Origin of the sequence: Ensifer adhaerens (assembly GCF_000697965.2) — a bacterium.
Taxonomy (GTDB): Bacteria; Pseudomonadota; Alphaproteobacteria; order Rhizobiales; family Rhizobiaceae; genus Ensifer; species Ensifer adhaerens.
The window spans coordinates 285,846-401,188 of sequence record NZ_CP015881.1; the positions used below are offsets into that span (position 1 = coordinate 285,846).

Here is a 115,343-nt window from a genome sequence, read left to right on the forward strand (position 1 = left end):
TCGTTGAGGGCGGAGGAAAAGAAGTTGGAATGCCGTACCGGATCGGTCCTGTTGTGGCTGATCATCCGGGCGAGGTAGCTCGAGACATGATCGCAATGGTGCCAGTCCGAAAGGAAATCTTCCATCTCCATATCGAACTGAAGCAGCGGCTCGAAAGCCGTTTCCGTGGTCTTATTGACACTAGCACCCATGCAGCAATGTCCTCCGCACCCCGAACTCTGCCACGGCCATACGCCACTTTCTATAATGATTTCTAACCACGCAACCCCGGGATCTTGCATGAAGACAACCCAGGTATTGCCTCGCGCCATATCGGGCGCAACGCACAGATGTGGGGGGCTACAGCGTCGCCATTGCCGATGAGCGGCGAAGATAGGCGCCGATCGCGTCCGCCGGCATGGGCATGCCCAGGAAATAACCCTGCAGACGGTCGCAACCCTCTTTTCGAAGCCAGACGGCCTGCCCGATCGTCTCGACGCCCTCGGCGGTCACGCGCATGCCGAGACCGTGGGCAAGGGCGATGATCGACCGGACGATCGTCTGGCTCTTTTCGTCGCTCTCCAGATCCTTGATGAAATAGCGGTCGATCTTGATCGTATCGAAGGGGAAGTTCTTGAGGTAGCTGAGCGACGAATAGAAGGTGCCGAAATCGTCGAGCGAGATCTGGATGCCGAGCACGTTGAGGGTGTTCAGCGTGTCGAGATTGTTGGTCGTGCGTTCAAGCAGCACCGATTCGGTAACTTCCAGTTCCAGCCGGTCGGCCCTCAAGCCCGCCATGTCGATTGCCTGGGCGATCCGGTCCGTCAGGCCCTCGCGCAGGAACTCCGCCGGCGACAGGTTGACGGCGACGGTGAAATGCGACGGCCAGGTGGCAGCCTGCCGGCAGGCCTCCTCCAGGACCCATTGGCCGATCTCGTTCATCAGGCCGTCGGCTTCCGCCATCGGGATGAAGACGTTGGGCGGGATCGTGCCGACCAGCGGATGATGCCAGCGCACCAGCGCCTCGAAGCCGACGATCGAAAATGGCGGCTCGACGAGTGGCTGGTATTCGATTGAAAACTGCTTGTCCTGCAGCGCGGTGCGCAGACTGCGGCGCAGCATCTCGCGCTGTTCCAGCACGATCAGCATGGAACGGCTGAAGGTCTTTGCCCTGCCTCGTCCATCCTTCTTGGCGGCATAGAGCGCAATGTCCGCCGCCTTCATCAGTTGCTCGATGTCGTTTCCGTCGTTCGGCGCAATGGCAATGCCGATGCTGGCGCCGACGAAGACGGAGATGCCATCGATGGTGAAAGGTTCGCTGAACGCCTCGATCAGTGCCTCGGCGAGATACTCGGCGTCCGCCGGCTGGTCGCTTTGACGCTGGATGACGGCGAATTCGTCGCCGGCCAGGCGATAGGCGACTTCGCCGTCGCGAAGGGCGCCGCGAATGCGCTCGGCCGCCATCTTGAGGACGGCGTCGCCGGCGCCGTGGCCGAGTGTGTCGTTGACCGGCTTGAAATCGTCGAGGTCGATCTGCATCAGCGCCAGCTTCTCGCCGGATGTCGGCAGGATACTCTGCAGGTCGTCGCTGAACTGCCGCCGGTTGGGCAGGCCCGTCAGCACGTCGTGGGTCGCCTGGTGCAACAGCAGCGCGCGTTCGCTTTCGCCATGGCTGCCGATCTCGCGGCGGGTCGCGCGGCCGCTCGTTTCGAGCACGCCGATGCCGCGCATGGCGCGAAAGACGAGCAGCGTGCGCCGCGACTTGGTGGCGGCGTCGACCACCTCGACGCTGCGCGGCACGCCGTAAGCGATGACGGATTCCACCGCCGCCTTGGAAACGGGCGCAAGCAGTTCGGGATAGAGATGCCACAGGGTGGCATCGACAAGCGTGCCGACTTCGTAGGTTTCCTGCAGCGCCGGCGAGGCGCTGGTCAGATGAAAGGCCTCGTCATAGAACGAGAGAACCTCGTCCATATGAGCCGCAACGGGATCCTGCACTGAAGCTGAAGCAGACAAGGTTGCATCAGTGTCCGGCATGCTTGCCTTTCCCTCTCTGTTTCGAACGCGCCGGAAGAATATAAAAGCCCGCTCCAGCGGCGCTCCGGTTCGGCTCGTCCTTCTGCAAAGCTACCGCGTCGCCCGCCCGGGTCAATGCCAATAGGCTGCCTGCGATCTTACCTGTGGAAACCTCGCTTCGGAGCATGGCGAGCGCTGCTCGATATCCTTTGCCCCACACGGTTGTATATAAGCTTCCTCTTGTATCATTTGCCATCATTGCATGCAATTTGGGGCGGAACAGCTGTGGGCGTTTCAGCTCCGCCTATACGCATGTCCCATTGTGGGACGCCATATCAGCAAGGGTTTCGGGCGTCTACTGCGGCCGGTCGCGGTTAAGCAAACGGCAGATACGCCCGGGCAACGGGGCCGTTGGGCTCCGTTTAAGTTTCGGTTAACCATAAAGGAAGTTTTCAGGGGATTATGTGGCTTGACCCATCCCGCGATCACCCGGAATTAAGAACCACGGGCGAGTTGGCCACCGGGTTGCCGGTGGCCAATCGCTATTAAGCTCAGTGCGTGCTCAGAATCACGTCGGTCTTCTGGAAGGTCCGGACGTCGATCAGGCCCTTGTCGGAAATGCGCAGTTCCGGAATGACGACGAGCGCAAGCAGCGAGTGCTGCATATAGGCGTTGTTCAGCCGGCAGCCACAGGCGCGCATGGCCTCGACGATGGCGGCCGCTTTCTCGGCGACGATCTCCGCTCGCTGATCCGACATCAGGCCGGCGACGGGCAGCTCGACCAGGGCCAGTTCGCGGCCTTCCTTGATGACGACGATGCCGCCGCCGACCTCGTGCAGGCGGTTGGCGGCCTTGGCCATGTCCGCCTTGTTCGTGCCGACCACGATCATATGGTGGCTGTCATGGGCGACCGTGCTCGCCATGGCGCAATCGCTGTCATAGCCGAAGCCGGAGACGAAGGCGTTGACCACGTCGCCGGTGCCGCGGTGGCGCTCGACGAGCGCGATCTGGCAGACGTCGTTGGCCCGGTCCATCTGCACGAGGCCGTTCTCGATCGCCACCTCGGCCTGAAGCGCCCGCGTCGGCGCCTGGTTCTCGACGACGCCGATGACGTTGACCCGCGCGCGCGTCGCCCGTGCGTTGGATGGGATGTCGAAATCCGCGGCGGCCAGTAACCGGCCAAGGTGGACGGTGTTGCGGGCGCTTTCCGGGTAGACATAGGCCGGGATATCGCGCGCGAGTGTGCCGTTCTCTGCCATCAGCTCGCCGCGGGCAAACACCATTTCGATCGGCAGCGCGGCGAGGTCCGAGGTGACGATCAGGTCTGCCCGGCGACCCGGTGCGATCGAGCCGATTTCGCGCTCCAGGCCGAAATGCTGGGCGGTGTTGAGCGTCGCCATCTGGATCGCGGTCACGGGTTTCAGACCCTGAGCGATGGCATGGCGCACGACGCGGTTCATGTGTCCGTCGTGAACCAGCGTGCCGGAGTGGCTGTCGTCGGTGCAGAGCAGGAAGTTGCGCGGGTCGAGGCCGGATTCGGTGACGGCCTTGATCTGCGCGGCAATGTCGTACCAGGCGGAGCCGAGGCGCAACATGGCGCGCATGCCCTGGCGCACACGGGCGATTGCGTCGTCGACCGTCGTGCCTTCATGGTCGTCGGCCGGTCCGCCGGCGGCATAGGCGTGGAACTCGCGGCCGAGATGCGGCGAGGCATAGTGCCCGCCGACGGTCAGCCGCGCATCCTGGGTGGCGGCGATCTCGGCCATCATCTTCGGATCGTTTCCGGCAACGCCGGGGAAATTCATCATCTCGCCGAGACCGATGACGTTCGGCCAGGCAAGCGCCTCGGCGACATCCTGTGCTGAAAGCTCGGCGCCGGCAGTTTCAAGACCCGGGGCGCTCGGCACGCAGCTCGGTACCTGGACCAACACGTTGATCGGCAGACTCTGGGCTTCTTCGTTCATCAGCCGGACGCCGTCGAGGCCGAGCACATTGGCGATCTCGTGCGGGTCGATGAACATGGTGGTGGTGCCGTGCGGAATGACCGCGCGGGCAAATTCGGTAACGGTGACGAGGCCGCTCTCCACATGCATGTGCGCGTCGCAGAGGCCGGGAACAAGATAGCGCCCGGCGGCGTCGACGACCTTGGTGCCTTCGCCGATCGTGTGGCTGGCATCCGGACCGACATAGGCGAAGCGGCCGGCTTTGACGGCGATATCGGTGCCGGGGATGATTTCGCCGGAGTAGACGTTGACCCATTTGCCGTTGCGGATCACGAGATCGGCGGGCTTGCGGCCCATGGCGACGTCGACCAGTTCGGGTGCGGTCTTCGACCAGGATTGAAGCATGACTGTTTCCTTCGGATGGGCGATGTCGGCGCCCTTGCATTAAGGGCGCCGTCGGATTTTCTGGCGGTTACTGGGTCTGGGCGACGAGCGCTGCGGCGAGCAGTGCCACGAACCACATGACCGGTCTTACATCGCCAGCCCGGCCGCAGACCAGCTTGATCAGCACATAGGCGATGATCGCGAGCGACAGGCCGAGCGTGATCGAGAAGGTGAGCGGGATCAATACGATCGCAAGGAAGGCCGGGATCGCCTCGTCGAGCGCGCTCCAGCGGATGTTGCTGATAGGCTCGGACATGAAGAGGCCGGTGAGGATCAGCACCGGGGCGGTCGCAACCGCCGGCACCAGAGAAAGCAGCGGCGACAAAAACAGGAAGGGCACGAAGAGCAGACCCGCGACCAGCGCGACGAGACCGGTGCGTCCACCCTGCTGGATGCCGGCGCCGGATTCGAGATAGACGGTCGCCGGGCTGGTGCCGAGCGGTGCGGAAATCAGTGCCGCGATGGCGTCGACATGCATCGATTCCCGGATGTTGCGCGGCATGCCGTTTTCATCCTTGAGGTCTGCCGCTTCCGCGAGGCCAAGGAAGGTCGAGAGCGCCTCGATGAAGTTGGTGAACAGGAAGACAAAGATGAAGGGCAGGTAGATCAGGTTCAGTGCGCCCAGGAGATCGATCTGGCCGACGAAGCTGAAATCCGGTGCAGCGGAGAGACCGCTCCAGTTGACCAGCGTGTGCACATCCGGCGTCTCCGGCCAAAACGCGCTGCCGTCGCCCCACCAGCGACCGATCGGGATCGAGAGAATAGTGGTGAGGATCATGCCGGCCATCATCGCGCCCGGAACCCGCCGCACCACCAGCGCCACCGTGAGCACGAAGCCGGCGATGAAGGTGAGGGTGACCGGGTTGAACTGCGTGAGACCAACGATCGTGTCGGGGTTGGCGACGATGAACTTGGCGTTTTCCAGGCCGATCAGCGCGATGAAGAGGCCGATACCGCAGGCGATGCCATAGCGCAGATCGACAGGGATCGCCTCGATGATCGTCTGGCGCAGATTGAAGAACGCCATGACGGTAAAGAGCACGCCGGCCCAGAAGACGCAGCCAAGCGCGACCTCGAGCGGCACCTTGGCGCCGACCACCATGGTGTAGGCAAAGAGCGCGTTGATGCCCATGCCCGGCGCCACCAGAATGGGGCTACGCGCATAGAGCCCCATGGCGCAGCTGCCGATGAAGCTGACGAGCACCGTCGCCGTCACGCCGGCCGAAAATGGAATGCCGGCATGCGCCAGGATCGAGGGATTGACGACGATGACGTAGGAGGCGGCGAGGAAGGTGGTGAGTCCTGCGAGGATCTCGGTGCGGATGGTCGAGCCGAGCCGCGAAATCTGGAAGTAGCGGTCGAGCAGCGCTGCGAGCCAGGATGTCTCCGGGCTTGGTGCCGCCTCCACGGACTTGTTCTGATAGTTCATCTTGTTCCCCTTTTTTGAACGAAGAAGGGGGCCGGCATGACCGGCCCCCTTCCAAGGCATCATTCCGCAGCGACGGCGCGCTCGTCCCCGCCGGCGGGCGAAAACGGCGAGATCACCTTCAGCCCGACGCAGTCGACGACACCGAGATCGGTGATCGCATATTCCGGGATCGCCGTGATCTGCAACACGAACATGTACATGAAGGGCCAGGGCAGCGGGCAGCCGAGGGCGCGGGCCGCGTCGTCGAGCTGGTCTTCCAGCGCTGCCATCTCGGCCGGCTCGATGTCGGAAACGATGCCGCCGATCGGCAGGTGCAGGAAGGCCTCGACCTTGCCGTTCCTGACCACGACCTGGCCACCATGGTTGGCGATCAGGTGGTTGATGGCGATACGCATATCCTCGAGATCGGCGCCGATGCAGATGATGTTGTTGTCATCGGGCGCAGTGGAGCTGGCGATCGCGCCTTGCTTGAGGCCGAAGCCCGACGCAAAGGCGACCGGACGGTTGCTCGTCTTGCCGTAGCGTTCGACGACGGTGACGTATTGCACGTCCCGTGCGGGATCTGCGAGCACCTGGCCGTCCTTGACCGCAAGCGTCACGTCGCGGCGAGTGCGCACGAAGATCTTTTCCGGGGTGACGGCGATCGCCATGGCGTCTGCCGTCTCGCCGGCGCCGTGATAGGCGACCTTGAGATCGCCGGGCTGAAGCGGCGCGACCTTCACCGAGTTCAGAAGTGCGACGCTGCGCTGCGGCGGGATCAGTTCGATCGCCATCTTGCCGTTGCGGGCGACGACTTCACCCTTGGCGACGACGGTTTCGATGGTGAAGTTGCGCAGGTCGTCGACGAGCAGGATGTCGGCCGCGCGGCCGGGCGAGATCGAGCCGACCTTGTCGTCGATGCGGAGCGCATCGGCGCCGTTGATCGTCGCCATCTGGATCGCCGCCATCGGCGAAATGCCCATGGCGATCGCCATGCGCACCATGTGGTCGAGATGGCCGCGCTTGAGGATGTCGCTTGCTACCACGTCATCGGTGCAGAAGCTGATGCGGCGCAGCGCCTTAACGCCCATTTCCGTGACGATGCGCAGGTTGTCGGCGAGGAAGTGCGAGATCGAGGATTCTCGTACAACGACATGCATGCCGGCGCGCAGCTTTTCGAGCATTTCTTCCGGCGTGTAGCTCTCGTGGTCGGCGCGAACGCCGGACTGCTGGTAGCCGTTGAGCCGCGCGCCACGGGTCATCGGGCAGCAGCCGAGAACCGGCAGGCGGCTCTTTTCGGCGAGTTCGAGCGCCGCGAGCACGTCGGCGTCCTCCTCCTGGATGAACTCGCGCACGGTTTCCCATATGCCGACGCATTCCGGCCAGTGGTGCGTCGCCTGGTGGTCGGCCGGGCTGAAATAGTGGCCGACGGTCGAGCGCGGCATGGTGTAGGGCGTCTTGCAAGGCGCGCCCCAGAAGACCTTGAGTGGCGTCTGTTTTGCCTCGTCGAGGAACTCGCGCGCCGCGGCCGGGCCGCCGACGACGATGATCTGGTCGAGGCCGGTGACGATCGAGGTGGTGCCGAGCGGCACGACGGCCTTGGCAAAGCTCGTCAGTGACATCTTCGAGCATTCGACATGCAGATGCCCGTCGATCATGCCGGGTGCCAGGTATTTGCCGGTGGCATCGACGATCCTGGTCTCTGGCCCGATATAGTCGGAGATGTCGCCGACGGCGATGATGCGTTCGCCATAGATCGCGACGTCGGCCTGGTAGATCTCTTCCGAAACGACGTTGACCAGGCGACCGCCGCGGATCGCCAACGTTGCCTTGCCGCCGGTGCCCGATGCGGCGCGAATGAATTCTCTGATATCGCTCACTGGAACCTCTTCTCCCTTAGCTCCAGTGAATATTCCCAATTCCCAGTCGTTTACACAATGGGCCGAAATAGGCTATTCTCTGGACATATCGTGCAAGATTTTGGACGAAATATGGATCTTTCGCTCATAGACTGTTTCGTGAAAGTTGCGGATTCCCGTTCGATTTCAGCGGCTTCCAGGCGCCATCGCCTGCCGAAATCAACACTCAGCCACAAGATCCGGCAATTGGAGGATGAGTTCGGCATCGAGCTCTTCGTGCGCGAGGGTCATCAGTTGCATGTGACCGACGCGGGCGCGGAGTTCCTGCGCTACGCCCGGCTCATTCAGTCGAATTGCGACGATGCGGCAACCGCGATGGCGGAGATGCGCCAGGAGGTGGCGGGCACCCTGCGCGTGGGCTCGACCGGCGAGTTCGGCACGACGATCACCTCGGAACTGCTCTATGCCTTTCGCCAGCAATATCCGCAGGTCAATCTCGACGTTGTGTTCCTGTCCTCGCGCCAGCCATTCTCCGACGTTACCGAACAGGCGCTCGACGGCATCTTCCATTGGGGCGAGCCGTCCGATGTCGACTACATCAGCCGCAGACTTTCGGTCTCGTCTTATGGCCTCTTCGCCAGCCCGCACTACATCGCCCGGCATGGCCAGCCGGATAATCCGGATGCGCTCGCCGGCCATCGCGGCCTCGTCTTCCGCCAGCCGACGCGGCTGCAGTCCTGGTATCTGACACAGTCAGGCGAAGACGAGGTGGACCTGCTGCCGACGGCGACCTGCACAACCAACGACTACTGGACGATCAAGTATTTCGCCGTCGCCGGTGAGGGCATCGCCTATCTGCCCGACTTTTTCGTCGAGACCGAGCGGCAAGCCGGCCTGCTGGAGCCGGTGCTATCGGACTGGCGCTCGCCGCAGACGGCGATCAACCTCATCTATTCGCGCCGTCGGCACGTCTCGAAGCGGTTCAAGGCCTTCGTCGACTTCTGCATCGACTTCTACCGCGACCGGGACCGGGTGAAGATCCCGCGCTACTACGTGGAGCGCGTGAGCCTCTAGAGGCGAGGCGAGGCGAGGCGAGGCGAGGCGGGGCAGCGCCATGCAGCGGCGTCTCTAGCCCAGCAACGAAGGCAGCGCGCTGGCGCCGTCGACATTGCCGCCACAAAGCAGGATGACGTTGGTCTGGCCGGTGCACCTCGCCGCGATCTGCCGGAAGCCGGCAAGTGCGAGAGCTGCCGCCCCCTCTACCAGCATATGCTCGTCGAGCAGCAGGTCCCGCATTGCGGCCGCGATCTCTGCTTCCGAGCAGGTCACGACCTCATCGACCACGGTCATCGACAATGGGAGGGTCACGCTGTCTTCGTCGAGACCGCCGGCAACGGCATCGGCGAGCGTTTCGAGGTGTTCGGTTTCGACCACCCGGCCGGCCCTTATCGAGGCCGCAAGCGCTGCCGAATTTGCAGCGGACACGCCGATGACGCGAGTATGCGGGCGGAAACTCTTCAGCACCGAGCCGATGCCGCTGATCAGTCCGCCGCCGCCCATGGCGATGAAGACATTGTCGATGCGTTCGGCTTGCTCCAGGAGTTCAAGTGCGATCGTGCCCTGGCCGGCGATGATTTCCGGGTCGTTGTAGGGCGAGACGTAGCCGAGCTTTTCGGTCGCGGCCAGCTGCTGCGCATGCTGTTCGGCAAGCCCGGTTTCGGAACCGTGAAGGACGACCTCGACGCCGTAGGCGCGGATGTGCTCCAGCTTCGCCGGCTTGACAATCTCGGGCAGCACCACCGTCAGTTTCTGGCCGATCGCACTTGCTGCGTGGGCAGCACCGATGCCGTGATTGCCGGAGGAGGCGGTGATCACCTGCTGGTCTCTTGGCAGCGAGGTCATCTTGCTCGCAGCCCCGCGGATCTTGAAGGAGCCGGTCAGCTGCAGGTTTTCCGCCTTGAACAGTACCGTCGAGGCTGTCTGCGGCCCGATCGCGCGCGACGGGATCAGTGGCGTCTCGTAGATGAAGGGGCGGATGCGCTGGCGTGCGCGGACAGCGCGCGCGGCCGTTTCGAAGACGTCTCTGGTCATGCGGTTGTTCCTTGCGAGCGGCCGAGCAAGCCGAGTTCATAAAGCACCGTGCGGGCAATGGCGATGTCCTGCGTCGCGATCCCTGTCAGGTCGGCGATGGTGATGTCGTTGTCCGAACGTCGACCTTCGGCCGCACCGGAAAGGACCGCGCCGAGGGCGACACAGCGTTCCTCCTGGATCACCACGGCCCGAGACGCCGCAGAAAATTCACCGTGGTCCAGGCATTGCTCGGCGAGATCGACAAAGAGGCGGTCGGCGCGGGCAACGAGGGCAGTTTCGAGCTCCTGCTTGCCGGGTGCGTCCGCGCCCATGGCGGTGATATGGGTGCCAGGCCCGATCCATTCCGATCGGATCAGCGGCTCCTTCGATGGCGTCGTGGTTACGATCGCATCGGACTGGCGGCAGAGCGTTTCGAGATCGGTTGCCGCCTCCATAGAAAGGTCGAGGTCTGTCAGGTCGGTAAGCACCGCATTTGCCTTTTCCATGGACCGCCCCCAGACCGTGAACCGCAATGGACGATCCGAGAGGGAGGCCAGCGCCCGGATCTGGATGCGCGCCTGCGTGCCGGCGCCGACGATCCCGATCGAGCAGGCGTCCTTGCGCCAGAGCGCCATGGTCGCGATCGCACCGCCGAGGCCGGTGCGAAGATCGGTGAGCAGGCCCTTGTCGTCGAGCACGGCCACCACGTCGCCGGTCTCAGAGGATACTGCGACCATCATGCCGGTGCTCGACGGCAGTCCCTTGGCCGGATTGTCGTAGAAGCCGGAGGCGATCTTCACGACGAAGATCGGATCGCCTTCGATGTAGCCGTATTTGATGTGGCAATCCGCATTCCGACCGGGAAGCGGCAGATAGCCGACCGGCGGCAGATTGGCGCGACCGTCGGTGACGGCGATATAGGCGTCGCGGATGGCCGGTGCCGCGAGCGTCAGCAACCGCAGCTCGGCCAGTCTTTCTCGATCGATGACGATCATGGCGCGCTCCCCTGGCTCAGATATTTGTAGACGGTCGCCCGGCCCATGCCGAGGATGCGCGAGATGTAGGAGGCGGCATTCTTGCCGCCGAAGGCGCCATCAGCGGAAAGGGCGATCACCAGCGCCTGCTTGTCGTTGCGGCTCAGGCTCGAGACTGTCAGCCCGCGCGCCACGGTCCATTGCTGGACATATTCGTTGACGCGCTCGTGCCAGTCTTCCTTGAACAGGCTCTCGGGCTTGTCTGCGTCGATGGGAACGCGGACGAGCGCGTTGAGCGTCCTGAGTGCCGCATGAAAGTCGGAGACATCGGCATTGATGCAGAGCACGCCGATCGCCTTGCCGTCCGCGTTTCGCAGCACGGCGCTGATCGCCTTGATCGAGCGTCCGTCCCAATTGACCTTCTCGTAGGGGCCGATGATCGCTTCGCCTTGGCTGAACCCGATTTCGCTCAGCAGCGAAGCTTCGCCGATCTCGCGCTTGGAGAAGTTGCCAGCGATCTGGACGACGGTTTCAGTCGCCAGATCGTGCAGCACGACCTCGGCATAGGGCTGGAACAGCAAGGCGATCGCGTCGCAGACCAGGCAATAGGGGCGGAGTTCTGGGGTCACGGCGTTCCTCTTCCTCGATAGCAATCCATAAATCACGCGTAGACGAAAAAGTCTATATTGGATTTATAGTCTGCACACCGCTCAAAACGACAACAGCGGCGCGCGATGGGCTCGCGCGCCGCTGTCCAAGCAGCCGACCGGGGAGGGGGATCAGCTAGCTCGTGGCGGTCTTGACGACCTTCGTCCGCCTCCAGCCGGCGACGAGTGGCATCACGGCCATGGCGCCCGCCAGGATCCAGAGAATGATCGAGATCTTGCTCTGGAACAGGATCGAGATATCGCCGCCGCTGATCGCCAGCGCATTGCGCAGGTTCACCTCCATCACATGGCCGAGCACGAAGCCGAGGATGATCGGCGCCATGTCGAAGCCGGCCTTTCGAAGCAGCCAGCCGATGATGCCGATGCCGAGCATCAGGAGGATCGAGAAAACCGAGGCGTGGGTGGAATAGACGCCGACAACCGACAGCACGAGGATGCCCGGAACCAGCAGCCAGTTCGGTACCGTCAAGACGCGGGCGAAGATGTTGACGAGCGGCAGGTTGAGGAGAAGCAAGAGCACGTTGCCGATGAAGAGCGATGCGACGAGACCGCCGACCACTTCCGGCCGCTCGGTGATCAGCATCGGGCCCGGCTGGATGTTGTAGAGCATCAATGCGCCGAGCATGACGGCGGTCGTGCCGGAGCCGGGCACGCCGAGCGTCAGCATCGGTACGAAGGCGCCGCAGGCGGTGGCGTTGTTGGCAGCCTCAGGGGCCGTGAGACCTCGTACGTCGCCCTTGCCGAAGGTGCCTTCGGTGTCGGAGATGCGCTTCTCCGTGGTGTAGGAAACGGCGCTCGAAACCGATGCGCCGGTGCCCGGCAACACGCCAACGATGAAGCCGATGACCGAACCACGCAGCGTCGCACCGATCGATTTGCGGATATCGTCGAGGCGGGCGGTCATGCGGCCGAGTTCGCGGATGACCGTGACGCCGCTTGCCTGGTGTTCGAGGATCAGCAGCGCCTCGGACACCGAGAAGAGACCGATGACCAGCACGACGAATTCGATGCCGTCGCCGAGTTCCGGCTCGTTGAAGGTGAAGCGATAGGCGCCGGAGGTGGCGTCGAGGCCGACGGTCGCAAGCATCAGGCCGAGCGTGCAGCCGATCAGCGTCTTTACCGGCTGGCTACCGACCATGGAACCGAGGGTCGCGAAGGCGAACACCATCAGCACGAAGTATTCGGCCGGGCCGAAGCCGATGGCGAGGCCCGCAAGCAGCGGCGCGAACAGCGCCAGCCCGACGGCGCCGAAGACCCCGCCGACGAAGGAGGAGAGGCCGGAGAGCATCAACGCTTCGCCGGCGCGGCCCTGGCGGGCCATCGGGTTGCCGTCGAGCGCCGTCATGACCGCGCCGGCATCGCCCGGCACGTTCAGAAGGATCGAGGAAATGCGGCCGCCATATTCGGCCCCGCAATAGACGGCGGCGAGCAGGATCATCGTGCTTTCGGCCGGCAGGCCCATCGTATAGGCGATCGGGATCAGCAGCGCGATGCCGTTGATCGGCCCGATCGCCGGCAGGGCGCCGACCAGGGTGCCGATGAAGCAGCCTGCAAGACCGATGAGCAGGTTCTGCAGGGTGAGGGCGACGGTAAAACCGTTCCAGAGATAATCGAGATTCATTGAGATCACTCCATAGCCGGCGGATCAGCCAAACAGCCGGCCGGCGGGCAGATAGACGTCGAGCAGGTAGGAAAAGACGAACCACCAGAGGGCGGCTTGCCCGACGCCGCCAATCAGCGCGAGACGCAGCGGCGCGCCGAAGATCCAGCCGACGCCGAAGGTCAGCAGGAAGATCGAGGCGGCGAAGCCGGCGGGCTCCAGAAGCAGTGCCGATGCAAGAAGCAGGAGCGGTACTGCAATGATCTTCACGAGAAGCCGCCCCTGCGGAAAGGCTTCGGTCGTTCCGGGGCTTTTCAGGTAGAAGAGGCAAAGCACCGCGAGGGTGATGGCGAGCAGCACCGGCACGACGCGTGGACCGAGCGGGTCCGAGGCGAAGGCATATTCGATCTGGCTGCCGCCGATGCCATAGGCAATCGCCAGCGCGAGCATCAAGAGCCCGCCGACCCTGCCGATGCGGGAGGATGAGGAAGTGGTGTCTGACATGGTTCTGTTCCAGATGTTTACGCCAGGGAACGGGTCTTCAATCCGGCCGGATGAGACGATCGGCAGGGAGCCCGTAAAGTGGTGGCAAACAAGCGGAGCGGGAGACTGTCCCGCTCCACCGTCCGGCTTACATGCCGGCTTCCTTGGCGATGATCTTGAAGCGTGCCACGTCCGCCTTGACCTGCTGGTCGAAGGCGTCGCCCACCTGAGTGTATTCGTAGAGGCCGCGCGCCTCCCGCTCCTTCACGAATTCCGGCGTTGCGGCGAGCTTGGTGAAAGCATCGGCCCACCATTTGTAGTCGGCGTCGGAGACGTCCTTGCCGACGTAGTAGCCGCGCCAGACCGGCCATTCGATGTCGACGCCCTGTTCCCTGGCGGTCGGCACTTCGGCGAGTTCGCCCGGCAGGCGATCGGGCGCCATGACCGCGAGCACGCGGACCTTGCCGGCCGCATGGTGTTTGGACATCTCCGCCGCATCGCCGGCACCGACCTTGACGTGGCCGCCTTCGAGCGCCGTCAGTACCGCGCCGCCGCCTTCAAGCGCGACGTAGCGCATCTGCTTCGGCTCCTGTCCCGCAGCCTTTGCCAAGAGCGAGCCCTTCATCCAGTCCTGCGAGCCGACAGCGCCGCCGCCGGCGACCGAGAAGTCGGTCGGGCTTGCCTTGTAGGCGGCGATCAGCTCGCCGAGGCTCTTGTAGGGGGAATCCGCGGCGACCACGAGCACGCCGTAGTCGGCGCCGAGCGCGCCGAGCCAGCGCACGGCGGTTTCGTCATATTGCCCGAACTTGCCCTGGGCGATCAGGAGCGCCGAGCCGGAGGAAGCAGCGGTGATCAGGTTGCTGTCGGCGCCGCGCTTGCCGATGACGTGGTTATAGGCAACCGCACCGACGCCGCCTTCCATGTAGGTAACGGCCATCGGCTTGCCGATGATCTTGGCTTCGAGCAGCGCATTGGCGGCAAGCCGGCAGGTCAGGTCGAAGCCGCCGCCGGGCTTGGCGCCGGCCAGGCACTCGGGCTTCGACGGCTCCGCACCGGCGGGCGATGCCACGGCGGCGAAAAAGCCGGCCGCCAGAAGGGTCTTCACAAAGGTTCGGGTCATGGTCTCTCTCCCATCCATGAGGTCTTCTTTCAAAGGCGCTATCGCGCGCCTGCCTCCACCGTGACATCCAGGATCCGGACGGCATCGACCCGCATCGACGGACCGCGTGGCGGCCGCCTGAAAATGCCTCGGCGATGATTGTCCTCCAGACCCTGGCCGCATCTCCCGTTGTGGCGATCAGGCAGTCCTCTTTCCTCCGCGAACCTGTCACCACGCTGTCACGAAAGCGGTCAAATCCGCCGGGTTGATCGGTGAAATCTTCCGTGTCACTGCTTGCCCATGCGCATCTTTCTGGTGGAGGACACGAGGGATGTCGGGGAGGCAATCAGCCGGCGACTGGAAAAGGTCGGGCACACCGTCGATTGGCAGACGGACGGTCAAGCCGCCGCCGACATACTCGAATTTACCGACTATGATCTCGTGATCCTCGACGTCATGTTGCCGGGGCTCGACGGGTTTGAGATCCTGCGCCATCTGCGCGCCCGGAAAAAGACGACGCCGGTGCTGGTGCTGACGGCGCGTTCTGAAATCGAGGACCGGGTCGGCGCGCTGGACCTTGGCGCCGACGACTATCTCGTCAAGCCGTTCGATTTCCGCGAGCTCGAAGCGCGCACGCGCGTGCTCCTGCGCCGCCGCCAGGGCGACCCGACCAACCTCATCGAGTGCGGCGATCTGGTGCTCGACCGCAACAGCCGCTCCGTGCGGGTCGGCAACCGCGAGGTCCAGCTCAAGCGGCGCGAGATCACGCTTCTCGAAGTGCTGGCCGCCCGGCCGGGCCGGGTTTTCAGCAAGGACGAACTGCTCGATCGGCTCTTCGGTTTCGACGAAAACGTCAACCCCAACGCCGTCGAACTCTATGTCGGAAGGCTGCGCAAGAAGATCGAGGGCTCGTCGGTACGCATCGTCACCATCCGCGGACTCGGCTATCAACTGGTGGCCGATGAAGCGGCGTGAAACCTCGCTCTTCTGGCGGCTCGTGCTGCGCGTGGCGCTGGTGCTTTGTGGTGGTGCGACGCTGCTTTCCGCCGCCGCCTGGTACTATGCCCGCGCGGCCGCCGACGATGCCTATGACCGGCTGCTCCTCGGGGCGGCGATCCAGATCACTGCGAACATGACTGTGGATGCGGGCAATCTGGGTGTAACGCTTCCGTCGTCGGCCTTCGAGTTGCTCGGCCTTGCCGAGCGCGACCGCATTTTCTATCGCGTGGTTGGCCCCGACGGCCGAACCTTGACCGGCTACGACGATCTCGAAATCGGCATAAACGTCACCGCGGCGCGGGCCGGCCCGGTGTTCCTGACGACGGAATATCGCAACGTGCCGGTCCGCGTGGCCGTGGTCTCGCGGGCGCTTTCGGATCCGTCCTTCTCCGGCTGGGCCTATGTGGTCATGGCGCAGACGACCGAAGCGCGGCGCGGGCTTGCCGGGGAATTGACGACCCGCGCCATGATCCTCGTCGGCATCATGAGCCTGCTTGCGCTTGCCGGCACCGTGCTTGCCATCCGCTATTCACTGCTGCCCGTCGATGCCCTTGCCGCGACGCTGCGTGCCCGCGATCCGCAGGATCTGACCCCCGTCGAGGCCGACATGCCCAGGGAGCTCAAGCCTTTCGTCGGGTCGATCAATCACTTCATGGGCCGCCTCGACGAGCGCGTCACCTTGCTTCAGCGCTTCATCGCCGATGCGGCGCATCAGATACGCACGCCGCTGACAGCCCTTTCGGCACAGGTCGACATGCTCGAAGACGACGACCTCGACGTCAACCGCAAGCGGCATCTCGGGCGCGTGCGGGACCGCGTCAGCCAGCTGGCGCGCCTCACCAACCAGTTGCTCAGCCATGCCATGGTCATCCACCGGTCCGATTCCGTGCGCTTCAAGCCCGTCGACCTTGGCGATATCGCCCGGAAGGCTTTCCGCTCGACGGTGCCGATTACAGTCGACCCGGACGTCGTCGTTTCCTTCGAGGACAGTGCCGAGCCGGTCTTCGTGCGCGGCGATGCGGTGAGCCTGCGTGAGGCGATAGCCAATATCATCGACAACGCGCTGCAGCATGGTGTCGAGCAACGGCTGGCCGTGCGCGTGAGGCGCGAGGATGACCGGGCCCTGGTGGAGGTCGCCGACGACGGTCCCGGCATTCCGCCAGCAGAATGGGCGGCGGTCACGACGCGGTTCGTCAGTTCCAAGACGGGAGAGGGAAGCATGGGGCTCGGCTTTGCAATCGCGGCGGAGGTGGCGCTGGCGCATCGCGGCACAGTTCGGTTTCTGGAGAAAGGCGGGCGCGACTTCACGGTCATTCTCGATGTTCCCCTTTATCGGGAGGGAACATGAGGATGTGGCGGCAACTTCGACCGATCGCACTTGTTGCGGTCCTTGGCTTTGCCAGCCCGGCCGGCGCGGTCGAGGGCACGCGGGCGTTCTTTCCGGCGCTCGAAGCCGAGCGCGGCCGGCTTGTCATCAACGGCGCGACCGACATCGAGGCGATGGAGCCGCTGATCCGCGATTTTCAGGAGACGGCGCGCGATGTCGCCATCGATTATACGGACTACGTGACCAACGATCTCTATCGGGACGCCGACATCGCCTGCCGATTGAAGCAGCCTTTCGGTGATCTCCTGCTGTCTTCGTCCGTCGATCAGTTGGTGAAGCTTGCAAACGACGGCTGTGCGCTCGCGCATGTCTCGCCGGAAACCCGCGACGTGCCGGCCTGGGCGAACTGGCGTGACGAGGTCTTCGGCTTTACCTTCGAGCCCTCCGTCATGGTCTACCACAAGGATTTCGTGCCGCCGGAGGATGTGCCGCACACCCATGGAGAGCTCACCGACCTGCTGCGCTTCAAGCCGGACTATTATCGCGGCCGCATTGGCACCTACGACCTGCGCCAGTCCGGTATCGGCTATCTGCTCGCCTTCCTCGATGCCCAGCAGGCCTCGACGACCTACGGCCGCCTGCTTGAGAGCCTCAGCCGCGCCGAAGCCGTGCTGCGCTGCTGCAACAATGCGGTGTTGTCTGAACTCGACAGCGGCAACGTCTATATCGGCTACAACATCCTCGGCTCCTACGCCTATGCCGCGGCGCGACGTAATGGCAAGCTCAGGATTGTGCTGCCGCGCGACTACACGCTGATCCTCAGCCGCGGCGCCCTGGTTCCGACGGGCGCCAAGCGCCCCGAGCTTGCCGGTCGCTTCCTCGATTATCTGCTGTCCGAACGAGGACAGGACGTGGCACGGGAGAAAGCGTTTTTCTTCTCGCGGAGCGGCGCACTGCCGGCCGAGGTCGACGGACCCGAAAAACTGGTGGAGTCCGGGATCGGCCGGCCGATCCGGATCGGCCCGGCCTTGCTTGCCGCGCAGGACCGGCTGCAGCGCTCCCGGTTCATTGACGACTGGACCAAGTTGATCGTCGATACCCCGGTTCGGCTGCGCCCGAATTGAAGGGCGCTGCCTGCGGTCAAAGCAGGCGCCGGGATCGCGCGCGGCCTATCGCTCGCCCTTGCGCCAGGCGCACAGTGCGTGGTCCAGTGACAGACTGCCGGGACCGGAGGTCATCAGCGCGAGCGCCATGGCAGCCCAGGTGATGTGGATGGGCCAGCCGTCCGGTACGGTCAGCTGCACAACAATCGTCAGGACCAGCAGCCCGAGGGCGGCAAAACGCGTTCCCAGGCCGAAGACAAGCAAGATGGGAAGAATGATTTCCGCCGAACCGGCGGCAAAGGCCGTCACGGCGGGAGCCGGATAGGGATAGGGGCCGCCGGGTAGATGCAGCCGGAATTCCGAGCTGAACAGCAGGACCGCCACGTCGTTCAATTGCAGGAACCCGTCCCACTTGCTCATGCCTGACCGAAAGAAGGGAACGGCAAGGCCGAAACGCAGGACAAGCTGGGAGAGCCAGAGCGGCGCGAGCGCGCCGACGGCTCGGTTCGCCCGACGGGTCCATTGCGACAGATCGGCTGTGTGGCCGTTTTGCGAAAATCTGGATGCGGACATCATGGTTTCATCCTCCGTGATGAGTTGCCGTAAAGGCACCGGCTTCGAGCGCGGTGGCGATTGCGGCTGCGAGATCAAGCGTGGGGCATTGCGTGGCAGCATCCGCAGCAGCCGCGGCGAGGGGGATGCCTGCCAGCAGCCGCGAAAGCAGAAGATCGGCGCCGGGCGCGAGACGGCGAACGATGACCTCCAGGTCGGGGCGGGTGATCAGCGCGCTCTCCGCATCAGCCGTTTCGATTCGTCCGACCGGCCCGCTCTCGCGGTTGACGGCAAAGATCGTGACGGCCGGATAATCGGAACGGACAAGCCTGGTCGCCGGATGCGGATCGAAGACGACGCCGCCGAGCTGCTCGGGCGCAATCAGGGAAAGTGCAGAAGGCGGAAGCGCCGGGGCGTCGGCGGCGTGATAGGCGTCGAGCCAGGCCCGTTCGATCCTTGCTACATCGGCAAGCCATGGCATGGATTGGGCATACTCGTAGCGGGCAATGGAACCCGGAAAGTCGCGGCCATATTCGAAGAGCAGCGGCGAGACTGGCGGTGTTTCGCGCACGTGAAAGCGGGCCATGGCGCGAAAGAAAGCTTCGCCGGTAATGCGTTCGGTCGCCGGGAAGGTCGCCGCCAGCGCTTCGATCAGGCTGACGGTGACGTTGTTGCGGTAGACATTGAAGCGCTTCACCGCCGCCTTGCCGTTCGGGCCGGCGACCAGAGCCGGCGTCGGCCGGTCAGGTGCGAGCAGCGGCGGCACGAAACCGGCGGCATAATTGCCGATGCGGTCAAGAGGCATGGGGAGCATGCCTTCAGGCGCGGACACGGATATTCTCCCGCGGCATCCGCTGCCCGTAGGCATCGAGGATCGTCTGCGCCGCAGTGGCCTCGCGTTTCAAGACCGGCCAGTCCGGAATGGCACTGTCCCACTCGATCAGCGTCGGGATGGCGCCGACGCGGGCGATGACGATGTCGTAGAGTTTCCAGACGGCGTCGGCAACCGGCCCGTCATGGCTGTCGATCAGGAGCAGGTCGCCTTCGTCGTCTTGCTGCTCCGCATGCCCGGCAAGGTGGATTTCTCCGACATGTTCAAGTGGGAAGTCATCGAGATAGGCAAGCGCCGAATAGCCCTGGTTGGTGGCGGAAACGAAGACATTGTTGATGTCGAGCAGCAGCCCGCAGCCGGTGCGCTTCACCAGTTCTCGGATGAATACCGTTTCGCTCATCGTCGAATCCTGGAAGGTGACGTAGGTCGACGGGTTTTCGAGCAGCAGCCGGCGGCCGATCGCGTCCTGGACCTCGTCGATATGATCGGATACGCGGGCAACGGTGGCCTCGGTGTAGGGCAGCGGCAAGAGATCGTTGTAGAAGGTGGTCTCGTGGGTCGACCAGGCGAGATGCTCGGAGACGAGGGCCGGTTCATAGCGGTCGACCAGTGCCTTGAACCGCCCCAGGTGCGCCTTGTCGAGTGGCTGTGGGCCGCCGATCGACATGGAGACACCATGCAGAGACACCGGAAAATCCTGGCGAATGCGGGCGAGCGCCGCATGCGGCGGTCCGCCGGCACCCATGTAGTTCTCCGCATGAATTTCGAAGAAGCCGCCGCAGGCATCATCGGCAAGGATCGCCTGGAGGTGCTGATGCTTGAAGCTCGTTCCGGCGAGCCCGGCGATTTCGTGTTTCGGCAGGTGAGGACCTACCGGGGCAAGTCTGCTGCCGTCGTCCGTTGATGTGCGCATTGCCAATCCCGTCATAATCCTGAGACCCTGGATGGCGGGTGGGAACGTCCCTGGACCGCTACCCCTTGAAAACCGAGGCGGAACGGGACGCGATCGCCCCGCGTCCCGTTCCTGAATTGCGATCGATCAGGACGGCATGTCGCGCGAAAGCGCCTCGGGCGAACCCATGCGGCCGTCGGGCAGCTTCATCGTCGTGCAGGTGCCGCCGTCGACGAATTTCCAGGCATTGCCCTGATAGTCGACGGTGGATGTTGCCTGGCACGTCGTGCCCGGGCCGGCGGCGCAATCGTTCTGGCCCTTGAGCGCGACGCCGAAGCATTTCTCCTTGCCGGCATCCATGGCGGACTTGACCTGCGCTTCAGTCAGTGGGCTCGCAACCGCGAGCGACGACAGGGCGGCGGCGACCGCGCTTGCCAGCATTGCGCTGCTGATCGTGGACTTCATGGACATCATATTATCTCCGTGTTGAACTGTTCCCGTGCGTCCTGTCTGAGGCGCACATCGGGTCTTTCGCCGCGGCGACACCGGGCGTTACATAACGTTGGCAACACGCTTTCGTGATGGGCTCGCGAGGTCGGTCTGAGCAGACAGCGGCCGCGAATTTGAGATAGCCGTGTAACAAACGCCGGGAATCGGCGAATGGGAAGGAAAGGCGCGGGTGAGCGGCGCGGACGACGAACATCTCGCAAGACTTCTCCGCGCGGCCGTGGCCGGCGACGAAAAAGCCTATGCCGACTTCCTGCGGGACGCAGCGCAGGCGATCCGTGGTTGGGCCCGACGTTGGACCATCGGCGGAGGCGTCGATGCTGAGGACGTCGTGCAGGAGGCGCTGCTGGCAGTGCACGTCAAGCGCCACACCTGGCGGGAGGATGCGCCGGTCATACCGTGGCTGCATGCCATTGCCAGGCACAAATACGTCGATGCCGTGCGTCGTCAGGCTCGCCGCCCGACGGTCGGCATTGAGGGGCTTGAAGACACGCTGGCAAGCGTCGAGACGGAAAAGGCCAGGGATTGGGAAATCGGCCGGGCGCTGGAAGGGCTGGCACCTGGGCAGCGCTCAGTGGTCAACGCGATTTCGATCGAGGGTTTCACGGTGGCTGAGACGGCGCAGAAACTGGACATGAATGAAACGGCGGTTCGGGTGGCGCTTCACCGAGGCCTTGCTGCAATCGCCCGCCGATTTGGACGAAACTGACCATGGACACGAACGACCTCATCAAGGCTCTCGCAGCGGACAATCGGCGACCCGGCCTGCCGATGAACACCGTATGGTCCGGCGTCGCCATCGGCGCACTCGTCCTTGCCGGTGTCGTGTTCTCGATCCTGCTCGGGCCGCGGCCGGATATCGCCGCTGCCGCCGAGACGGTGCGGTTCCTGTTCAAATTCGTGGTGACTATCGCGCTCGCCACGGCCGCTTTTGCGGCCATGCGCGTTGCCGCATGGCCCGACGCGGATCCGCGCAAGCTGGTGCCCTACCTTGCCGTCGCGCCGGCGCTCGTTGTCGGCGGTGTGTTGCTCGAGCTTCTTGCAGTGCCATCCGGTAGCTGGGTGACGAAACTCGTTGGAACCAACTATTTGGTCTGCATGACCTTCATTCCGCTGATCGGCCTTGCGCCCTTGGCGCTGTTCCTTCTCGCACTGCGCCATGGCGCCCCGTCGCGTCCCGGGCTTGCAGGCGCCCTGGCAGGGCTCGCGGCCGGCGGCATCGCCGCGACCTTCTACGCGGCCCACTGCCCGGACGATTCACCGCTTTTCGTCGCGACCTGGTACACGATCGCGGTCCTCATGCTGACGGTGCTTGGGGCGTTGGGCGGCCGTTGGGCGCTTCGCTGGTAGGGCCGGCCATATGAGCCTTCGCCGGCGTTCAAAACAAAAAAGGCCGGCAATGCCGACCTTTTCCCGCTCGCTGCGTCACACTGCCAGTACATCCGTGGTCAGCGTTTGCGCGCGAACTACGCCCGGAGCCTTCGGTTGATCATGTCCGTCAGGCTCCACGGGCAATTTCTTGATGCCTATGTGTGGTGCCGCACCAAAGGTTTCAAGCCCCTGGCAAGAGATCGCCGCGGGCTTCCATCGCTTCGGCCCTTACACTAGCAATGAATGCTGACGCCGTGTTCGCGCAGTAGCGAGACGAGACGCTCCTCCGGCAATTCATTGGTTACCAGCGCATCGATATCGGCAAGCGAAGCCAGGCGCACCAGCGCACGCCGGCCAAACTTGCTGCTGTCGACGGCGAGGATCACCCGCTCGGCCTGGCGCATTGCGGCCGAGACGGCGGCGACTTCGGCATGGTCGTCGTCGCCGATATCGCCGTCCTGATCGATGCCGCTGACCGAGATGATGGCGACGTCGAATTTGAACTTGCGGATATAGTCGGCGGTCTCCTCGCGAAACACGCCGGCATCCACTTGCCGCACGAAGCCGCCGGGCACCGCGACGGCAAAGCTGCTGCTTTCGCTGAGCGTGGTTGCGACGCGCAGACTGTAGGTGACGACACGAAGATCGCGGCGCTTGAGCAGGCCGCGCGCCACCGCTTCGCAGGTCGTGCCGGTGTCGAGGAAGACGGCAGCGCCGTCGGCAACAAGCTCGGCGGTCAGTTGCCCGATGCGTTCCTTCACCTCCGCGTTGTCGATGCGCCGTTGGCGGTAGATGTTGGGATCAACCGGGGTCGCAATGGTCGCGCCGCCGTGCAGGCGCCGCACCTTGCCCTCCTGTTCGAGCGCCATGATATCGCGCCGTGCCGTCTGGGTGGTGACGCCGAACAGGCCGGTGATCTCCTCGATCGAGATATAGTGGTTCTTCTCGAGGTGGCTGAGAAGCTGCGCCTGCCGGCGCGTCTTCTTGTCCCCATCCGCAATATCCCGATCGTCCATCACCCTCATCCTGATTGCCCCTCAGCACGCTTTGCTACCATAGGGCCGACGCCGATCTCCAAGGAAATCAGCGCAGCACCTATGGGCCGCGCGAAATTTTATGGCGCCCCATGAAATGTTGTAAAACTGACATTTGACTCGCTTAATGTCCGCAATCGTACATTTCAGTGAACTCTTCCGCTCATCAACATCATCGCCATGAAGGTATTGTGACGGAGCGTGTTCGCATCGCGACATTGGAGCAAGATATGAGACAACGTGGACACCACCTCCGCGGGGTGCGGGCTTTTGCGCGCCTCACGCAACCGTTGCGCCTGGCGACGGCGATCCTTCTGTGCGGAACGAGCCTGACGCTCTCGGCGGCGGAGGCGCGCGCCGCCGACGACAGCATGAAGATCCTGACGCTCAACACCTGGCTGGACCGCTTCAAGGCCAACCCGAGCGTGATGTCGGACTTCTTCATAAAGGGAAACTACGACGTCCTGACCTTCCAGGAGTTTCGCGCCAACAGCACCTACGCCCGTGACATCCCGGGCATCCTGAAGAATGCGGGCCTTGGCACCTACGCGACGCGTCAGGACAGCGATACCGGCGTGTTCTCGCGTCTCCCCGGCACCTTCGGCGCCAGCACGCTCGGCGACATCGTGACCTACACGGTGGTCGACCCTACCGTCAGCAAGCCGCAGGTGGTCGTCGGCACCACGCACCTCAACTATTACGACCCGCCGACGACCCGCATCAACGAAGCCAAGGGCATCAATCAATGGGCCAAGTCCGAGACGCGGCCCATCATCCTCACCGGCGACTTCAACGCCGGCGACGTCTCCGAGCGCGGCCTGCATTCTGTCAGCCAGCAGGAATTGCTGCTGAAAACCTACGTCAAGAACCCGACCAACAGCTTCTACATGAGCCTGCTGCGCGACTATGCAAAAGACCAGCAGAAGCTGGACGCCTATATCGCCGAGTGGAAGGGCAAGGGTGCTTCGGCGATCAACGCCTCGACGGTTCCCTCTGGCCTCTTTGCCGACGAGATGTATCCGGTTGCCGGCAACCTGCCGCAGACGATGAACATCCTGAAGAAGCAGTTCCAGATCTTGCAGCTTCCAAACGAGCGCGAGCAGTTCTCGCCGCATGGCTTGAACGACGGCAGTGTCACCTGGCCGTCGCACGGCGAAGACGCCACCAACACCTGGGCAAGCTGGCACCGGGTCAAGATCGATCACTTCCTGGCGTCGCGTCCCTTCGGCAAGTGGTGGACGCTCGCCGACGATCCGAAGGATCCCTATTCGGGCGTCATCACCGACGTCAGCTACGTGACCAATCCGAATGGATCGAAGACGCCGCTTTCGGACCACGAGCCGGTTGCGCACACAGTGCGCTGGGTCGGTCCGGTGCTGCAGAACTACACGGATCCGGCGACAGCGACGCCCAGGACCCGGATCGTCTGGGGCGATGAAGCATCGACCTTCGCCGAGAAGGGCAAGGTCTTCAACCTTAGCCGCAACAACATGCGCAACGACGTCTATCTCGGCCAGATCGCCGACGAGAACGGCCTGCCAATTCTGGCCGGTCTGACCGACCAGGAGAAGAAGACGCTGCTTGATTGCAAGAGCAGCGATCCGCGCTTCCAGCAGGCGATCCGCGACTATTGCATCGACGATCATTCGTTCATCGGCGAAACGCTGGTGACCGACGGAGGTACCGTTGTGGTCGAAGAGGACGCTGCGCTTGGCAGCGCTGCGGCCAAGCTGAGGCTCGATGGCGGGGCCCTCAGGATCGCCGGTCGCGACATGCATCAGATCAACCGCGATATCGTTCTCGAAGGCGTCGGTGGCGCGCTCGATGTGGCGGACGCCGCCAACGTGGTTGCCGTCAACAAGTCGATCAGCGGCAGCGGCGGTCTCACCAAGCTCGGCGCCGGCGCGCTCGTGCTTAACGGCCAGAACACCTATACCGGCGCGACCGTGGTCAAGTCCGGCTTGCTTTCGGTGCAAGGGTCGATCGCCTCGTCATCGGGCCTGACCATCGAAAAGGACGGCACCATCGGCGGCATCGGGACGTTCGGCAGCATCATGATTGCCGACGGCGGCGTGATTGCCCCCGGTAATTCGATCGGCACGCTCAACGTTGCCGGCGATATCAATTTTGCAGCGGGCTCGACCTATGAGGTCGAGGCCAACGACAAGGGCGAGAGCGACAAGATCGTCGCGTCAGGCAAGGCGACGCTCAACGGCGGCTCTGTCCTGGCGCTCGCAGCCAATGGCAGCTATGCGCCGCAGACCAACTACACGATCCTGACGGCGGCCGGCGGCGTGACCGGTACCTTTGCCGACGTCGCATCGAGCCTCGTCTTCCTCGATCCGACGCTCGGCTACGACGCCAACAACGTGACGCTGACACTCAGCCGCAACGACATCCGCTTCGCGGATGTCACGGAAACCGCCAACCAGCGGGCAACGGCGATCGCCGCAGAAAGCCTCGGCTTCTCCAATGCAGCCTATTCGGCGCTCACCAACCTCGACCGCGCGCAGGCGCGTTTTGCCTTCGACCAGCTCTCGGGTGAAATCCATGCCTCGACCAAGGGTATGCTGCTGCAGGACGGCCTGCTCCTGAACGCTGCAGCCACCAACCGCATCCGCGCGGCTTTCGGCGATGACAGCACCAAGGCGACGCCAGTGCTTGCCTATGGCGAAGGCGGCATCGAAAGCGTTGCTGCCGATACGGACCGCTTCGCCTTCTGGAGCCAGGCCTTCGGCACCTGGGGCGATACGGATGGCAACGGCAATGCGGCGGGCTTCCAGCGTAACGTCGGCGGCTTTCTCATGGGCGCCGATGGCCTCGTCGGCGACAACTGGCGCGCCGGTCTCTTCGGCGGCTACAGCCGCTCGTCCTTCGATGTGGTCGACCGTCGTTCCTCCGGGGACAGCGACAACTACCACATCGGTGCCTATGCCGGGACCGGGCTTGGCGCGCTGTCGCTGACAGCGGGTGCGACCTATAGCTGGCATCGCATCGAAACGACGCGCAGCGTGTCCTTCGGCGGTTTCGACGACAGCCTGTCGGCGGCCTATGACGCCCGCACCGCCCAGATCTTCGGCGAGGCGAGCTATGCCGCGAGTGCCGGTCGCTTCGATTTCGAAGGCTTCGCCAATCTCGCCTATCTCAACGTCGACACGGACGGTTTCCGTGAAAAGGGCGGGGCAGCGGCGCTCTCCGGTCGCTCGAACAACAACGACACGACCTTCACGACGATTGGCGTGCGCACCTCGACCGACGTTTCTTTCGGCGAAACGGCGGCGGTTCTGAGCGGCACCGTCGGCTGGCGCCATGCCTTCGGCGATGTCGTGCCGACCTCCACGCTTGCCTTTGCCGGCGGCCAGGGCTTTACCGTCGGCGGTGCGCCGATTGCCCGGGATGCGGCACTCGTCGAAGCGGGCATCGACTTCAAGATCGCTCCGGCCGCGACCTTCGGCGTCAACTACACCGGCCAGATCGCCTCAGGCGTTTCCGACCACGGCGTCAACGCCAAGCTGAAGGTGAGTTTCTGAGGCGGCAACACATCGCTCTGAACATCGAACGCCGCGCATGGTTTCCATGCGCGGCGTTTCTTTGGGTTGGTTGCGGCGGCCTTGTCGATCAGATCCAGACGGTCCTCCCTGCGCCATCGCAGCCAAGGGCGCGCAGGATGTTGAGGGGCACGTCGAGCATGGTCTCGCGACCCGCGGTCAGAAGGAACGAGGCGGTCTGCGGCTCGCGATAGGCAAGAATCTCGTCGCGCGAGGCGGCGGTGTAGATGCCGCGCAGGGCCCTGAGGCAACCGCTATGGGTGACGACGACATGGCGGCGGCCGCGGTCGAGCGTGTCGAGCCAGGCCTGAAGGCGCGCTGAAAGCGCCGTCCGGCTTTCGCCGCCCGGCATCGAATAGTCGAACGGGTCGGCGCTGTGCGCATCGTACTGATCGGCAAGATCGCGCTCGATCTCGTCATGGGCCAGCCCTTCCCAGGCGCCATAGGAGCGTTCGGCAAGGGCAGCCGCCTCGGCAAAACGATCGAAGGGGATCGACCAGGTGTCGGCGAGGATCGATGCGGTCTGGCGGGCGCGGCCGAGCGGGCTCACCCAGAAGGTCAGGTTCTTTTCTTCCTCGGCGATCCGTTCGGCAAGGCGCAGGCCGACGGCGAGTGCCTGGCGCACGCCATTGGCGGTCAGCGGCGTGTCCTTGCGGCCCTGCAGGCGGCCGGCGACGTTCCATTGGGTTTCGCCGTGGCGGATGAGGATGAGGCTTGGAAGATCTCTTTTCATGCGGAACTCGGGTGTCAGCGATCTGGCGCTGCTTGAAATGGGGAAGCTGGCGCCCGCCGGCGAGACCGGCGGACGCGCGTCGTATGCTCTAGTGGGCGAGCCATTGCGCCGACGACGGCTTGAGGCCGAGCGTCGTCGTCGCGCCGGGTTCGAGAAGCGCGTCGCCGGAATGGAACGGCGCGTCGATCAGCACCGTCGCCGCCCCAATCCTGACACCATAGCGCACGGTCGCGCCCAGGAATTCGCGATGCGCGATGATGCCCTCGAGCGCGACGGCGCCGGGCTCGAGGCTGCCGATCGTCGCATATTGCGGCCGGAAGACGAGCTTGGCGCCTTCGGGGACCTCGGTCCCCGAAGGGATCGGGATGGAGCCGCCGCCCACGACCTCGAAGCTTCTGGCAGCGCCGCTGCCGGCCACCTTGCCGTCGAGGATGTTGGCCGTGCCGAGGAAGTTGGCGACGAAGAGGTTGGCCGGCTTCTCATAGAGCCCCATCGGCGTTCCCACCTGCTGGATGCTGCCCTCGTTGAAGACGGCGATCCGGTCGCAGACGGTGTTGGCCTCTTCCTGGTCGTGGGTGACGAAGATCGTCGTCAGCTGCAGCCGCTGCTGCAACTCGCGCAGTTCGCGCCTGACTTCGACACGCATCTTGGCGTCGAGGTTGGACAGCGGCTCGTCGAGCAACAGCACCTTCGGTTCGATCGCGATGGTGCGGGCGAGCGCCACGCGCTGCTGCTGGCCGCCGGAAAGTTGCGACGGGCGGCGATCAGCGAGGTGCTTGAGGCCGACGAGGTCCAGCGCCGCCTTGACCCGACGGTCGACCTCGGCGCGTGGCAGGCGCCGTTCTTCAAGGCCGAAGGCGACATTGGCGGCGACCGTCATGTGCGGCCAGAGCGCGTAGGACTGGAAGACCATGCCGATGTCGCGCTTCCATGCGGGCATGTCGAGCACGTCCTGTCCGCCGATCACGACCTTGCCCTGACGGGCGTTGTTGAAGCCGGCGATCAACCGCAAAAGCGTGGTCTTGCCGCAGCCGGACGGGCCGAGAAAGGCGAAGAATTCCCCCGGCTGTATTTCGAGATTGATGTTCTTCAGGACGTGCAGCGCGCCGTAGTAGAGATTGACGTCGCTGATGCTGATCGCCTTGGCGGGGCCGGCGGCGAGTGCGGCGCTGTTGATATTCGCTGTCATTGTTTCCTCCCGAATTATTTTGCCGTCCCGAGCGCCTTCTGGCGGCGCTCGATGACGTAGTGGGACAGGAGCGTGCAGAGCGCGACCATGATCACGGCGATGACGCCGAGGGCCGCACCCGGACCGCGACCGGCCGGCGATTGCATGAAGACGTAGAGCCCGTAGGCGATCGGCGCGTCCGAGTTGCTCTGGATCAGCATCAGCGTTGCCGAGAGCTCGACGGCGGCCGTCGAGAAGCTGGTGACGAAGCCGGCAAGCAGGCCGCCGGTCATCAGCGGCAAGACGATGCGGCGGATGGTCCGCTGCTTGGTGGCGCCGAGGTTTTCAGCCGCTTCTTCGAGCGATTCCGACACCTGTTGCAGGGCGGCGTAGCAGGCCCTCAGCGCATAAGGCAGGCGGCGGATGGCAAGCGCCAAAACCACCATGACCCAGAGCGTTGCAAGCGGTGTACCGTCGGGCAGCGTGATGCCGTAGAAGGTCCGGAGATAGCCGATGCCGAGCACGACGCCGGGGATGGCGAGCGCTGCGGTGGCCGCCCAATCGAGCCAGCGGCGGCCGACGACCTTGGTGCGCAGCACCAGATATGCGATGGCGCCGCCGATGACGACGTCGATCAGGCCCGCAAGGCTGGCGTAGATCAGCGTGTTCTTGATGTAGAGCGAACTCTCGCCGAAAACCCGGCCGTAGTGCGCGACGGTATAGGCGTCCGGCAGCGGGCTGAACGACCAGACGGTTGCGAAAGACAGCAGCAGCAGGCCGATGTGTGGCGAGAGCACCAGGAGAAGGATCAGAGCGACGACGCCATAGGCGATGACGCTTTCGCCGCGGCTGAGCTTGCGCCTGGAAAGGCCGCCGCCGCCTCGCTGCACGGTCGAATAGTCCTTGCCGCGCATGGCGACCGCCGAAAGCCACATGGCGAAGATCGAGACCGCGATGAGGATGACCGAGATGACGTAGCCCATCGGGTCGGTGAGGCCGACGGAGGTGACGCGGAGATAGGCCTGCGGCGCCAGCATGTCCTTGACGTTGAGGAGCAGCGGTGTCGCCAGATCGTCGAAGACCTTGACGAAGACGAGCGACGCGCCGGCGAGATAGCCGGGCATGGCAAGCGGAAAGACGATGCGGCGGAAGAGGCGAAAGCCGGAGGAGCCGAGGTTCTGGGCAGCTTCCTCCATCGACCGGTCGATATTGCGCAGGCTGGTCGACAGGTTGATCAGGATGAAGGGGAAATAGTGCAGCGACTGCACGAAGATAACGCCGTTCAGCCCCTCCATGAAGGGGATGCGGATGCCGAACCAGTCGTTCAAGAGCAGGTTCACCGTGCCGTTGCGGCCGAAGAGAAGCTGCATCGCCACCGCGCCGACGAAGGGCGGCATGATCAGGGGCACGAAGCCGAGCGTCTGGATGATGAGCGAGCCGCGGAAGTCGAAGCGGGTCGTGAGCACCGCGAGCGGCAGCGCAATGGCGCTCGCCCAGACGACCGACATGCCGGACACATAGACCGAATTGAAGAAGGACCGGCGGAAGAGGTCGGTGTTGAAGAAGTCGATGAAGTTGACGATGGTCAGCGCACCGGTGCCCTTCTCGGTGAAGGCGGTGTAGATGACCGTGCCGGCGGGGATGACCAGGAAAATCGCCAGGAACAGGGCGATCACCGAGACCGCCAGGATCTGGCCTGGTTTGGCCACGGCGGGCCTGATGGGAACGGAAGCGACGAGCGCCATGGGGCAGACTCCGGAATGAGTTCGGCCAACCTGGCGCGCGCAAGGCGCGCCAGGGTCGGCGAAGCTATGATGTTTTGGGAGCATGACCGCCCGCCAGTTGGGCAGGCGGTCGCTGTCGCGCGTTAGTCGACGAGGTTCAGTGCTTCTTCAGCCTTGGCCTTGGCGGCGGCATATTTCTCCGTCGCGAACGCGGCCCACTTCTGCTCCAGTTCCGCCTGGCGTGCGGTCTTCTCTTCGCCGCCGGTAAAGGCGTCGCGCGTTTCTTTGCTGGCTGCCTCCTCCGCCGTGATCGGCATGGCGGCAGCCAGGGCCTTGGCTTCGTCAAGAAGCGCGCGGGCCGCCGGCTGTTCGTTGGCAGCGAGCGCCTTTTCGGCCGCATGGATCGCCTGGGTGGCGCCCTTCAGGTTTTCGAGCTGGAAGGAGATGAGCTGGTCGAACAGCGTGTCGACGACATCCGTGCGCTTCTTCGAGACGTCGCTGTCAAAGGTGATCATCGACTGGAAGCGCGGATCCTTGAAGGGGTTCGGGAAGCCTTCGGGCGCCTTGGCGTAGAGCGCCGGGTTGATCGGCAGGCGACGGATCGCCGGCTCGAGCAGAACTTCCTGGCCCTTCTCCGACAGGATGTAGTTGACGAAGGCTTCAGCGCCCGCTTGGTTCGGCGCATTGGCGACGATGCCGATATTGGCCGGCACGACCGTCGTGACCGACGGATAGGCGAAGCTCACCGGGAAGCCGCTCGCCTGGGCCGAGAAGGCGAAGAAGTCGATGACGATGCCGATGCCGGTCTGGCCGGAGTTGACGGCGTCCGGAACGCCGAAGGAGCGCTCGGTTACCTGCTGCAGGTTGCCGCCGATGCCCTTGAGCGTGCCCCAGCCCTTGTCCCAGCCTTCGCCCTGCAGGATCGTCTCGATCGTCAGGTGCGTGGTGCCGGAGCGCGACGGGGCGGCGATGGCGACGTGGTCAAAGTATTCCGGCTTGGCGAGGTCGCCCCATTCGGCGGGCTTCGGCAGGTTGTTGGCTTCCAGGTAGCGGTCGTTCGACATGATGCCGTAGCCCGACGCGGCAAAGCCGAAATAGAAGCCGTCCGGATCGTTGACCGGATAGGAGCCGACCTTTTCGGGCAGGCCCGTCACCGACGGGGTGAACTTGGCCAGCAGCTCCTTGCTCTTCAGGCTGTCAAAGGCGTCAGGCGCCGACGCCCAGAACAGGTCGACCTGGTTGTTGACCTTGGTCTCGTCGATGTATTTCACGCCCGAGCTGGTGCTCTTGTTCTGGACGTCAAGGGTAAAGCCGGGATTGGCGGCTTCGAAGCCCGCCTTGAACGGATCGGTCACGTCCTTGGAGAACGAAGTGACGATCGTCACCTTGCCGCCGTCCTGGGCGTGGGCCGTCACGGTAAAGGCAGCCGACATCAGCATCGCTGCTGCGATGGTTTTCAACATAGGTATCTCCTCCCAATAGACCGCCAGTGCTTGGCGGCTGTCCTATTGAGAGCAAGGCCCGTGCCAGATCGAAAAACCCGGCAAAACCAGCCAGTTTCACGTCGGGATGGGTAAGAAAGGTAACATCGGGGCGGGCGAGGCGGGGTCAAAAGGGTAACATTACCCCTCGTCGCCATCGGCCCGGGCGTCGATGTCGAACTTGCGCATCTTCAGATAGAGCGTCTTGCGGGAAATGCCGAGCGCATCGGCGGTCGCACCCACGCGGCCCTCATGTCTGGCGAGACTGTTGATGATGATGGTCCGCTCCAGCCGGTCCATCTGCGCTTCCAGCGTCTCGCCGCCTGCGGTCGTGGCTTCGCTGTCCGGGCGCTCTTCGAGCCCGAGCACGAAGCGTTCCGCGACATTGCGCAGTTCACGCACGTTGCCGGGCCAGGGCCGGGCGTTGAGATCGGCCAGCAGATCGACGCCGACCGGCGGCGCAGTGCGCCCCTGGCGCTTTGCGGCAAGGCTGAGGAAGTGCTGGAACAGGAGGCCGACATCGCCCTTGCGGCGCGCGAGCGGCGGCAGTTCGACCCGGGCGATGTCGAGGCGGTAGGCGAGGTCTTCGCGGAATTCTCCCCGCCGCGCGGCATCGTGCAGGTCGGCTTTCGTTGCCGCCACCACACAGATGTTAACTGGCAGTTCGACGTTCGATCCGAGCCGTTCGATGACGCGCTCCTGCAGGACGCGTAGCAGCCGCACCTGGGCTGCGATCGGCATGGACTCGATCTCGTCGAGAAACAGCGTGCCGCCATCGGCATATTCGATCTTGCCGATGCGCTTTTCGCGCGCGCCGGTAAAGGCGCCGGCCTCATGGCCGAAAAGCTCGGATTCGAGCATGGTCTCGGGGATGGCGCCGCAGTTGACGGCGACGAAACGGCCCTTGCGGCCGCTGAAATCGTGCAGCGCCCTTGCCGTCACTTCCTTGCCGGTGCCGGTATCGCCGATGATCAGCACGTCGGCGGAGGCGGCAGCAATGCGCTGCAGCTTTTCGCGCAGCGCCACCATCGGTGCCGAATGGCCGATCAGCCGCGTCTCCCAGCCGTCCTTGTCGACGGAGAGGCGCAGCCGCCGATTTTCCAGCAGCAGGCGACGGTGATCGCGGGCCCGGCGCACGGTTTCGATCAGGTGCACCGGATCGGCTGGCTTCTCCAGGAAATCCCAGGCGCCTTCGCGCATCGCACGCAGCGCCATCGGGATATCGCCATGTCCGGACATCAGCACGATCGGGATATCGGGATCGACCTTGCGCACGGCGGCGACCAGGTCGAAGCCGTCATGATCGGGCATGCGCACATCCGAGACGATGACGGTGTCGCTGTCGGCGCGAAGGCCGGCGAGCGCCGCGACGACGGAACCGTGCGGGGAGACTGTGAAGTCCTCCAGTTCCAACACCTGGCAGCAGGCCTCAAGCACGCTGGCGTCGTCGTCTATCAGGATGATGTCCGCTTCCGGTCTCATTCCGGGCCTTTCAGGGATACGAGGAATCGTGTGCCGGCCGGGCCGGTGTCGAGGATCGTGATGTCGCCGCCAAAATCCTTGACGATGTTGTAGGATATCGACAGGCCGAGACCGAGCCCCGAGCCTACCGGCTTGGTGGTGAAGAAGGGATCGAACACGGCTGGCAGGTTTTCCGCGGCGATGCCGTGCCCGGTATCGCCGACGATCAGCCGGGCGACGCCGCCGGTGACTTCAACGCTGACGCTCACGCGCCGAAGTGGCTGGCCAGCGACGGCGTCGAGCGCGTTGCCGACGAGATTGACGGCGACTTGCTCGAGCCGGACCGGTTCGGCCATGACCATTGCCGAACTGTCCTGCGGCAACGAAAGATCGAGGGCGACGTTCTCCTCCTCGAAACGGTGTTCGAGCAGGCTGAGGGCGTCCCGCACCGCCGCGGTGAGATCGACCGGCCGCAGCTGCGCGTCCGGCCGCCGGGCAAAGCGGCGGATATGGCTGATCTGGTCTGCCATGCGTCCCGTCAGCCCTTTCATCTTGTCGAGGTTGTTGACGGCCTGCTCGCCCTTGCCGCGGCCGATTAGAGTGGCGGCGCTGTGAATATGGGCGCGAAGGGCGGCTAGAGGCTGATTGAGTTCGTGGCCGATGCCGGCCGCCATCTGGCCGAGGGCCGCAAGCTTTGCCGACTGGATCAGCTCGTCGCGGGTCTGGCGAAAGACGGTGAGCGCACGCGAGAGGTCGCCGAGTTCGTCGGCCTCGGGCGGCGGGATCGCCGTGGAGTGCCGGCCCCCGCTGATCGCGCCGGCGGCCGTCGCCAGCAGGCGGATACGGGCAATGAGGTTGCGGTGGACGTAGAAATAGCCGATCGCGCTTGCGACGAGCACCGAGAGAATGGCGATCGCGACCAGCAGGCTTCGCCCGGTCTCGATTGCCGCAGCCGCGCGCCGGGCGGCGTCCCCGGCGCTTGCCTCGATCGCGATCACTTCCGTTTCGATCTTGCGGCCAAGCTCCTCGACGAGCCGGCCGTTTTCGCCGGCAAGTTCGGCAAGTGTCCTGGCCTGCAGCATTTCCGAGCGCTTGCGATTGGGTATGCCCGTCGAGGCGTTGGACTGGTCGAGAATGCGCCCGGCAAGCTGCCGAACGGTGATGCTGTCGGGCCAGCTGTCGAGCGAGCGGATGCGGCTTGCCAGTTCGTCGGCGCTGTCGCCGAGAAAGGCGTTGGTCTCCTGCATTTCCTCTTCGGTCGTGGCGTTGACCAGCCGACCGATCAGGCCTGTCGCAAGGTTCGCCTGGGAGACGACGGTCAGCAGCGCTTCGCTCTTGTGCTGTTCGGCGAGTGCGGCCGCACCCTGACCCTTGCGGGTCTCCGCTTCGATGTTGAAGCGGATGTCGTCGACCAACGGATCGGCTTCTTCCAGAAGATCGGCCTGGACCCAGCGCAACTCGTCGATGTCCGACCGCATCGCCTCGCGCAGCGTGAAGCGCTTGCCCGCGGCAAGGTCGATCTTTTTCAGATTGGTGCCGATGGCCTCGGCGAGCGGCAGCAGCGCCGCCGTGCTCGACTGCGCCGTGTTTTCTTCGAGCAGGGCGCGAAGGGTCTGGAGGCGCGTCGCGTAGACGGCGCGGATCTCGTTGTACTCGGCGCGGCTTTCGGCGCCGGCAAGTACCGACGTCACGGAGCCGATGTCGGCCCCGGCCTTGGAGAGTCGCGACGCGAAGGCGAGCTGCGGCATCTGCTCATCCGCCATGCGCGACAGTTCGCCCGACAGCCGCTCGTAGGAAAGCCAACCGACCAGGCAGGCGCCGACAGCGAGCCCGACGATCGCGACAAAGGCCAGCACGAGGCGGGCGCCGATGCCGAAGCGCCAGCGCGGCTGCTGTGCGGTCGTTTCGAGAACCGCCATCGTCACTGCCGCCACGGATGGAGATTGACGGGACCGCCAGATCGCGCCGCCGAGGAGAGCAGCTGCTCCGCCTCGTTGAGGTTCTGTTCGATCAGTGCGCGCAGGCGGCTCGCGAGTTCTGCGTGGGCAGGGGAGCGGGCGACGCCGCGGGGCCATTCGCCTTGCAGGGCCTCAGCAACATTGGCGACTTCGCTTGCCGAAAGCGGAGGCTGACCCAACAGCCGCCGCGCCCGAGCCAGCATGCTCAGCCGTTGCGCGTCTTCGATGTTCATCGCCTCCAGATCCGCAGCCCTCTTCCACAGGCGGGCAAGGGTTGCCCGGCGGCGCACGATATAGTCGTCGAAAATCAGATTGACGAGGCCATATCTGCGCGCCGACAGGGCGGCGTCGAAGCCGCCGGATTTCAGCAGGCGCTCGCCGTCTTCCTGCGGCAGCAGGCCGCTGTTGAGCGCTGGATTGACGGGAATACGGGCGATTGCCGGCGACAGCAGGAGTTTCTGGCCAGCCTCCGAAAGCACGAAATCGACGAAGCGTTCGGCTCCCGGCACGTTGCGCGCCCGGGACAGAATGCCGATGCTTGCCGGCACGAACACGGTGTCGGGCGGCAGGACGAAGACATTGCCGGCGCCGGCGAAATCCGGCGAGGTGGCGAGGAAATCGATGGTGATGCCGATGCTGAAGCGCCGCTGCGCCACGCCCGAAGCAACCCCGAAGCTGCGGGCGGTAACCGTTGAGAGATTGCCGCCGAGCTGCGACAGCATCGCCCAGCCTTTCTCCCAGCCGTAGGTTTGCAGCAAGGCTTCGACGATCAGGTGCGTCGTGCCCGAGCGGGAAGGCGTGGTGATGCCGATCTGGCCGGAATAGACGGGGTTCAGCAGATCCTGCCAGTCCTCCGGCACGGGCAGTTTGCTCCGGGCGAGATGGGCGGGATTGTAGACGAAGCCGTAGCCCGACAGCGCGAAGCCCAGATAGTAGCCCCGTGGGTCGTTTACGGGATAACCGAAGACATGATCCGGTGCGCCGGTGTTGCGTGGCGCGATCGGGCGCAGGCTTCCGTTGCGTTTCAAGAGCTCGAAGGCATCGGCCGCCGAGGCCCAGAAGATGTCGGCCGGCACGTCCGCCTTCTCAATGACGAAGCGGCTGGCGCTCGCCGTGTTGCGCTGCACGATCGTCACCCGCATGTCGGCATTGGCGCGTTCGAAAGCGGCGCGAAAGGGCTCGAAGAAGGAGGGCGGGTAGGAGGTGACCACCACGAGTTCCTGCTTCTCGACAGCACGCGCGGGCCCTGCAAACGCCATGAAGCCAAGTGTGATCAGCGGCAGCAGTGCCGCGACGATATCGAACCGGAACCTTGTCAATTCACTCCCACCGCGCATCGCCGTCCGGTCATTGCCGGTGCCGGTTGTCGCGGACCCTCCCCAAGATGCCGCCGTTTCGTGCATGCACGGTCGGCGATCGCGGCGTACTCTGCTACGAAGAGCCCACCGCCGTAAACCCCGGGAGGCATGTCGGAGACTGTTGCAAACAGGTCGCAGCCGCGACGATTGGCGCCATGGCAAGATTTCTGCACTTGGCGGTTGCGCGCGATTCGCCTATAGGTCGTCTTCCGGCAACCAATCAGGGAGGTTTCAAAAGATGCCAGCTTTTTCTTTCTCCCTACGGGGCGGCGTGCAGTCTTGAACTGGGCCGGGAAGGGCATTTTCGCCTTTTCGTCTTTTCCAGGTCGGATTTCGTTTCGCTGACCTTGGCCCTTCCTCTCCGGAGGATTTGGTCACTCCAATGATGCCGCATCGGAAGCTGGGTTCCTTTTAACGGCATATTCCATTCTGATCTTGTTTGAGGCCGATGCGTCGCGCATCGGGCGATTGTTATGGCTTTTACTCGTATTGACCTGCGCGGCGGTGCGTTCCGCAGCGTTCTTGGATTCACCTGGTCTCACTGGAAAGCGCAGCCGCTGCGCATCAGCGTCATTCTCGGCATGGTTCTCTTGTCGACCCTCGCTGACGTCCTGACGCCGCTCTATTCGGGCCGGCTCGTCGATGCCGTCGTTTCCGGTGTGGCGACCGATCAGCTTGCCTGGGATGCGGCGCTTGCCGCCTTCTGGATGCTGATGGCGCTGTCGCTCGGCGCGATCATTCTCAGGCACCTCACCTTCCTGGGGGTCACCGATCTGACCCTCAAGATGATGACCGACATCGCGTCGGCTGCCTTCTACCGCATCCAGCGCTTCTCGACCGACTGGCATGCCAACAGCTTTGCCGGATCGACGGTTCGCAAGGTGACGCGCGGCATGTGGGCGCTCGATCTCTTGAACGACACCTTGCTCGTCGCCCTGTTTCCGTCCGTCGTGATGCTGGTCGGATCGACAATCCTGATGTCGTTCTACTGGCCGATGATGGGCGTCATCATCGGTATCGGGTCGATCGTCTTCATTCTGATGACGATCGTGCTGTCGCTCGGTTACGTCGCGCCGATGGCAAGCCTTGCCAACCGGTGGGACACCAAGCTCGGCGGGGCGCTCGCCGACGCCGTGAGCTGCAACATCGTCGTCAAGGGTTTTGGCGGCGAAAGCCGCGAGGACGCACGCCTTGCCAAGGTGCTCGCCAAATGGCGTGACCGCACGCGCCGCACCTGGATCCGCGGCACGACCAACGGCACGTCGCAGGGCGCCATGCTGCTCATCCTGCGCGCGGCGGTGATCGGCTTTGCGCTGTTCCTCTGGTCGAATGGCCAGGCGACGGCCGGCGACATCACCTTCGTGCTTACCTCGTTCTTCATCCTGCAGGGTTACCTGCGTGAAGTCGGGCAGCACATCCGCAACCTGCAGCGCTCGATCAACGACATGGAAGAGCTTGTCGACATCCATGGCCAGTCGCTCGGCATCGACGACAAGGCGGATGCCAAGCCGATCCGCATCACCGACGGCCGCATCGAGTTCAAGGATGTGACGTTCCACTACGGTGCGCACCGCAAGCCGCTCTACGACCGCTTCTCGGTGACGATCCGGGAGGGCGAACGCGTCGGTCTTGTCGGGCACTCAGGTTCGGGCAAGACGACCTTCGTCAAGCTGATCCAGCGTCTGCATGACCTGAAGGCCGGCGAGATCCGGATCGATGGTCAGGACATCGCATCGGTGACGCAGACGTCGCTGCGCCAGCAGATCGCGATCGTCCAGCAGGAGCCGATCCTGTTCCATCGCTCTCTGTCGGAGAACATCGCCTATGCGCGGCCGGACGCCACGCAGAGCGAGATCGAGAAGGCGGCAAGGCTTGCGAGCGCCCACGACTTCATCACGGCTCTGCCGAAAGGTTACGGCACGCTGGTGGGCGAACGCGGGGTCAAGCTCTCGGGCGGCGAGCGCCAGCGCATCGCAATTGCCCGCGCGTTCCTCGCGGACGCACCGATCCTGATCCTCGACGAGGCGACATCGAGCCTCGATTCGGAATCGGAAGTGCTGATCCAGCAGGCGATGGAGCGGCTGATGCTGGGGCGCACGACGCTCGTCATCGCGCACCGGCTCTCGACGGTGCGGGCGCTCGACCGGCTGCTGGTCTTCGACCACGGCCGGATTGCCGAGGAGGGCACGCACGACGCGCTGATCCGCCTCGACGGTGGCATCTACCGCGGTCTCTTCGAGCGCCAGGCGCTGGAGCTGACCAAGGGGTTGGTGCTGAACGACCAGTAAGGCTTTGACGCCACCTGAAACCATCGCCGCGCCTGCCAAAGGCGCGGCGATCTTTTATGCTGGCCGGTTAAGCCAACGATCGAGGCCGCGAGCCGCCGCACGCCCTGTGGCAAAGCAGGCGGTCAGCAGATAGCCCCCGGTCGGCGCTTCCCAATCGATCATTTCGCCGGCGACGAAGGTGCCGGGCAGCGCTCTTAACATGTATTCGTCATCGATCGCGGACCAGGCGATGCCGCCGGCGGAGGAGATGGCCTCGGCGATCGGGCGTGGGCGGATGAGCGGGATTGGCAACGCCTTGATCAAGGCCGCAAGTTCTGGAGGCGGCAAGCGCGCGGCATCAGGCGAAACCTCACGCAGCAGCGCCGCTTTCACTCCTTCGAGCCCGGCCCCCTTGCGCAGGCGGTTGGAAAAGCTGGTCTTGGTGTCGAGGCGGCCAAGGTCTTTTGCCAATTTCCCGACGGCACGTCCCGGGGTGAGGTCGACCACCAGGTCGGCCAGTTCGCCGCGCGACAGCCGGTCCCTGAGCGCGCTCGTGTGCGCATAGACGAGACTGCCTTCGATGCCGGTCCTGCTGATGACGAATTCGCCCGGGACGGTGCCGGCTTCCGACGTTGCGGTGACGCCCTTCAGCGCGGCGCCAGCAAAGCGATCGCGGAAGGTCTCGCTCCAGTCGACGTCGAAGCCGCAATTGGCGGGCTGGAATTTGGCGACAGACACGTCCCTCTGTTCCAGCCAGGAAACCCAGGCGGCATCCGACCCGAGACGCGGATAGCTGGCGCCGCCGAGGGCGAGCAGAGTCGCATCTGCGCTGACAAGCGTCTTGCCGTCCGGGGTATCGAACGCGGGTGCTTTGCCTTCAAAGCCAGTCCAGTGGTGCCGCGTCAGGATACGAACGCCTCGGCTTTCCAGCGACTTGAGCCAGGCGCGCAGGAGCGGCGACGCCTTCATCACCTCCGGGAAGACACGGCCCGAGGAGCCGACGAAGGTCCTGGTTCCGAGGTCTGCCGCCCATTGCCTGATGTCATCGGGCGTGAAGGCGTCCAGCGCCGCACGCAATCGCGGCGAGGCATTGCCGAAGCGCTCCGCAAAGGCCGTATAGGGCTCCGAATGGGTGATGTTCAGGCCCGACTTGCCGGCCAGCAGAAATTTGCGCGCGACCGTCGGCATGCTGTCATAGACGGTGACCGCGTGGCCGCGCTCGGACAGCACCTCGGCGGCCATCAAGCCGCTCGGTCCGCCGCCAATGACGGCGATGTTCTTTTGTCCCATGCGCTTTGCCCGGTCACAGATTTCGCTTCGGCGCACTCTTGGCCCGGCGGCGCGTGGCACGCAACCCCCGTCAGATGCCGCTATCGGCGATGGGCGCCGTTGAGCTTCTTCTCCAGCCACAGGCTGTAACGCGAACCGGAAAAGCAGATGGCGAAATAGACCAATGCCGCGAAGATATAGGCCTCGCTGTAAAAGCCGAGCCAGGCGGGATCGGTGGCCGAGGTCTTGGCGGCATTGAGCAGATCGTAGATGCCGATGACCGCAAGCAGCGAGGTGTTGAGCACGATGCCGATCGACAGGTTGACGATGGCCGGGATGACAGCTCGCAGCGCCTGCGGCAGCACCACCAGCCGGAGCATCTGGATCCGGCTGAGGCCAAGCGACAGCGCCGCCTCCTTCTGACCCGCCGGGATCACCTGCAATCCGGCGCGGATGATCTCGGCGAGGTAGGCCGAGAAGAACAGGGTGACGCCGATCTGCGCCCGAAGCAGCTTGTCGATGGCCGCGCCGCTCGGTAGCGCCATCGGCACGATCAGCATGGCGACATAGAGCACGGCGATCATCGGCACACCGCGCAGCACTTCGATGAAGGCAATGGCCAGGGAGCGCACGAGCCCCATGTCCGACTGGCGGGCAAGCGCCAGCAGCAGCGCGATCGGAAAGGCGAAGGCAAGGCCAGCGATCGAGACTGTGAGCGTGATCGGCAGCCCGCCCCAATGATTGGTCGAGACCGGTTCCAAGCCCGACGTCCCCGCCATCAGCAGCCAGATGCCGACGAGCGCCAGCAACCAGACCGGCACCAGGCGGAAGCTCCAGAAACGGGGAATGGCGGAGACGGTCAGGAGCGCAGCAATGAGGGCGATCACCAGCGCCGGGCGCCATTGCAGCGGCGGCGGGAAAAAGGCGAAGAGCATGAAACGAAACTTGGCGCCGACAAACGCCCAGCAGGCGCCCGCCGTTTCCGTGGCGCAATCGGCCGCGGTGCCGGTCCAGACGGCATCGATGACGGCCCAGCGGACAAAGGGAAGTGCAATCCAGAGGATTGCGGCGAGCGTCGCCAGCGTGACGAGGCCATTGGCCCAACCGTTGAAGAGGCCTTCACGCCAGCGGTGCCAGTCGGGCGCGACCGGCGGCGCAAGTTCGATCTGGCTCATCGTTTTCCTTCTCCGCGCAGAACGACGCGCCGGTTGTAGAGGTTCATGAGGGCCGAAACCGCAAGACTGATCGTCAGGTAGACGACGCCGATGATGATGATCGCTTCTAGAGCCTGACCGGTGGTGTTGGCCGTCGTGTTGGCGACGCTGACGAGATCGGGGTAACCAATTGCGACCGCGAGGCTCGAATTCTTGGTCAGATCGAGAAAGCTCGAAATCATCAGCGGCGTGATCACCCGAAGCGCCTGCGGCAGTACGACGAGGCGCATGATCTGCGCGGGCTTCAGCCCGAGTGCGCGAGCGGCTTCCCATTGACCCGATGCCACCGACTGGATGCCGCTGCGCACGATCTCGGAAATCGAAGCGGAGGCATTGACGACGAGGCCGATCAGCAGCGCGGCGAATTCCGGGGTCAGCGATAGGCCGCCGCGAATGTTGAAGCCGCCCTTGGCAGGCACTTCGACCGATGCGCTGAAGCCGAGGGATACGAGAGCGAAATAGAAGATTGCCAACGCGCCGAGTACGGTGCCGGCGGTTTTCGGCAGATAGAACGTCGCGCCCGCCAGCAGGCGCCTGGAAATGACGAGTGCCGCGAAGACGGTCAGGAGCACCGCGGGCAGCCATACGGAGGCCGGCAGACCGTCGACCGAAAGCGAGGGCAGAAAGACGCCGCGATTGCTGAGGTAGACGCTGCCCAGAAACGTATAGGCGCCGCGCGGCGGCGGAAGCGCGCGGATGATCGCACTCCACAGGAACAGTTGCAGCAACAAAGGCGTGTTGCGCAGAAGCTCGACATAGCCATGGGCGAAGGTCGCTAGCAGCAGATTGCCGGACAGCCTGAAGATGCCGAGTGCGACACCGAGCACGGTTGCAAGCAGACATCCGACGAGCGCGACCTTGACGGTATTGGCGATGCCGGCGGCAAGCGCCCGGGCGTAGCTGTCGCCGGCCGCGTAAGGAAGAACGCTTTCGCCGATCTCGAAATTGGCCTGATGGGAGAGGAAGGCAAAGCCCGGCGTCAGTCCCATGCGGTGCATGCTCTCGGCGGTGTTCTGGCCGAGAAAGGCAAAGAGCAGCAGCACGCCGACAAAGAGCAGGCCTTGCTGCAAAGACAGCGGTCCGATCCAGGACAGGAGGCGCGAGACGGGTCCGGGCCCCGAAGGGCCCGGTTGGAGTTGGCGTGTCATGGGAAGGACCATGAAACGGCTCAACGGAACGGCGGCGAATAGAGCAGGCCGCCGGCCGTCCAGGGCTGGTTGTAGCCGCGCTCGAAGTTGAGCGGCGTGCCCTTGCCGACGTTGCGCTCGAAGATCTCGCCGTAGTTGCCGACGGTCTTGACGATGTTGTAGGCGAATTTCGGATCAAGGCCGATCGCTTCGCCGAGCGAAGGATCGACGCCGAGGAAGCGCTTGATCGCCGGATCCTCGCTCGCAAGGAACGTGTCGACGTTCTCCTTGGTGATGCCGAACTCTTCGGCCTGGATCGTCGCGTAGACCGTCCAGTTGACGATTTCGAGCCACTGGTCGTCACCGGCGCGGATCGCCGGCGCCAAGGGCTCCTTCGACAGGCGCTCGGGCAGAAGCACGTAATCGTCGGGCTTGGAAAGCTGGGTGCGCTTGGCCGCAAGGTCGGTCGCGTCCTGGGTCAGGGCGTCGACGCGGCCCGAGTCGAGCGCCTTCAGGAACTCGCCGGTTTCCTCGATCGTGACCGGCGTGAAGGCCTTGCCGGTCTTGCGGAAGAAGTCGGCGATGTTGAGTTCGCCGGTCGTGCCGCTCTGGACACCGATCGTCGCGCCGTCGAGTTCCTCGCCCTTGGCTACGCCAAGGTCCTTGCGCACCAGCAGTCCCTGGCCGTCGTAGAAGACGACGGGGCCGAAGTGGAAGCCAAGCTTGAAGGCGCGGCTCACCGTCTGGGTCACGCCGGACAGCAGGATGTCGAACTCGCCGGACTGCAGCGCCGGCAAGCGCTGCTGCGGCGACGAGTTGGTGAACTCGACCTTTTCGGCATCGTTGAAGACGGTGATGGCGATGGCGCGGCCGAAATCGACGAAGAAGCCCTGCCAGCGGCCGTTGCTGTCGGGTGAGAAGAAGCCCGGCGTGGTGCCGACGCCGACCTTGATGACGCCGCGCGCCTTGATCTTGTCAAGCGTTTCGCCGGCAAGCGCCGAGGTGGCGATGAGGCCCGCCGCCAGCGCTGCCGTCGCGGCAAAGGCTTTTGTGAAAAGTTTTCGGTGAGTGGAAGTTCGCTGCATGAGGGTCCCCAAAGCCAAAAGAATGTCATTGCGCCACCGGGCGAAGCCGTTCGGGCGTGAGTAAAAATTAAATCTATAGAAATTATATAATAGGTATTTTTGTGCGAAATTGGCGCGTGGCCCGAAACAGATTTCGCCGCCTCGTTTTTGCCGGGAACGTTTTTGACAAGAAGCCAGCGATTGATGGCGGCGACCCCCGAAGGCGTCAATTTCATTCGCCCACGATCGATGGCCCGCAAGCTGCAGCGCGAACCTCCGGCTGCATATGCAGGCCTATGCCTCTTGTTGAGATCGGCGGAAGCTCCTAGGTTCCGCCCGTCGATTGGTTTATCTCCTTGGCGATGCAGCTTTTTGCGGGAAATTGGCGGGAACGGATGGGATGGGGCGCGCCGGTGTCGGTCGCCCTGCACCTCGTCGTAGCCCTTTTTCTTTTGTACGATCTGCCCTTCGAGCTGCCGACGCCGCCGAAGGAGCAGACCGTCAACGTCGAGCTCGTTCCGCCGCCAGCAGAGGCGAAGGAGCCGAAGAAGGCCGAGCAGAAACAGGCAGAGCAGAAGAAGGCGGGGCCGAAAAAGGGCGAAGAGAAGAAGGCTGAACAGCCAAAGCCGCAGCCCAAACCCAAGCCCCAGCCGAAGGCAGACCCGAAGCCGCAACCCAAGCCGGCGCAGCAACTGCCGCAATCCTTCGCCTCGGCCATGGCCAAGACCAAGCAGGACAACAAGGAGGCAGAGCTTCCGCCGGCTGCGCGCGAGACGGAGAAAAAGACGGAGGCGTCCGAGCCGGCAAAGGCGGTGGATGACAAGGCAAAGCCGGCGGATAAGCCGGCAACCGTGTCCTCGACCGAGAAAAAAGAACCGGTCAAGGAACCGAAACCCCCGTCAACGCTTGCCGTGCCTGCGAGATCCACTGACAGCGCCACACAGAAGGCGGATGAAAAGGCAGCGGCGACGGTAGCCGAAGCCAAGCCTGAAGCAAAAGAAACGCCTGACGCCAAGCCGCAGACGGTCAAATCGGAAGACGGGACGGCAAAGGCAAAGCCGGCCGATGCTGCGGCAAAGGTCGAACTCAAGCCCGTTCCAAGCAAATTGACGAAAGCAAAAGAACTTTATTCTGCAAAATCGATTGCCGATCCGCGGGTGAAACAGGCCCTGATCAACCTGCCGGTCAAGAGGCGGATCCTGCAACTGTGCAATCTCGAGGCGCTGGAACAGATCCGCAGCCAGCGGCCGGATACCCCGCCCGAAGGACTGGTGCCCTTCGGGCCGAGGGGTGGCTTCATCGCCAAAAACCGTATGGACGCCAGCGGTGGGGCCTACCAGAACAAATCGAACTGGTACGACGTCGACTTCAATTGCGTCGTCAATGAAGATGCGACCGAAGTGACCTCCTTCAGCATTGCCATCGGTGGCGAAGTGCCGAAAGCTGCCTGGAAGGAGCGGCGGCTTCCGGGGAATTGATCCTTCCGACACGGATGGGGGCATGTCGTTGTCCTGACCAAACCCCCTTCCGCAACAGCGCCCCACTGCGTGCAGCGCCTGTTGCCAGACGTCACGGATCGCCGCGCTGCACCTAGAACATTCTTGCCTGCCGGACTCTTCCGAGCCCGGCAGGCGCGAGTGCGAGTTGCCACTCTCGCACCAAGCTGGCGCGGATGTTGTTACTCCGCCGGTTGAAGAGCCCGCTCGCGATAGACCGAAACCAGTGAGGTGCCGAGCATCGCGGCAACCGCCGCAAAGAGGAAGACGCCGGCCGGGCCCTGCAGTTCGACAAGGAGGCCGCCGAGGATCGCCCCGGTGGAAATGGCGATCTGGAAGGTGGTGAGCGTCGCCGCTCCAGCACCTTCGGCCTCATCACCGGCCGCACGGCTCAGGAACGACTGGACGCTGACCGGCAGGGCGCCGAAGGCGAAGCCCCAGGCCGCCGTGGCGACGATGGCGACGGCCGGCAGCGCGCCCGCCAGGGCCAGGACCAGCGTGGTGGCAGCGACGCCGGCGGCCGCCGACATCATCGAGAGCCGCGTGCTGCGCTCGGCGAGGAAGCCGCCGGCAATGTTGCCGAAGAAGCCGCCGATGCCGAAGGCGAGCAGGATCGCGGTTATCGCCTCGACGCCGAACTGCGGCACCTGTTCAAGGAACGGGCGGACATAGGTGAAGCCGGCAAAGTGGCCGGTGACGACCAAGAGGATGGTCGCAAGGCCGAGCCGGATCGCCGGGCGCTTCAGGACGTTGAGGATCGTGTCGAGGCCGGTTGTGCCGATGGGAGGCAGGCGCGGAACCGTTAGCGCCTGGACGATGAAGGTGACGATCCCGACGGCGGCGGCAAGCAGGAAGGCGTAGCGCCAGCCGAGCGTCGCGCCGATCCAGGCGCCGACCGGGGCCGCGCAGACGGTTGCGATTGAAACGCCGGACATCACGATCGCCATCGCCCGCGGCATCAGCCGGCCGGGAACGAGCCGCATGGCGAGCGCCAAAGACAGCGCCCAGAAACCGCCAAGGCCGATGCCGAGGAGGAAACGGGCGACGAGCAGCATCGAAAGGCTGGACGCGAAACCGGCGATCAGGCTGGAAACGATGAGCAGCGCGGTTAGGGACAAGAGCACGTTGCGGCGGTCGAAACGTCCGGTATAGACGACGATCGCTGGGCCGGCGATGGCCGCGACCACGGCCGTCGTGGTGACCGACTGGCCGGCGGCGCCGACGGTCACGCCGAGATCCGCCGACATCGGCGTCAGCAGACTTGCCGGCAGAAACTCTGCCGTGACCAGGCCGAAGACCCCGAGCGACAGGGAAACGACAGCCGCCCACAAGGGCTTGTCCCGTTCATCCGCCTGTCCCGTGGGCTTGGCGACAATACCATCCATGACTTTCATCTCCATTGCATGTGATGATGAAAATATGCATGGCTCTCTGGAGTTTCTATGCTAGAAAATCCAAAACACTGTGCTGTTTGTCCAAAGGTGAGATGTAGTATGAGCGATGCGCTGACGGAGATCCTGCGCGGCCTCAGGCTCGACGGTGTCGAATATGGGCGCTGCCAGCCCTGCGCGCCATGGGCGACCTCCTATCCCGAACAGGAACCGGCACGATTTCATTTTCTTGCCTCCGGTTCCGCCCATCTGCAATCGCCAGATGGTTCGTGGATGGAGTTGACGCCCGGGGATGCCGTGCTGTTGCCGCGGGGCGATGCGCATGTGCTCGCGAGCAAGCCCGGCCTGCCGACGATATCGATCCGCGACCTGCCGAAACGGCAGCTTTGCGACGGCATCGTCGATGTGCAGTGCCCCAACTCGGACAGCCAGAACCTGCTGTTCTTCGCAGTGATGCAATTCAACGTCGACCGCCTGCATCCGCTTTTGCAGCTGATGCCGTCGGTCATGCGCACCAGCGATCTTGCCAAGAGCGAGCCGTCGATCCCGTCGCTTCTCGATACCATGACGCGGGAGGCCGCGATGCAGCGCGTCGGTGCGGGCGGTATCCTGGCGCGCCTTGCCGACGTGCTGACCGCCACGATCATCCGCGCCTGGGTGGAACACGGTTGCGGCACGTCAACCGGCTGGCTTGCCGCCGTGCGCCATCCGGAGGTGGGCCGGGTGCTCGCCGCCATCCATCTCGACCCGACGAAGGACTGGACGGTGCCGGAACTGGCAAAGCTCATGGGGGCGTCGCGCTCCGGTTTTGCCCAGCGCTTCGCCGATACGGTCGGTGAGACACCGGCCCGCTACGTGGCACGCATGCGCATGCACCAAGCGCATCAGTGGCTGCGCGAAGGAAAACGGGTCGCCCATGTCGCCAACCGGCTCGGTTATGATTCCGAGGCGTCCTTCAGCCGCGCCTTCCGCAAGATCATGGGCGCGCCGCCGAGCCATTCACGAAACCTGATGCCCCCGTCCGAGCAGATCGCTTCGTGAACGACGCGGCTGGAGGACACTAAAGCGCGCCGCGATCTTTCAGATCCACTCCGTGCGCTTTAGGTGATTGATCTGTCGCATGTCGTAGTCGCAAAGCCGCTGCGCACTTTTGCGCGACATGCTCTAGAACCTGATGGCGAGATCGGCCCGGACGCCGTGATCGCGAGCCGTCGAGGCGATTTGCCCCTGATAGGCGATGCCAAGCGTTGCCGCCGGAGTGATGGCAAAATCGACGCCAGCCTCGATGAGGGCGCTGTCGCGCGCGATCGGTGCGCCGGCGACGGAAAAGGCGTCGCTGCCGGAAAACGCCTGAACGACGGCTGGTGTAACGTCGCCATAGGCGTGTCGCCAACCAATGAGGCCGCGGGCCGTCGCTTTTGCTGTTCCAAGATCGAAATCGGTGGCGAGCCGCAGGCCGAGCGTGGTGAAGGTCATGTCGTCGGAGTCGCCGCGCACAGACAGGGCCGCTGCGCCCCCCTTCTCCGTGAAGCCGTCCGTATGCACGTTGACATAGGCGAGATTGGCAAAGGGCTCGAAGGAAAGACTGCCCGCCTCCAGGCCATAGCCGACTTCGCCGAACACTTGGGTGGTGCCAGCGCGGTAATCGGCGGTCAGGCTGTCGACGAGCGCCGGCGACAACACATTGCGGCTACTGTCGATTTCGCTCCACGTATAGGCAAGGCCGGAGCGGAACGACAGGGCGCCCCACTGCGTGCCGCCATAGACGCCGAGGTGATAGTTGTCGCTGGAGGCCGACGAACGGCGGTCGTCGACCTTGAAGCTCGACGAACTGTAGCCGGCGAGGAAACCGAGCCTCCAGTCATCGTAAACGAGGCCGTCCAGACCGGCGACGAGGCCGCCGGTGGAACGTGATAACTCGGCGGCGTTGCCGTCGCTATCCGTATGGCCCCAGGCGCCGAAGGCCGAGCCCCAGGCCCCCGACTGCCCCGTGGCCGCGATCGACCCGGTCGTGAGGTCATCGGTGGCCACGATCGGCCGCGCCTTCGCGCCGACCGTTTCGAAGGTTGAGCGTAGCCGGTCGTTCATCTGGTTGCCGATCATCTGGCTGTTCTCGATCAGGCCGGTCACGGTCGAGCCGTAGACTTCGCCGGGCAGCTGACCGAAAAGATCGGCGGCGGTGCCGGCATCAAGGGTCACCGCGAGATCATGCAGCGATCGGCCAAGGCCGAGGCGCTCGATCGCTCGAGCAGCGGCTGCCCCGTTGGGGGTTGCCGTAATATCCGCGAAGGCGACGCCGTTGCGGGCGACATCGAGATAGACGGTGGTCGGGTCGTAGGCGAGCGCGAGATCGAGGAACGCGTAACAGCCGCAATCGTCCTCGAAGCGGCCCGTCACGCCACCGGCTGCGGAGAGGATGGTGTGGCGGCCATCACCCTTGTAGTTTTCCGGGGGCACCTTGACGTCGACCACCCCGGCGACTGCCGCGGTACCGGTGACGTCCAGTCGGCTTGTGCCGTCAGGCGCATCGAGATGGACGAGCAAGCCCGCTCCCGCTCTCTGGCGATAGTCACCTTCGACGGTGAGAGTCCCACCGTCCCGACCCCAGCCTGCTATCACGGCACCCGCATTGTCTAAGTTGCCGTGGATCACGCCATTGCCGGAGAGGGTGCCTTTTTCGCCGACGAAGCTGTCTGAGGCGACGCTACCGCTGATCGCCAGCACACCACCGTCTACGCGCGTGTCGCCTTGATATGTATTGTACCCGTGCAGCATTAGCACGCCATCGCCTGATTTGATCAGGCCACCTTGGCCCGTGATGTCGTTCGACCAGCTGCTCTGGCCGTCGGGGACGCCCGCGTGAAAATCGCCCCAGTCGAACTTGCCCGGGCCACGCACCGCCCTGCCGGCGCTGACGAGGCCATAGCCGAAGATTGCGTCAACGCCCGGATCACCGGAATCGGTCGCCGTCCCCAGCAAGACCTGCCGCACCTGGTGCATCGTCATGTAAGGAAAAGCCTCTGCAACCAAGGCTGCCGTGCCCGCAACGAAAGGGGCCGCAAGCGACGTGCCGGTTTTCCTGGAGTAGCCGCCGCCGGGCGTTGCGACCATGATATTGCCCTCCGGGTTGGCCCATACCCATTCGCCTTTCTCTTCGTCCCATCGCTCGACATCGTCGCCCCCAGGTGCTGCGAGGCACCAATTCATGCTGAGACCGCATCGGTTTGACCAATTGGCTATGCGCGAGGGGCCGGTCGCAACGACGGCCAGAAAGCCTGGCTCCAGTTCCGGAAACAGGTATGGCGCGCCTGCCAACAACGAGGGCTCTGCTCCGCCCGCATTACCGCTTGCGAAGATCAGGAGCGCCCCCTGGGATGCCGCATAGCGATAGGCGGAGAGATTGCCCGGCATTTCTGCTTCAAACTGTTCGGCAGACAATTCGCCTGCGAACCCACCGCCGTAGCTGTTGTTGATGATCCGCACGCCCTGATCTACCAGCGCCCGAATGCCATAATTGGTCGCATCGAAATCGACATAGCCCGGCTTGTCCGACGCCCCCACGGCGACGATCGTTGCGCCGGGGGCGATACCATGCATGCCGACCCCGTCGCGATTGGCGGCAATGACAGAGGAAACCATGGTGCCGTGGCCCTCGGCGACCGAATTCCACGGCTTGTCCGGGTTGAAGGTAATGCCTTCCGCATAGCGCCCGGCAAATTCCGGATGCGTGATGTCGAGGCCGCTGTCGACCACGCCGACCTTGATGCCGCTGCCGTCGTAACCCAGCATGTAGGCATACTCTGCATGGATCGCCGCCAGTCCCCATTGTGTATTGAATTCCGGCGTGCGCCAGGTCACCGGATCGCGGGGGTCGCCACCTTCTGCGGCAGGCGCGGCAGATGACAAGGCGGTCGATAGCATCAGCGTGGTAAGGTGGATGGCGGTGCGGAAATTCTTGTTCAAAGCAGTCCCCAATGGCCGGCGACGTGGCGCGGGGCGCGCAAGACGTTGAAAGGACATGGAGTTCACGACGCGGGCCGCGCGAAACTATCCTTGGCAACCGTCCGACGAAATACGGCAGTTGCCGTATTTCGTCGGACTGCTGGTCGCATGGCGGGAGGTGTGGTTCGTCGCACTTGCTGATCGTGACTGCATGCCGTGTCTGCGATCGAACGGCGTTCTGACGCGCGGCCCGTTGGCACATAAAGGCTATTTGCGTCACCGCGCTCAGTGATCCCACGAGATTGGTGGATAGTCAGAAAGGGCGGTGAATCCATCCACCGCCCCTCCTCATTGTTTCACTGTGCCGGCTGGCTCTCAGCCGGCAGCACGGCCGCAGGCGAACCGGGCGCGGGCTGCACGGTGCTTTCCACCGGTGGCACCGGTGAGCGCGTGCGCAGCGTCTCGGCGCGATGGCGGCCGACCGAAACCCAGAACAGCGCGACGAGGGCGACAATCGTCACGGTCACGGTGACATAGCGGATCCAGGTCGGGGCGTGGCCGCCGGGGTCGATGTGCTTCTCGTCGATCTCGCGCTTGCGGGTGATCGCAGCCGAATAGAAGACGATCGTCGAGATCACGAAGATCAGCGACCAGCGCGTCTGCTCGCCATCGGAACCGATCAGCGCAACGAGGCTATAGATCGCGGCCGCGAGGCCGATGATGACGTACCAGTTGTAGGTGCTTGCCGGCATCTTCTTATAGCCGAGCACCTTGATGGAGATCGCCGAGTAGATATAGGGCAGCAGCGTCATGATCACTGCGATCGAGGCGATCTTGCCGAACTGCTCGCTGGCGGTCGGCGACATCGTGGCGAAGACCTGCACAGTCATGATCACGGCAACGATCGCAAGGCCGGCCGAAGGCACGCCCTTGGAATTGACCTTGGCGAAGATCGAGCCGAAGAGGCCGTCATCGGCGGCGGCCTTTGCCGTCTGACCGACGAGCAGCGTCCAGCCTGCAAGCGAGCCCAGGCAGCCGAGTGCGGCGCAGATCGCAACGACGGCACCTGCTGTATCGCCGAGCGCCAACCGCGCGGCGTCTGCGAAAGGTGCCGAAGACGCGATCAGCTCCTTGTTCGGGATCATGCCCATGATCACCGTCGACGACAGGATATAGGCAACGGCCGCGAGAATGACGCCGCCGACGGTTGCGATCGGCACGTTGCGCTGCGGGTCGCGCACGACGCCCGCCGAGACCGACGCGCTTTCGACACCGATGAAGGCCCAGAGCGTGAAGTTGAGCGTCGCCATGATCGCCGCCCAGCTGTCCTTGCCCGATACGTTCCAGCCCTCGGAGAAGGTCGCCGGCGAGAACCAGAACCAGCCGAAGATCGCCATGCCGAGGATCGGCACCAGCGCGAAGGAGGTGGTGAAGGATTGCAGCCGTCCGACAACGTTCGGGCCGAGGATGTTGGCGTAGGTGAAGAACCAGATCAGCGCCACCTGCGCCAGCGCCGAGACCAGCGGGTCGCGCAACATCGGGAAGAAGGCCGTGAGGTAGCCGAGACCGGCGACCGCAAGGCCGACGTTACCAACCACATTGGCGAGCCAGTAGATCAGGTTGGTCTGGTAACCCATGTAGTCGCCGAAGGCCTTGCGCGTGTAGGCGTAAGGCCCGCCGGCGGCGGGATCGATCGCCGCGAGCTTGGCGAAGGTCAAAGCCAGCGCGATCGCGCCGGCGATCGTGATCAGCCATCCGAAGACGGCGATGGAGCCGACTGCGGCAAGGTTTGCCGGCAGCATGAAGACGCCGGAGCCCATCATGTTGCCCGCGACCATCAGGGTCGCGGGCACGAGGCCGATCTTGGCGGATTCCGCGACGCCCGCGGATGTGGTTTTGGAAGCCGTATCGACAGCAGCCATTGTTCTCGCTCCTGAAGCCGGGTCAGCGGGTCAACACATAGACGCGGTAGAGGCCGTCCTCGACCTCCACCCCGTGCGTGTCATGGGTGAAGCCCGGGAACCGGAGATCATAGGCCTCGAGCGCCTTGAGGTAGCCGAGGACCGGACCATCGGCAGGCCCGGCGTTTTCGCCCGGCATGAGAAGCGGGATGCCGGGCGGATAGGGCACGACGCCCGTTGCGACCGTGCGGCCGGCCAGATGGTCGAGCGTCACCTGTTCCACCTCGCCGCGCACCAGCCGCTCATAGGCGCGCACCGGGCTCAGGTCCGGATGTGGCAGGACAGAGAAGCCGGCGGCCATGGAGGCGGTGGTCTTCAGTTGGTCCATCGCCTGGAACATTGTGTCGGCGAGATCCTTGAGACCCATGCCGGCGTAACGTTCCGGGTGGTCCTCGATCAGCGACGGGATGGCCACTTCGAGCGTGAGGTTGGCGTCGTAGTCGCGCTTGAAGTCGCAAAGCGCGCTGACAAGCGAGCCCCATTTGCCCTTGGTGATGCCGAGCGAGAAGAGGAAGAGGATGGTGAAGTCGGTCGTCTTCTCGACAACGATGCCGCGGGCATCGAGATAGGCGGTGACGAGGCTTGCGGGGATGCCCACCGGCATCAGCCCGCCGCCGGGCGCAACACCCGGTGTGACGATCGAGACCTTGATCGGATCGAGCATGCAATAGCCGTCCTCGATCTCGCCGAAGCCGTGCCACGCTGCCCCGGGCTTCAGCACCCAGCAGGACGGATCGGTCGCGAGGGATTCCGGCGAGGCTTCATGGAAGGGGCTTGTGCGGCCGGTTTTCGGGTCGCGCACCGTATCCGGCTGCCAGCAATCGAAGAACCAGTCGCCGCGCTCTGCCGCGTCGTTGGCCAGCCGCGACATCATCAGGCGGAACGCCACGGCTTCCTCGATCGACTCGTTGGTGAGCGCCGCGCCGCCGGGCCCGTCCATCATCGCCGCCGAGACGTCGTTCGAGGCAATGATCGCGTAGTTCGGCGAGGTCGAGGCGTGCATCATGAACGTCTCGTTGAAAATGCCATGCGGGATCGGCTTGCGGCCGTCGCGTACGTGAATGAAGGACGCCTGAGAAAGGGCCGCCAGCAGCTTGTGCGTCGACTGGGTGGCAAAGACCGTCGGCTTGTCGGCCGTATGCGCCTTCGGATCACCGTGCATTGCGTGGCGGTCGCGATAGATCGGGTTGAAGCGGGCGTAGCCGTACCAGGCCTCGTCGAAATGCAGGCGGTCGACGCTGGCGCCGAGCAGTTCCTCGACGCGGGTTACGTTGTAGCAAAGACCGTCATAGGTCGAGTTGGTGATGATGGCGTGCTTTGGCTCCTTGTCCGAAAGGTCCGCGGCAAGCGGGTTCTGGTCGATCGCCTTGCGGATCGCGACCGCGGTCAGCCGTTCCGGCGGGATCGGCCCGATGATGCCGTAGTGGTTCCGGGTCGGCACCAGATAGGTCGGCACGGCGCCCGACATGGTCATCGCGTGTTCGGCCGACTTGTGGCAATTGCGGTCGCACAGCGCGATCTGGTCGCGGCTGACGCTCGCCATCAGGATGACGCGGTTGGAGGTCGAGGAGCCGTTGGTGACGTGATAGCTGCGGTGCGAGCCGAAGACGCGGGCAGCGTATTTTTCACTGGCGCCGATCGGGCCGGAATGGTCGAGCAGAGATCCGAGTTCACCGACCGAGATCGAGAGATCCGAGCGCAGCAGCGGTTCGCCGAAGAACTCGAAGAAGGCGCGGCCGGGCGGCGACTTCAGGAAACCCGTGCCGCCGGTGTGTCCGGGCGTGTGCCAGGAATATTCGTGCACTTGGGAGAACTGGGCGAGCGCCTTGAACATCGGCGGCAGCACGGTCGAACGATAGCGCTCGATTGCCGCCTGGATACGGCCGCCGACGAAGTCCATCGTGTCTTCGAGCATCCAGACGAAATCGTCGACCTTCGCCATGATATCGGCCGGAACCGACGAGGCGACGCTGCGGTCGGCGAGCAGCAGCAGCGGAACGGTGCCGTTGCGCTTGCGCAGCGCCTCGACGACGCCGATCGATTGTTCGTGGCCGTCCGACCCGAGATCCCAGTCGACCAATACGCATTGGAGAGCGGGGTCCGACCGGATCACCGCGATGCCGTCATCGGCGCTTTCTGCGGTCACCACCTCGATCTGGCGGCGCTCCAGTTCCGCGATCAGCGACCGGACGGCGCGGCCGGCCGCACTTTCCTCGCTGATTTCGTCATCCAGGACGAGTGCTTTCATGCCGAGACGGCGGTGACCCCTGTTTAACATGCTCATATCCAATCCTCTCTCTAGTTCGGTGCTAGGTGCAGGTGGGGGTATTCTTTTTGACGTCAGCCAGTGGACGGCTCCTTCCTTTCGACTGACAGGTAGACGGGCAGTGCCACGAGCAGCAGCAGGAGGCACCAGAGGCCCGCCTGAGGTCCGCTGCCGTAGACCGTCCAAAGCGAAAAGATGAAGGCGACCAGGGCATAAGGCTTGTAGGGGCCAAGGCGGAAGCCGCCCCATTCCCCGTCGCGCGGACGTGTGAGTGCCAGGAACAGCGCGCCCTCGACGAGGCTGCAGAAGACGTAAGGCACCATGGCTGCGGTGGTCGAAAGGTCGACGGCGAACCTATAGACGACCATCAGTCCCGACACGCCCGAGGTCTGCAGAACGAGAAGGGCCGAAGCAAGTAGCATCGACAGGACGATATCCCACTGCGGCACGCCACGGCTGGAAAGGCGCCCGAAAACTGGAGGGAACAGCCCATCGCGGGCCGCTGCCATCGGCACCTGAGCCATCAGCAGCGTCCAGCCGTTGAGCGCGCCGATCGACGAAAGAACGACGGCGGCCGCAACCAGCGTGCTCCCCCACCAGCCCCACATCATGAAGGCCGCATCGGAGAAGGGAGCGGCGGAACGCGCAAGCGTTTCGCGCGGGACCGTGCCCATGACCACGAGCGTGCCTAGGATGAAGATGAGGCCGCAGCAGAGCGTGCCGAGCACGGTCGCCCGCGGGATCGTGCGTTTCGGATCGTCGACATCGCCGGCCGGAACGGTGGCAGACTCGATGCCGAGAAAGGCGAACATCGTCAACGGTGCGGTCGCGGAGATCAGACCGAGCATGGACAGCCCGCTCGGGTTGATGGGTGTCAGGTTCTGCGGCTCGATCCAGAAGAGGCCGAGAAGCGCAATCGCGATGAAGGGAAGGAGTTTCAATCCGACGGTCACGATCTGGAAACGCCCGGCGCTCCTGACGCCGAACATGTTGATGGCGGCAACCAGCCACATGGCGGCGAGCGAAACCGCCGTGAAGCCGCCCGGCATATGCTGAAGGTTCGGGAAGAACACGCCGAGATAACCGGTGAAGGCCATGGCGATCGCCGGCAGCGACGCCCAGATCGAGATCCAGTAGGCCCAGGCGACCAGAAAGCCGGCAAACGGACCGAAAGCCATGCGACTGTAGGCGTAGGGGCCGCCGGTCGCGGGCCTGACGCCTGCGAGCCGCGCAAACACAAGGCCGAGGCACATGGCGGCAACCGCCATGCAGACCCAGCCGACGAGGGCTGCGGCGCCGTAGGGCGCGAGTGCGGCGGGAGAGAGATAGAAGCCGGAGCCGATGATGTTGCCGACGACGAGCGCGGAGCAAGCCCAGATGCCGAGGCTCGGCCGTGTCGCCATTTCGGGCGTCGTCTGCTGAGACCTGCCTGAGGTTGCATCAAGCGGCTTCGTCATGGATGGGAGGCTCCCTTGCCAAAGACGAGGCGAACTTATGAACTGTTTCTTATGGTTGCAACTGCTTTATTTTACTCGACTATCAGTCGCCGCGCTGACCCATGGGTCCATGCGGAAAAGTCTCATTCGGCTCATAGCTCCACGACCGACCGCGAAGGGCGGCGTTGCAGGCTTCTCATGAAACTATTCCATTTTTGCGATGCCGTTTTGCCGCCGATACAGGTAGGGTCGCCTGCGACGAAATGACTGCTTCGCGACCGCGGTGATGGGTGAGGAAAACGGCGAAAAATGACAAATATCAAGCGTTTACGGCTTCGCGACATCGGTTTCCACCCGGGTGCTTACGAACCCGGACCGCTCAATGCGATCACTGATGTGATGGGTGTCGCGGTCGGCCATGCCACCGTTGTCGAGGCCGACTGCATCCGCACCGGCGCCACCGCCATCCTGCCTCATGACGGCAACCTGTTTCAGGACAAGGTGCCGGCCGGCTTCGCCGTGCTCAACGGCTTCGGCAAGTTTGCGGGCTCCACCCAGGTAGAGGAGCTCGGCGAGCTGGAAACGCCCGTCGTTCTCACCAACACGCTGGCGACGGGACGCGCCATCGAGGCCGTCAATCGCTGGACGCTGGCGCAGCCGGGCAACGAGAAGGTCGTGTCGCTGAACGCGGTCGTCGGCGAGACCAACGACTCCCGCCTCAACGACATCCGCGCCGGTCGCCCGACGATCGACGAGATCGGCGCTGCCCTTGCCGCCGCGAAGACCGGTGCCGTCGAGGAGGGGGCTGTCGGTGCCGGAACCGGCACGGTGGCCTTCGGGCTGAAGGGCGGCATCGGTACGAGCTCGCGACTTGTGAAGGCGGCAGGCGAGGTCTTTACGCTCGGCGTGCTCGTCCAATCCAATTATGGCGGCCGGCTCACCGTCTGCGGTCGTGCCTACGAGGCGCCGGCGGCACACGACCGCGACGGTTCGATCGTCATCGTGATCGCGACCGATGCGCCGCTCTCTTCCCGCAACCTCAAGCGTCTGGCCGAACGCGCCTTCGGCGGCCTGGCCCGCACCGGCGCCGCGCTCAGCAATGGTTCCGGCGATTATGCGCTCGCCTTCTCGACGGCTGCCGCCGTTCGTCGCACCAAGGCGCGCCGGGCCGCGATTGCCGACTATCCCGATCTTCCAAACGACCTAATATCGCCGCTCTTCGAAGCGGCCATCGAGGCGACGGAGGAGGCCATCCTCAATTCGCTGACCATGGCCCGCACGACGCATGGTTTCAATGCCGCGAACGGCAAGCCGAGCACGGTCGAGGCGATCTCGCTCGAACGGCTTCGCGCGCTCAGCGAACACTGATTTGTGCCCCTGGATCGCGTTCGGTGTTGCGGTCCATGCGCTTCTGCCAAACCAATTTTTACGGAGCCTACATGTCCCAGCCGTCCATCCGCACCGTCTATCTCAACGGCGAGTTTTTGCCCGAGAACGAGGCGCGCCTCTCGATCTTCGATCGCGGCTTCCTCTTCGGTGATGGCATCTACGAGGTCACCGCCGTGCTTGAGGGCAGGCTGATCGACAGCGCATCGCATATGGCGCGCCTGGAGCGCTGCGCGCGTGAAATCGATGTGCCTTTGCCGGTATCGACCGACGAGATCGTCGCGATCGAAAAGCGGCTGATCGAAGAGAACGGCCTTGTCGAAGGCATGGTCTATCTGCAGCTCACCCGAGGCGCCGAGGACCGGAACTTTCTGTTCTCCGAGGATATCAAGCCGACGCTGGTGCTCTTCACCCAGGCAAAGACGCTGGTGACTGCCCCCATCAAGGGGCTGTCGGTCAAGACCGTGCCCGACCAGCGCTGGGCGCGCCGCGACATCAAGAGTGTGTGCCTGCTGCCGCAGGTGATCGCCAAGCGCATCGCCAAGGCTGAAGGCTGCGATGAGGCGTGGATGATCGAGGACGGGTTCGTGACGGAAGGTGCTTCCTCCACCGCCTACATCGTCACCGCGGACAACCGCATCGTCACGCGCGGCAACAGCCACAAGACGCTGCCCGGCTGCACCCGGCTCGCCGCTCTCGCGCTCGCCGCCGAACAGGGAATGACGCTGGAAGAACGCCCCTTCACGCTCGAAGAGGCGCTCAACGCCCGCGAAGCGTGCCTCACCAGCGCTTCGAACTTCGTTGCGCCGATCACCCGCATCGACGGCAATGCCGTCGGTAGCGGTGAGCCTGGCCCGGTGGTCAAGCGCCTGCGCGAGCTCTATCTGGAGCGCGCACGACAGACGGCGATCTAGCTCGCCCGTGTGGGTCAGGGCTGTCGCTTAGGCGACAGCTTCCAGGCTCTGCCAGACGCGGCCGACGATCGGGCGGCGGTTTTCCTTGGCGCGATAGAGCCGGATCTCGACACTGACGTCCCAGCGCGGGTCGGCGGCCCTGACCAGCGAGCCGTTCGCCAGCTCATCCGTCATCAGGCTTTCGGGCACCCAGGCGATGCCCCATCCGGATTCGGCCATGGCTTTCAGCCCCACCGACATGCTGCCTTCGTGCACCCTTTGCGCCGGCGGTAGCTCGCGCCCGATCAGATCATCCAGAAGCTGGCCGAAGAACGACGATTTTTCGTAGCTCAGATGCGGGAACGGTTTCGTGCCGCCTTCCAGCCGGTGCAGGGGCTCCCCCGCTTCATTCGCCGCCGAAACGGGGATGATGCGTTCGTGGCCGAGCACGCGATGTTCGAAGGCCTGCGGGTCGAGCAGGTGCGGGACCTGGGTATGGGCGTAGGTCAGCAGGAAGTCGCATTCGCCGTCGACAAGCGAATTGAGGTTTTCCTCCATGCTGCCGGAATCGGGGCGAAGTCGGGAGAAGAGCGGCCCGCTCCGGGCGTTGACCCGTGTCATCCATGCGGGAAAGAAGGTGAAGGAGAGCGTGTGCAGCGCTGTCAGCTTGATGGTGCGGGCGTCGGAGCCTTCCTCCTGCTGCAGATTGCGCCTTGCCTGGTAGAGCTGTTTCAGAGTCTCCTGCGCCACCGGCACGAATTTCGACCCCGCCTCCGTCAGGCGCGAAGGATAGGTCGCGCGGTCGACGAGCGTGGCGCCGAGCCAGGCCTCCAACTGCCGGATGCGGCGGCTGAACGCGGACTGGGTGACATGGCGCTCGTCCGCCGCCTTTGAGAAGTTCAGCGTGCTGGCGAGCGCCAGAAAGTCCTCAAGCCATTTGATTTCCACGGGCATGCACTCCTGAAGTCCGGTCCGTCATTCGCCGGCGACCGGACTTCTTTTGTGGCAGCGCCCGCGCGTCATCAAGAAAAATCAGGCGCGGCGGCGATATTCGATCATCCGGGCTCGGCTTGTCACCAGTTCGAGGTGATCTGGCCCGAGGAGATGCAGGCAGATGCGCTTGACCCAGGGCCCATCGCTCAGCGTGAACAGGAAGCGACCATTGCCAAGGGGAGTGAGCTTCATGGTCTGACGCACGGGGCCGACGCCCATCAGGACCGCGCCGTTCTCGACCGTGAATTCCGCCCCTTCGTCGGAGCGCCAGACCCCGGAGAGCGACGCCGGCAGCGGCTCATGCGTCGCCGCTGGAAGGAAGCGTCGCGCGGCATGGCCGACCTCGCCGACAAGGGCGGAGCCGTCGCGGCGCAGCCGGAGAGGGGATGAGGCCGAGCGCGACGAGGCCCAGCCGTCGCCGTCCTCATAGAGCGTCTCATCCGCATCGAGATAGGTGCAGGTGCTGCCCTTGACCTCGACCCACCACGGACCGGCCTCCGTCACGTAGAGACCGTCGCCGAGATCGGCTGCCGGGGTCGGCAGAGGAATGCCGGTGAGCGCTGCCATGCTTTCGAGCGCGATCTTGTAACCGTTGGTGTCCTCGCGGTTGGAGACCACGACGAAGCCGGCGCGCGTTTCGGGATCGAGGAGGAAATAGGTCTTGTAGCCGGGATGTGAACCGCCATGGCCAACGAATTCGCGGCCGCCGAGCGACGAGTTGCGCAGGCCGAGCCCGTATCCTGTTGGTCGCCCGTCGGCGAGATATCGGGGCGCCTGCAACTTCTGCAGAAGACCGGCGAAGCGGCCTTCGCCACCGAGCAGCGCCTGCAGCCAGGTGGCAAGCGCCCCGGCGCTGCCGGTGAGGCTGCCCGATGCGGAAATGTGCAGGCCAGCGGCAGAAAGCTGCCAGGTTTCGCCCGAGTGCCAGTAGCCGGGAACGAGGTCGCTCACCGGATCGTTCCAGACATCCGGCGCCTTCAGCGCGATGCCAAGCGGGGCCGCGATTTCCCGTTGGACGAAATCGTCGAAGCGGAAGCCCTTGCGCTCCAAAGCCGCTTCGATGAGGCGATAGCCGGTGTTGGAGTATGAGACCTCGGTGCCGGCGTCAAAGTTCAGCCGCTCCAGGCGCGAGAGGTACTCCAGCAGCGGTCCGGCCGTGGTCTCCGTGTAGACGGAAAGGCCGAGCAACGACAGGCATTCGCGGGTATCCGGCAGGCCGCCACTCATGTCGAGCGCCTGCCCGACCGTCACGTCCGCAAGTGGCGACCGCAGTTCCGGAAGATGCTGGCCGAGCGGATCGTCGAGACCGATAAGGTCGGCATGGGCGAGCACCATCGCTGAGAAGACGTGCTTGGTGAGGGACGCATAGCGCACGACGCTGTCGAGCGTGAACGGCGCGGATGTCGCGAGGCTCTCGACGCCGGCCGCATGCGAGAAGCGCGGTCCGGATGCATCGAAGCCGATGACCGCGCCGCCCGGTTCGTCTGCCACCCATTGTGCGGTCAGGCGTCTCGCAGCCGCTTCGGCGGCTTGCCAATCCAGCGATGTCGGCTTCGTCATGTCCATTCTCCAGTTCTGGTCGCAGTGGTTTCCCACGCGTATCTCCGACTAAGCACGACAGAACCTCGTGCCGCCAATTCCGATTCCGGCAGGGCCTATGCACGGTTTGCATTTGCCCGGCCCGCCTGCATTGCGTTAGGCCGGCGGGGAAAAAGGGTGCGGTTCCCGCACCCAATGTCTATGGTCCGTCGGCGACTATCCATGAGTCGCACTTGAGGACAACAGGTTGAGAAGGCGATCCAGAATTGGCGACGCAAGCGAAAATCCCGGTCTTTGACGGACATAACGACGTGCTGTCGCGGCTCTGGCGTTCGCCGGGCGGCGCTGCCGAGCGCCGCTTCCTCGATGGCGTCGATACCGGGCATATCGATCTCGACAAGGCCGCGGCGGGTGGCCTTGCCGGCGGCCTCTGCGCCGTCTACGTCGCCTCGCCGGGCCTTGCCAAGGATGGCAGCGGCGAGTTTGCAACGCCCGATCAACAAAGCGCACTCGAAGCCACGCTCGGCATGACGAGCCTGCTGATGCGGATCGAACGCCAGTCGGAGGGCCGGCTGAAGATTTGCCGCAGTGCTGCCGATATCCGCGCCGCCATGGACAAGGGTGCCTTTGCCTCGGTGCTGCACATCGAGGGTATCGAGGCGGTCGGCGCCGATCTCGACGTGCTCTATGTGCTTCACGCCGCGGGTCTGCGCACGCTCGGCCCCGTCTGGAGCCGGCCGAACCTCTTTGCCTATGGCGTTCCCTTCCGCTTTCCCTCTTCACCCGATATCGGTCCAGGCCTCAGCGAGGCCGGCAAGGATCTCGTGCGCGCCTGCAACGAGCTGAAGATCATGCTTGATCTCTCGCACATGAACGAGCAGGGCTTCTGGGACATCGCCGCGCTGTCGCAGGCGCCGCTCGTCGCCTCCCATTCCAACGTGCACGCGCTCTGCCCGCATAGCCGCAACCTGACGGACCGTCAGCTCGACGCGATCAGGGACACCGGCGGTTTGGCCGGCATCAACTTCGGCGTCCTTTTCCTGCGCGCGGACGGGACCAGGAACACGGATACGCCGCTCTCGCTCCTTGTCGACCACATCGACTATATCGTCGAGCGTATCGGTATCGATCATGTGGCGCTCGGCTCTGACTTCGACGGTACGGCCATCCCTGCTGCGATGCGCAGCGCGGCCGATCTGCCGCTGCTCGTCGACCTGCTGCGCACCCGCGGCTATGACGATGCGGCCCTCGCAAAGATCTGCCACGGCAACTGGATCCGCGTGCTGGAGACAACCTGGGGCGGGTGAGCGCCGCGCTCAGCCGCGAAGGACGTTAGGTCCTTGAAGCGATCGGCAAGCCTTCGAGCAGCACGCTGATCGCGCAATCGACGACGGCCGATCGCCGATCCCGGGCAAAAAGCCCATACTGGACGGCAAACGGCTTCGGTACGGCTGGCGAGGCGGGCAGTGCCCGCATCGTGCCCGCGCGTATCGCTTCCGGCGGAAGCAAACCAATGCCGAGCCCGTTCTCGATCGCGGCCTGCAGCGCCGTGATGCTCTGGCTGGTAAAAGTGATCCGGTGTTCCCGGCCCTGGTCGGCCAAGGTCTCGATCATGCGGCGGCGCCAGAGGCAGGGTGCGGCGAAGGCAACAAGGTCGATCGGTCGGGTCTCGTCGAAGGCGTAGTCCGTCGCGCAGACCCATTGCAGCTCCACATTCCAGGTGGTGAGGGCGTCGGCGGCGACCACGGAGGTCGGCACGACCATGATATCGAGGTCGCCTTCGGGCCAGGTCTTTCCAAGCGCCACGCATTGCTCGACCACCACGTCGAGCCGGATCTCCTGGTAGCCGCGCCGCAGTCGACCGAGCGCTTCGGGCAGCGCCGTCGTTGCCACTTCCTCGGCCAGGCCGACCCGCACGCCACCGCTCAGGTCGGCCTGCCGCAGCCGCGCCGCCGCTTCGTCGCCGAGCGCCAGCATGCGCGTGGCGTATCCGAGGAACAATTCGCCTTCGGGTGTCGGCACGACGCCGCGACCGGTGCGGGTGAAGAGCTGTCGGCCGAGCAGATCTTCGAGCCGGCGCATCTGCATGCTCAGCGCCGATTGCGTGCGGCCGGTCTGGGTGGCGACGCGGTTCAGGCTACCCTGTCGGCAGACCGCGACGAAGCTGCGAAGGAGGTCGATGCCAATCTGGTCAGATATCATGAAGTTTGAACTCTGTTGTCATTGATATCAGTCTACACGGGTAACTCACGCATGGCTATCTGTCAGATGTGATCAGCGACGAAGGCGAGGCAGCATCAGGCAGATCGGCATCGGCCGCCGCCTGGAGGCTGCCAGGACCAGCCAACTCAACCAGAGGACCAGATCCATGAAAGCTATCCGCGTGCATCAGCACGGCGGGCCCGATGTGCTCGCCTACGAAAATTTCGAACTCGGCGAACCCGGCCCGGGGGAAGTGCGCGTGCGCAACCGGGCGATCGGCGTCAACTTCGTCGACATCTATTTGCGCAGCGGCGCCTACCCGCCGCCGCAGCTTCCATTCATCCCAGGTAAGGAGGGAGCCGGAGAGGTGGTCTCTGTCGGGCCCGATGTCGAGGGCTTCAAGCCGGGTGACCGCGTTGCCTATGCCGAGGCGCTCGGAGCCTATGCCGAGGAACACAATGTGCCGGCCCGTGTCCTCGTGCATCTGCCTGAGGATATCGACTTCGAGACGGGTGCGGCGATGATGCTGAAAGGGCTGACGGCGCAATATCTGTTGCGTCGCACCTTCCGGGTCGAGGCCGGCCACACCCTCCTCGTTCATGCGGCCGCGGGCGGTGTCGGCCTGATCCTGACGCAATGGGCGAAACATCTTGGGGCAAAGGTCATTGGCACCGTCGGTTCGCCGGAGAAGGCCGAACTGGCGCGGGCCAATGGTGCGGACTACGTGATCGACTACGGCAAGGAGAACTTTGCAACGCGCGTGCTCGAAATCACCGAAGGCGAGGGGGTCGACGTCGTCTACGACAGCATCGGCAAGGCGACGTTCGAAGGTTCGCTCGACAGCCTGCGCCCCTTCGGTCATTTCGTCAGTTTCGGCGCCGCTTCCGGCTCGATCCCTCCCTTCGACATCACGACGCTGGCGCAGAAGGGATCGCTTTATGCCACCTGGCCGCTGTTACCTGCGCATCTATCGCGACGCGAGGACGTGCTGGCGATGAGCAAGGATCTCTTCGACGTTGTCGCGCGCGGCGCGGTCAATATCCGCGTGCACGCGCGTCTGCCATTGGCCGAGGCAGCCGAGGCGCATCGCCGGCTCGAAGGACGCCAGACGACAGGCGCCTTGGTGCTCCTGCCGTAAGGCCAGCGATGGGGCGATATGTTCTAAGAACTCGTGACGGCGCTGGCTGTGGCGCCCGTCACTTGCCTTCGGCGATCCCCTCGAGCCGGTTCTCGGCCCGGGTCACGGCGAGGCTGTCGGTGGGGCTTCCTGAGGGCGCTCCGTCGCCGAAGACGTCCATGGTGCAGGTGTGCAGGATCGTGGTCGGCTCACTGGTGTGGTTCCACATCGTATGGGTGCGCAGCGACGGGAAATGAGCGGAATCGCCCGCTTCGAGAACCATCGCTTCGCCGTCCACCTCCAGCGTCAACGCTCCCTTCAGGATGAAGAAGATTTCCTCTCCCTCATGCGACATTGGCTCGCTGCGATGGCCGGGCGGCTCGTGGATAATAGTGCTTCTGAGCACGTTGCCGGGAAAGGAGGCGGAGAGCCGCTCATAGGAGACGGCCTTGCCGCTTTCTCCGCCGAGCCCATAGACCGGACGGTGTTCGCGCCGGGTAAATGGCGTCGCCACCTTCGGCGGATTGAGGAAGCTGCCGGCCTCGACTTTCAAGGTCCGGCAGACGGCGATCAGCGAGGTCAGCGACGGGACGGTGATGCCGCGCTCGATCTGCGAGATGAAGCCGACGGAAAAACCGGCCTCGTCGGCGACCTCTTGAAGCGTCATCTTCAGGGCCTTTCGCCGTTGGCGCAGGCGATCGCCGAGCGGCGGCGTTTCTGCCTCGCCGGTCGAAGCGCCGCTGGCATGGTCCGTCGTCACTGTCTGTCCCCTTCTCGTCTCTCCTCAAGCTAGGGCGCGGCCCGATTTCCTGTCAATCGTTTTTAGATATCCTAAAAATATCGGTTGCGACCGAAAGGTCGGCTCGGGGTGAATAGCGCGAGATCGGTCAGTTGCTGCGCGGCTGTTCGACGGTCGCCGCCACGATGCGGCGCACGAGCGGAAGAACCACGAGCAGGCTCGGAAAGGCGACCAGCCAGGAGAAAGCCCAGGCCTTGATCCATAGTGCGAGAATATCGGGATGGATGCCGTTGCCGATGGCCGTCGAGACGAAGGAGACGATGCCCGACATCAGGACGGAAAGAACAAGCGGCATGACGATGGCCTGGTATCGATGCGGAAGCTTTTTTGACATGAGGTGAACTCCGGGGGTAAGGGAATAGGTGTGGCCGCCGACCGTTAGGCCTGCGCCAGCTCGCGAATGAAACTCTCGAGATTGCGCGGTTCGCGCTGAAGAGCGGCGCGCAGCGTCAGGCTGTTTCCGCCAAGTCCGACTTCGGCATAGTGGGCGTGAACCTTGGACAGCAGCTCCAGCTGGTGGTCGGTGTATTTCGCGGCGATCGGTTTTGCCCATTCGTGAAAGCCGATGGTTGCCGCAACGATCGGCCGACCGAGCGCGGCGCTCATCATTCGGGCGATTTCCTCGCGGTTGTGCCGGCCCTCGGCGCTAAGTTCCAGCGTCGCATAGGCGAGCCGGTCCTCCGTGAGGGCAATGGCCGCGACTTCAGCGACATCACGGTAGTCGACACGGGCGATGCGCGTTGCTGTCGGAAACGGCTCGGCGAAGCTGCCGGTGGCAAGCACGCTCGCCCAGGCCGACCGCAGGTTCTGCATGAAGTTTGCCGGATGCAAAATGGTGTATTCGAGCGGCGAGGAATAGAGCGCGTCCTCCACCGGGATCTTGGCTGCATGGTTCTTCAGCCGCACATGGGTTGGCTGGATGACCGAGGAGAAAACGAACTTCCGGACGCTGGCGCGAACGGCGGCTTCGACCATCGATACGCCCATCGCCGCCTCGTCCGGCGCAAAGGCCGGGCCGATGTGGAAGACGCCGTCAGCGCCCTCAAGTGCCCGGTCAAGGCTGGTGCGCTCGCGCAGATCGCCGATCGCGATCTCCGATGCACCGAGCGATTTCGCAATCGTGCCCTGCGCTTCGTCGCGGATGAGGGCACGGACCCTGGCGCCGCGCCGCGCCAGTTCGGGAAGGACAAGGCCGGCGAAGCGGCCGGTGGCACCGACGACAAGGATCGTGTTGGAGCGCTGGTTCATGGGGTCTGCCTTTCGAGCCGTCGTGATGTGACGATCTCAAGCTAGTGCTGCACAACAATGCGGACAATCGACGCAAAATGTGATTTATTCTCCAGCAAAACGGGATTATCGAATGAGCCGCATCGAAGATCTGGAGGCCTTTCTGGCCATCGTCGAGCAGGGGAGCCTGACGGCCGCGGCGAAACGCCTGGGCAGACCGCTCCAGACCATCAGCCGGTCGCTCGCCATGCTCGAAGCCGATGTCGGTGTCGAGCTGGTGCATCGCACGACCCGCCGCTCAATGCCGAGCGAGGCGGGCGAGAGCTTTTATCTGCGCATCAAGCCTGCGGTGGAGGAGATACACGACGCGCGCGAGGAGGCCGCACAGCGGCGCTCCGAGCCGTCAGGCGTGCTGCGCCTTGGGGCGCCCAATCTGTTTGCGCCGCGGTTCCTGATACCTGTGATCGCCGAGTACATGGCGAAATATCCGGAAGTCGAGGTCGATCTCGACCTCTCCGATGCCTTCGTCGATCTGGCAGCGAGCGGACTCGATCTGGTCTTGCGGATCGGCGATCTGCAGGATTCTGGCCTGACCGGCAAGCGCCTGGGCGCGCTTCGCCGCGTCGTCTTCGGCTCGCCCGCCTATTTTGCGAGCTTCGGCCGGCCGTCTCATCCGCAGGAACTCGCTGCGCATCGTTGCGTCACGCGCACGGGCGACGAGCGACCCGGCGTCTGGATGTTCAGCATCGACGGGCGGGCTCGCGCCGTCAAGGTGAGCGGCGGGTTTCGCACCAACTCGATGAATGCGATCTATGCGGCGGTGGAGCAGGGCCTCGGCCTTGGCTTTTCGCCGCTCTGGCAGATCAAACATCTGATCGATGCCGACAAGGTCGAAACCGTGCTTGAAGACTTCGAGCCGGCCCCGGTGCCGATCCATGCGCTGTGGTTGGAAGGGCGGACCCCATCTGCAAAGATCCGCCGCTTTCTCGATCTGCTCGGCGCGCGGTTGAAGCTCGACCGCCTCTGAAGGGCTTGGGCTGCGCCGCCCCGTGAAAAGCCGCCTATTTCGCGAATTTCTTGGCGCCGGCAACGCAGAGCACGATCGCGCCGGTCGCGGCCAGCATGCTCCAGCTGACCGGCTCGCCGAGAAGTGTTGCAGCGAGTGCCAGGCCGAAGAAGGGCTGCAGCAACTGCAACTGTCCGACGCCGGCGACGCCGCCGAGCGCAAGGCCGCGATACCAGAAGACAAAGCCGACGAGCATGCTGAAGAGCGAGACATAGGCAAGGCCCGCCCAGGCGCCGTTGGTGACGGCTGCGAAGGAGGCCGGCAGCGTGAAGAGCGTCAGCGCCAGCATGATCGGCAAGGACAGGACCAGCGCCCAGCAGATCACCTGCCAGCCGCCAAGCTTGCGCGAAAGGCTGGCGCCTTCGGCATAGCCGAGGCCGCAGACAATGATGGCGCCGAGCATCAGGAGGTCGCCGACGGGCGATGCGGCAAAGCCCTGCACCAGCGCGAAACCGACGACCGCGGCGCTGCCGAGCGAGGAAAAGAACCAGAAGGCTGGGCGCGGCCGCTCGCCGGCACGAAGCACGCCGAAGATCGCGGTTGCCAATGGCAGAAGTCCGACGAAGACGATCAGATGCGCCGAGGTGACGTGCTGCAAGGCCAGCGCGGTTAGCAGCGGAAAGCCGAGCACGACGCCGAAGGCGACGATTGCCAGCGAAACGAGATCGGCCTTCGCCGGTCGCGGCTGGCGGAAGATGAGAAGCAGCAAGAGGCCGAGCAGGCCGGCGATCGCCGCGCGCGCGACTGTCAGAAACACCGGATCAAAGTCCATCACTGCGACGCGGGTCGCTGGCAATGATCCGCTGAAGATCAGCACCCCGAGAAAACCGCTCATCCAACCGTCTGCCGTCTTGTCCATAGCATTCTCCTTTTTCGTCTGTATCCGTCGAACGGACTGGCTCTGCCAGAGACAATGCGGTACAGTTTTGCAAAACTGTATTGGATGTATGAGCAGTACGGATGACGGTTCAGGAGTTGGAGCTCGGCAGCGAAACGCTGCTCGAAGGCGTGATGGCGACGATCCGGCAGCGGATCGCCGGGCGTGTCCTAACGCCGGGGGCGAAGCTTCCGTCGATCCGCGCCTTCGCCAACACCATGCGCGTTTCGAAATCCACCGTCGTCGAAGCCTATGAACGGCTGGTGGCCGAAGGTGTCATTCGCTCGAAGCCCGGCGCCGGCTTCTTCGTGGCGGCGCCGCTGGCGCCTCTGTCTTTGGCCGAGATCGGTCCGCGGCTCGACCGGGCCGTCGATCCGCTGTGGGTGTCGCGCCAGGCGCTGGAAACGGGCGATAGCGTGCTGAAGCCCGGCTGCGGCTGGCTGCCGCCGAGCTGGATGCCGGAAACTGCAATCCGCCGTGCTCTTAAATCGGCATCCAAGCTGGAGGCGAGCGGGCTGACGGACTACGGAACGCCGCTTGGCCATCGGCCCTTACGCCAGCTTCTGGCGCGGCGTCTCGGCGAGCACGGTGTCGAGGCATCGCCCGACCAGATCATCCTGACGGAATCCGGGACGCAGGCGATCGATCTGCTCTGCCGCTTCCTGATTGAGCCAGGCGATACGGTCGTGGTCGACGACCCCTGCTATTTCAATTTCCATGCTCTGCTGCGCGCCCATCGGGCAGAGGTCGTAAGCGTGCCCTATACGCCTTCGGGGCCCGATCTCGAGAAATTCGCTGAGGTTCTCGCAACCCACCGGCCGCGGCTCTACATCACCAATTCCGGGCTTCACAATCCGACAAGCGCCACGCTCTCGCCGGTCGTTGCCCATCGTCTGCTGAAGCTCGCCGAACAGGCCGGGCTGACGATCGTCGAGGACGATATCTTCGCCGATTTCGAGCATACGCCGGCGCCGCGGCTTGCCGCCTTCGACGGGCTCGAGCGTGTCGTGCAGATCGGCAGCTTCTCCAAGACTCTCTCGGCCTCCATCCGCTGCGGCTTCATCGCCGCGCCGCGGGGGTGGATCGAGGGGCTGGTCGACCTGAAGATCGCCACCACGTTCGGCGGGCCGAGCCTTGCGGCGGAGCTGGTTTTTGCGATGCTCAAGGACGGCAGCTACCGCAAGCACATGGAGGCGCTGCGCGAGCGCCTGGCACGGTCGATGAACGAGACGGCGGCGCGGCTCGGCGAGATCGGCATCACGCCATGGATCGAGCCGCAGGCCGGCATGTTTCTCTGGTGCCGTTTGCCCGATGGCATCGACGCGGCCGAGGTGGCGCAGAAATCGCTGCAGCAGGAAATCGTGCTGGCGCCCGGCAACGTCTTCTCTCACGCCGGAACCGCCAACGGCTTCATGCGCTTCAATGTTTCCCAGTGCGAGGACGCGCGGCTGTTCAAGGTCCTGCCCGCGATCATGCGCCAATGCGTCGTCGGGCGCTGAAGTTGACCTGTCCGGTTCATTGCGCCACTGCACGTTTTGCAGGCAATCGCCGGCATCTACTGACGCTGGATCTTTGATCGCAGACTTGCCGCCCTGCTTTGCCGCGGAGTCGGGCAGGTTTTGCCTATTTTTTGTGCGAATCGCTGCTTCCTTGCGCTGTGCCATCGGTTCGGCCGCGCTCGCACCTGCCTCTAGTGACCCTTTTTTCTGGATTCTCGACGCTCAATCCGAGTTGGCACGATTAATGCTTCTCAACGCTCATCGGTCGTCGGGCAGCCAGTCTGGATTGCCCAACCGCTTCGGAACCAAGCCATTCCTGGCGTCATGTGAGAGAACGAAATGACAAAGTTTAAGCTCGAATACATCTGGCTCGACGGTTACAAGCCCACCCCGAACCTGCGCGGCAAGACCCTGATCAAGGAATTCGATGCTTTCCCGACGCTGGAACAGCTGCCCTTCTGGGGCTTCGACGGTTCGTCGACGATGCAGGCCGAAGGCAGCAGCTCGGACTGCGTGCTGAAGCCGGTCGCCGTCTATCCGGATCCGGAGCGCAAGAACGGCGTTCTCGTCCTTTGCGAAGTCATGATGCCGGATGCCAAGACGCCGCATCCGTCCAACACCCGCGCTACGGTTCTGGATGACGACGGCGCCTGGTTCGGTTTCGAGCAGGAATACTTCTTCTATCAGAACGGCCGCCCGCTCGGCTTCCCGGATGCCGGTTACCCCGCGCCGCAAGGCCCCTACTACTGCGGCGTCGGCTTCAGCAACGTTGGCGACGTGGCCCGCAAGATCGTCGAAGAGCATCTCGACATCTGCCTGGCTGCCGGTATCAACCATGAAGGCATCAATGCGGAAGTCGCCAAGGGCCAGTGGGAATTCCAGGTGTTCGGCAAGGGCTCGCGCAAGGCTGCCGACGAAATCTGGCTTGCCCGCTACCTGCTGCAGCGCCTGACCGAAAAGTACGGCATCGACGTCGAATACCACTGCAAGCCGCTCGGCGACACCGACTGGAACGGCTCGGGCATGCATGCCAACTTCTCGACCGCCTACATGCGCGAAGTCGGTGGCAAGGAATACTTCGAAGAGCTGATGGCTGCTTTCGCCGAAGCTCGTGCCGATCACATCGCCGTCTACGGCCCAGACAATCACATGCGCCTGACCGGCAAGCACGAAACCGCTTCGATCCACCAGTTCAGCTACGGTGTTGCTGACCGTGGTGCGTCGATCCGCGTTCCGCACAGCTTCGTCAACAACGACTACAAGGGCTATCTCGAAGATCGCCGCCCGAACTCCAAGGGCGACCCCTACCAGATCGCTTCGCAGATCCTGAAGACGATCTCCACCGTTCCGACCGACGTCGAAAAGCGCGAAGCCGCCTGATTTTATGGCCCGGCGCACGAGGGCGCCGGGCCAAAAATCGACGGGGTTGCGCTTTTCGCGACCAAACAAAAACGCCCCGCGGTAAGCGGGCGTTTTTGCTTTAGCTAGTCGGTGGGCGGCTCAGGCCGCGCGCACGAAATGATCGGGCTCGACTTCGCGGATTGTCTCTTGGGTCGCCGCCGAACGCCGGCGCGTTTCATCGGCTTCAGCGGAACTGACCTGCGCGTTCGGATCGTCGAAGCGGATGTCCGGATCCGGCACCGCCGAGAGCAGCAGCTTGGTATAGGGATGGGCCGGGTTGTCGATGACCTTGCCGGTGTTGCCCCATTCGACGATCTGGCCTGCATACATCACCGCGATATCCTCGGCGACGTAGCGGGCCGTCGCGATGTCGTGGGTGATGTAGAGCAGGCCGAGATTCATCTCGCGCTTCATTTCGCTCAAGAGATTGAGCACGCCGAGCCGCACGGAAACGTCGAGCATCGAGGTCGGCTCATCGGCGACGATGACTTCGGGCTTGGCCGCGAGCGCCCGCGCGATGTTGACGCGCTGGCGCTGGCCACCGGAAAGTTCGTGAGGGTATTTCGGCGCGACGATCTCAGGATCGAGCTTCACCTGCCGAAGCAGGGCCTTGATCTCTTCGTCGACCGCCGCACCCCTGATGTCAGCACGGTGCAGCATCAGCGGCCGCTTCAGGTGGTAGGCGATGGTGTGGGCCGGATTGAGCGAAGCGAAGGGATCCTGGAAGATCATCTGCACCGAGCGGCGATAGTCGGCGATTTCCTTGGATCCGGCCGCGTCGACGGGCTTGCCCTTATAGAGCAGCCGTCCTTCGCTCGGCTCGTATTCGCGCATGGCGATGCGGGCGCAGGTGGTCTTGCCGCTGCCGGATTCGCCAACGACGGCAAGCGCCCGGCCCGCATGCAATGAGAACGAGATAGCCCTCGCCGCGCGCACGGCGGCGGGGCCATTGCCGAAGGTCTTGCTGACCTTGTCCAGGGTAAGAATGGGTGCGGACATGCCGGTCATCGAAGAACGCCTCCGTGCAGCGAGGGGAAGGAGGCCCAGAGCTTCTTGGTATAGTCGTGCTCCGGTGTCCGGTAGATGGCGTCGGCGGTGCCCTGTTCGACCAGCTTGCCGCCGAGCATGATGCCGATGCGGTCGCAGAACTGCACCATCAGCCCGAGGTCGTGGGTAATGAAGAGCACGGCAAAACCGAGCTTGCGCCGGAGTTCGTTGATCCGCTGCAGGATTTCGCGCTGCACCACCACGTCGAGCGCCGTCGTCGGCTCGTCCATGACGATCAGCCGCGGATCGAGCGCAAGGCAGATGGCGATGACGATGCGCTGGCGCATGCCGCCGGAAAACTGGTGCGGATAATCGCGCATCCGGTCCGGCGAGATATCGACGAGCTTGAGCATCTCGGCGGTGCGATCACGCGCCTGTGCGCGGGTGATGCGCTTGTGCGTCTTCAAGACGTCGTAGAACTGCTGTTCGATGCGCAACACCGGGTTCAGTGAGTTCATTGCGCTCTGGAACACCATCGCCACTTCGCGCCAGCGGAAGTCGGCGAGATCCTTCTGGTCGAGGTCGAGCACGTCGCGGCCGTCGAGCAGGATGGCGCTTTCCTTGCGGATCAGCGCCGGCGGCTTGTGCAGCCGGCTGATGGCAAAGGCGATCGTGCTCTTGCCGCAGCCGGATTCGCCGGCAAGGCCGAAGACCTCACCGGGGGCAACGTCGAAGCTGACATTGTCGACGGCGCGGAAATCGTTGGTCTCGCCAATGTAATCGATGGTCAGGTTCTTGACCGAAAGCAAAGGTGCGGTCACAGGCGGCCCTCCCCGGAGCGGATGAGCGCGGACCAGCGGCCGAGCCGGTTGCCGGTGCGAAGCCGCGGATTGGCGATTTCGTCGACGGCGAAGTTGAGCAGCGACAGGCCGATGCCGAGGAAGGCGAGCGCGAAGCAGGGCGTCAGGATGTCCCACCAGGCGCCGACCGAAAGGGCGGAGGCCTTCTGCGCCGCATAGAGCATCGTGCCCCAGGAAACGACTTTGGGATCGCCGAGGCCCAGGAACTCGAGCGTCGCCTGGGTGATGATCGCGAAGATCACACTGCCGATGAAGTTGATGCCGACGATCGAGATGAGGTTGGGGAAGATTTCGAAGGTCATGATGCGCCAGCGTGGCTCGCCCATCATCTCGGCGGACTTCACATAGTCCTTCTGTTTGACCGACAGCGTCTCTGCGCGGGTGACGCGGGCACCCCAGGCCCAGGACGTGCAGCCGAGAATGAGCGCGATGACCCACGGGCTTGCCTGGCCGATGAAGGCGGCAAGCACGAGCAGCAGCGGCAGGTTCGGCACGACCAGCACCATGTTGGTGAAGAAGCTGATGACCTCGTCGATCTTGCCGCCGCGATAGCCGGCGATGATGCCGAGTGCTGTGCCAACAATGGTGATCAGAAGCCCGGCGCCGAAGCCGACGGCGAGCGACGTGCGTGCGCCGTAGATGAGGCGGGCGAAGACGTCCTGGCCGATACGGGTGGTACCGAGCCAGTGCTCGAGCGACGGTGACTGATGCGGCCGTCCGACGCGCGCGCCCGGGTCATAGGAGGTCAGCAAGGGGGCTGCGATCGCGACAGCCAGGATGAAGGCGACGATCAGCGCGCCGACCATGGCCTTGCGGTTGTGGATGAGCGGAAAGGAGGAGGTTTTCATATCACGCCCTCTTCAGTCGCGGGTCGAGCAGCACGTAGCTGACGTCGACGACGAAATTGGCAATGAGCATGGTGGCGGTCATGATCAAGAGCTGTCCCTGGATGACGGGGTAATCGCGGGCGAGGATCGCCTGGTAGAGAATGTTGCCGAGGCCCGGATAGTTGAACACCACCTCGGTCACCAGCGAGCCGCCGAGCACCGTGCCGATGGCGATGGCAAGGCTCGAGACGGTCGGCAGCAGGGCGTTGCGCGCCGCATACCAGATCATCACGCGGGTGTCGGAAAGCCCCTTGGCGCGGGCCATGACGATGTAGTCTTCGCCGAGCAGGTTGATCATGTTGTTGCGCATGGTCACGGCGAAGCCGCCGGTCAGAACGGCGCAGAGCGTCAGCATCGGCAGGATGCCGTGGTAGAGGATGCTGCCGAAATATTCGAACGTGAAGGCGGGATCGAGCGCCGGATCGGCGGCATAGCCGGTCGGGAACCAGCCAAGCGTGAAGCCGAAGGTGAAGACGACGATCAGCGAGGTGACGACGGCGGGAACCGAGGTCGCGAAGATCGCGCCGACGGAAACGATGACGTCAAACAGGCTGCCACGGCGCCAGGCCGCGAGAATGCCGAGGAAGGTGCCGAGCGCGAAACTGACGATGGTGGCGGTTCCCATCAGGCCGACGGTCCAGACGAGTGCGTTGCCGAGCACGGTGGTCACCGGCAGCGGGAAATACTTGATGGAACGGCCGAGGTCGCCGCTGAAGATGCTGCCGAGATAGGTGAGGTACTGCTGCCAAAGGGGGCCATCGACGAAGCCGAAGGTGAGTTTCAGGGCCTGCAGGCTTTCGGGCGGCAGTTCAGCGCCGGCGCTCGAAAACATGATCTGCACCGGGTCACCGGGCATCAGCCGCGGCAGGAAAAAGTTGATCGTCGCCGCCGCGACGAAGGCCGCCAGATAGAAGCAGAGGCGGCGTAGCAGAAAAGCCATAGGGAACTCCATCGACTGCGGCTGCCGCAAGCGCGCGTCAGGCGGCAGGGCTGTCTTCTTGTCGAACCGCCCGTGGAGACTGACCCCAAGGACGATTGCGTGGCGGGCGAAAGGCGCCCGCCACCGTTGCCGATCGAGATGCGGCGCCCTCCCGGGTCGTCGTCCGAAAGGGCGCCGCGCCTTCGATCAGGGATTACTTCACCGGTTCAAGCGCCAGCAGGTGCAGAAGACGCGCCGGGTTGTTGCGGGTGATCGACGGGTTGACGAAGGGGTTTTCCGCCGTCGCCCAGCCCTTGAAGCGCTTGGTGTTGTACTGGTACCAGTTCGGGTTGTTGAACACCGGGATCATCGGCATGTTTTCGGCGACGATGCGCTGTGCCTTGTTCATCGCTTCCTTCTGCTTGGCCGGGTCCGCGGTCTGGGTGAACTCGGTCAGAAGCGCTTCGACATCCGGATTGAACCAGCGTTGCGAGGTAAAGCGGGTCTTGCCCTTGTCCGACGCGCTGAAGGCGCGCTTGTAGGGGTAGTAGGGCGAGGCCGATGCCGGCAGGCTGTTGATCGCCGCATCGAAGGTGCCGTTGATGAGGTTGCCGGTCCAGACCGCTTCCTCGGGCGTCTCGATCTTGGCGTCGAGGCCGACGGCCTGCAGGCCCTCGACGGCGATCGTCACCGTGTCGATCCAGTCGGTCCAGGAGCTCGGAACGATGATCGAGAACGAGATCTTGCTGCCATCCGGGTTGTCGCGGAAGCCGTCGCCATCCTTGTCGGCGTAGCCGGCCTCGTCGAGCAGCGCCTTGGCGGCATCCGCATCGTACTTGCCGTACTTGCCGAAATCGGCGGCGACCGACGGATCGACCCAGCTCTTGTAGAGCTCGCCCATTCCTGCCGGGTCTTCGTTGAGCGTCGGGTAGCCGTAGCCGGCGACGTCGACCATGGTGCCGCGGTCGAGCGCCATCGAGGCGGCACGGCGGAACTTCACGTCGTTGAAGGCCTTGCGGTTGTTTTCGTTCGCCGTTTCCTGGTTGAACAGGAAGGCGACCATGCTGCTTGGCGAATACCAGAAGTGGAAGTGTTCCGGATCCTTGGCGACATAGACGTTCTCGATATCCGGGATGAAGGAGACGCCCCAGTCGAGCGTGCCCGACGCGGTCGCCGTCAGGATCTGGTTATTGTCGGCAAGCTGCGGGAAGCGCACGCAGTCGACCTTGAGCGTTGCTGCGTCCCAGTAGTGCGGGTTGCGGCACTGGTCGTAGGTCTGGCCGGTGAAGCGCGGGATTTCGGTCAGCGGACCGCTGCCGACGGGCGTTTCGTTGGCGAAGGTGACCGGCTCGGCAATGTCCTTCCAGACGTGCTCGGGCACGATCGGCAGCTGCGCCAGCTGTTCGGCTGCAAGCGAGCTCGGATTGGCGAGCGTGAAGCGCACGGTCTCACCGTCCACGGCATCGACACCGGTGATGAAGGTCCAGATGCTGACGAAGTCGAGCGCCGGGAACTTCTTCAGGTAGTCGTAGGTGAACTTGACGTCGGTCGCCGTCAGCGGCTTGCCGTCGGACCACTTGAGGTTCGGACGAAGCTTGAACTCGATCGACTTCAGGTCGTCCGAGAGCTTGAAGCTTTCGGCCAGCCGGAAGACCGGCTTGTTGCCGTCGAAACGGTTGAAGACGACCAGCGGCTCGTAGATGAAGTCGAGCGTGCTCTGGCGCGCCGAGGTCTGGTTGAACGGGTTGAAGTTGCGAACCCAGGTGGTCGCCGGCTCGATATTGGCCGTCAGCACCGTTTGTGCCGCCGCCGGGCCGGCGATGAGGGCGAGCGCGGTGGCTGCGCCGAGAAGCGATTTTTTCACGGTAGTTCCCCTTTTAGATCGCTAGGATTTCTTGTTTCGGTCAGGCAACGAGGGCGCTGTTGAACATGTCCTCGACTTCCGCATGCACGGCGCGCACGTCGACCTTGAGCGTGCCGAGCCGGGCGTTGGCGGCGTCGATGCGTTTCTGCGCGGCGGCGGTCAGCGGGCTTGCCGCCTTGGCTGCCGCTTCGCTTTCGGCGAGATCACCATGGCTGTGGAGCGCGATGTCGAAGCCGGCATCGAGCACCTGGCGAACACGCTCCGGCAGGGTGCCGCGCAGCGATTCCATGAAGATGCAGTCGGAGATGAGGACGCCGTCATAGCCCATGTTGTTGCGGATGACGTCGTGCATGATCGGCGAGATGGACGCCGGCAGTTCCTTGTCGAAGGCCGAGTAAACGACGTGGGCGACCATGGCCCAGGGCGTGTCACGCAGGGCGACGAAGGGCTTGAAATCGGTGGACGTCAGCAATTCACGCGAGGCGTCGACGACCGGGCGCTCCTTGTGCGAATCGAGCGTCGCGCGGCCATGGCCGGGAATGTGCTTCATGATCGGCATGTTGCCGGTCTCGAGCAGGCCGTCGACCACTTCGCGGCCGAGTGCGGCGATGAAGTCCGGGTCGGCGCCGAAGGCGCGGGCGCCAATGACGGAGCTCGTCGTCGAGAAGACGAGGTCGAGCACCGGCGAGCAGCCGCTCGTCAGGCCAAGATCGGTCATCATCGTGCCCATGGCCTGGCTTGACAGGCGCAGGGCCTTCTTGCCGAGGGCATAGTCACGGCGGGCGAGTTCGGCGAATTCGCCGAAGGAGCGGAACAGCGGCCAGGGGCCGGCGTCGAGATGCTGAACGCGTCCGCCTTCCTGGTCGGTGAAGACGGGAGCGTCTTCGCGGCCGACGGCTTCGCGGAAGCGTTCGATCAGAGCCTTTGCCTGCTGCGGATCACGCAGGTTACGGCGGCCAACGAAGAGACCGAGCGGGTTGGTTTCGCGAAACAGGGCGAACTCGTCGTCCGAAAGCGTAGGGTTCGGAAGACCGACAAAAAGGGCGAGGGGTGTCGAGGACATTCAGAGGCTCCGAGATTGGAATTATTTGGAGGGGCGGCGCAGCATGCCCTGGTAGATCCCCTTGTCGGGGGCGGGGATCGGCACGGCGCCTACGGTCTTTGCGTAGAAATCGACCGGGCCGGCGTCGCCGATGAAGGCATAGGCGTGGCCAAGCGTCTTCATGGTGTCGAGGCAATCGGAAAGCAGGGCGACGCCGATGCCCTTGCCGCGGGCGACGGGATCGACGCCAGTCGGGCCGAAGAAGCCGGGAGCGGTCGTGTCGTAGCAGGCGAAGCCGACGAGCTTGCCGTCGTCAACCGCGATAAGACAGGCGACGGGCCTGCGCGTGAAGGCGACAGTCACCTCGCTCGCCCAGTTCTCGCTGAAATTCTCCCGAACCCAGCCGACGACCAGGCCCATTTCCGGCGGCAAGGCGGGACGGATCGTCACCTTGTCGGTTTTTGTTCTGCGCTTGAGTTCACCGAGGATCGGCGAATACAAGCTCACCAGCATGTCAGGCATATGCTCCTCCACATATTCCTTTATTAAGGAATTGCTGCCTTTGTAATGCAATAGATGGAGCCAACCGGACCGGCTTGTCAATCGCCAATCGTCAGTTTTGGGGGTCTATCTGCGTTCAGCAGGTGCCTATGTGAGCCGATGAAACGTTTCCACGGCCGTTCGCGATGCATAAATTCACGCGATCGTGCATTGCGTGGATGCGGAACAACGGTCGAGCAAGAGAGCGAGCCGCTGCGCGGCCGCGGAAATTGCACATTTGTACAACTTTGTTCTTGAGTTGTTCGAAGTATATTTTGATTTACAAAAACACTAAGTATGGATGTATACGCTTATAGCGTGTGCCCCCGGAGAATATTTCGACCTTTCGCGCGCAATCAAGTATTTCTTGAGAGGAAAAGTATCGTTTCCCGTTTGCACCGGCCTGGTTCGTTGGCCGTGCCGACCGGCTACTCCGCTGGACGCGTCAGGATGAAAAGCGCGGGAAGCGCCATTGCGGCTGCGACGATAGCGGCGAGCGAGAGGCTCGGATTGCCGAAGAAAAGGAAGAGGCCGAAGCTGGCGGCCATCAGGCTGACCGCACCGGTCTTGGCCCGCCGGGATATCGCCCCCTTTTCGCGCCACAGCCGAAGCGAGGTCCCGAAGACCCGGTGGTTGAGCAGCCATTGCTCCAGCCGGGGCGAGGCCCGGGCAAAGAGCCCGGCTGCCAGCAACAGGAACGGCGTCGTCGGCAGGATCGGAAGAAAGGCGCCGATGACGCCGAGACCGACCATCAGCCATGCGAGGCAAAGATAGAGAAGGCGAAGCGCGGGGTTCACCGGCGGGCTCCAGGCTGTGTCATGCTTCGGATGCCTCGATCACGACCGTTGCGGTCTCGAGCGGAGGCCAGCGGCGAAGTGCTTCGGCGCCCTGTTCCGACAGCGCGTAGATGCCGCGGTCGACCCGCTCGAACCAGCCATAGACGTTGCTGAGCAGGATTTTGGCGGCATCGGGTGCTACCGGGCGCAGATCGCGCGGGCGCTGCTGGCCGACTTGCAGGGCGGCAGCGCAGGCGAGCGCCTGCTGCCGATACGCGGTCATGATCGGTGTGCGCGTGGCGCCACCCGCGGTCGGATCGCCCTTGCGGCGGCGATGCTCGCTGATCAGGCGCGCTCTTTTCCTGCTGTTCTTGCGCGGCATCACCGCGGAAGCCGCGAGAATAACATCGACCATGCCATTGTCGGCGACCGCCAGCATCCCGAAGCCGAGCCGGCGGCAGAGATCGCGGAAACGCCGGTCACTCTCCCGCCCCTTGCCCTTGGCCGAAACACGGGCGGCGACCCACACCTCGTCGCCGGCGGTGGCGCGATCGACCGCCTGCAGGATCAGTTCGAGGTTGAAGCTCAGCTTCAGTTCGCACACGACCACCAGCGGCGGTTCGTCGTCGCTGAGCGCGACGATATCGCAGCCGCCGATCTCGCCCTTGACGCTGTAGCCGCGGGTTTCGAGGAAGCTCTTGATCGGTTGGTAGAGGGTCGTCTCCAAACCCAAAAATCCTGTTCTGCTGAAACCGGAAGGCGCCACGAAGGCAGCCTCGAATTGGCGGCGAAGCGTTGCCGCTCAAATGAACATCTAGCAGATACCGCCGATCGCCGCCGTTGTCATCCCGTCGCAGCCGAGAGGCCGCCGGCGTCCCGTGCTCTGACGTGCGGACCCGCGGGCGCAGTAGAGGCCTTCGCTTCGTGCTAACCTTGTGTTGTGCTATCATGCGGCGAGTGGCCCTCTTCGCAGGTGTCGAGCATGCGAGGTTCTGACGACGGATGTTGCGAACCCTCACGCTGTTGTTTTTGTTGATCTTGTCCTTCGCGTTTCCAGCTTCGTCGCGGGCCGAAAACGATCGGGTCGCCTTGGTGCTGCATGTCAACGGCGCCATCGGTCCGGCGACCGCCGAATATGTCAGGCGTGGCCTGACGAAGGCGGAAGAGCGCCGCCTGCCGCTGGTGGTCCTGCAGGTGGATACGCCCGGCGGCCTCGACACCTCGATGCGCGAGATTATCCGCGCGATCCTTGGCTCGCCCATACCCGTCGCAACCTACGTTGCGCCGAGCGGCGCGCGGGCGGCGAGCGCCGGCACTTACATCCTTTATGCCAGCCACATTGCGGCGATGGCGCCGGGAACGAACCTCGGCGCCGCGACGCCGATTGCGATCGGTGGCGACATGTTCGGTGAGGGTAAGGACGGCGACAAACAGCCGGCGGCGCAGAGCCCGGGCGAGGCAAAAATGGTCAACGATGCCGTGGCCTATATCCGCGGGCTGGCGGAGTTGCGCGGGCGCAATGCCGACTGGGGCGAAAAGGCGGTGCGCGAGGCTGCAAGCCTCTCGGCCGAGGCCGCCGTCCGGGAAAAGGCCGTCGATTTCACCGCGACCGACGTTACCGATCTCCTGAAGCAGGCGAACGGGCGGACGGTGCGCGTGGGGCAGCGAGAGATCGTGCTCGATACCGCAGGTCTTACGACCGAGGACTTCGTGCCCGACTGGCGCACCCGGCTGCTTTCAGTGGTCACTGATCCCAATATCGCGGTCATCCTGATGATGATCGGCATCTACGGCTTGATCTTCGAGTTCCTGTCGCCGGGGTCGGTGGCGCCGGGAACGATCGGCGGCATCTGCCTGTTGCTCGGGCTCTATGCGCTTTCGGTGCTGCCCGTCAGTTATGCCGGCATAGGGCTGATCATGCTCGGGATCGGATTGATGGTCGCCGAGGCGCATTCGCCATCCTTCGGCGTGCTCGGCGCCGGCGGCAGTTTTGCACTGGTTCTGGGCGCGGCCATTCTCTTCGATACGGATACGCCGGGTTTTGGGGTTTCCTGGTCCGTGCTGGCGGCGCTTGCGGTTGCAAGCCTCGGTTTTAGCCTTCTGGTCGCTCGGCTCGCCTTCAGTTCGAGCCGCCACGCGGTGGTGACCGGCAGCGAACAGATGATCGGCCTTGCCGGCACGGTCGAAAATTGGACCGGCGCGGCCGGTTACGTCATCGCCCATGGCGAGCGCTGGCAGGCCGTCAGCACGGAGACGCTGTCGAGGGGCGAGAACGTGAAGGTCATCGGGCGGAACGGACTGACGCTCGAAGTGATCCGCGACGGACCAAAGACATAGCGCCCGCGGATCTGGTGAGGGCGCGGTGAAGGCGCCCGGAATGGAGGAATGGTCATGGACATGTTCGGGAGCCTTGCTCCTTTTGCTGCGTTGCTGGTGCTCGTCATTCTCGTCATCGCCTATTCGATCCGGATCCTGCGTGAATATGAACGGGGCGTGATCTTCACCCTCGGCCGGTTCACCGGCGTCAAGGGGCCGGGGCTGATCCTGCTTGTGCCCTATGTGCAGCAGATGGTGCGGGTCGATCTCAGAACCCGGGTGCTGGACGTGCCGAGCCAGGACGTCATCTCTCATGACAACGTTTCCGTTCGGGTCAGCGCCGTGATCTATTTCCGGGTGATCGACGCCGAGAAATCGACGATCCAGGTCGAGGACTTCATGATGGCGACGAGCCAGCTGGCGCAGACGACCCTGCGGTCCGTGCTTGGCAAACATGATCTCGACGAGATGCTGGCCGAGCGTGATCGGCTGAACGACGATATCCAGAAGATCCTCGACAGCCAGACGGATGCCTGGGGCATCAAGGTGGCGACCGTCGAGATCAAGCATGTCGACATCAACGAGAGCATGGTTCGGGCGATTGCCCGTCAGGCGGAGGCCGAACGCGAGCGGCGCGCCAAGGTGATCAATGCCGAGGGTGAGCAGCAGGCCGCGGCCAAGCTGCTCGAGGCCGCCGAGATCCTCGCCCGGCAGCCTCAGGCCATGCAGTTGCGCTATCTGAGCACCTTGAACGTCATTGCCGGCGAGAAGAACTCGACCGTGATCTTCCCATTCCCGATGGAACTCGGTGGTCTGCTGGGGTTCAAGCCCGACAAACCCACCGGCTCGACGCAAGAGTGATCAAGCTGCTGCCCGGTCAAGCTGGGCGACCTTCAGCAGGTCATCGACGGCGCTCGGGGCTGCGGCCAACACCGGCGCCCAATGCGTCAGCGCCTCGCCCCGCGCGGGGAAAGGCAGCGTCCAGCCGCCGGCTTCGGTCACCAGGCAATAGCCGCCAAGGCAGTCCCAGGCATGCATGTAGGGTTCGTAATAACCGACGAGGCGACCTGCCGCCACATAGGCGATCATCAGTGCGCCGGAACCGTTGCGCATGAAGTTGCCGCCATTCGAGAGCAGGCGCTCGACGATGGCACCCATCTCGCCAGGTTTCACCTGATCGTTGGCGCCAAGCCCGGTGACGGCGTTGCGGATTGTGCGCGTGCCGTCGAGACGAAGCGGCTTGCCGTTCAGCGTCGCGCCCCGGCCGGTTGCAGCGGCATAGATTTCCTGGTGGCAGGGCGAGTGGATCACGCCGATAACGGGTTTCTCCGCATAGACCACCGCAATCGAGACGCACCAGTTTGGCATGCCGTTGACGAAGGGCGTGGTGCCGTCGATCGGATCGAGCACCCAGGTGAAGCCGGATGTGCCGTCGAGAAGTCCATGCTCCTCTCCGAGCACGCCATCGTCCGGAAACGCGGCGGCGATCTTGTCGCGGATCAACGTCTCGACGTTGCGGTCGGCGATCGACACGACGTCGTGGGCGTCACGCTTGGTTTCGATGACGAGTGTTTCCCGCTTCAGGAAGTAATCGTAGGCGAGCTGGCCGGCCTCCTCGGCCATGGATTTGGCAAGCGCGAACCGGGCATCGAGGCCGGCAATTTCAGCAGTCATGCAAGTGTCCTTCTCGTATCCAGTTGTGAAAAGTCATGCGTCAATCAAAGCGAGGCCGCGGCTGCGGAAACCGATCGCGACCTCCGTTGCCGGAGATAGCATTTCCTCCACCGCCTGATCGACAACAAAGAGGAGACCCGCCGGCGTTTCGACCTCGTATTCGACGTGGCCGCCGAGATAGGCGGCGCTGCTGATCGTGCCTGAAAGGGCCGCACCCTTGGCTGGCGTCAGCGTTACCGCGTTGGGCCGTACGGCGAGTTTCGACGGACCCGTCCGGGTGCCCTTGGAGGGCAGGCGGTGCTCAAATCCGCCGATGCGGATCGTCGCCAGGCCGGCGTCGGTCGCGGTCACCTCGCAGGGCAGCACATTGGCCTCGCCCATGAAGTCGGCGATGAAGGTGGAGGCCGGCGCTTCATAGAGGTCGCGCGGCGCACCTTGCTGCGCGATCGCGCCATCTTTCATGACGATGATGCGGTCGGAAACGGCAAGCGCCTCGTCCTGGTCGTGGGTGACGTAGACGGCGGTGAACCCGAGGCGCTGCTGCAACTCGCGGATTTCTGTGCGCACCTTGCGGCGCAGTCGCGCGTCGAGGTTGGACAGCGGTTCGTCGAGCAGCAACACCTGCGGTTCGAGCACGAGCGCGCGGGCAACGGCGACGCGTTGCTGCTGGCCGCCCGAAAGTTCGGCCGGAAGCCGCTGGCCGAGGCCGCCGAGGCCGACGAGCTGCAGGCCTTCTTCGGCGCGCTCACGCGCTTCCTTCTTCTTGATTCCCGAGGATTCGAGGCCGTAGGCGACATTGTCGAGCGCCGACATGTGCGGGAAGAGCGCATAGGACTGGAAGACCATCGACACGTCGCGCTCGTTGGCCGGCAGCATGGTCACGTCCTTGCCGCCGATCAGGATCCGGCCGGCGGAAGGGTGTTCGAGGCCGGCCAGCATACGCAGCGTCGTCGTCTTGCCGCAGCCGGAGGGGCCAAGCAGGGTCACCAGCGTGCCCGGCTCGATGGTGAGCGACAGGTCGTGGATGGCGGTGAAGCTGCCGAACTGCTTGCGCACGTTCTGGAAGACGACCGAGCCGGTGCGCGGGGTGCTCATGGAGGTGCTCATGCGGTTTTCTCCTGGGAGATGGTGTTGGACGAACGGACCGGAGCGGCGCCGAGGACGCGGTTCTCGCGCCTCAGCTTGCGTTCGCCGACGAGGAGTTGCAGGCCGGTGATGACGGTGATCATCACCAGGATGAGGGCCGAGGAGTAGGCGATCGCCACGCCGAACTCGCCGTTTTCGACAAGGCCGACGATGTAGGCGGTGGCCATGTTGTACTCGGCGCTGACGAGGAAGACGACGGCGCTGATCGAGGTGATCGCCCGGACGAAGGAATAGACGAGTGCCGCGACGATCGCCGGACGCAGCAAGGGCAGGATGACCTTGCGCAACGTGCGGAAGCTCGTTGCCCGAAGCGTCAGCGACGCCTCGTCGAGGCTCTTGTCGAGCTGGCTCATCGCCGCAATGCCGCCGCGCACGCCGACCGGCATGTTGCGGAAGACGAAGCAGGCGACGAGGATCAGCGCCGTGCCGGTCATTTCGAGCGGCGGCAGGTTGAAGGCGATGATGTAGCTGATGCCGATGACGGTGCCGGGGATAGCAAAGCTCAGCATCAGCGCGAACTCGAAGACATCACGGCCGGCGAAACGCTGGCGCACGATCAGATAGGCCGTCAGCAACCCGACCATAGCCGTCAGTGGTGCTGCGATCAGCGAGATCTCCATGGTCGTCCAGAAGGAGTTCCAGGCAACACCCGTCCAGGCGATTGCGCCGTCGGCAAACGAGATCGAGAAGGCCTTGGCGTAGTGGTCGAGCGTCAGCGAGTTGTCGAGACCCCAGGTCTTCACGAAGCCGCCGAAGAGGATCATGCTGTAAACGACGACGGTGAAGATCATCCAGGGAATGACGATGGCGTGAACGCCGATCGAGATCGAGCGTGGCAATGCACTGTGGGCACCGGAATCGCCCTTGCCGGTCACGGTCGAATAGTTCTTGCCGGCGAGCCAGTAGCGTTGCGCCACGAAGGCCGTGAGCGTGAAGCAGAGAAGGATGATGGCGAGTACGGCCGCACGGGACGGATCGTTCTGCGCGCCGACGACGGCGAAGAAGATTTCGGTCGAGAGCACGCCATGGCTGCCGCCGAGCACCAGCGGATTGCCGAAGTCGGCCATGCTTTCGATGAAGCCGATGAGGAAGGCGTTCGCCAGGCCCGGCTTCATCAGCGGCAGAGAGACGGTCCAGAAGGTGCGCCAGCGATCGGCGCGCAACGTCTGCGACGCCTCTTCCATCGAAGGGCTGACCCCTTCGACGACGCCGATCAGCACGAGGAACGAAATCGGGGTGAAGGAGAGGACCTGCGCGATCCAGATGCCGGTAAGGCCATAGAGCCAGCGCCCCGGTTCGACGCCGAAGGCATCCGAGAGAAATTCGGTAACGACCCCGGCGCGGCCGAAGAGCAGCGTCAACGCCAGGCCGATGACGAAGGGCGGCGTGATGATCGGCAACACCGTCAAGAGCCGCATGCCCTTCTTGAAGGGGAAGCGGGTGCGGGTGGCGACAAGCGCGAAGGCAAGGCCAAGCAGCGTCGAGCCGGACGCCGTCATCAGCGCCAGCCATAGGGTGCGCCAGGCGACGCCGCAGCGGCCTTCGCCGACGACACAGCTCAGGCTCCAGATCGAGGCGTCCTGGATATTGCGGATGAAACCATCCGGTTTGAACGAGCCGTCGAAATCCTGAACCGACGCCGCGAACATGCTGCCGACCGGATAGAAGACGAAGACGATGACGAGGGTCACGAGCAGGGAAATCGCCGCGACGATGAAGGCGTCGCCCTTGAGCACGCCGCGCTCGGCCAGCCCGAAGGCGAACAGAAGAACGAAGGTGAGTGCCATAAGCACGGCGCCGGCGCCCATTGACGGCTGACCGTCGGAAAGCGTGCCGAACAGGGTCTCGCTGATCGTCCAGGTCCAGCCGGAAAAGCCGATCGCCAGCCCCTGGAGAGCGAGATACAGAACCCCCGCTGCGCCGGCGACGGCAAGCAGAAGCCCTCGACGCGCGGGATCGCGGACGAAACGCGCTGCGACGCAGATGCCGAGCAGCGCCAGCGCCACGATCAGCCACGGCTTATCATGGGCGAAAATCTGCATCAGGCCGGGGGCAACGGCTAAATCCCCGGGGAAATCGGCAAGCCAGCCGAGCCCGAAGAAGCCGCCTTCGATGCGATACCAGGGGACAGCCAAGAAGGCGGCCAGTCCGAGCCCGAGCGTGAGGTCGAGCCTGCGGTTGCGATGTTCCATGACGGTCCTTGCGCAATTTGGAATGAAAGATGATGTGACATTGCATCGCCGCGGCGCCTGCCGGAAGCGATGAACGACGGTTGGGACCGTTGGGCGGTGCCGGCCGGATCAATCACCCGGCCGAACCGTTCAGGCCGCGATCAGTTGGCGCTCGCGCCGACCTCGCGGTCCCAGCGCTCGAGCAGGGCTTTGCGTTTCTCGGCATCGCCGAAGGTGGCGAAATCGTAGTCGATCAGCTTGATGTCCTCGAACTTCGGTGCTTCCTTCGGCACTTCGGCCGACTTGTTGGACGGCAGCTGGAAGGACTTGGCGTCCTTCATGCGCGACTGGACCTCGGGCTTCAACGCCCAGTCGTACCAGGCCTTGGCATTGTCCAGGTTCTTGGCGCCGCGGATGATCGACATCGAGCCGATCTCGTAGCCGGTGCCCTCGCAAGGCGCGATCGACTTGATCGGGAAGCCTTCGGCAGTCTGTGCCACGGCGTCGTGCATGAAAACGATGCCGAGGCCGGCTTCGCCGCGTGCGGCTGCCTTCACCGGCGCTGAGCCGGACTTGGTGTACTGCGCGATGTTGCCGTTGAGCTTCTTGAGGTAATCGAAGGCCTGGTCCTCGCCCATGATCTGCACCAGTGAGGCAAGCGCCGTGTAGGCGGTGCCGGAAGAGTTCGGATTGGCCATCTGGATCTCGCCCTTCAGCGAGGCGTCGAGCAGGTCGGCCCAGCACTTCGGCTCCTTCAGGCCCTTCTTCTGGAAGATCTCGGTGTTGTAGCCCCAGCCGAGCGCGCCGGCATAAACGCCGACGGTGCGATAGCCGGAGCCTTCAGCCTGCTTCTTCGCCCAATCCTGGAGCTGGTCCAGCATCGGCGACTTGTATTCGAGCGTCAGGCCGTCGGAGGCTGCCTGCAGGTGCGGGTCGCCGGTGCCCGCCCACCAGATGTCGGTCTTCGGGTTGCGCGCCTCGGCGCGGATCTTGGCGTAGGTTTCGCCCGAAGACAGGCGAACCATGTTGACCTTGATGCCGGTTTCCTTCTGGAAGTCGCCGGTCATCTGTTCGCAGATGACCACGTCTGCGGAGCAGATGAGGTTGAGGCTGCCGGCAGCCTGGGCGGGCAGGGCGGCAAGCGCCGTGCCTGCAAAGAGCATGAGGGAAAGCGTCGTTGTTTTCATTGGGGCATCCTCCTGTTGCCTGTTTGAAACTTGGGCGCGAACGGGCATGGCGCGGCCATCGGCCTGCCCGCCGGGCGGCACGTTCACGATTTCGGTGCTGTGGATTTTGCTACGCTTCTGCGAAGCGCTCAGTTCGTCGCGGCGATCTCCGCGTCGAACCGTTTGAGCAATCGACTTCGTTCCTCCGGCGAGCCGAAGGTGGCGAAGTCGAAATCGACCATCTTGATCAGCGATATGTCCGGTGCGCCAGGCGGCAACTCCGCGCGGGCGTTGGATGGGACCTGGTTCTGGCCGGCAGCTGCACCCGTACCCTGGCCTTCCGGGGTGAGCGCGAAATCGACGAAGCTTTTCGCGTTTTCGAGATGGCGCGCGCCCTTGACGATGCTGACGGCGCCGATTTCGTAGCCGGTCCCTTCGCACGGCGCGACGATGACGAGTGGGAAGCCCGCCTGCTTCTGCGTGACCGCGTCATGCATGAAGGAGATGCCGATCAGGGTTTCCCCGCGTGCTGCCGCCTTGACCGGTGCCGAGCCGGCCGTGGTGTACTGGTCTATGTTGCGGTTGAGTGCGCCCATGAACCGGAAGGCCTCATCCTCGCCGAAGAGCTGCACCAGCGTTGCAAGCGTGGTGAAGGCGGTGCCCGACGAGTTCGGATTGCCGCTGCGGATACGGCCGCGATAGGCGTTGTCGGCGAGATCCTTCCAGCAGGTCGGGGCCGGCAATTTCAGCGTATGCAGCAGGTCGGCATTGTAGGCAAAGCCAAGCGCTCCGGCATAAATGCCCGCCGAACGTCCGCCGGAGATGGCGAAGAAATTCTGCGCCCAAGGCAGCATGTCGCGCTCATGCGCCGGCCGATAGGGTTCGAGCAAGTTCTCCGATCCCGCCTGCAGATGGGTGTCGCCTGTCCCGCCCCACCACACATCGACGGTAGGGGTGTCCTTTTCGGCCCGGATCTGGGTGAGGATGTCGCCGTTGCTCTTTCGGGTCATAGCGACCTCGATGCCCGACTTCGCCTCGAAAGCGGCCTTCATCGTCGCGCACCACGCTTCGTCGACACCGCAAAGCACGGTGAGCGCCGGTGCCGTCATGCCTGACGTGGCGGCGCACAGCCATAGGGCCACGCCCGCGCCGATAGCGGTAATGCCTTTCACGATGTCCTCCCATTTGGAGCGTTGCCGCCCCAATCTCCGCAATCAGGATGTCGGTATTCCCTGCGGGTCGCAACCCGCAGAATGGTTACCGTTCTTACAACACGGATGCGGCTTTGCCGTTTCAAGATTACAAAGATTACAAATGTGACAATGCGGATAACGCGAGCCGCTTTGATCATTGGGGCAGCCCCGCCTATGATGGCGGCGGGAGGACGTGCATGCTGAGTGAGAGAATACGGATTCTGATCGTCGAAGACGATCCGGACATGGCGGAGCTTGTTTCCGATCTGGTGGAGGCCGAAGGCTGGATGCCGCTGACGGCGCCATCGGCGGAGGCCGCCGCTGTCGTCCTCGAGCGGGAAACGGTGCACCTGGTGCTCGTCGACCACAACCTGCCTGGAGCCTCGGGCCGGACCTTTGCCCAGCGGCTGCGGGCGCGCACCAATATCGGCATCGTCATGGTAACGGCGGCAGGCAGCGCCGCGGATCGGGTGCTGGGACTGGAGACGGCCGCCGACGATTATGTCGTCAAGCCGTTCGAGCCGATCGAACTGACGGCCCGGATCAAGGCCGTGCTTCGACGGACTTACCCGTCGCTGAAGCCGGAGCGGGAGACCGAGCGCGAGCACGAGCCCGCGGCGCTGAAACTCGGCGACTGGTCGATCGACCTCAAGAGCCGGCGCGCGGTCTGCCTTTCCGATGCGACCCGCTCGCTCACCAGCGCCGAGTTCGCTCTGCTGGAAATTCTCGCGGAAACGCCGAACACGCCAGTCACCCGCGCCCATATCCTCGATCGGCTGGGCGCCGAAAGCGATCGCTATATCGACCGCAACGTCGATGTGCTCGTGCTTCGGCTCCGGCGCAAGATCGAGCGCAATCCGGACCTTCCGCGCCACATCAAGACGCGGCGCGGCAAGGGTTATGTGCTGGATACCGACGACGACGAGGCCCGGCCGTGATCAGCCGCCCGTTCCTTTCGTCGATCGCCTTCCGCCTGCCGTTTGCGATCGTCTTCATCTGCGTGCTCGTTTTCAGCCTGGCAACGGTCGCCGTGTTCGGCCTGCAACGGGCGCGTGACGAGATGGCGGCCTACGGGCTGCAGGCCTTTTCGAGCCTTGCCAAGGCCTCACTGGTTTCGCGCCAGGTTTCCGATCTCGTGTCCAGCGCGCCGTTCCTGATGAACGCAACCTCGCCCTATCGGGTGTCGAGCGAAAGCCGCTCGGTCGTCGCGCAGGTCGACGTCCTGCTTCAGACCATGGCGCCGGAGACCGGCAAGATAGCGGTCGAGGGCTTTGCCAGCGCGCACATCGTCGAGTTGCTGGATGCGATCCGCACACAGACTGTGACACTCGCCGCCGACGCGGATTCGGCCCAGCAGTACAAGGCCGATGCGGCAGCAGCGCTCGGAGAGATCGCCACCGGCAACGGCATAGCCGACGCAGAGGTTCGCCAGAGCCTCAACGCGATCGTGCAATCGGCATCCAATTCCGACAGCCTGTTCCAGCTTGGCGAACTGCGCCGCCGCTACGTTGCCGTAACGACGCCCCGGCTGGCGCCCGCCGGGCCGGATAGCCGGATTTCGGCAGCCGAGCTGACGCCCTATGAACGGGTGTTCGAGGCGCAGACCCACTATCTTCTGGAAATGTTCGCCATCCGCGCCGCGGTGGCGCGGCTGCACACGGTCTCGCGCGATCTTTCGCACGCCACGGAAACACAAAGCGAGGCCGTTGCCCGGGGGCTCAACGAGGATCTCGCCTCGACCTCTGATGCGCTGAGCCGACTGCTCGTCATCGTCGCGGTCTCCGCCCTGCTGGTGCTCGTCATGGCGATCTTCTCGATCCGCTCCGTCATGCGGGTGTCGCGCGGGATCGTGTCGCTCTCCAAGGGCATGAACGCGCTTGCCCAGGGGCGGCGTGACGTCGATACACCGAGCTACAAGGGGACTGAGACCGAGTTCCTGCGGCTGCTTGAAGCCTTCAGCGCCTTCCGCGAAAGCGTCGAGCGCGTGTCGCGGCTTCGTCGGACGGCCGAGGCGGCGGCGCGCACCATTCGCTCGACCTTCCGCAACATGAACGAAGGGATCGCGCTTTTCGATCCCGGCGGCAAACCGATCACGATGAATCGTCGCGTCATGGAGCTCGTCGGCTGGCCAGGCTCGGCGCGGAAGCTGCCGCTGCGCCGGTTCGTGAGCCCAATGCCGGAGATCGATCCAACCCTCTTGCCCGCCGATCGCGACGCGGGATCGCTCGACGACCGGTTGGTGCTGCGCCATCGCTCCGACATGGGCCGGGTGACCGAAGTCTCCCTGTCGCGGCAGCCGGACCGGGGCATCGTGCTGCTGGCGCGGGACGTGACGGAGATCGACCGGCAGGAGGCCGAGGCGGCGAAGGCGCAGCGGCTGGACGGGATCATGAGGATGACCCACCAGGTGAGCCATGAGGTCGGCAACATGATCGGTATCATCACCGGCAGCCTGGGGCTGCTGGAGCGCGAGACAGGCTTCAGCGACCGGCAGAAACGCCATATCGCCCGCATTCGCAAGGCGGCCGACCGAGGGCGTTCGCTGGCCTCGAGCATGTTGTCTGTCGGCAGCCAGCATCCACTCCAGCCGGGCGCGCTCGAAATCGGCGCGGTGCTGCGCGGCATGGCCGACGTGCTTGAAATCGCCGTCGGCGAAAAATGCCGGCTCGCCTTCGAGATTGCGGACGGCTTGCCCAACGTGAATCTCGATGCAGCGCTCTTCGAGCAGGCGATCCTCAACCTTTGCCTCAATGCCGCCGCGGCGATGCCGCTCGGCGGCACGATCCTCGTCCGCGCCGGCTGCGTCGAGAGTGATGTCGTCGTCTCGGTGACCGATGCGGGGATCGGCATGTCGCCGGGGGCGGTGGACAAGGCGTTCGAGCCCTACTTCACCACCCGTGACCAGGAGGGCGGTGCCGGACTTGGCCTCGCCGTCGTCTACGGCTTCGTTCGGCAAAGCGGCGGCGATGCCCGCATTCTCTCGCAGCCTGGGCGCGGAACGACGGTGGAACTTGTCTTTCCGCGCTGAAGCGATACCGGTTTCTCGGGCGCTCTATGGCGCGCTTCGGCGCGAAAGGCGCATAACGGCGGCATCGATCCGTTCGCCGTTGTCGGCAAATACGGCCCACAGCCACGCCATCAGCCACAGCATCAGGCACCACGCCAGAACGACATCGGACAGATAATGCGCGCCGAACACGATCCGGTTCAGCGAGAAGGCGAGGACAAGGGGGACGAGGGCGATGATTGTCGCCCGTCGCCATTGAACCGGTAACAGCAGTGCGAGCGCCACGAGCGCGATCGCGGTGGCGGATTCGCCCGACGCAAAAGAGCAACTGCGCGAGCAGGCGCCGGACACTTGCCAGGCCGGCGTAAACGGCAGGCTGCCGCCGAAATCGGTGATCTCATGGGGGCGCGCCCGTCCGATCAGCCGCTTCAGCGCCTGAATAAGGAGCCCAGGTCCGAGCGCAAAGAAGGTCAGGAAGAACAGTGCCTTGTGCGGGCGGGGCAGCCATGGGCGGGGTGCGATGGCCTGCGCAACCAGAAGCGCCAGAACGCAAGGCAGAATGAAAACCGGCAAGATACGGTTGAAGTCGCGAAGGGCCCGCAGCTCCGGCTCCCGCGAGAGCGGAAAGTCGCCGGTGGCGAAGGCGGCCCAGCGCGAGACGGCAAGATCGATGCCGGGAAAGGCCATGAAGACGAAGGCCGCGCAAATGGTCAGTGCGCCGGCGGCCGCGATTGGCCGGTGTTCCAGGCGCGCGCGCGCCTGCCCCGGCCAGAGACGAGGATTGGCGCGCGACCATCGGCCGCTGTCTGAAGAGGTCGCCGTGGATGAATAAAGGCTGGGCATGCGGTCGCTCGCAAGTTGTCTGTGTGTGGGCCGGACACTTGCGCCGCTCTGTCAAGGCTGCGTCGAGGAACTGGGAGCGCTTGATGCGCAAGACCGAATGGTTGGCCGATACAGCTTCTGGTCGAGCGCGACCGACATGCGGGACGGAGGTCTCCGGCACTCTGCCCCGCATTTCGGCCGCGGGGAGAGGCCCGGTTTGTCGGTTGTGCGGCGCGTCCGTCGCCAATTGTCAAGAAACGGCGAAGATTTGTACGGAGCTCTATCCGGAGGGCCGATCAAGCGACCATTGGGCCGCGCGGACGAATTGCAACGCGGGCCTATTCGTCACATAAGCTGCTGATCACAACATCAGACCCAGGGAGTTAGTTCATGGTCGATAAGGGTCTCATCCTTCTGGCGGAGGACGAGCCGGAGATTGCGCAGATCCTAGATGCCTATCTCGTGCGCGACGGTTTCCGGACGGTGCGTGCCGCCGACGGCGAGACGGCGCTGACCCACCATGCGGTGCTGTCGCCGGACCTGGTGCTGCTGGACGTTCGCATGCCGAAGCTCGATGGGTTCGAGGTTCTCGCCCGCCTTCGCCGCGAGGGGAATACGCCGGTTATCATGGTCACGGCACTGGCAGAAGATCTCGACCGGCTGACCGGGCTGAGGCTCGGCGCGGATGACTACGTGATCAAGCCGTTCAACCCGCAGGAGGTGGTGGCGCGCGTCAACGCGGTGCTGCGCCGTACCCGCAACGGCGCCGGCGCCACCGTGCTTCGCTTCGAGAGTGTCGAGGTCGATCTCGATGCCCATGTCGCCTTCGTCGAAAAGGCCGGCAATCGCCAGTCGGTGCCGCTGACGCTCAGCGAATTCCGCATCCTTGCCCACATGATCCGCCGCCCGACGCATGCCTTCGATCGCGCCGATATCCTCGACGCCTGCCTGCCGGACAGCGATGCGCTCGCCCGCACGGTCGATACCCATATCGCCAATCTCAGGCGCAAGCTGGAAGATCTCGGTGCCTGCGGCTTCTTCAGTGCCGTGCGCGGCGTCGGCTACCGTTTCGTGGAGCCCAGATGAAGATCGGTCTCTCGCGCCTGCCGCTCGGCATTCTCACCGCGCTCGTGACGATCGCGCTGCTCATCATCAGCGTGTTCATCATCTATGCCGGCGTCGAATTTATGGAGCCGCGGCTGGAGGCGAGACTGCTGGAGCGGATGCCTGCGGAGGCGGCCCAGGCTTACAAGGACATCAATGCCGGCAAGTTGCCGCGCCAGGAGTCGCTGCAAAAGCTACTTTCGACGATGCCGGAACTCGAAGACTGGGCGAACTGGGAGGTGGACAAGATCATCCTCGGTTTCGGAGCGACGGCAGTCACTTTCTGCGGGCTGGTGGGCTACTGGCTGGCGCGCAAGATCAGCCGGCCACTGGAAGTGCTGGCGCAGGCGACGCAGGACCTCAGGACGGGTGACTTCGCGGTGCGCGTCGGATCGTTTCGCAAGGGTGCCAAGGAGGTGGCGACGCTCGTGAAGACCTTCGATGAGTTGGCAGCCGAACTGGAAAACATGGAGAACCGGCTGCGCTTCAATACGATGGCGGTGGCGCACGAACTGCGTACGCCGCTGACGATCCTGCAGGGCAACCTTCAGGGAATGGCCGACGGTGTTTTTCCTCTCGAGCCGGAAAGGGTGCGGCAGTTGCTGCTGCAGGTGGAGGGGCTTTCCGCCCTGGTTGAAGATCTGCGTACGCTTTCGCTCGCCGCCGGCCAGAAGCTGGTCACCCAGCGTCAGACGGTGGACCTCGCCGTGGAGGCGACCCAGGTGCTTGGTGCGTCAAACACCCTGCTTGGCTCTGTTGGCATGTCGGTGGAGGTCGCGCTTGAGCCGGTGCGGGTCTCCGGCGATTCGCAGCGTCTGCGCCAGGCGCTGCTGGCGCTGATCGAAAACGCTACACGCTACGCCGCAGACGGCCGTGTCCTGCGCTGCGAGACCGGGCGGCGGGGTGCCGACGAGGCTTTTATCCGGATGCTGGACCGTGGTCCCGGTCTTCCGGACGACGTTTCGATCCATTCGATCGACCTGTTCTGGCGCGGCGACGCCTCGCGGTCGCGCGCGACGGGCGGCACGGGCCTTGGGCTTTCCGTCGTCCAGGCGATCGCCAAGGCGCATGGCGGACGGCTGGAATTTTCCGCGCGTGCCGGCGGCGGCGCCGTGATCACGCTCGTCCTGCCGCGGGAAATCGCCCTGTGAGCGATTGGCGCAACAGCCGTTGCGCCAAGCAATTTTCCGCTTTTCCCGATCGGAACATCGGCGGCTTCGCCGCCCTCGCGCCCGCTTAGAATCGGCGTGCAATTGCCCACCGGTTCTCCGCAAATCCTTGACAGTGCCCGGGCAAACCTGAGCTCGGCCGAGTCCTTCGGCCAACAGCGTTTGCTCTCAAGGATAGCACCATGTCCCTGGAATTCAGTCAGGAATACAGCGCGGATCTGCGGTTGCCGGTCGATGGCAAGGCATTCGTCGGCGAACAGCTGACGCCTTCGGGCCGGCCGGTTTCTGCGCCCGTCGTCGGTGAAGGCTCGGGAGAGACGTCGATCACCAGCCATGTGCTCAAACTCGGCCTGAGGGTGAGCTTGAAGCGCGCCGTCGTATTTTCCATGCGGTTTGCGCGCCATCCGTTCCTGACATCGCGCTGGATCGGCTTTCTAGGCGAATTCGCCGAACGCTACCGGCTGGGTCTGCCGCACGATGATCTCGTGCGCAAGTCGATCCCGACATTCTTCCTGCACGGCGCGTCGTCGACAGCAAGGCTCGACCTGCTGCTCAATCACTTCGATGTCGCAAGCGAGGTCCTGTCGCGCCGTTCACTGATGGCCCTTTGGCGCGGCAGCACGCTGGAAATGGGCACGGTTTCCGGCCGCAGCGAGAACTATCGCATCCAGCTGCAACTGGCCGACCATGGCGGGGCCCGCCATGAGGGGGCATTCGCGATCCGGCTGCGCCGGCAGAGCGATGGCTATGCGCTCTGCACTGTCGGCTTCATCTTCGTGCGTTGCGCAGGCGACACCTATAGTCTCGCCATCGGCGGGATGCAGGGGCCGAAGGGCGAAGAGGCCAAGCGATCCCTGATCACGGCAACTCGCGATCTCGGCGGGCTCCGGCCGAAGGATGCGGCGCTGCTCGTCCTCAATGGCCTGGTGACGGAAGGCCACGCGGGCCACGTCTTTGCGGTCTCGAACGACAAGCACGTCATCAACCGCCGCCGCTTGAAGCGGCGCCGCATGATGAGGGCCGACCTCGATGCCTATTGGTGCGATCGCGGCGGCGTGCCGGCCGAGCCTTTCGGCTTCAGTCTGCCGATCGGCGACGACCCGGCGGCGCGGGACGGCAACAGGCGCGATCAGAGCAAACGCGCGTTTCGCGACATCGGCGCGTGGTTCTACTGAGCCGGTACCGGCATGTAAGCTGCCGCGATTACGGGATCTTCGTGAAGTCCATCTCGAAGGCGCCGGAGACGATCCGGCCCTTCGGCGTTGGCCCGGCTGCAGACGGGCGCACACCATCCTCAGCCATCGCCTCGCCTGCGATGCCGTCGACAACCACAAGGGCAGATATCACCCGAATTGCACGCATGGATGCCTCCAATTTTGTCGCGGTTCTTTATACTGGCGCCGATTCGAAACCACAACTGGAGGCAAGTATGACGCGGGCCGTTGCCAAGAGGCTTAAGCCGCACACGGGCGGATGCCTCTGCGGAGCAATCCGGTTTGAGGCGCAGGGGACGGCCGGAAAGCCGCATACGTGTTCGTGCAAGATGTGCCAGCGCCATTCGGGCGCCTTGACCCTGGCGTGGGTCGAATTCCCGAGCGAAGCCGTAACCTGGACCGGACCGGGCGGCGCGCCATCGGTCTATCGCTCCTCGGACTATTCCAGCCGCGCCTTCTGCCCGGCCTGCGGCAGCAGTCTCGGTGCGATCGACGATGCGCCGGTGGTTGCCCTTCTGCTCGGCGTCTTCGACAAGACGAGTGCCATCGATCTGATCCCGAAGAGCCACAGCTATCGCACTGCCCGACCCAAGTGGTGGCACGTGGAGGCGGTGAAGCCCACGACCTGACGAGCAGGGGTCGAAAGTGATTGACGCAGCCGGTAGAGGCTGCGTCGACAGGGGCTAGAGCAGCCCCTTCACGGCGGCTCCGATGGCAATGATGCCGAAAGCGATCAGAACCAGCCCCGAAATGCGCGATACCCAGACGACGAAGCTGTCGGGCAGTCGCGTCCGGGCGATCGCAACACCGCCGCTTAGGAAAAACCACCAGCCGAGCGATCCCAGGAAGACGCCCATGACCACGACGGCAGCGCTGAGCGCGTCGCCCGCTTCGGCAAGGCCGAGGCCGGCGAAGATCGCGGCAAAGGAGAGGATCGTCGCCGGGCTCGTCATCGTCAGGAAAAAGGTGGCGATGGTTGTGCGAATGAGATCGCGTCCGCCGACATCGGCGGCTGCCGTCACCGCCCTTGGCCGTAATCCGCTCCAGCCGAGCCAGATCATGAACAGTCCGCCGGCCAAGCTAAGCGGCGTGGCGATGATGGCAAGGACTGCTGCGAAGGCCGCGAAGCCGATCGCAGCCAGTGCCGCATAGGTGGCATCGGCGGCGGCTGTTCCGAGGCCGCCGGCCACGCCCGCCCAGAAGCCGCGCTCCAGCGTGCGGTTGATGCAGAGCGCCCCGATCGGGCCTAGAGGGGCTGCGACCGCGAGGCCGACGAGGAGGCTTTTTCCAAACAACAATGTGGACATGGCATAGGGCTCCGGCCGGGGCATGGTTGCGCCGTTCGCTTCGAGGACGGTGCATGCCCGGCAAACAAAAAATGTTGCAGCAGTTTGCGCGTCCGGTCAGGCGCGCAGCACGGTCGTTACCAGGCTTTCCCGCACGGTCGACAGCGCGATCACCGTTTCGCTTCGCGCCAGGAACCGCCGTTGCTTCATTTCGGCAAGGAACGGCTCGAGGTCGCCGAGCGATGGCATCCGGACCTTGACGCAATAGGACCAGGCGCCGGTGACATGGTGGCATTCCGCTACGGCAGGGTGACCGGCCATGAAGCTGCGGAACGCTTCCTCGTCCGCGTCCGGCGCAAGGCCGACCCAGACGAAGGCGAGTACGTCGAGGCCGAGCGCGCGATGATCGACCTCGACGGTGAAATTTCGGATCACGCCATTGGCGACGAGCCGGCGAATGCGTTCGTTGACGGCCGACGGCGACAACTCCACCGCAGCACCGATATCGGTCAGCGATCGCCTCGCATCGTCAGCGAGAATTTCGACGATTTTTCTGTCAACGTCATCCATTTCCAATGAATACGCTGCTTCTAATAGAATGTACAGATGATTTTTCTGTATGAAGCTGCAGTTTCCGCGGAAACGTTGGTCGCCGGGGCTATTCGATGTCTTTCAAGGCGTCGAGCGGGCCGGTCAGTGCCGTGCGCGGCTGCACCAGTTCGGGCTGGATCAGGTGAATGCGCGGCTGCGGCCGGGCTTCCTCGATGACGTCGAAGGCCTTGGTGATCATGCCCTCGACGTCCTGGCGGATCATGATGACGGGGAAGGGCAGGAAGGACGCGAAGGGATCGTAATCGTAGCAGCCGACCACGAGGTCGGCGAAGTTTTCGTGCGGATGCCCTGCCATGAAACGCAGCAGCCCCTCGAAGTTGATCGACGAGTTGACGAAGAGACCGCGCGGCAGCTTGCCGTGCTTTTCGTAGAAGGCCTCGAAGGCGAGGCGGGCATTGTTCGGCGCATAGCCCGTCGGCTGGATGCATTCGTCCGGATCGGCGCCGAGCAGTTCGCTTTTGACGGCACGGAAGCCGCGGATGCGCTCGCGGCTGGCATGGTCGTTGCGGCCGCCGAAAAGGTAGAGATCGTGCGGCGCAAGCGGACCTGATGCCTGGAAGTGGCGGATGATCGCCTCGGTCAGCATTCGCCCGCCCTCGTAATTGTCGCTGATGACGGAGGGCACCTTGGTGCCGGGCAGGTCGATGTTGATGTGTTTGAGGCCGGCCGCCTCGCAGACCTCGTGCACGCCGTCGGGGTCGGTCGCGCCGCAGATGAACAGCTCGTCGATCGAATAGGAGATCAGCGTTTCGGCGGTCTTGCGCTCTTCCTCCGGATCGCGGCTGGCACTGACGACGATCGGGCATTGCCCCTTGCTTCGGACATGCGCCTCGAAGGTCTGCGCCATCGACGAGAAGTAGCGGTTGTCATGGATCGGCAGGAGCAGCCCGATCAGGCCGGAGCGCGAACTGCGCAGTCCGCGCGCCTGGCGGTTGGCCGTGTATTGGTGCGTCTCGGCGAGGTTGCGGATCAGTTCCGCCGTGCTCTCCTTGATCCGGCGCTTCTGCCAGGTGCCGTTCAGGACCGCACTTACGGTTGAAGGCGAGCTTCCTGACAACACCGACAGGTCGTAGATCGTCGCTTTCTTCTTGCTGCTGCTGGCCATCGGTTTCTCCCCCTGGTGGTTTTAGTGCCGATTTCCCCTTGACGAAAGATTAAGTCTGCACAATAGTTCTTGCACCATCGATTGTGCAAACAAGAAATATCGATTGTGCACATTTGATGGTGTCGTCTGAGGAGGCGGCGTTTCAGGGAGGCGAGGAACACTTCGCCAGTGATGATTTGAAACTGGAGGCCGGCGCTGAGGCGACCGGGCGCGTTCCCCCTATGGGAACGAGTGGAGGAGAGAACATGATCAGGAAAATTCTCGTCGCCGCCCTGGCGACATCGCTGGCGCTTGCGAGTTCGGCGGCCGCCTTTGCGCAGGATGCCGGTAAGGTCGGCGTCGTCGTCAAGATCGGCGGCATTCCGTGGTTCAACGCCATGGAAGCCGGCATCAAGGAACGCGGCCAGAAGCTCGGTATCGACGCCTTCATGGTCGGCCCGACCAGCGCCGACCCGGCGCTGCAGGTGCGCGCCATCGAGGATCTCATCGCCCAAGGCGTGAAGGTCATCGGCGTGGTGCCGAACGACGCCAAGGTGCTTGAGCCGGTGCTGACCAAGGCCAAGGAAAAGGGCATCATCGTCATCACCCACGAATCCCCGGGCCAGAAGGGTGCCGACTGGGACTTCGAGCTCGCATCCTCGACCGGTTTCGGTGAGGCGCATGGCAAGCTGCTGGCCGAGAAGATGGGCGGCAAGGGCGAATATGCCGTCTTCGTCGGCTCGCTGACCGTGCCGCTGCACAATGCCTGGGCCGATGCGGCAATCGCCTACATCAAGAAGAACCATCCGGACATGACGCTGGTCGGCGATCGCTACGGTGTTGCCGAAGACGTCGACAAGAGCCGGTCGACTGCACTCGACCTGATCTCTGCCCATCCGAACCTGAAAGGCTTCCTTGCCTTCGGCAGCCAGGGCCCGATCGGCGCCGGCCGCGCCGTCGAAGAGCGCCGCAAGGTCGGCGAGATCTTCGTGCTCGGTCCCTTCTCTCCCGGCCAAGGCCAGAAGCTGGTGAAGTCCGACGCGATCTCCGGCGGCTTCATGTGGAATCCGAAGCAGGCCGGCGAAGTCTTCGTCACACTCGCCGACAAGCTGATGAAGGGCGAGGAGGTCAAGGACGGTGACGAGATCGAAGGTCTCGGCAAGGTCAAGCCGGACTTCGAAAACCGCAACATCATCGTCGATCAGCTCGTGCCGATCAACAAGGACACGGTCGCGGATCTCGCGGCCATGGGTCTCTGATCCTCAAGGGTTCTCCCGGCTGCTGGGCCGGCTTCGGCCGGCCTGGCAAGTCCCTCAACCGTACCGGAGCCGGATGAGGAAAGGTGTTTGCGGTTTCTGCCCGCATCTTGCTCGGACCTAACGTGATTTAGGGGCAGTCCATGCACCAGCTTGCGACCGCGGGAGGAGGCGAGAAGCCGCTTCTGGCCCTGCGCGATATCAACATGACGTTTGGTGGGGTTCGTGCGCTCAAGAATGTGAGCTTCGACGTCCGACCGGGCGAGGTTCATTGCCTTGCCGGCGAAAACGGTTGCGGCAAGAGCACGCTGATCAAGATCATCACCGGCGTTTACCGCCCCGCCGATGGCGCCTCGATCGAGTTCGATGGCGAAACCTATTCCCACATGTCACCGGTGACCGCGCAGGATCGCGGCATCCAGGTGATCTGGCAGGACCTGGCGCTGTTTCCCGAAATGAGCGTCGCCGAAAACATCGCCTTCCAGACGGTGCTCGGCCGCTGGCCGAAACTGGTCGATTATGGCCGAATGCGCCAGATCGCGACCGATGCGCTCGCCCGTCTTGGCGTGACGCTCGACGTCGACCTGCCGCTCAAGGAATATGCGATTGCCCAGCGCCAGATCGTGGCGATCGCCCGGGCGCTTGTGGGTGAAGCGAGGCTCGTCTTCATGGACGAGCCGACCGCGTCGCTGACGCAATCGGAAACCGACCATCTGCTCGATATCGTTCGCGGGCTCTCCGCCTCCGGCGTCGCCGTCGTTTTCGTCAGCCATCGGCTTGCCGAGGTGTTGGAGATTTCGAGCCGCATCACGGTCTTGCGCGATGGTGCGCTGGTGGGCGTCTACCCCGCCGCCGGCATGACCCAGTCGCGCATCACCGAACTGATGACCGGCAAGACCTTCGACCAGCAGGTGCGCGCGAAATTCCGCGACGGTCAGCCCGTCGTGCTCGATGTGAAGGGCCTGTCCCGCCCCGGGCAATTCGAGGATATCTCGCTCTCGGTCAGGCGCGGCGAAACACTTGGGATTACCGGCCTGCTCGGCGCCGGGCGCACCGAACTGGCGCTGACGCTTTTCGGCATGCTGAAGCCGGCATCCGGTACCATTGCGCTTGAAGGCAAGCCGGTCCGCTTTTCGTCCAACCGCGATGCGATTGCGGCGGGCGTCGCCTATCTCTCCGAGGACCGGCTGTCGCTTGGCCTCATCCAACCGCAGTCGATCGCCGACAATCTCGTGATTAGTTCGCTCGACAAGATCCTTTCAGGCGGACTGCTCTCCGAGGATCGCAAGCGCAGTCTTGTCGCGCGCTGGATCGCCGATCTCGGCGTCAAGATCGGGCTGCAGCAGGATGCGATCTCGACGCTTTCCGGCGGCAACCAGCAGCGTGTGGCGATCGCCAAGTGGCTGGCGACCGATCCGAAGCTCCTGATCCTCGACGCCCCGACTGTCGGCGTCGACGTTGGTGCGCGTGCTGGCATCTTCGACATCGTCGCGCGGCTTGCCGAGACCGGCCTTGCGATCATTCTGATCTCCGATGAGGTGCCGGAGGTCTATTTCAACGCCGACCGTGTGCTGCACATGGCACAAGGCCGCATCGTCGGCAGCTATGATCCGCGCAGCGCTTCGCTCGCCGAGATCGAAGGAGCGGTCTATGCGTAGCTTCGTCCGCACCCACGCGACGGAAGTGTCGCTGCTTGCCGTCATCATCGCGATCAGCGCCGTGCTGTCGGTCTCGACCGCCAACTTCTTCTCGCTCGGCAACGCCTTTGACCTGCTGAACATCAGCTCGGTCAACATCATCTTCGCCGTCGGGCTGCTCGTCGTGCTGATCGCCGGTGGCATCGATATCTCCTTCGCTGTTGCCGCCTCTGTCGTGCAATACGGTACGGCCATTGCTCTTGGTTGGATTGGCGGGGGAGGTTGGATCTCAGGCCTTTTGATTGCCGGCTCGCTCGGCATCCTGCTCGGCGCCATCAACGCCTTCCTGATCCACCGTTTCCGCGTCATCTCGATCGTCGCGACGATCTCGACCTTCAACATCTACTTCGGCCTCCTGATGTTTTTCACCAAGGGCGTGTCGATCTACGACCTGCCGGATTGGCTGACGGACCGCCTCATCCTGTTCGAACACGAGATGCCGGACGGAACCTGGATCGAGATCACGCTTCCCGTGCTGGTGATGGTGCTCTGCGTCATCGCCACCTGGGTGCTGATCACCCGCACCACGACCGGCCGCCAGCTCTATGCGTTCGGCGACAATCCGGAAGGCGCGCGCCGCTTCGGCATCAACATCGGCGCCATGCAGTTCATCGCCTTCGGCTGGCTCGGTCTGATGGCCGGCATCGGTGGGCTCATCCAGGCGCACTATGCGCAGGAGGTGGTGCCGAACGCGCTCTATGGTCGCGAACTCGACGTGCTTGCGGCGGTCGTCCTTGGCGGCGCGCGGCTTGGCGGCGGCAAGGGCTCGGTGCTCGGCTGCGTGCTCGGCGTGCTCCTGATCTCGATCACCCAGAACGGCCTCAACCTGATGGGCGTCTCGCCCTTCGCTTTCAAGATGATCATCGGCGCCATCATCCTCGGGGCGATCACGCTCTCCAACACCCGCATCGAAAGACTTCTGCCCTTCGTCAGCCAGAAAGGAGCCGGACGATGAGTGCGATCGTCGAACGCGTGAAGACCCTCATCGGTCCGGAAATGGCCGGGCCGGGGCTGGCGTTTCTCGCCGTGGTGTTGGTGTTCGGCATCGCCTCGCCGCAGTTCCTCAGCGCGGCCACCTTCGGTTCGGTCGCCTTCCAGCTGCCGGAGCTCGGCCTTCTGACGCTCGCGATGTTGCTGCCGATCCTGACGGGCGGGCTCAATCTCGCGATCACCTTCACGGCCAACATCGCCGGGCTGACGCTCGCCTGGGTGTTGCAGGCCAATGGCGGGGTGGAGGCCGGCCCCGGCGCTTTCCTGCTCGGTTCGGTGCTCGCCATTCTCGTTGGGGCGGCGAGCGGCGTGATCATGGGACTGGTGATTGCCTTTACCCGCGCGCATCCGATCCTCGTGTCGTTGTCGATGATGATCTTCCTGCGCGGCCTCGGCGAGTTCCTGACGCGCGGCGGCGACGTATCCGGCTTTCCGGCCTTCCTCGGTCCGCTCGGTCACGGCTCGTTTCTCGGCGTGCCGATCCCGCTCATCATCTTTATCGTCTGCTTGCTCGCCTGGAACGTGCTGCTGACCCGCACGAAGCTCGGCTTCAACACGTACATGATCGGCTCCAACCTCGAGGCGACCCGCTATTCCGGCATCAACACCCGCAAGGTGATCGTGCTCGTCTATGCGCTCTCCGGCGCCATGTGCGCGATTGCCGGCATCATCATGCTGGCGCGCTTCAATTCCGTGCGCATCGGCCACGGTGAAAGCTACCTGCTGATCACGGTGCTCGCCTGCTTCTTGGGTGGCGTCAATCCGTTCGGCGGCTTCGGTCGGGTCATCCCCGTCTTTGTCGCGCTGGTGGTGCTGCAGCTTCTCTCTTCGGGTCTCAACCTCGTCGGTGCCAACCAGCATCTGGCGACCGCCGTCTGGGGTTTGCTGCTCGCCGGCGTCATGGTGCTGCGCTTCGTCGCGACGAAATTCAAGATTTCATTTGTCAGAAAGGAAACATGACCATGCAGGGTTTTGGCGTCCATACGAGCATGTGGACCATGAATTGGGATCGCCCCGGTGCGGAGCGCGCCGTTGCGGCGGCGGTGAAATACGCCGTCGACTTCATCGAGATCCCGATGCTCAATCCGCCGGCGGTTGATACTGCCCATACCAAGGCGCTGCTGGAGAAAAACAAGCTGCGCGCGGTCTGCTCGCTCGGCCTGCCGGAGCGCGCCTGGGCATCCGTCCGACCCGATGCCGCGATCGAGCATCTGAAGGTGGCGATCGACAAGACGGCCGATCTCGGCGGCGAGGCGCTGTCCGGCGTCATCTACGGCGGCATCGGCGAGCGCACCGGCGTGCCGCCGACTGAAGCCGAGTACGACAACATCGCCCGTGTGCTGCAGGCCGCCGCCAAGCACGCCAAAACCCGTGGCATCGAACTTGGCGTCGAGGCGGTCAACCGCTACGAGAACCACCTGATCAACACCGGTTGGCAAGCGGTCGACATGATCAAGCGAGTGGGCGCCGACAATGTCTTCGTGCATCTCGATACCTACCACATGAACATCGAGGAAAAGGGCATCGGCACCGGCATCCTCGATGCACGCGACTTCATCAAATACATCCACCTGTCCGAAAGCGACCGCGGCACACCCGGCTATGGCAACTGCGCCTGGGACGAGATTTTCGCGACGCTGGCTGCGATCGGTTTCAAGGGTGGACTGGCGATGGAAAGCTTCATCAACATGCCGCCGGAAGTGGCCTATGGCCTTGCGGTCTGGCGGCCGGTCGCCAGGGACGAAGAGGAAGTGATGGGCAACGGCCTGCCGTTCCTTAGGAACAAGGCCCGGCAATACGGATTGATCTAGGTGCGCGCGCTTTAAGCGCCGCCTCTATCAGGACGGAGGGTCTCGGTATGGCAGTTTCAGCGGATGCGGACACGGGGACGGTCGCCGTCCTTGACGTCGGCAAGACCAATGTGAAGCTGAACGCGGTCACATCAGACGGTTTCGTCCTGGAAACGCTGAGCGTTGCCAACCCAGTGCTGCCGGGCCCGCCCTGGCGGCATCACGACCTCGAAAGCCTTGGCGAATGGATCTTCGCCAGTCTCGCAGATCTTGGTCGCCGCCATCCGCTGCAAACCTTCGTCGCCGCCGGTCACGGGTCCGGCGGCGTACTCGTCGGCGATGACCCGGATATGGCCGCTGGCGCGGCTCTACCGATGATCGATTACGAGCAGCCGGTGCCGGAGAAAATCCAGCTCGGCTACGCGCCGCTCTCCGGCTCGTTTTTCGACCGCGGCAGCGCGACGATGCACAGCGCCACCCATCAGGCGCGCCAGCTCTACTGGATGCAGGAGCATGCGCCCGATGCCGTCGCCGCCGCGTGCTGGTATCTCGGCCTGCCGCAATATTGGGCGTGGCGGCTGTCGGGCGTTGCTGCATCCGAGGCGAGCCTGCTCGGCGCGCAATCGCATCTCTGGAATGTCGCCGAACGCCGCTTCGCGCCCATTGTCGGGACACGCGGCTGGCGGAGCCTGATGCCGGATTTTGCCGATGCCTGGCAGGTCCTCGGCTCCGCTCGTCCCGAGCTTGTCCGGCGCCACGGGTTGCCGGAAGGCTTGCGCGTGCTTACGGGCGGCCACGACAGCAGCCTCAACCACTATCGTTATCACGCCGGCGGGCTCAACGATTTCATCGTCGTTTCGACCGGAACGTGGATCGTCGGCTTTTCCGGCCGCACGGCGCTCGACCGGCTCGACGAACGCCGCGGCATGACGCTGAACAGCGACGTCTTCGGGCGCCCGCTCGGCGGCGTGCTCACGATGGGCGGCCGCGAGTTCTCCCATGTGGCGGGCCGCGAACCGCCGGACGCCGCGGTGCCTGACGACGTCGTTCTCGGCTTGATCGCCAGACGCAGCATGGCGCTGCCGTCGTTCGGCGACGATGACGGCCTCTTTCCGGGAAGTGCCGGTCGCGGTCGCATCAGCGGGCCACCGCCGGAAACGCCGATCGAACGCAAGGCGCTGGCGTTGCTCTATTGCGCGCTTCTAACGGCGGAGTGCGTGGAGGCGCTGGGGCCGGGGCCGCTGGTCGTACTCGACGGAAGCTTCCTGCGCGACCCGCTCTATGCCCGCCTCGTCGCCGCACTGATGCCGAACCGGCGTGTGCGTTTCAATCTCGATGCCTATGGCGTGGCCTCCGGCGCCGCACTGCTTGCAAGCGAGGGCCGGCGCCGGCGCCCGGCGCCGCTTTCGCTCGCCGATCCCGGCGACGTGTCTTACCTCTCGCCTGCTGTCGCCGTCTATGCGTCGCAATGGCGAGCCCGCGCCCGGGCTGGGCACAACAATGGTTTCAGTCGCGACTTCGAAAGGACATATCGATGACCAAGGCCGACATTCTGTCGCTCCGCCGCGAGATGGTGGACATCTGCCGCCGCATGAATTCGAACGGTATCAACCAGGGGACTGCGGGCAACATTTCTGTTCGTACCGAGACCGGTTTCCTGATCACGCCGTCGTCGCTGCCCTATGAGACGATGCAGCCTGAGGATCTGGTCGAGATGGATTTCGACGGTACCTATGTCGGTCTTCGTCCGTCGTCGGAATGGCGTTTCCACCGCGATATCCTGAGGGAACGCACGGATATCAACGTCGTACTGCACTGCCATTCGGTCTATGCGACCACGCTTGCCTGCCACCACAAGACCATCCCGAGTTTTCACTACATGACCGGCATTGCCGGCGGCACGACGATCCGCTGTGCAGAATATGCGACCTTCGGCACGCAGGCATTGTCCGACAATGCGCTTGTGGCGCTCAAGGACCGTACGGCCTGCCTGCTTGGCCAGCACGGCCAGATCTCGCTCGGCAGGACGCTCGAGTCCGCCCTGTGGCTGGCGATCGAGATCGAGACCCTGTCGCGCATGTATGTTCAGGCGCTGACGCTTGGCGAGCCGCCGGTTCTGCCCGACGACGAGATGGAGCGCGTCATCGCGCAGATGCGCCGCATGAGCTACGGGCAGGCCCCGGATGACGAGGGTGTCAACGATCTTGCCCGTCCCAGAGAAGCGGTTTGAGGCGACTGGTCGCGGCGCCGCGGAAGCGCGCCGGCCCGCCCTGAAACAATCGATTTTGAGGGGACAAAGCCGTGCGTCGTCGCCCGGTCGCATCTCTGCCCCCATTCTTCGCGGGTTTGCGAAATGGGGTGAATCAACTAATGCTCAGCCATGATGCAACGATATCTGAGTCGGAGATTCGGCACGTCGGAGAGACGGCTGCGCCCTGCGGACGGCTGGCGCGTGGCTGCGGTGTCGCTGGTGGCCGCGACCGTGCTGTCGGGCTGCAACACGCGCCAGGACGTCGGCACGCCGACCGGCAGTATCATGGTTCCCTCGGAAAACGCGTTGATCCTGCCGCCGCCCGGCGGGCCTGCGGTTCTGAACGTCGTCGAACGGCGCAGCACCAACGCGATCGAGCAGGATATCTATCTTTACACGTCGGCGGCGACCCCAGGTCAGAACCTGCTGCGGGCCAAGTTCTTCGGCCCGATGAACGCCAAGTTCGACCAACAGTCCCGCTCGAACTATGTCGCTGTGCGCGACAACAAGATGATGGCTGAGGCGCGCCGGGCGCTGCCCGGCGTTTCGCTGTCGCTCAACCCTTACTTCCTGCAGAACAATTACGGGCCGTTCGGCTATGCCTTCGGTCAGGGCCGGGCGAACGACGCCTGCATCTTTGCCTGGCAGCAGATCCGCCAGGCGGAGAACCATCGCTCGCCGCTCAAGGGCTACGGCACGATCCAGGTGAGGCTGCGCTATTGCGCGGCAGGCGCCAGCGAGACCGAGCTTTTGGCCCCGGTCTACGGCTACACGATCACCGGCACCTTCGGCGATCCTGCCTGGAACCCCTATGGCGCGCCGCCGCCGCTGGAGGCGGGTCTCGGCCGAACCGGCAGCCCGATCTACCGCAAGGAAGAGGCGGTGACCACGAGCGCTCCGGTGGTGGTTCCGCGGCGCCAGGTGCAGCCCGTGGCACGGCGTGAAGTCAGCAGCGTTCCGGCACGCGTCGAACAGCAGGTCGTTGCGCCCACCGCGGTGACGTCGATCCCGGTTCCGCAGCCGGACGGAACCGTCTCAATGCCGCAGGCGCAGGCGGAAACCACGGCGAAAACCTTGCCGAACGTGATCGTGCCGGCTCCTGCGTGCGCAGGGCAGCAGACCGGAGGAGCCTGCCCTTAATCGACCGCTAACCATCCTTTGTTATGGGCTGGTGTCGGTAGGGGAGACTCGGTCGAATATGGGTCGGGCAATACCAGTGGCATGATGCCGAACGCTGGAAGGCAAATGTATGAGCAGGATCGGATCGGTTGCCGCTTGGGCGTTTTTCTCGCTTTGTGTGATGGCGGTCATCACGCTGCCGGTGAACCTCCAGACGCAGCTCATCGTCAGCGTTCTCATCGTAACCTTCATGGCCGTGCTCAAGCTTGCCAATGCCGGCGGCCGCTGGCGGCTGATCGCGCTCGCCTTCGGTACGGCGATCGTGCTGCGTTATGTCTATTGGCGCACTACAAGCACGCTGCCGCCGCTCAACCAGCTTGAAAACTTCATCCCGGGCTTCCTGCTCTACCTCGCTGAAATGTATAGCGTGATGATGTTGTCGCTCAGCCTGTTCGTAGTGGCGATGCCGTTGCCGCCGCGAAAGGCGAGTTCGATCTCTCCCGGCAAGTTTCCGAAGGTCGATGTCTTCGTGCCGTCCTACAACGAGGACGCAGGCCTGCTCGCCAATACGCTTGCCGCCGCCAAGGCGATGGATTATCCGGCCGACAAGCTGACGGTGTGGCTGCTCGACGACGGCGGCACCCTGCAGAAGCGCAACTCGGCAAACCTTGTCGAAGCGCAGCGCGCATCCGCCCGCAATGCCGAACTGCAGGCGCTTTGCGACGATCTCGGCGTGCGCTACCTCACGCGCGAGCGCAACGAGCACGCCAAAGCCGGCAACCTCAACAACGGCATGCTGCACTCCGACGGCGAATTGATTGCGGTCTTCGATGCCGACCACGCGCCGGCGCGCGACTTCCTTTTGGAGACCGTCGGCTATTTCGAGCAGGACCCGAAGCTGTTCCTGGTGCAGACGCCGCACTTCTTCCTCAACCCGGATCCGCTTGAGCGCAACCTGCGCACTTTCGAGAAAATGCCGAGCGAGAACGAGATGTTCTACGGCATCATCCAGCGCGGTCTCGACAAGTGGAATGCCGCCTTCTTCTGCGGCTCGGCCGCCGTTCTTCGCCGCAAGGCGCTGGAGGATACCGAGGGCTTCAGCGGCATGAGCATCACCGAGGATTGCGAAACGGCATTGGCGCTGCACGGACGCGGCTGGAACAGCATCTATGTCGACCGCCCGCTGATCGCCGGCCTGCAACCGGCGACCTTCGCCAGCTTCATCGGCCAGCGCAGCCGCTGGGCGCAAGGGATGATGCAGATCCTCATATTCCGCTTTCCGCTGTTCAAGGGCGGACTGTCGATCCCGCAACGGCTTTGCTACATGTCGTCGACGCTGTTCTGGCTGTTTCCGATCCCGCGGACGATTTTCCTTTTTGCGCCGCTCTTCTATCTGTTCTTCGACCTTGAGATCTTCACGGCGTCTGGCGGCGAGTTCCTCGCCTATACGCTGGCCTACATGGTCGTGAACCTGATGATGCAGAACTATCTCTACGGCTCGTTCCGCTGGCCCTGGATCTCTGAACTCTACGAGTTCGCCCAGACGGTGCATCTGCTGCCGGCGGTCATCTCTGTGCTGCTGCGGCCGAGCCGGCCGACCTTCAAGGTGACGGCAAAGGATGAATCGATCCTGGAAAGCCGGCTCTCCGAGATCGCCCGGCCGTTCTTCGTCATCTTCGCGGTGCTTTTCGTCGCCCTGCTCATGACGGTCTACCGGGTCTACACCGAGCCGTACAAGGCAGACGTGACGCTCGTCGTCGGCGGCTGGAACCTCTTGAACCTGATCATGGCCGGCTGCGTGCTCGGCGTCGTGTCGGAGCGCGGCGAGCGGGCAGCCTCCCGGCGCGTCAAGGTCAGCCGCCGCTGCGAGTTCGGGGTCGCCGACAAATGGTATCCGGCAACGATCGAGGATGTCTCGGCGCACGGCGCGCGCGTCCAGGTCTACGGCATCGACGCATCGACGCTGCCGACCGACACCGAGGGCGGGATCCGCTTCGAGCCCTATAGCGGCAGCGGCGTGGCCGAGACGCTGCCTGTCGCGATCCGCAACAAGGAGGTTGCCGGCGATATCACCATCATGGGCTGCCGCTACCTGCCGCAGGTCGCCCGCCATCACAGCCTGGTCGCCGACCTGATCTTTGCCAATTCGCGGCAATGGAGCGAGTTTCAAAGCGCCCGGCGCGGTAATCCGGGACTGGTGCGCGGAACGTTCTGGTTCCTCTGGCTGGCGCTCTATCAGACGAGCCGCGGCATGATCTACTTCCTTCGCAGCCTGCGTGGCTCCGAGGCGCAGAAGGAGGGCGCTTGATGCTCAGGCGCCTCGTTCTCCCAGCCCTCTTGCTTGCGAGCCTTGCAACCGGCGTGTCGGCGCAGCCGTCGCCTTTCGACATGTCCGGCGAGCGCCCGGCGGATGCTCCGATCCTGCAGCCGCCGGCAGACACCGGAAGCAACGCCGGGCCGGCAGAGCCCATCGTCACGCTCAAGCCGCCGGACGACTTCAAGCGCTTCATCATCCCGTTCAGCGCACTGTCGCTGACCGGAGAGGTCGATGAACGCACCTGGTCCGTCTATCTGACGCCGGCGCAGGCGCAATCTGCCGCCTCGCTTAATTTCGCCTATCAGAACGCGATCGTCGTTGCGCCGGAAGCGTCGACGCTTTCGATCTTCGTCAATGGCGAACTGGCCGGCGAGAAGCCGATCGGCTCGGCGGAGGCCGCCACGCCGCTGAGCTACGACCTGAAGCCCGGGTTGCTGCGCGCCGGATCCAACGATATTCGCGTCAAGGTTCGCCAACGCCACCGCACGGACTGCACGGTCGAATCGACCTATGAACTGTGGACTGAGATCGCACCGGAATCGGCCTTCATCCGGTTTTCCTCCGGCGACAGCGCGACGCTTTCCAGTCTCGACGACGTACGCGCAGTCGGGCTCGATGCGCGCGGCCGGACGCAGTTCAACCTGGTCGTACCCGGCCTCCAGCAGCCGAGCCGAACGGCAGCTCTGATGCGGCTTGCGCAAGGCATGGCGTTGCGCGGCCAGATGCCCGCCCAGGAATTCGCCCTCAGCGAGACCATGCCTGAACTCGCGAAACCCGGGCAGATGACTGCGCTCGTCGGCACCGCGGAGGAAGTGGCGCCGTTCCTCGAGCGACTGCCGGAAGGTGCGTCGAGCGGCCCTGTCGCCATGTTCGTGCGCGACGGCAAGACGAAGTCGTCGGTGCTGGTGATCAGCGGTCCAGACTGGTCCGCCGTTCAGGAGGCGATCGAGGGGATCACGCAGCCGATGGACCGCCCGAGCAACGTGCCGCGCGACGTCATCGCCACCGGGCGTTGGCAGTTGCCGGAGACGCCGCTGGTCGTGACGAATGCGCGCCTGCGCTTCTCCGAACTCGGGGTGGAGACCAGCGAATTTACCGGCCGGCGCTTTCGCACGCGTTTCTCCGTAGCCGTGCCGTCGGATTTCTATGCCGACGCCTATGGCGACGCGACGCTTCTGCTCGACGCTGCCTATACGGATGCCGTGCTTCCAGGCAGCCACATCGACATCTATATCAACGGCAACATCGCATCGACGATCCCTTTGAACTCGGCCACAGGCGACATCCTGCGCCACCTGCCGATCAAAGTAACGATGCGCCATTTCAAGCCCGGTCCGAACCTGATCGAGATCGAGGCGGTGCTCTCCGCCGAGCCGGACAAGGCCTGCGCGCCGGGAACGCCGGCCTCCAACGATCCGCGCTTCGCGCTCTTCGATACGTCCGAACTGCGAATGCCGGACTTCGCGCGCATCGGTCGCCGGCCGAATATCGCTGCGATTTCCGGTGCTGCCGCCCCCTATCGCAGTGATAGCGCCGCCGTTCCCCTTTTCCTCGACCGTGCCGACGAGGACACGCTGTCGGCGGCCGCGACCTTCCTTGCCCGCCTGGCTGTTGCCGGCGGCAGGCCGATGCTGGTGGAGGTGATCACATCGCCGCTTGCAGCCGGCAGCCGCAACGCGATCTTCATCGGCGCCATGCCGCAGTTGCCGAAGACGGTGCTGACACAGGTCGGTATCGACCCCGCCAGGCAGATGTCCTGGGGCAATGCGGAGGACACCGGCCGTCCTGACGACACCCAGAAAGCCATCGACGAATGGCGCACGCGCCTGAGCGGCGGCGCCTGGCGCAACCAGGTCACGGGGTTTCAGACCTGGGTGAAGCAGGAGTTCGACATTTCGCTGAGCTCGCTGCGTATCCTGCCCGAAGCGCAAGCCGCCTATATTCCGCCGGAAAGTGCCGGGCTTGTGATTGCGCAAGGCGCCAATCCGAGCGACGACGCGACCTGGACGCTGCTGACGGCGCCAACCGGAAAGCGTCTGCGTGAGGGCACGGCGGCGATCGCCGACGTCACGCGCTGGCAACAGCTTGCCGGGCGGGTCTCGGCCTATGAGCCGGCGACAGACAAGATCGAGGCGACGCCGGTCGCCGGATTCGATTTCGTCCAGACGCAGCCGCCGTCGCTCACCAACTATCGCCTGATCTTTGCCAACTGGCTGTCCAGCAACATCATGGTCTATGCCCTGCTGCTGATCGTGCTGTCGGTGCTTCTGGGGCTGGCAACATCCTCGATGCTGACCCGCCTGGGGCGGCGCCAATGAAGTGGCGGACCGCGCTTCTCGCCGGATTGCTTGCGCTCCTTTTGCCGATGGCGGCCGGAGCCGACGAACAGGCGGGCTCGGTGAAGGCTGGGGAATGGGACCAGTACAAGGCGCGGTTCCTCGATTCCGGTGGCCGGATCATCGACGACGCCAATGGCAATGTCAGCCATAGCGAGGGACAGGGTTATGGCCTGCTTCTCGCCGTGCTGGCCGACAACCCGGCCGACTTCGCGCTGATCTGGTCGTTCACGCGCCGTGAGCTGCTGCTGCGCGACGATGGGCTGGCGGCGTGGAAGTGGAGTGCCACCGAAACGCCGCACATTATCGACATCAACAATGCCACCGACGGCGACATCCTGATCGCCTATGCGCTGGTGCTCGCCGGTGAACGCTGGAAGCGGCAGGATTACCTGCAGGCCGCATCGAGGATCGCCAAGGCCATCCTCGACAACACCCTGCTCGATCATGGCGGGCGAACGCTGCTGTTGCCCGGCGTTACGGGCTTCGGCACGACCGATCGCCCGGATGGCCCGGTGGTCAATCCGTCCTACTGGATCTTCGAGGCTTTTCCCGCACTTGATCGGGTAGCGCCGTCGCCGCGCTGGAAGGCGCTCTCGGATGACGGCCTGGCCTTTATCAATGCCCTGCAATCAGGCCCGAGAAAACTGCCGGCCGACTGGGTCAGCCTGCGTGCGATGCCGAAGCCAGCCCAGGGCTTTCCCGCCGAGTTCGGCTATAACGCTTTGCGGATCCCGCTCTACCTCGCCCGGGCGGACATGGGTGGCCGCGATCTGATGGCGCGGCTGCGGGCGGGAATGGCCGGCGACAACGACGCATTGGTCCTCAGCGACGCCTCTACGGGGGCCGTTCAAACCAGCCTCACGGACCCCGGTTATCGATTTGTTAACCATATTCTGGCCTGTGTCTTGGACAGGGTTCCGATACCCGACAGCGTCAAGGTGTTCAGCCCGACGCAATATTACCCTTCCACGCTGCACCTGTTAGGGCTGTCTTACGTGAGGGAGAAGCGTCCGGAGTGTCTATGAAGTCCTCAATCGTTGCCATTGCCGCTGTGATGACTACGGCGATCGGGGTTGCCGGACTGACCGATGGCGGCTTCTTGCGCCAGGACAACAAGAAACTCGGCAGCTTGACTGGTGAGAGCCAGGAGGCGCCCGCCGTCGGCGGCAGCGCCGGCCAGGGCGCGCGCGGCGCGCCGCCGCAATTCACCGAGGTGGCCCAGGCCGACAGGCCGTCGGAGGAAGCACAAAGCACAAGCAAGCCGCAGTCGGTCGTCGACGAATCGGCGCTTCGCTACTTTGCCGCCAAGGGCGATACCGCACGGCTGCAGGCGGAAATCTCGCGCCTGCGCTCGCTTTATCCCGACTGGGTCCCGCCCGCCGATCCGCTGGCTGTGCCGCGCAACAACGACGTCGCGCTCGAAACCATGTGGCGGCTCTACTCTGAAGGCCGCTACGCCGAAGTGCGCAAGGCGATCGCCGAGCGTCAGGCGAAGGAAGCCGCCTGGCAGCCGCCATCGGACCTGCTCGAGCGCCTCAACGTCGCCGAGGCTCGCGCCCGGCTGGTGAACGCCTCCGAGCTCAAGCAGTATGAAACCGTGATTTCGATTGCTGCGAGCACGCCGAGCCTTCTGACCTGCTCGGAAGTGGATGTGCTCTGGCATGTGGCGCAGGCCTTTGCCGAGACCAAGCGGCCGGACCGGGCCCGCGATGCCTATCTCTATGTGCTGAAGAGCTGCGACAATGCGCCGGAACGGCTCGCCACCGTGCAGAAGGCTGCCGCTGTGCTGTCCTACGCGACCCTGCAGGATCTGCTCGCGCTCGAGCGCACCACGCCGGAGGGCGTGCCGGAGTTCGAAAGCATCCGTGACGATCTCGCCCGGCGCTTCGTTGCCGAAGGTGACGGAGACAAAGCGCTTGCGGTTGATCCCAAGTACGTCCAGCGCGTCGAAAAACTGGCCGAGACCGGTGGCACGGCAAGCGACGCTCTGCTGCTGGGCTGGTATCAGCTGCGCCGCGACAACATGAGCGCCGCCGAGCAATGGTTCCGCCGTGCCCATGACAAGGAAGACAGCGCCTCCGCCGCGCAGGGGCTGGCGCTGACGCTGATCGCGCGCAAGGCACCGCTCGAGGCCGAGGCAGTACTCTACCCGTGGCGCGATAGCTCGCCCGATGCCCTTGCGACCTATTTCGCGGCGACTGCCAATCTGCTGGCAATCGATCCGCCGGTCGCCCTCGATGCCGCCGTGCTGGCGCGGATCGCTCAGGAAACGACCAAGGCCCGCGAACCGGCCACGGCCCAGCAGTTCGGCTGGTATGCGCGCGCCCTCAACCAGCCGGCAACCGCCGCACAATGGTTTGCAACGGCGCTGCGCTGGAAGTCGGACGACGAGCCGTCGGCCTATGGCCTTGCGCTCAGCCGTGACCAGCTGAACGACAAGGATGGCGTCGTCGAAGTCCAGCGTTTGTGGTCGGGCCGTTCCGAACGCATCGCCCGGCTTGGCGAAGTCAAGGAGAAGCTCGACGAAGTCAGCCGCGCGCCGCTTCCGACGGCCGAGGTGCAACGGACGCAACCGCAGCCGACGGCCCGTACCACCGTCGTCACAGAGGTGGTCGCGCAACCTGCCGCTCAGAGGCCGCGCACGGGCGGCGTCGTGCAGAAATCGGTGCGCAGCGGGGCCGGCTGCCGAACCACCATCAATCCCGCCGGCATGGCGCCGCAG

The 115,343-nt window shown here is 64.2% G+C and carries 95 protein-coding genes (2 of these 95 cut by a window edge); 37 read left to right on the forward strand and 58 right to left on the reverse strand.

The window, feature by feature from the left end; genetic code table 11:
• The 5 genes from FA04_RS21005 to FA04_RS21025 all read right to left on the reverse strand — a co-directional run.
• Window positions 1-191 carry the 5' portion of a hypothetical protein gene (locus FA04_RS21005; RefSeq protein ID WP_034790260.1) on the reverse strand. 328 nt of this gene lie to the left of the window's left edge, so 191 of the gene's 519 nt are visible here — the first part of the coding sequence; its start codon is at window positions 189-191; its stop codon lies off the left edge, out of view.
• Window positions 192-339: 148 nt separating this feature from the next.
• Window positions 340-2,016 carry a putative bifunctional diguanylate cyclase/phosphodiesterase gene (locus FA04_RS21010; RefSeq protein ID WP_034790258.1) on the reverse strand — a complete coding sequence of 559 codons (1,677 nt, stop codon included), beginning with the start codon at window positions 2,014-2,016 and terminating at the stop codon, window positions 340-342.
• 530 nt (window positions 2,017-2,546) lie between these two features.
• Window positions 2,547-4,343, reverse strand: a complete 1,797-nt coding sequence (ade, locus tag FA04_RS21015; protein WP_034790256.1) for an adenine deaminase — start codon at window positions 4,341-4,343, stop codon at window positions 2,547-2,549.
• Between the two features lie 67 nt (window positions 4,344-4,410).
• Window positions 4,411-5,811, reverse strand: coding sequence for an NCS2 family permease (locus FA04_RS21020; RefSeq protein ID WP_034790254.1), 1,401 nt, complete (start codon window positions 5,809-5,811; stop codon window positions 4,411-4,413).
• Between the two features lie 59 nt (window positions 5,812-5,870).
• A complete protein-coding gene (locus tag FA04_RS21025; RefSeq protein WP_034790250.1) occupies window positions 5,871-7,670 on the reverse strand; it encodes an adenine deaminase in 1,800 nt (599 codons plus the stop codon).
• A gap of 111 nt (window positions 7,671-7,781) precedes the next feature.
• On the opposite strand from FA04_RS21025, the gene FA04_RS21030 reads away from it, so the two are divergent.
• Complete coding sequence (locus FA04_RS21030) at window positions 7,782-8,723, forward strand: LysR family transcriptional regulator (RefSeq protein ID WP_034790247.1); 942 nt, start codon at window positions 7,782-7,784, stop codon at window positions 8,721-8,723.
• Window positions 8,724-8,777: 54 nt separating this feature from the next.
• Here FA04_RS21030 and FA04_RS21035 read toward each other — a convergent pair whose 3' ends face one another.
• From FA04_RS21035 to FA04_RS21060, 6 genes are all read right to left on the reverse strand, one after another.
• Window positions 8,778-9,740, reverse strand: coding sequence for a pyridoxal-phosphate dependent enzyme (locus FA04_RS21035; protein WP_034790238.1), 963 nt, complete (start codon window positions 9,738-9,740; stop codon window positions 8,778-8,780).
• Window positions 9,737-10,714 (reverse strand): ornithine cyclodeaminase family protein, encoded by a 978-nt coding sequence (locus FA04_RS21040; RefSeq protein ID WP_051659187.1) that lies wholly within the window; start codon window positions 10,712-10,714, stop codon window positions 9,737-9,739. The genes FA04_RS21035 and FA04_RS21040 overlap by 4 nt, the downstream gene beginning before the upstream one ends.
• On the reverse strand, window positions 10,711-11,322 hold the full coding sequence (locus FA04_RS21045; protein WP_034790231.1) for a helix-turn-helix transcriptional regulator: 612 nt from the start codon (window positions 11,320-11,322) through the stop codon (window positions 10,711-10,713). Before FA04_RS21045 ends, FA04_RS21040 begins: the two co-directional genes overlap by 4 nt.
• 154 nt (window positions 11,323-11,476) lie before the next feature.
• A complete protein-coding gene (locus FA04_RS21050; protein ID WP_034790228.1) occupies window positions 11,477-12,982 on the reverse strand; it encodes a tripartite tricarboxylate transporter permease in 1,506 nt (501 codons plus the stop codon).
• A 24-nt stretch (window positions 12,983-13,006) separates the two neighbouring features.
• On the reverse strand, window positions 13,007-13,465 hold the full coding sequence (locus tag FA04_RS21055) for a tripartite tricarboxylate transporter TctB family protein (RefSeq protein WP_034790226.1): 459 nt from the start codon (window positions 13,463-13,465) through the stop codon (window positions 13,007-13,009).
• 127 nt (window positions 13,466-13,592) lie between these two features.
• Complete coding sequence (locus tag FA04_RS21060) at window positions 13,593-14,564, reverse strand: Bug family tripartite tricarboxylate transporter substrate binding protein (RefSeq protein ID WP_034790224.1); 972 nt, start codon at window positions 14,562-14,564, stop codon at window positions 13,593-13,595.
• A gap of 279 nt (window positions 14,565-14,843) precedes the next feature.
• Here FA04_RS21060 and FA04_RS21065 point away from each other — a divergent pair, with 279 nt between their 5' ends.
• The 3 genes from FA04_RS21065 to FA04_RS21075 are packed head-to-tail and all read left to right on the forward strand — an operon-like array spanning window position 14,844 to window position 17,993.
• Window positions 14,844-15,518 carry a response regulator transcription factor gene (locus FA04_RS21065; RefSeq protein WP_034790222.1) on the forward strand — a complete coding sequence of 225 codons (675 nt, stop codon included), beginning with the start codon at window positions 14,844-14,846 and terminating at the stop codon, window positions 15,516-15,518.
• Window positions 15,505-16,890 (forward strand): sensor histidine kinase, encoded by a 1,386-nt coding sequence (locus FA04_RS21070; RefSeq protein ID WP_034790220.1) that lies wholly within the window; start codon window positions 15,505-15,507, stop codon window positions 16,888-16,890. The genes FA04_RS21065 and FA04_RS21070 overlap by 14 nt, the downstream gene beginning before the upstream one ends.
• Window positions 16,887-17,993 carry an ABC transporter substrate-binding protein gene (locus tag FA04_RS21075; protein WP_034790218.1) on the forward strand — a complete coding sequence of 369 codons (1,107 nt, stop codon included), beginning with the start codon at window positions 16,887-16,889 and terminating at the stop codon, window positions 17,991-17,993. The genes FA04_RS21070 and FA04_RS21075 overlap by 4 nt, the downstream gene beginning before the upstream one ends.
• A 45-nt stretch (window positions 17,994-18,038) precedes the next feature.
• Here the strand turns inward: FA04_RS21075 and FA04_RS21080 are convergent, their stop codons facing one another.
• The 4 genes from FA04_RS21080 to FA04_RS21095 form a co-directional block, all read right to left on the reverse strand.
• On the reverse strand, window positions 18,039-18,548 hold the full coding sequence (locus tag FA04_RS21080) for a DoxX family protein (protein ID WP_034790216.1): 510 nt from the start codon (window positions 18,546-18,548) through the stop codon (window positions 18,039-18,041).
• Window positions 18,549-18,552: 4 nt separating this feature from the next.
• Window positions 18,553-19,338, reverse strand: a complete 786-nt coding sequence (locus tag FA04_RS21085) for an HvfC/BufC N-terminal domain-containing protein (RefSeq protein WP_089043813.1) — start codon at window positions 19,336-19,338, stop codon at window positions 18,553-18,555.
• Window positions 19,339-19,342: 4 nt separating this feature from the next.
• Complete coding sequence (gene bufB / locus FA04_RS21090) at window positions 19,343-20,269, reverse strand: MNIO family bufferin maturase (RefSeq protein WP_082936537.1); 927 nt, start codon at window positions 20,267-20,269, stop codon at window positions 19,343-19,345.
• A gap of 126 nt (window positions 20,270-20,395) precedes the next feature.
• The gene (locus FA04_RS21095; protein WP_034790329.1) at window positions 20,396-20,719 is read right to left on the reverse strand and encodes a BufA1 family periplasmic bufferin-type metallophore; all 324 of its coding nucleotides are present in this window, start codon (window positions 20,717-20,719) and stop codon (window positions 20,396-20,398) included.
• A 208-nt stretch (window positions 20,720-20,927) separates the two neighbouring features.
• Here FA04_RS21095 and FA04_RS21100 point away from each other — a divergent pair, with 208 nt between their 5' ends.
• The gene (locus FA04_RS21100; RefSeq protein ID WP_034790212.1) at window positions 20,928-21,464 is read left to right on the forward strand and encodes a sigma-70 family RNA polymerase sigma factor; all 537 of its coding nucleotides are present in this window, start codon (window positions 20,928-20,930) and stop codon (window positions 21,462-21,464) included.
• Between the two features lie 2 nt (window positions 21,465-21,466).
• Entirely contained in the window at window positions 21,467-22,105 is a 639-nt protein-coding gene (locus FA04_RS21105) for an NrsF family protein (RefSeq protein ID WP_034790211.1), read from the forward strand.
• Between the two features lie 254 nt (window positions 22,106-22,359).
• Here the strand turns inward: FA04_RS21105 and FA04_RS21110 are convergent, their stop codons facing one another.
• The gene (locus tag FA04_RS21110) at window positions 22,360-23,142 is read right to left on the reverse strand and encodes a DeoR/GlpR family DNA-binding transcription regulator (protein ID WP_371273763.1); all 783 of its coding nucleotides are present in this window, start codon (window positions 23,140-23,142) and stop codon (window positions 22,360-22,362) included.
• Window positions 23,143-23,390: 248 nt separating this feature from the next.
• Here FA04_RS21110 and FA04_RS21115 point away from each other — a divergent pair, with 248 nt between their 5' ends.
• Complete coding sequence (locus tag FA04_RS21115) at window positions 23,391-26,690, forward strand: autotransporter domain-containing protein (protein WP_082936538.1); 3,300 nt, start codon at window positions 23,391-23,393, stop codon at window positions 26,688-26,690.
• An 88-nt stretch (window positions 26,691-26,778) separates the two neighbouring features.
• Here FA04_RS21115 and FA04_RS21120 read toward each other — a convergent pair whose 3' ends face one another.
• From FA04_RS21120 to FA04_RS21150, 7 genes are all read right to left on the reverse strand, one after another.
• Window positions 26,779-27,441 carry a histidine phosphatase family protein gene (locus tag FA04_RS21120; protein WP_034790208.1) on the reverse strand — a complete coding sequence of 221 codons (663 nt, stop codon included), beginning with the start codon at window positions 27,439-27,441 and terminating at the stop codon, window positions 26,779-26,781.
• An 88-nt stretch (window positions 27,442-27,529) separates the two neighbouring features.
• Window positions 27,530-28,630: an ABC transporter ATP-binding protein gene (locus FA04_RS21125; protein ID WP_034790206.1), complete on the reverse strand. Its 1,101-nt coding sequence runs from the start codon at window positions 28,628-28,630 to the stop codon at window positions 27,530-27,532.
• A 14-nt stretch (window positions 28,631-28,644) separates the two neighbouring features.
• Window positions 28,645-30,354, reverse strand: coding sequence for an ABC transporter permease (locus tag FA04_RS21130; protein ID WP_034790204.1), 1,710 nt, complete (start codon window positions 30,352-30,354; stop codon window positions 28,645-28,647).
• A gap of 122 nt (window positions 30,355-30,476) precedes the next feature.
• The gene (locus FA04_RS21135) at window positions 30,477-31,796 is read right to left on the reverse strand and encodes an ABC transporter substrate-binding protein (protein WP_034790202.1); all 1,320 of its coding nucleotides are present in this window, start codon (window positions 31,794-31,796) and stop codon (window positions 30,477-30,479) included.
• Between the two features lie 159 nt (window positions 31,797-31,955).
• Window positions 31,956-33,296, reverse strand: a complete 1,341-nt coding sequence (locus tag FA04_RS21140) for a sigma-54-dependent transcriptional regulator (RefSeq protein WP_034790200.1) — start codon at window positions 33,294-33,296, stop codon at window positions 31,956-31,958.
• Window positions 33,293-35,194, reverse strand: coding sequence for an ATP-binding protein (locus FA04_RS21145; protein WP_034790173.1), 1,902 nt, complete (start codon window positions 35,192-35,194; stop codon window positions 33,293-33,295). Before FA04_RS21145 ends, FA04_RS21140 begins: the two co-directional genes overlap by 4 nt.
• 2 nt (window positions 35,195-35,196) lie before the next feature.
• Complete coding sequence (locus tag FA04_RS21150; RefSeq protein WP_051659186.1) at window positions 35,197-36,552, reverse strand: ABC transporter substrate-binding protein; 1,356 nt, start codon at window positions 36,550-36,552, stop codon at window positions 35,197-35,199.
• A gap of 512 nt (window positions 36,553-37,064) precedes the next feature.
• On the opposite strand from FA04_RS21150, the gene FA04_RS21155 reads away from it, so the two are divergent.
• The gene (locus FA04_RS21155) at window positions 37,065-38,879 is read left to right on the forward strand and encodes an ABC transporter ATP-binding protein (protein WP_034790171.1); all 1,815 of its coding nucleotides are present in this window, start codon (window positions 37,065-37,067) and stop codon (window positions 38,877-38,879) included.
• A gap of 54 nt (window positions 38,880-38,933) precedes the next feature.
• Here FA04_RS21155 and FA04_RS21160 read toward each other — a convergent pair whose 3' ends face one another.
• The 4 genes from FA04_RS21160 to FA04_RS21175 all read right to left on the reverse strand — a co-directional run bounded on the left by FA04_RS21160 (window position 38,934) and on the right by FA04_RS21175 (window position 43,553).
• Entirely contained in the window at window positions 38,934-40,148 is a 1,215-nt protein-coding gene (locus tag FA04_RS21160; RefSeq protein ID WP_034790169.1) for a TIGR03862 family flavoprotein, read from the reverse strand.
• Window positions 40,149-40,228: 80 nt separating this feature from the next.
• Complete coding sequence (locus FA04_RS21165) at window positions 40,229-41,302, reverse strand: amino acid ABC transporter permease (RefSeq protein ID WP_034790167.1); 1,074 nt, start codon at window positions 41,300-41,302, stop codon at window positions 40,229-40,231.
• A complete protein-coding gene (locus FA04_RS21170) occupies window positions 41,299-42,489 on the reverse strand; it encodes an amino acid ABC transporter permease (RefSeq protein ID WP_034790323.1) in 1,191 nt (396 codons plus the stop codon). The genes FA04_RS21165 and FA04_RS21170 overlap by 4 nt, the downstream gene beginning before the upstream one ends.
• 20 nt (window positions 42,490-42,509) lie before the next feature.
• Complete coding sequence (locus FA04_RS21175) at window positions 42,510-43,553, reverse strand: amino acid ABC transporter substrate-binding protein (protein ID WP_034790164.1); 1,044 nt, start codon at window positions 43,551-43,553, stop codon at window positions 42,510-42,512.
• Between the two features lie 374 nt (window positions 43,554-43,927).
• Between FA04_RS21175 and FA04_RS21180 the strand changes: the two genes are divergently transcribed.
• Window positions 43,928-45,010, forward strand: a complete 1,083-nt coding sequence (locus FA04_RS21180; RefSeq protein ID WP_051659185.1) for a DUF930 domain-containing protein — start codon at window positions 43,928-43,930, stop codon at window positions 45,008-45,010.
• A gap of 200 nt (window positions 45,011-45,210) precedes the next feature.
• Here the strand turns inward: FA04_RS21180 and FA04_RS21185 are convergent, their stop codons facing one another.
• Window positions 45,211-46,413 (reverse strand): MFS transporter, encoded by a 1,203-nt coding sequence (locus FA04_RS21185; protein WP_051659184.1) that lies wholly within the window; start codon window positions 46,411-46,413, stop codon window positions 45,211-45,213.
• Between the two features lie 108 nt (window positions 46,414-46,521).
• On the opposite strand from FA04_RS21185, the gene FA04_RS21190 reads away from it, so the two are divergent.
• The gene (locus tag FA04_RS21190) at window positions 46,522-47,460 is read left to right on the forward strand and encodes an AraC family transcriptional regulator (RefSeq protein WP_034790162.1); all 939 of its coding nucleotides are present in this window, start codon (window positions 46,522-46,524) and stop codon (window positions 47,458-47,460) included.
• 123 nt (window positions 47,461-47,583) lie between these two features.
• Here the strand turns inward: FA04_RS21190 and FA04_RS21195 are convergent, their stop codons facing one another.
• From FA04_RS21195 to FA04_RS21210, 4 genes are all read right to left on the reverse strand, one after another.
• Window positions 47,584-50,382 carry an autotransporter serine protease gene (locus FA04_RS21195; RefSeq protein WP_034790160.1) on the reverse strand — a complete coding sequence of 933 codons (2,799 nt, stop codon included), beginning with the start codon at window positions 50,380-50,382 and terminating at the stop codon, window positions 47,584-47,586.
• A 335-nt stretch (window positions 50,383-50,717) separates the two neighbouring features.
• Window positions 50,718-52,283 carry an arginine/agmatine antiporter gene (gene adiC / locus FA04_RS21200; RefSeq protein WP_051659183.1) on the reverse strand — a complete coding sequence of 522 codons (1,566 nt, stop codon included), beginning with the start codon at window positions 52,281-52,283 and terminating at the stop codon, window positions 50,718-50,720.
• 22 nt (window positions 52,284-52,305) lie between these two features.
• Complete coding sequence (locus tag FA04_RS21205; RefSeq protein WP_206615374.1) at window positions 52,306-54,600, reverse strand: Orn/Lys/Arg family decarboxylase; 2,295 nt, start codon at window positions 54,598-54,600, stop codon at window positions 52,306-52,308.
• A 62-nt stretch (window positions 54,601-54,662) separates the two neighbouring features.
• Window positions 54,663-56,045, reverse strand: a complete 1,383-nt coding sequence (locus tag FA04_RS21210) for an amino acid permease (RefSeq protein ID WP_082936542.1) — start codon at window positions 56,043-56,045, stop codon at window positions 54,663-54,665.
• Between the two features lie 288 nt (window positions 56,046-56,333).
• On the opposite strand from FA04_RS21210, the gene FA04_RS21215 reads away from it, so the two are divergent.
• Entirely contained in the window at window positions 56,334-57,392 is a 1,059-nt protein-coding gene (locus tag FA04_RS21215; RefSeq protein ID WP_034790156.1) for a P1 family peptidase, read from the forward strand.
• Window positions 57,393-57,463: 71 nt separating this feature from the next.
• Window positions 57,464-58,324 (forward strand): D-amino-acid transaminase, encoded by an 861-nt coding sequence (locus FA04_RS21220; protein WP_034790154.1) that lies wholly within the window; start codon window positions 57,464-57,466, stop codon window positions 58,322-58,324.
• A 27-nt stretch (window positions 58,325-58,351) separates the two neighbouring features.
• Here the strand turns inward: FA04_RS21220 and FA04_RS21225 are convergent, their stop codons facing one another.
• Window positions 58,352-59,251, reverse strand: a complete 900-nt coding sequence (locus FA04_RS21225) for a LysR substrate-binding domain-containing protein (protein ID WP_034790308.1) — start codon at window positions 59,249-59,251, stop codon at window positions 58,352-58,354.
• A gap of 84 nt (window positions 59,252-59,335) precedes the next feature.
• Window positions 59,336-60,856 (reverse strand): serine hydrolase domain-containing protein, encoded by a 1,521-nt coding sequence (locus FA04_RS21230; RefSeq protein WP_034790145.1) that lies wholly within the window; start codon window positions 60,854-60,856, stop codon window positions 59,336-59,338.
• Between the two features lie 245 nt (window positions 60,857-61,101).
• On the opposite strand from FA04_RS21230, the gene FA04_RS21235 reads away from it, so the two are divergent.
• Entirely contained in the window at window positions 61,102-62,142 is a 1,041-nt protein-coding gene (locus FA04_RS21235) for a dipeptidase (RefSeq protein WP_034790143.1), read from the forward strand.
• Between the two features lie 25 nt (window positions 62,143-62,167).
• Here the strand turns inward: FA04_RS21235 and FA04_RS21240 are convergent, their stop codons facing one another.
• The gene (locus tag FA04_RS21240; protein ID WP_034790128.1) at window positions 62,168-63,037 is read right to left on the reverse strand and encodes a LysR substrate-binding domain-containing protein; all 870 of its coding nucleotides are present in this window, start codon (window positions 63,035-63,037) and stop codon (window positions 62,168-62,170) included.
• Between the two features lie 166 nt (window positions 63,038-63,203).
• Here FA04_RS21240 and FA04_RS21245 point away from each other — a divergent pair, with 166 nt between their 5' ends.
• The gene (locus FA04_RS21245; RefSeq protein ID WP_034790126.1) at window positions 63,204-64,175 is read left to right on the forward strand and encodes a quinone oxidoreductase family protein; all 972 of its coding nucleotides are present in this window, start codon (window positions 63,204-63,206) and stop codon (window positions 64,173-64,175) included.
• Window positions 64,176-64,233: 58 nt separating this feature from the next.
• Here the strand turns inward: FA04_RS21245 and FA04_RS21250 are convergent, their stop codons facing one another.
• From FA04_RS21250 to FA04_RS21260, 3 genes are all read right to left on the reverse strand, one after another.
• The gene (locus FA04_RS21250) at window positions 64,234-64,914 is read right to left on the reverse strand and encodes a helix-turn-helix domain-containing protein (RefSeq protein ID WP_063891316.1); all 681 of its coding nucleotides are present in this window, start codon (window positions 64,912-64,914) and stop codon (window positions 64,234-64,236) included.
• A gap of 127 nt (window positions 64,915-65,041) precedes the next feature.
• Entirely contained in the window at window positions 65,042-65,287 is a 246-nt protein-coding gene (locus FA04_RS21255; protein ID WP_034790124.1) for a DUF2798 domain-containing protein, read from the reverse strand.
• Window positions 65,288-65,331: 44 nt separating this feature from the next.
• Complete coding sequence (locus FA04_RS21260) at window positions 65,332-66,201, reverse strand: NmrA family NAD(P)-binding protein (RefSeq protein WP_034790122.1); 870 nt, start codon at window positions 66,199-66,201, stop codon at window positions 65,332-65,334.
• Between the two features lie 112 nt (window positions 66,202-66,313).
• Here FA04_RS21260 and FA04_RS21265 point away from each other — a divergent pair, with 112 nt between their 5' ends.
• Window positions 66,314-67,207 carry a LysR family transcriptional regulator gene (locus tag FA04_RS21265; RefSeq protein WP_034790120.1) on the forward strand — a complete coding sequence of 298 codons (894 nt, stop codon included), beginning with the start codon at window positions 66,314-66,316 and terminating at the stop codon, window positions 67,205-67,207.
• Between the two features lie 34 nt (window positions 67,208-67,241).
• Here FA04_RS21265 and FA04_RS21270 read toward each other — a convergent pair whose 3' ends face one another.
• Window positions 67,242-68,105 (reverse strand): DMT family transporter, encoded by an 864-nt coding sequence (locus FA04_RS21270; RefSeq protein ID WP_034790119.1) that lies wholly within the window; start codon window positions 68,103-68,105, stop codon window positions 67,242-67,244.
• A 101-nt stretch (window positions 68,106-68,206) separates the two neighbouring features.
• On the opposite strand from FA04_RS21270, the gene FA04_RS21275 reads away from it, so the two are divergent.
• Together FA04_RS21275 and FA04_RS21280 are read left to right on the forward strand one after the other, a co-directional pair.
• Window positions 68,207-69,622 carry an aminotransferase-like domain-containing protein gene (locus tag FA04_RS21275; protein ID WP_034790116.1) on the forward strand — a complete coding sequence of 472 codons (1,416 nt, stop codon included), beginning with the start codon at window positions 68,207-68,209 and terminating at the stop codon, window positions 69,620-69,622.
• A 339-nt stretch (window positions 69,623-69,961) separates the two neighbouring features.
• A complete protein-coding gene (locus FA04_RS21280) occupies window positions 69,962-71,002 on the forward strand; it encodes a glutamine synthetase beta-grasp domain-containing protein (protein WP_034790086.1) in 1,041 nt (346 codons plus the stop codon).
• A gap of 120 nt (window positions 71,003-71,122) precedes the next feature.
• Here the strand turns inward: FA04_RS21280 and FA04_RS21285 are convergent, their stop codons facing one another.
• The 9 genes from FA04_RS21285 to FA04_RS21325 all read right to left on the reverse strand — a co-directional run bounded on the left by FA04_RS21285 (window position 71,123) and on the right by FA04_RS21325 (window position 79,625).
• On the reverse strand, window positions 71,123-72,022 hold the full coding sequence (locus FA04_RS21285) for an ABC transporter ATP-binding protein (RefSeq protein WP_034790305.1): 900 nt from the start codon (window positions 72,020-72,022) through the stop codon (window positions 71,123-71,125).
• Window positions 72,023-72,027: 5 nt separating this feature from the next.
• Complete coding sequence (locus FA04_RS21290) at window positions 72,028-72,831, reverse strand: ABC transporter ATP-binding protein (protein WP_034790084.1); 804 nt, start codon at window positions 72,829-72,831, stop codon at window positions 72,028-72,030.
• Window positions 72,828-73,718 (reverse strand): ABC transporter permease, encoded by an 891-nt coding sequence (locus tag FA04_RS21295; RefSeq protein ID WP_034790082.1) that lies wholly within the window; start codon window positions 73,716-73,718, stop codon window positions 72,828-72,830. The genes FA04_RS21290 and FA04_RS21295 overlap by 4 nt, the downstream gene beginning before the upstream one ends.
• A 1-nt stretch (window position 73,719) precedes the next feature.
• The gene (locus FA04_RS21300; RefSeq protein ID WP_034790080.1) at window positions 73,720-74,697 is read right to left on the reverse strand and encodes an ABC transporter permease; all 978 of its coding nucleotides are present in this window, start codon (window positions 74,695-74,697) and stop codon (window positions 73,720-73,722) included.
• Between the two features lie 193 nt (window positions 74,698-74,890).
• Window positions 74,891-76,540 carry an ABC transporter substrate-binding protein gene (locus FA04_RS21305; RefSeq protein ID WP_034790077.1) on the reverse strand — a complete coding sequence of 550 codons (1,650 nt, stop codon included), beginning with the start codon at window positions 76,538-76,540 and terminating at the stop codon, window positions 74,891-74,893.
• A 40-nt stretch (window positions 76,541-76,580) separates the two neighbouring features.
• The gene (locus FA04_RS21310; RefSeq protein WP_034790067.1) at window positions 76,581-77,603 is read right to left on the reverse strand and encodes a glycoside hydrolase family 3 N-terminal domain-containing protein; all 1,023 of its coding nucleotides are present in this window, start codon (window positions 77,601-77,603) and stop codon (window positions 76,581-76,583) included.
• 21 nt (window positions 77,604-77,624) lie between these two features.
• Window positions 77,625-78,104, reverse strand: coding sequence for a GNAT family N-acetyltransferase (locus tag FA04_RS21315; RefSeq protein ID WP_034790046.1), 480 nt, complete (start codon window positions 78,102-78,104; stop codon window positions 77,625-77,627).
• A gap of 446 nt (window positions 78,105-78,550) precedes the next feature.
• The gene (locus tag FA04_RS21320; RefSeq protein WP_082566561.1) at window positions 78,551-78,919 is read right to left on the reverse strand and encodes a YbaN family protein; all 369 of its coding nucleotides are present in this window, start codon (window positions 78,917-78,919) and stop codon (window positions 78,551-78,553) included.
• Window positions 78,920-78,938: 19 nt separating this feature from the next.
• Complete coding sequence (locus FA04_RS21325) at window positions 78,939-79,625, reverse strand: DUF2161 domain-containing phosphodiesterase (protein ID WP_034790044.1); 687 nt, start codon at window positions 79,623-79,625, stop codon at window positions 78,939-78,941.
• Window positions 79,626-79,900: 275 nt separating this feature from the next.
• On the opposite strand from FA04_RS21325, the gene FA04_RS21330 reads away from it, so the two are divergent.
• Both FA04_RS21330 and FA04_RS21335 read left to right on the forward strand, forming a co-directional pair.
• Window positions 79,901-81,235 carry an NfeD family protein gene (locus FA04_RS21330; RefSeq protein WP_034790042.1) on the forward strand — a complete coding sequence of 445 codons (1,335 nt, stop codon included), beginning with the start codon at window positions 79,901-79,903 and terminating at the stop codon, window positions 81,233-81,235.
• 54 nt (window positions 81,236-81,289) lie between these two features.
• Window positions 81,290-82,075: a slipin family protein gene (locus FA04_RS21335; RefSeq protein ID WP_034790039.1), complete on the forward strand. Its 786-nt coding sequence runs from the start codon at window positions 81,290-81,292 to the stop codon at window positions 82,073-82,075.
• Here FA04_RS21335 and FA04_RS21340 read toward each other — a convergent pair whose 3' ends face one another.
• The 5 genes from FA04_RS21340 to FA04_RS21360 all read right to left on the reverse strand — a co-directional run bounded on the left by FA04_RS21340 (window position 82,076) and on the right by FA04_RS21360 (window position 88,543).
• Window positions 82,076-82,888 (reverse strand): inositol monophosphatase family protein, encoded by an 813-nt coding sequence (locus tag FA04_RS21340; RefSeq protein ID WP_034790037.1) that lies wholly within the window; start codon window positions 82,886-82,888, stop codon window positions 82,076-82,078.
• Between the two features lie 33 nt (window positions 82,889-82,921).
• Window positions 82,922-83,983, reverse strand: a complete 1,062-nt coding sequence (locus FA04_RS21345; RefSeq protein WP_034790301.1) for an ABC transporter ATP-binding protein — start codon at window positions 83,981-83,983, stop codon at window positions 82,922-82,924.
• An 8-nt stretch (window positions 83,984-83,991) separates the two neighbouring features.
• Window positions 83,992-86,226, reverse strand: coding sequence for an ABC transporter permease (locus FA04_RS21350; protein ID WP_034790035.1), 2,235 nt, complete (start codon window positions 86,224-86,226; stop codon window positions 83,992-83,994).
• A 140-nt stretch (window positions 86,227-86,366) separates the two neighbouring features.
• Entirely contained in the window at window positions 86,367-87,392 is a 1,026-nt protein-coding gene (locus FA04_RS21355; RefSeq protein ID WP_034790034.1) for an ABC transporter substrate-binding protein, read from the reverse strand.
• 128 nt (window positions 87,393-87,520) lie between these two features.
• Window positions 87,521-88,543 carry an ABC transporter substrate-binding protein gene (locus FA04_RS21360; RefSeq protein WP_234798799.1) on the reverse strand — a complete coding sequence of 341 codons (1,023 nt, stop codon included), beginning with the start codon at window positions 88,541-88,543 and terminating at the stop codon, window positions 87,521-87,523.
• A 218-nt stretch (window positions 88,544-88,761) separates the two neighbouring features.
• Here FA04_RS21360 and FA04_RS21365 point away from each other — a divergent pair, with 218 nt between their 5' ends.
• The gene (locus tag FA04_RS21365) at window positions 88,762-89,502 is read left to right on the forward strand and encodes a response regulator (protein ID WP_034790032.1); all 741 of its coding nucleotides are present in this window, start codon (window positions 88,762-88,764) and stop codon (window positions 89,500-89,502) included.
• Window positions 89,499-91,592 carry a two-component system sensor histidine kinase NtrB gene (locus tag FA04_RS21370; RefSeq protein WP_034790030.1) on the forward strand — a complete coding sequence of 698 codons (2,094 nt, stop codon included), beginning with the start codon at window positions 89,499-89,501 and terminating at the stop codon, window positions 91,590-91,592. The genes FA04_RS21365 and FA04_RS21370 overlap by 4 nt, the downstream gene beginning before the upstream one ends.
• A gap of 24 nt (window positions 91,593-91,616) precedes the next feature.
• Here the strand turns inward: FA04_RS21370 and FA04_RS21375 are convergent, their stop codons facing one another.
• The gene (locus FA04_RS21375; protein ID WP_051659182.1) at window positions 91,617-92,414 is read right to left on the reverse strand and encodes a phosphatase PAP2 family protein; all 798 of its coding nucleotides are present in this window, start codon (window positions 92,412-92,414) and stop codon (window positions 91,617-91,619) included.
• Window positions 92,415-92,783: 369 nt separating this feature from the next.
• Here FA04_RS21375 and FA04_RS21380 point away from each other — a divergent pair, with 369 nt between their 5' ends.
• From FA04_RS21380 to FA04_RS21390, 3 genes are all read left to right on the forward strand, one after another.
• Entirely contained in the window at window positions 92,784-93,479 is a 696-nt protein-coding gene (locus FA04_RS21380) for a response regulator (protein ID WP_034790028.1), read from the forward strand.
• Window positions 93,476-94,648 (forward strand): ATP-binding protein, encoded by a 1,173-nt coding sequence (locus FA04_RS21385; RefSeq protein ID WP_034790027.1) that lies wholly within the window; start codon window positions 93,476-93,478, stop codon window positions 94,646-94,648. Before FA04_RS21380 ends, FA04_RS21385 begins: the two co-directional genes overlap by 4 nt.
• Before the next feature lie 200 nt (window positions 94,649-94,848).
• The gene (locus FA04_RS21390) at window positions 94,849-95,841 is read left to right on the forward strand and encodes a DUF535 family protein (RefSeq protein ID WP_051659181.1); all 993 of its coding nucleotides are present in this window, start codon (window positions 94,849-94,851) and stop codon (window positions 95,839-95,841) included.
• Between the two features lie 28 nt (window positions 95,842-95,869).
• On the opposite strand, the gene FA04_RS35280 is transcribed toward FA04_RS21390, so the two are convergent.
• Entirely contained in the window at window positions 95,870-96,028 is a 159-nt protein-coding gene (locus tag FA04_RS35280) for a hypothetical protein (RefSeq protein ID WP_156400770.1), read from the reverse strand.
• Window positions 96,029-96,095: 67 nt separating this feature from the next.
• Between FA04_RS35280 and FA04_RS21395 the strand changes: the two genes are divergently transcribed.
• Window positions 96,096-96,509, forward strand: a complete 414-nt coding sequence (locus tag FA04_RS21395; RefSeq protein ID WP_034790293.1) for a GFA family protein — start codon at window positions 96,096-96,098, stop codon at window positions 96,507-96,509.
• Window positions 96,510-96,563: 54 nt separating this feature from the next.
• Here the strand turns inward: FA04_RS21395 and FA04_RS21400 are convergent, their stop codons facing one another.
• The 3 genes from FA04_RS21400 to FA04_RS21410 form a co-directional block, all read right to left on the reverse strand.
• Window positions 96,564-97,187 carry a LysE family translocator gene (locus FA04_RS21400; RefSeq protein WP_034790024.1) on the reverse strand — a complete coding sequence of 208 codons (624 nt, stop codon included), beginning with the start codon at window positions 97,185-97,187 and terminating at the stop codon, window positions 96,564-96,566.
• 96 nt (window positions 97,188-97,283) lie between these two features.
• Window positions 97,284-97,736: an Lrp/AsnC family transcriptional regulator gene (locus FA04_RS21405; protein ID WP_034790005.1), complete on the reverse strand. Its 453-nt coding sequence runs from the start codon at window positions 97,734-97,736 to the stop codon at window positions 97,284-97,286.
• A gap of 88 nt (window positions 97,737-97,824) precedes the next feature.
• Window positions 97,825-98,883 carry a LacI family DNA-binding transcriptional regulator gene (locus FA04_RS21410; RefSeq protein WP_034789995.1) on the reverse strand — a complete coding sequence of 353 codons (1,059 nt, stop codon included), beginning with the start codon at window positions 98,881-98,883 and terminating at the stop codon, window positions 97,825-97,827.
• 245 nt (window positions 98,884-99,128) lie between these two features.
• Between FA04_RS21410 and FA04_RS21415 the strand changes: the two genes are divergently transcribed.
• The 12 genes from FA04_RS21415 to FA04_RS21470 form a co-directional block, all read left to right on the forward strand.
• Window positions 99,129-100,121: an autoinducer 2 ABC transporter substrate-binding protein gene (locus FA04_RS21415; protein ID WP_089043683.1), complete on the forward strand. Its 993-nt coding sequence runs from the start codon at window positions 99,129-99,131 to the stop codon at window positions 100,119-100,121.
• Window positions 100,122-100,261: 140 nt separating this feature from the next.
• Window positions 100,262-101,776, forward strand: coding sequence for a sugar ABC transporter ATP-binding protein (locus FA04_RS21420; RefSeq protein WP_034789992.1), 1,515 nt, complete (start codon window positions 100,262-100,264; stop codon window positions 101,774-101,776).
• On the forward strand, window positions 101,769-102,770 hold the full coding sequence (locus FA04_RS21425; protein WP_034789989.1) for an ABC transporter permease: 1,002 nt from the start codon (window positions 101,769-101,771) through the stop codon (window positions 102,768-102,770). The genes FA04_RS21420 and FA04_RS21425 overlap by 8 nt, the downstream gene beginning before the upstream one ends.
• Window positions 102,767-103,765, forward strand: coding sequence for an ABC transporter permease (locus tag FA04_RS21430; RefSeq protein ID WP_034789976.1), 999 nt, complete (start codon window positions 102,767-102,769; stop codon window positions 103,763-103,765). Before FA04_RS21425 ends, FA04_RS21430 begins: the two co-directional genes overlap by 4 nt.
• A gap of 2 nt (window positions 103,766-103,767) precedes the next feature.
• Window positions 103,768-104,616, forward strand: a complete 849-nt coding sequence (locus FA04_RS21435) for a sugar phosphate isomerase/epimerase family protein (protein WP_034789974.1) — start codon at window positions 103,768-103,770, stop codon at window positions 104,614-104,616.
• A gap of 47 nt (window positions 104,617-104,663) precedes the next feature.
• Entirely contained in the window at window positions 104,664-106,133 is a 1,470-nt protein-coding gene (locus FA04_RS21440; protein WP_034789972.1) for an FGGY family carbohydrate kinase, read from the forward strand.
• Window positions 106,130-106,825: a class II aldolase/adducin family protein gene (locus FA04_RS21445; protein WP_034789970.1), complete on the forward strand. Its 696-nt coding sequence runs from the start codon at window positions 106,130-106,132 to the stop codon at window positions 106,823-106,825. The genes FA04_RS21440 and FA04_RS21445 overlap by 4 nt, the downstream gene beginning before the upstream one ends.
• A 222-nt stretch (window positions 106,826-107,047) precedes the next feature.
• A complete protein-coding gene (gene bcsN, locus FA04_RS21450; RefSeq protein WP_034789958.1) occupies window positions 107,048-107,986 on the forward strand; it encodes a cellulose biosynthesis protein BcsN in 939 nt (312 codons plus the stop codon).
• Window positions 107,987-108,095: 109 nt separating this feature from the next.
• Window positions 108,096-110,273: a UDP-forming cellulose synthase catalytic subunit gene (bcsA, locus tag FA04_RS21455; protein WP_034789955.1), complete on the forward strand. Its 2,178-nt coding sequence runs from the start codon at window positions 108,096-108,098 to the stop codon at window positions 110,271-110,273.
• On the forward strand, window positions 110,273-112,600 hold the full coding sequence (locus tag FA04_RS21460; protein WP_034789952.1) for a cellulose biosynthesis cyclic di-GMP-binding regulatory protein BcsB: 2,328 nt from the start codon (window positions 110,273-110,275) through the stop codon (window positions 112,598-112,600). Before bcsA ends, FA04_RS21460 begins: the two co-directional genes overlap by 1 nt.
• On the forward strand, window positions 112,597-113,646 hold the full coding sequence (locus tag FA04_RS21465) for a family 8 glycosyl hydrolase (protein WP_034789947.1): 1,050 nt from the start codon (window positions 112,597-112,599) through the stop codon (window positions 113,644-113,646). The genes FA04_RS21460 and FA04_RS21465 overlap by 4 nt, the downstream gene beginning before the upstream one ends.
• Window positions 113,643-115,343, forward strand: partial view of a cellulose synthase gene (locus FA04_RS21470; RefSeq protein ID WP_034789945.1) — the 5' portion only. 480 nt of this gene lie beyond the right edge of the window; the window shows 1,701 of its 2,181 coding nt (coding positions 1-1,701); it begins with the start codon at window positions 113,643-113,645; its stop codon lies off the right edge, out of view. Before FA04_RS21465 ends, FA04_RS21470 begins: the two co-directional genes overlap by 4 nt.

Excerpts from the sequence above, each read along its gene's own strand:
- FA04_RS21375 (WP_051659182.1), bottom strand. The coding sequence starts at position 92,414 with ATGCCCAGCCTTTATTCATCCACGGCGACCTCTTCAGACAGCGGCCGA.
- FA04_RS21180 (WP_051659185.1), top strand. The coding sequence starts at position 43,928 with ATGGGATGGGGCGCGCCGGTGTCGGTCGCCCTGCACCTCGTCGTAGCC.
- FA04_RS21120 (WP_034790208.1), bottom strand. The coding sequence starts at position 27,441 with ATGAAAAGAGATCTTCCAAGCCTCATCCTCATCCGCCACGGCGAAACC.
- FA04_RS21075 (WP_034790218.1), top strand. The coding sequence starts at position 16,887 with ATGAGGATGTGGCGGCAACTTCGACCGATCGCACTTGTTGCGGTCCTT.
- FA04_RS21070 (WP_034790220.1), top strand. The coding sequence starts at position 15,505 with ATGAAGCGGCGTGAAACCTCGCTCTTCTGGCGGCTCGTGCTGCGCGTG.
- FA04_RS21215 (WP_034790156.1), top strand. The coding sequence starts at position 56,334 with ATGACAAATATCAAGCGTTTACGGCTTCGCGACATCGGTTTCCACCCG.
- FA04_RS21230 (WP_034790145.1), bottom strand. The coding sequence starts at position 60,856 with ATGACGAAGCCGACATCGCTGGATTGGCAAGCCGCCGAAGCGGCTGCG.
- FA04_RS21125 (WP_034790206.1), bottom strand. The coding sequence starts at position 28,630 with ATGACAGCGAATATCAACAGCGCCGCACTCGCCGCCGGCCCCGCCAAG.
- FA04_RS21165 (WP_034790167.1), bottom strand. The coding sequence starts at position 41,302 with ATGAGCCAGATCGAACTTGCGCCGCCGGTCGCGCCCGACTGGCACCGC.
- FA04_RS21035 (WP_034790238.1), bottom strand. The coding sequence starts at position 9,740 with ATGACCAGAGACGTCTTCGAAACGGCCGCGCGCGCTGTCCGCGCACGC.
- FA04_RS21335 (WP_034790039.1), top strand. The coding sequence starts at position 81,290 with ATGGACATGTTCGGGAGCCTTGCTCCTTTTGCTGCGTTGCTGGTGCTC.
- FA04_RS21060 (WP_034790224.1), bottom strand. The coding sequence starts at position 14,564 with ATGACCCGAACCTTTGTGAAGACCCTTCTGGCGGCCGGCTTTTTCGCC.
- FA04_RS21420 (WP_034789992.1), top strand. The coding sequence starts at position 100,262 with ATGCACCAGCTTGCGACCGCGGGAGGAGGCGAGAAGCCGCTTCTGGCC.
- FA04_RS21275 (WP_034790116.1), top strand. The coding sequence starts at position 68,207 with ATGACGGTTCAGGAGTTGGAGCTCGGCAGCGAAACGCTGCTCGAAGGC.
- FA04_RS21080 (WP_034790216.1), bottom strand. The coding sequence starts at position 18,548 with ATGATGTCCGCATCCAGATTTTCGCAAAACGGCCACACAGCCGATCTG.
- FA04_RS21415 (WP_089043683.1), top strand. The coding sequence starts at position 99,129 with ATGATCAGGAAAATTCTCGTCGCCGCCCTGGCGACATCGCTGGCGCTT.
- FA04_RS21220 (WP_034790154.1), top strand. The coding sequence starts at position 57,464 with ATGTCCCAGCCGTCCATCCGCACCGTCTATCTCAACGGCGAGTTTTTG.
- FA04_RS21030 (WP_034790247.1), top strand. The coding sequence starts at position 7,782 with ATGGATCTTTCGCTCATAGACTGTTTCGTGAAAGTTGCGGATTCCCGT.
- FA04_RS21435 (WP_034789974.1), top strand. The coding sequence starts at position 103,768 with ATGCAGGGTTTTGGCGTCCATACGAGCATGTGGACCATGAATTGGGAT.
- FA04_RS21395 (WP_034790293.1), top strand. The coding sequence starts at position 96,096 with ATGACGCGGGCCGTTGCCAAGAGGCTTAAGCCGCACACGGGCGGATGC.
- FA04_RS21020 (WP_034790254.1), bottom strand. The coding sequence starts at position 5,811 with ATGAACTATCAGAACAAGTCCGTGGAGGCGGCACCAAGCCCGGAGACA.
- FA04_RS21280 (WP_034790086.1), top strand. The coding sequence starts at position 69,962 with ATGACAAAGTTTAAGCTCGAATACATCTGGCTCGACGGTTACAAGCCC.
- FA04_RS21185 (WP_051659184.1), bottom strand. The coding sequence starts at position 46,413 with ATGGATGGTATTGTCGCCAAGCCCACGGGACAGGCGGATGAACGGGAC.
- FA04_RS21390 (WP_051659181.1), top strand. The coding sequence starts at position 94,849 with ATGTCCCTGGAATTCAGTCAGGAATACAGCGCGGATCTGCGGTTGCCG.
- FA04_RS21345 (WP_034790301.1), bottom strand. The coding sequence starts at position 83,983 with ATGAGCACCCCGCGCACCGGCTCGGTCGTCTTCCAGAACGTGCGCAAG.
- FA04_RS21270 (WP_034790119.1), bottom strand. The coding sequence starts at position 68,105 with ATGGACAAGACGGCAGACGGTTGGATGAGCGGTTTTCTCGGGGTGCTG.
- FA04_RS21110 (WP_371273763.1), bottom strand. The coding sequence starts at position 23,142 with ATGGACGATCGGGATATTGCGGATGGGGACAAGAAGACGCGCCGGCAG.
- FA04_RS21265 (WP_034790120.1), top strand. The coding sequence starts at position 66,314 with ATGAGCCGCATCGAAGATCTGGAGGCCTTTCTGGCCATCGTCGAGCAG.
- FA04_RS21115 (WP_082936538.1), top strand. The coding sequence starts at position 23,391 with ATGAGACAACGTGGACACCACCTCCGCGGGGTGCGGGCTTTTGCGCGC.
- adiC (WP_051659183.1), bottom strand. The coding sequence starts at position 52,283 with ATGGCTGCTGTCGATACGGCTTCCAAAACCACATCCGCGGGCGTCGCG.
- FA04_RS21055 (WP_034790226.1), bottom strand. The coding sequence starts at position 13,465 with ATGTCAGACACCACTTCCTCATCCTCCCGCATCGGCAGGGTCGGCGGG.
- FA04_RS21085 (WP_089043813.1), bottom strand. The coding sequence starts at position 19,338 with ATGCTCCCCATGCCTCTTGACCGCATCGGCAATTATGCCGCCGGTTTC.
- FA04_RS21465 (WP_034789947.1), top strand. The coding sequence starts at position 112,597 with ATGAAGTGGCGGACCGCGCTTCTCGCCGGATTGCTTGCGCTCCTTTTG.
- FA04_RS21050 (WP_034790228.1), bottom strand. The coding sequence starts at position 12,982 with ATGAATCTCGATTATCTCTGGAACGGTTTTACCGTCGCCCTCACCCTG.
- FA04_RS21095 (WP_034790329.1), bottom strand. The coding sequence starts at position 20,719 with ATGTCCATGAAGTCCACGATCAGCAGCGCAATGCTGGCAAGCGCGGTC.
- FA04_RS21155 (WP_034790171.1), top strand. The coding sequence starts at position 37,065 with ATGGCTTTTACTCGTATTGACCTGCGCGGCGGTGCGTTCCGCAGCGTT.
- FA04_RS21010 (WP_034790258.1), bottom strand. The coding sequence starts at position 2,016 with ATGCCGGACACTGATGCAACCTTGTCTGCTTCAGCTTCAGTGCAGGAT.
- FA04_RS21210 (WP_082936542.1), bottom strand. The coding sequence starts at position 56,045 with ATGACGAAGCCGCTTGATGCAACCTCAGGCAGGTCTCAGCAGACGACG.
- FA04_RS21350 (WP_034790035.1), bottom strand. The coding sequence starts at position 86,226 with ATGGAACATCGCAACCGCAGGCTCGACCTCACGCTCGGGCTCGGACTG.
- FA04_RS21135 (WP_034790202.1), bottom strand. The coding sequence starts at position 31,796 with ATGTTGAAAACCATCGCAGCAGCGATGCTGATGTCGGCTGCCTTTACC.
- FA04_RS21285 (WP_034790305.1), bottom strand. The coding sequence starts at position 72,022 with ATGTCCGCACCCATTCTTACCCTGGACAAGGTCAGCAAGACCTTCGGC.
- FA04_RS21355 (WP_034790034.1), bottom strand. The coding sequence starts at position 87,392 with ATGAAAACAACGACGCTTTCCCTCATGCTCTTTGCAGGCACGGCGCTT.
- FA04_RS21240 (WP_034790128.1), bottom strand. The coding sequence starts at position 63,037 with ATGATATCTGACCAGATTGGCATCGACCTCCTTCGCAGCTTCGTCGCG.
- FA04_RS21170 (WP_034790323.1), bottom strand. The coding sequence starts at position 42,489 with ATGACACGCCAACTCCAACCGGGCCCTTCGGGGCCCGGACCCGTCTCG.
- FA04_RS21380 (WP_034790028.1), top strand. The coding sequence starts at position 92,784 with ATGGTCGATAAGGGTCTCATCCTTCTGGCGGAGGACGAGCCGGAGATT.
- FA04_RS21160 (WP_034790169.1), bottom strand. The coding sequence starts at position 40,148 with ATGGGACAAAAGAACATCGCCGTCATTGGCGGCGGACCGAGCGGCTTG.
- FA04_RS21385 (WP_034790027.1), top strand. The coding sequence starts at position 93,476 with ATGAAGATCGGTCTCTCGCGCCTGCCGCTCGGCATTCTCACCGCGCTC.
- FA04_RS21315 (WP_034790046.1), bottom strand. The coding sequence starts at position 78,104 with ATGCCTGACATGCTGGTGAGCTTGTATTCGCCGATCCTCGGTGAACTC.
- FA04_RS21205 (WP_206615374.1), bottom strand. The coding sequence starts at position 54,600 with ATGTTAAACAGGGGTCACCGCCGTCTCGGCATGAAAGCACTCGTCCTG.
- FA04_RS21310 (WP_034790067.1), bottom strand. The coding sequence starts at position 77,603 with ATGTCCTCGACACCCCTCGCCCTTTTTGTCGGTCTTCCGAACCCTACG.
- FA04_RS21410 (WP_034789995.1), bottom strand. The coding sequence starts at position 98,883 with ATGGCCAGCAGCAGCAAGAAGAAAGCGACGATCTACGACCTGTCGGTG.
- FA04_RS21245 (WP_034790126.1), top strand. The coding sequence starts at position 63,204 with ATGAAAGCTATCCGCGTGCATCAGCACGGCGGGCCCGATGTGCTCGCC.
- FA04_RS21175 (WP_034790164.1), bottom strand. The coding sequence starts at position 43,553 with ATGCAGCGAACTTCCACTCACCGAAAACTTTTCACAAAAGCCTTTGCC.
- FA04_RS21105 (WP_034790211.1), top strand. The coding sequence starts at position 21,467 with ATGGACACGAACGACCTCATCAAGGCTCTCGCAGCGGACAATCGGCGA.
- FA04_RS21430 (WP_034789976.1), top strand. The coding sequence starts at position 102,767 with ATGAGTGCGATCGTCGAACGCGTGAAGACCCTCATCGGTCCGGAAATG.
- FA04_RS21140 (WP_034790200.1), bottom strand. The coding sequence starts at position 33,296 with ATGAGACCGGAAGCGGACATCATCCTGATAGACGACGACGCCAGCGTG.
- FA04_RS21340 (WP_034790037.1), bottom strand. The coding sequence starts at position 82,888 with ATGACTGCTGAAATTGCCGGCCTCGATGCCCGGTTCGCGCTTGCCAAA.
- FA04_RS21190 (WP_034790162.1), top strand. The coding sequence starts at position 46,522 with ATGAGCGATGCGCTGACGGAGATCCTGCGCGGCCTCAGGCTCGACGGT.
- FA04_RS21330 (WP_034790042.1), top strand. The coding sequence starts at position 79,901 with ATGTTGCGAACCCTCACGCTGTTGTTTTTGTTGATCTTGTCCTTCGCG.
- FA04_RS21145 (WP_034790173.1), bottom strand. The coding sequence starts at position 35,194 with ATGGCGGTTCTCGAAACGACCGCACAGCAGCCGCGCTGGCGCTTCGGC.
- FA04_RS21460 (WP_034789952.1), top strand. The coding sequence starts at position 110,273 with ATGCTCAGGCGCCTCGTTCTCCCAGCCCTCTTGCTTGCGAGCCTTGCA.
- FA04_RS21445 (WP_034789970.1), top strand. The coding sequence starts at position 106,130 with ATGACCAAGGCCGACATTCTGTCGCTCCGCCGCGAGATGGTGGACATC.
- FA04_RS21365 (WP_034790032.1), top strand. The coding sequence starts at position 88,762 with ATGCTGAGTGAGAGAATACGGATTCTGATCGTCGAAGACGATCCGGAC.
- FA04_RS21065 (WP_034790222.1), top strand. The coding sequence starts at position 14,844 with ATGCGCATCTTTCTGGTGGAGGACACGAGGGATGTCGGGGAGGCAATC.
- FA04_RS21295 (WP_034790082.1), bottom strand. The coding sequence starts at position 73,718 with ATGAAAACCTCCTCCTTTCCGCTCATCCACAACCGCAAGGCCATGGTC.
- FA04_RS21300 (WP_034790080.1), bottom strand. The coding sequence starts at position 74,697 with ATGGCTTTTCTGCTACGCCGCCTCTGCTTCTATCTGGCGGCCTTCGTC.
- FA04_RS21255 (WP_034790124.1), bottom strand. The coding sequence starts at position 65,287 with ATGTCAAAAAAGCTTCCGCATCGATACCAGGCCATCGTCATGCCGCTT.
- FA04_RS21400 (WP_034790024.1), bottom strand. The coding sequence starts at position 97,187 with ATGTCCACATTGTTGTTTGGAAAAAGCCTCCTCGTCGGCCTCGCGGTC.
- FA04_RS21040 (WP_051659187.1), bottom strand. The coding sequence starts at position 10,714 with ATGATCGTCATCGATCGAGAAAGACTGGCCGAGCTGCGGTTGCTGACG.
- bufB (WP_082936537.1), bottom strand. The coding sequence starts at position 20,269 with ATGCGCACATCAACGGACGACGGCAGCAGACTTGCCCCGGTAGGTCCT.
- ade (WP_034790256.1), bottom strand. The coding sequence starts at position 4,343 with ATGCTTCAATCCTGGTCGAAGACCGCACCCGAACTGGTCGACGTCGCC.
- bcsA (WP_034789955.1), top strand. The coding sequence starts at position 108,096 with ATGAGCAGGATCGGATCGGTTGCCGCTTGGGCGTTTTTCTCGCTTTGT.
- FA04_RS21260 (WP_034790122.1), bottom strand. The coding sequence starts at position 66,201 with ATGAACCAGCGCTCCAACACGATCCTTGTCGTCGGTGCCACCGGCCGC.
- FA04_RS21440 (WP_034789972.1), top strand. The coding sequence starts at position 104,664 with ATGGCAGTTTCAGCGGATGCGGACACGGGGACGGTCGCCGTCCTTGAC.
- FA04_RS21405 (WP_034790005.1), bottom strand. The coding sequence starts at position 97,736 with ATGGATGACGTTGACAGAAAAATCGTCGAAATTCTCGCTGACGATGCG.
- FA04_RS21130 (WP_034790204.1), bottom strand. The coding sequence starts at position 30,354 with ATGGCGCTCGTCGCTTCCGTTCCCATCAGGCCCGCCGTGGCCAAACCA.
- FA04_RS35280 (WP_156400770.1), bottom strand. The coding sequence starts at position 96,028 with ATGCGTGCAATTCGGGTGATATCTGCCCTTGTGGTTGTCGACGGCATC.
- FA04_RS21425 (WP_034789989.1), top strand. The coding sequence starts at position 101,769 with ATGCGTAGCTTCGTCCGCACCCACGCGACGGAAGTGTCGCTGCTTGCC.